Source organism: Streptomyces sp. NPDC051322 (assembly GCF_040689485.1).
In the GTDB taxonomy this organism is placed as follows: domain Bacteria; phylum Actinomycetota; class Actinomycetes; order Streptomycetales; family Streptomycetaceae; genus Streptomyces.
In genome coordinates this window covers 415187-530529 of sequence record NZ_JBFBAK010000001.1, presented here as the reverse complement: position 1 = coordinate 530529, position 115343 = coordinate 415187, and the positions used below count along the sequence as shown (strand labels likewise).

Here is a 115343-nt window from a genome sequence, read left to right as displayed (position 1 = left end):
CCCAGCGCGGTCACCGCGTCGGCGGTGTTGCCGAAGTCCGGCTGGTCCTCGGCGCCGGGCATTTCCGCCTTCAGATACGACTTCCCGGCTGTCGCCCCCGCCAGGTAGGTGGCGCCGTTGTGCGCGGCCTGCGCGGGCATCGACGCGTTGTTGCAGCCGGTGCCTCCGGCGTCCCGGTCGCCGGGATCCGGCGCCAGCCCCGCGCCGAGCGCACCGAGCACGGCGGCCCCGGTCGCGTCGGCGTTCGGGTACAGCTTCTTGGACTTCTTGTCGGGCTGGTAGGCGAAGGCCCCCGCGCCCGGTCCGGTGTCGCACGGGATGGAGAGCGACACCAGCACCTTTTTCGCGTCGCCGGTCGGGTCACCCGCGGCGGCGAGCGCGCCGATCACCACGGAGGTGGAGTTGGCGTCGCTGGCGCCGCCCGGGTTGTAGCTCCAGCCGCCGTCCTTGTTGGCCACCGACTTCAGCCAGTCGGCGCCCTTCCGGACGGCGGTGTCGTGCCCGCCGAGCGCGTCCAGTGCCTGCACGGCAGCGGCGGTCGCGTTCGTGTCGAGCAGCGTCCTGTCGTCGCACGGCTTGGCCGGGTCGGCGCGGAAGGAGGCGAAACCGCCGTTGGCGCACTGCTGCGCGGTGAGCCAGCCGACGGCCTTCGCGGCGGGCTGGACGTCGACCGTGTGCTGGGCGAGCAGCGCCAGCGACTGCCGCCACACCCCGTCGAACTTCGGGTCCTTCTTCCCGTAGAGCCCCGACGGGATCACCACGGAGGGCGAAGCGGACGGTGCGGCGGACCCCGCGGGAGACGCGTCATCGGCCTGCGCCATCGGAGCAGCGGCCCCGCAGAGTACGGCGGAAGCGACGAGCACGGTTGCTGCGCTGCGGCGAAGGGTCATGGCGGGCGGCGGCCTCTCCTGCGGGGAAGCCGGGCACGGGCGCACACGGGCACCGGGGCTCCGGCTCCGCTTACCTCGACGGTGCCGGTCACCGGAGGTTCCGGTGACACGAGCCGGTCACGTCCGCGGCCAGGGCATTCCGGCTCACCGCCGAAGCGTCGGCGGATGACGGTTGCGGGTAGTCAGCGCCGGATTTCCACCGGCTTCCCCCTGCGCGGGTGTGATGACGACGCAGTCACTCTACCGGCCGGTGGGCGACCGCCCCGACGGCGGTCGCCCACCACCCGTACCGCTGCTACTTGACGTCGATCGGCCCGTTGTCACCCTCGGCGGCGGCTCGGTGCGTACCGAGGTAGCGCTGGATCTCGGCCCCGCGCCCACCCTGCTGTCCTTCCGTGTCGCCGCCCAGGTTCTTGCGTACCGAGTCGAGGATCGTCAGGCCCTGCCCGACCAGGCCGGCCGCGATCTCGCCGAGGCCGTCGGCGCCGTTCAGCACGTTGACGTTGGCGCCGGCCAGACCGCTCGCGGCCTCCTTGACGATCTGCGGCAGCTGGTCGATCAGCATCCGGTCGAGTGCCACCCGGTCGTACGACGCGGCGGCCGCGGCCTGGATCTTCATCCGCTCGGCCTCCGCCACCGCCAGCACCCTGATGCGCTCCGCGTCCGCCTCCGCGGGCTTCACGATCTCCGCGACCAGCTGCTGCTGCCGCAGCTGGGCGGCCCGCTCCGCCAGTTCGGTCTGGGCGGCGAGCACCTCCTGCTGCGCGTGCGCCTGCGCCAGCGGCCCGGCCTGCGCGGCCTGGGCCTGTGCCCGGTCCACCTCGGCGGAGTACTGCGCCTGTACGACGGCGGTCTGCCGCGCGTACTCGGCCTGGTTGCGGGTGGCCTCCTGCTGCGCCTCGACGGACGCCTGGGTGGCCTGCGCCTGGGCGATCTGGGCCTGTCGCTGGATGGCCGCCGTGTGCGGGGCGGACATCGCGGCGATGTATCCGGTCTCGCCGTCGTCGATCGACTGGATCTGGAGCGAGTCCACGATCAGGCCGATCTTCGCCATCTCGGTCTTCGAGGTCTCCAGGACCTCGGTGGCCAGCTTCTGGCGCTCGGTGACGATCTCCTCGACGGTCATCGAGCCGATGATCGAACGCAGGTGACCGGCGAAGATCCGGCCGGTCAGCACCGACATCTGGTCCTGGTCGGAGAGGAACCGCTGGCCGGCGTTGACGATGCTCTCGGTGTCGTTGCCGACCTTGAACGCGATCACGGCCTTCACGGTCAGCACGATGCCCTGACGGGTCACACAGGTCTCGGCGACCTCCGCCTCGCACATCGCGAGCGTGAGGAAGCGGGTCTTGCGGAGGATCGGCAGTACGAACTTTCCGTGGCCGGTCACCACCCTGAACGGTGCGCCCCCCAACCCGCGCCTGCCACCCGAGATCAGCATCGCCTCGTCTGGCGCGGGAACGCGGTAACCGAACATTTTGTTCTCCTTAGTCTGCGTCGCCGGGGTCGAGGGTCAGCGCATCGAGCGGATCCACAGGATCGGTCCACTTGACGACGTCGACCTGGCGAGCACCGCGTGAGTCGATCACGAGAACGGTCACCCCGTACGGAATGGGCTCATCGGACCAGGCGAGAAAGGCCTCCCAGCCACCTCTCACCTGAACCAGGGCCTCACCGGGGCCCGCGGTTCCGCGCGTGGCCAGGACCAGCTTCCCCGTGCAGCCGATCACAGCCTCGTCCGGCGCCATCGGCGGCCGCTCCCCTCGTGATTGCGGTACTGGACCCAGACCTTAACGTTACTGCGACCTGCGGACTATCCTCCCCCGGTGCCGACTTCAGCGGCCGTGGCCGAGCGGCCTGTTGGGTCACCGCGGCGCCCGGTCCCCGCCGGCGGTCCGGGGTCGGTCACCCGGTCAGGTCGATCAGCCGGCAGACCGTCTCGATATCGGTCCTCACCTGGGCGATCGACGACCGCCCGGACGCCCAGGTGATCAGCGCCGAGTGCCAGGTGTGCTCGATGACGCGGACCGCCGAGAGCTGCTCGGGGGTCGGATCCGCCAGGCCCGTCGCGTCGAGAATGATCGCCGTGGTGAGCCGGGAGACGGCGTCCACCTCACGGCTCACGCTCCGGTCGGCGAACGTCAGTGCCCGCACCATCGCGTCCGCCAGCTGCGGCTCGCGCTGCAGGGCCCGGAAGGCACCCATCAGGGTCGACGCCACCCGCTCGGCGGGCGTGTCACCCGCGGGGGGTCTTTCGCGGAGGGTTGTGTGCAGGTGCTGCAGCTGGTCCTGCATGGTCGCGACCAGCAGATGGATCTTGGAGGGAAAGTAGCGATAGAGGGTACCGAGTGCGACGGACGAGGATTCGGCGACTTCCCGCATCTGCACCGCATCGAAGCCGCCCCGGCGGGCCAGCTGGGCGCCTGCGTGCAGGATCCGGCCGCGTCGGGCCTGCTGGCGCTCCGTCAGGGGCGGCGGCCCGGCTTCCACTGCCATGTATGTCCCCTCCACTCCCCTCGTGGCGCGAATCACCTGATCCGGCTGTTACGGCGGTGCTACTTGCCGGTAGATTCGAAGCTCATTGAACGATGGTCATTCAACGGTGCCCGTTGAACGATCAAGTCTGGCGGTGTTCTCCCGGGGCGCACCCTCCGGCCCCGGGACTGCGAGAACTTGTTCTAGATTAGCGTGAGCGGCTACGCTCCGCCGGGACTGCAGTGAGAAGGGGGCCGAGTGTGACCGCTGAGGCCATAGAAGCGGGCCCCCTTGCCGGCGGCCCGAGCGCCGGAGCGGACGGCCCGCTGCGCATCGCGTTCCTCACCTACAAGGGCAACCCCTTCTGCGGAGGCCAGGGCGTCTATGCCCGGCATCTCTCGCGGGAGCTGGCCCGGCTCGGGCACAGCGTCGAAGTGATCGGCGCTCAGCCCTTCCCGGTGCTCGACGAGGGCGTACCGCTCACCGAGCTCTCGAGCCTGGACCTCTATCGCAGCCCCGACCCCTTCCGTACCCCGCGGCGCGACGAGTACCGCGACTGGATCGACGCCGTGGAGGTCGCCACCATGTGGACCGGCGGCTTCCCCGAACCGCTGACCTTCTCGCTGCGGGCCGGGCGCCACCTCAGGTCCAGGCGCGGCCAGTTCGACGTCATCCACGACAACCAGACGCTGGGATACGGACTGCTCGGCGACCTCGGTGCTCCCCTCGTCACCACCATCCACCACCCCATCACCGTCGACCGCAGGCTCGAGCTCGCGGCCGCCGCCGACTGGCGGCGGAAGGCCTCCGTCCGGCGCTGGTACGGCTTCACCCGGATGCAGAAGCGGGTCGCCCGCAGACTTCCCTCGGTGCTGACCGTCTCCGGCTCGTCGCAGCAGGAGATCGTCGAGGACCTCGGGGTGCGCAGGGACCGTATCCACGTGGTGCACATCGGCGCCGACACCGACCTGTGGTCGCCCGACCCGTCGGTGCCGGAGGTCACCGGACGGATCGTGACGACGTCCAGCGCCGATGTGCCGCTGAAGGGCCTGGTCCACCTGATCGAGGCCCTCGCGAAGATCCGCACCGAGAACCCGGCGGCCCATCTGGTCGTCGTCGGCAAGCGGGCCGAGGACGGCCCGGTCGCGCAGGCCATCGAACGGTACGGACTCGACGACGCCGTCCGCTTCGTGAAGGGCGTCAGCGACCAGGAACTCGTCGACCTGGTGCGCGGTGCGCAGATCGCCTGTGTCCCCTCGCTGTACGAGGGGTTCTCGCTGCCCGCGGCCGAGGCGATGGCCACCGGCACCCCGCTGGTCGCGACCACCGGCGGCGCGATCCCCGAGGTCACCGGCGCCGACGGCGAGACCTGCCTGGCGGTGCCCCCCGGAGACGCGGGCGCACTGGCCGTGGCGCTGTCCCGGCTGCTCGCCGACCCCGTGCTCCGTACCCGGCTGGGCGCGGCGGGCCGGGAGCGTGTTCTCGCCCGCTTCACCTGGAAGCAGGCCGCCATCGACACCGCAGAGCGCTACCGCCAGGCGATCGCGGCCCGGCGCCCGAGCGCCTGACCGGCCCCGTCACCACCCCGCCCCACCCACCCCGCGAAGAAGGCAGACCCCCGTGCTCACCGTGGACTTCTCCCGCTTCCCGCTCGCTCCGGGCGACCGTGTCCTGGACCTCGGCTGCGGCGCAGGCCGGCACGCTTTCGAGTGTTACCGGCGCGGCGCGCAGGTCGTTGCGCTCGACCAGAACGGTGCGGAGATCCGCGAGGTCGCCAAGTGGTTCGCCGCCATGAAGGAGGAGGGCGAAGCCCCCGCGGGCGCCACCGCCACCGCCATGGAGGGCGATGCACTCAATCTGCCGTTCCCCGACAACTCCTTCGACGTGGTGATCATCTCCGAGGTGATGGAGCACATCCCCGACGACAAGGGTGTGCTCGCGGAGATGGTGCGGGTGCTGAAGCCCGGCGGCCGGATCGCGATCACCGTGCCCCGGTACGGCCCGGAGAAGGTCTGCTGGGCGCTGTCCGACGCCTACCACGAGGTGGAGGGCGGACACATCCGGATCTACAAGGCTGACGAACTGCTCGGCAAGATCCGCGAGGCGGGCCTGCAGCCCTACGGCTCCCACCACGCGCACGCGCTGCACTCCCCGTACTGGTGGCTCAAGTGCGCCTTCGGCGTGGACAACGACAAGGCGCTGCCGGTGCGCGCCTACCACAAGCTGCTGGTCTGGGACATCATGAAGAAGCCACTGGCCACCCGGATCGCCGAGCGGGCGCTGAACCCGGTCGTCGGCAAGAGCTTCGTGGCGTACGCGACCAAGCCGCACACCCCCGGGATCGGCGCGTGACCTCACCGGGCCGTACCGAACACCTGGTCCTGCCCGGAGTGCTCACCGCGGACCAGGCCGATCTGACGGTCGCCGGAATCCTCGCCGTCCAGCGGGCGGACGGCGCGATCCCGTGGTTCCGTGGGCACCACCTCGACCCGTGGGACCACATCGAGGCGGCCATGGCGCTGGACGCGGGGGGCCGGCACCGGGCGGCCGAACGGGCCTACGACTGGCTCGCCGCCCATCAGAACGACGACGGATCCTGGTATGCCGCCTACCAGGACGGCGACGCCGCACAGGTCACCGACCGCGGCCGGGAGAGCAACTTCTGCGCCTACGTCGCGGTGGGCGTCTGGCACCACTATCTGGCCACCGGCGACGACGGATTCGCCGACCGGATGTGGCCCGTGGTGCACGCCGCGATCGAGTTCGTCCTGCAACTGCAGCAGCCCGGCGGCGAGATCGGCTGGAAGCGGGAGCCCGCCGAGGAGGGCGGCGCCATCGTCACCGACGCACTGCTGACCGGCTCGTCCTCGATCCACCAGGCGCTGCGCTGCGCGCTGGCCCTCGCCGAGGCGCGCGAAGAGCCGCAGCCCGACTGGGAGTTGGCGACGGGCGCCCTGGGGCATGCGATCCGCAGCCACCCCGAGCGCTTTCTGGACAAGAGCCGCTACTCGATGGACTGGTACTACCCGATCCTCGGCGGAGCGATCACCGGGTCCGCGGCCGCCGCACGGATCGAAGCGGACTGGGACCGTTTCGTGGTGCCGGACCTCGGCGTGCGCTGCGTCCTGCCCAACAACTGGGTCACCGGGGGCGAGAGTTGCGAACTGGCCCTGGCGCTCTGGGTGATGGGGGAGTCGGACCGCGCGCTGGAGATCCTCCAGGCCATCCAGCACCTGCGCGCCGACGACGGCATGTACTGGACCGGTTACGTGTTCGACGACCGGGCCCGGTGGCCGGAGGAGCGCACCAGCTGGACGGCCGGCTCACTGCTGCTCGCGGTGGCCGCGCTCGGCGGGCACGAGGCGACCACCGCGGTGTTCAGCGGCGAACGGCTGCCGGCCGGACTGGAACCGGACTGCTGCCGCTGAGGCGTTCGGCGTGCCGGGCGCGCGCAGCCTGTCAGAAGCGGCGCACCCGGCCCGCCAGCGCATGTCCGATGAAGAGATAGACGACCGCCGCCAGACCGTAGCCGGCCACCACCCGCGCCCAGGCCTCGTCGAAGGTGAACAGGTCACGCGACCAGCCGGCCAGCCAGTCGGCCGCGTGGTGGATGAACGTCACCAGGTCGTTGGCCCGGTTCGCGTCCAGCAGATACATCAGAATCCACAGGCCCAGAATGAAGGCCACGACATCGGCGACCACGACGATGACGTTCGCCGCCGGCTTGCTTCCGTTCGAATACCGAGACATGTTCGAGCGTGTTGCCGCTTGTGACCGTGTGAAACCCGTTGGGCGGCTTTGCCGGCTCGACCTATCGTGCTGCCATGACCTGGGAACATGATCGCTACTGTGACGAACTGGTCCGGCAGACCGGCCTCTTGCGGGCCGCGCTGGCGGGCGCCGACCTGTCGGTGAAGGTGCCGACCTGCCCGGAGTGGACCCTGGGCGATCTGGCCCGCCACGTCGGCGGCGCACATCGCTGGGCCGAAACGATCGTCCGGACGCAGGCCACCGAAGAGGTGCCGGACGACCAGGTGCCCGACGCCGCCGGCCCGTCCGACACCGCGCCCGGTGCGCTGGACGCCTGGTTGGCCGAAGGCGCGTCGATGCTGGCGGAGACGCTGCGGGCGGCGGGCCCCGAGGCCGAGGTGTGGACGTGGGCCTGGGACCGGCGCGCCGGGTTCTGGGCCCGGCGGATGGTGCATGAGACGGTCATCCACCGGGCGGACGCCGCGTTGGCGGCCCGGGCGCCCTTCACGGTGGACGACGAGGTCGCCGCCGACGCCATCGAGGAGTGGCTGCAGATCGTCGCCTACGAGGCGGCCTCGGGCGACCCGGATGCGGCGGAACTGCGCGGCGCCGGGCGCTCGATCCGGCTCCGCGCCACGGATGTCCCCCGGGCGCAGTGGCTGATCGAGTTCCGGGAGGACGGGTTCGGGTGGCGGCGCGGCGCGGGGGAGGGGACGGTGGAGCTCCGTGGGCCGTTGGCCGATGTGCTGCTGGCGTTCTACCGGCGGATGCCGCTGGGTGCGGGGCGGGTCGATGTGGTGGGGGACGCGGGGCTGCTGGACTTCTGGCTGAAGCGGGCGTCGTTCGGGTAGGGGGCCGCCTGCGGCGGGCCTTCCGCGGCTCCGCCCCGGAAGGCCCGCTCCTCGAACTCCCCCGGCTACCGCTGGGAGGGGCCTCCAGGAGGGGCTGGTTTTCGCCCGCCGGCGTCGGCCGAAAGCAAGCCCGTCCGGCGCTCGAGGACACACGGGGCGCGGAGCCCGCCCCGTCAGCCGCGCTGAATGCCGGTGATGTCCTGCAGCACACCGCGCCGGCCGTCCTGCGTCTGCGCGATCAGACCATGGCCCCGCTCCTCGACGGCCAGGTACCACGTGCCGGGGGCCAGTTCGGCGATGGGGGCCGGCGAACCGTCCTCCCCGTACAGCGGCCTGGCGACCGGAACCGCGAACCAGAACGGGGCGAAGTCCCCCGCGGGGGCGCCGGCCGCGGGCTGCGGCTGGGCCTGCTGGGGCTGGGCTGCGGCGGGCTGCTGGGCCTGCTGCGGCCGGCCGCCGAACGACTGCGGCTGCGGCTGCGCACCGTAGGGCTGCTGGCCCTGGGCGCCGCCCGGGTAGCCGTAGCCCGCGGCCGGCTGGCCGCCCTGCGCGCCGTACGGCGAAGGCGCGACCGCCGGCTTCGGCGCGCTCATCAGCGGCGCCTTGAGCGCGGGCAGGATCGGGCCGGCGACAGCGCCGACGGCGAGCACCAGAGCGGCGATGAAGCCGAGGATGAGACCGGCGCCACGGCTTCCGGCGTCGATCAGGGTCCAAAAGCCCGTCCACGCCGCGAAGATGGCGAACGCGACGCCGAAGTGCTCCATGTCGAGCCCGGCGATCCTGCGCGGCTGCGGCATCGAGCGGGCCACGATGATCAGGACAGCCCCGATGACGCCGCCGAGGAACATGCTCATCAGCGTGCCGAGCACATCCCACGCGGAGGAGTCGTCGAGGCTGGAGCAGTAGCCACCGCTGCACTGGCGGCCGTAGGAAGTGAGGTCGAGGAACGAGGCGATGAACAGCACCACCGCTGCTCCGATCACCACGCCGTCGCCTCGAGTGAGAGAGCGGATGTTCACTTGACAGTCCTTGTCGGTCGGCTCGTCTGGGCAGCGTGGAGCTCGGGGGCGGCTCCTTCGTAGGGATGAATCTATCGCCTGCGGCGGCAGGTCATGTGTCGGGTCTCGCAACTACCCGTGGAGAAAACCGGTGATGCCGTCCGCGATACCCTGCGCGGCCTTCTGGCGCCAGCTGCCGCTCGTGAGTTGAGCGGCATCCGCAGGATCGCGCATATTGCCGCATTCGATGAACACTTTGGGCACGGTCGAGAGATTCAGTCCGCCGAGATCGCCCCGGGTGTCCAACCCGGTACCGCCGCCGATGTAGTTGGAAGGTGCGCTTCCGGTGTCCCGTCGGAAGGTCCCGGCGATACGGGTGCCCAGGTCACGGGAGGGAGCAACGATCTTCGTGGTGTCCGCGGCGCCCGACTTCACCCGCGCCGGCAGAATCACATGGAAGCCCCGATTGCCGGCCGCCGAGCCGTCCGCGTGCACCGAAATGGCCGCGTCGGCATGCGCTTTGTTCCCGATGGCGGCACGTTCCGTCACGCACGGGCCGTACGGGCGGTTGTTGTCCTGGGTCAATTTGACCGTTGCGCCCTCTTTTTCGAGAAGGGCGCGCAGCCGGTGCGACACATCAAGAGTGAACCGGGCCTCGGCATAACCGGCGTTGGTCGATGTGCCGGTGGTGTCGCATTCCTTGGAGTTGGTGCCGATATCGACCTTGCGATTGATTTCGCTGGGATAGCGGTAATTCGTCGGATTGTGGCCGGGATCGATCACCACGACCTTGCCGGCCAGGGGACCGGCGCCCGCAGGCTTGTCGTCCTGGCCGGTCGAGTGCGAGGGCCCCGGTGCCCGCGAAGCCCCGCGCGCGTGATCACCCGGCTTCCCGCTCGCCGCCGCCGGGTCCTCGGATCCCGCCGTCGCGCTGCGGACGAACCACCCGGCCAGGCAGATCGCCACCAGCGCGGCGACCGTGGTCACCAGGGTGGAGCGGCGGAAGCGGCGAGCGGACCGGGGCTGGTTGTCGTCATCGTCGTACGGCACGGCGCGAGCCTATCCCCGCCGCTCCCGCCGCCTCAGATCCCCGCCCCGGTACGCCGCAGGACCCGCAGCGAGCCGGTCGCCGAGACCTCGGTGAACGCACCGGATTCCAGCGCCCGGAGGTAGACGCGGTACGGGGCCCGGCCGCCGTCAGCGGGGTCCGGGAACACGTCGTGGATGAGCAGCAGGCCGCCCTCGGCCAGGTGCGGGGCCCAGCCCTCGTAGTCGCCGTTGGCGTGTTCGTCGGTGTGACCGCCGTCGATGAAGACCAGCCCGAGGGGCCCGCCCCAGGCCCGCGCCACCTGCGGAGAGCGGCCGACGACGGCGATCACGTGGTCTTCGAGCCCGGCCCTGTGCAGGGTGCGGCGGAAGGTGGGGAGCGTGTCCATCAGACCGACCTCCGGATCCACCACCTCCGGGTCGTGGTACTCCCAGCCCGGCTGCTGCTCCTCGCTGCCCCGGTGGTGGTCGACGGTGATCGCGGTCACCGCGGCTTCCCGGGCGGCGTCCGCGATGAGCAGGGTGGAGCGGCCGCAGTAGGTGCCGACCTCGAGCAGCGGGAGGCCGAGGGCGGCGGCGTCGGCCGCCGCGTCGTAGAGGGCGAGACCCTCGTCCACGGGCATGAAGCCCTTGGCGGCCTGGAATGCGGCCAGTGTGTTCGGCTTGGGGGCGGCCATGAGGGTCCTGTCGTTCTCGGGGCAGAGCAGCGGGCCGACCCATGGTAGAGGTCGGCCCGCCGGACGCCTCGCTAGCGCGGCACGCTCTGCGTGACTGCGGCCGGCCGCAGGTCCACCGTCACCAGTTCGTCCACGGTCATGTACGAGACCGGGGTGACCAGTGGCGGCCGGCCCGCGGCCGTGACGGCCAGGATGTACGTTCCCGCCGCCCGCACGCCCAGCGCGTACGTGCCGTCGTCGGCGGCGACCGTGATGCCTGCCTGGCGGCCGCGGCGGTCGATCAGCGTGACCGTGGCGCGGGGCACCGGGAAGCCGTCCGCGTCGAGGACCTTGCCGCGGAATCCGGTGAAGCCCGCGACCGTGTTGGTGGTCGTCCCGGTGGCGTCCTGGCCGGTCGGCTCGCTGGTGGCGACCGGCTTCGAGAGCGCCGCCGCGGCCGCGGCCGTCCGCTTGCGCGAGGGCAGGAAGACCGCCAGCGCCAGACCGATCAGCACGGCGCCGGTCGCGATCACGAACGACGTACGGAAGCCGCTCATGGTCGGCACGGACACCGGGCCCAGCGCGGTCGACGAGTGCGCCAGCACCATGCCGATCACCGCACTGGACACCGAGGTGCCGATGGAACGCATCAGGGTGTTCAGGCCGTTGGCCGCGCCGGTCTCGGACGCGTCCACCGCGCCGATGATCAGCGCGGGGAGCGAGGAGTAGGCGAGGCCGATACCGGCGCCGACGACGACCGAGACGATGATGGTCTGCCAGGGCGCGCTCATCAGGCCGAGCCCCGCGCCGTAACCGATGGCGATGATCAGCATGCCGATCATCAGGGAGACCTTGGGACCGTACTTCGCGGCGATCCTGGCGTAGAGCGGCGCGGTGAACATCATGGTGAGGCCGAGCGGAGCCACGCAGAGGCCCGCCGTCACCATCGACTGGCCCAGACCGTATCCGGTCGACTTCGGCAGCTGGAGCAGCTGCGGCAGGACCAGGGAGATGGCGTAGAAGGCGACACCGACCATGATCGAGGCCAGGTTGGTGAGCAGAACCTCACGGCGAGCGGTGGTACGCAGGTCCACCAGCGGGGCGGCGACGCGCAGTTCCATCACACCCCACAGCAGCAGGATGGCGAGCGCACCGGCGAAGAATCCGAGCGTGCTGCCCGATCCCCAGCCCCAGTCCGACCCCTTGGTGATCGGGAGCAGCAGGCAGACCAGACCGGCCGACAGCCCGATCGCGCCGAGGTGGTCGAAGGAACCCCGGGCGCGCACCGAGGACTCCGGCACGAAGATCACCGTGAGCACCATCGAGACGACGCCGAGTCCGGCGGCCCCGAAGAACAGGATGTGCCAGTCGGCATGCTGGGCCACCAGCGCCGCGGCCGGCAGGGCGAGCCCGCCGCCCACGCCGATGGAAGAGCTCATCAGCGCCATGGCCGAGCCGAGCTTCTCGCGGGGCAGCTCGTCGCGCATGATGCCGATGCCGAGCGGGATCGCCCCCATGGCGACGCCCTGCAGCGAACGGCCGACGATCATGATCAGCAGGTTGTCGGTGAAGCCGCAGATCAGCGAGCCGACGACCATCACGGCCAGGCTGGCGAGCAGCATCCGCCGCTTGCCGTAGAGGTCACCGAGCCGGCCCATGATGGGAGTGGCGACCGCGCCCGCGAGGAGGGTGGCCGTCACGACCCAGGTGGCGTTGGACGCGGAGGTGTCGAGCAGCGCCGGCAGGTCCTTGATGACCGGGACGAGCAGGGTCTGCATGACCGCGACGACGATGCCTGCGAAGGCGAGGACGGGAACGACCCCGCCCCCGCCGCGGGTGCGCTTTTCCTCTGCGTTGATCTCTGGGGTGATCTCGGGCAGACGTGGAGCGGCCTGTGCCATGCGTGGAGCCTCCGGAGGCGTAAGTGGATGCAGTATGAAACCGTCCGACCACGCTCGGATATTCCGATAAACGCTGGGTAAGAGCGGGTGATCTGCGTCACCTGTCCCGGCCGCGTCGGCCGCTACAGCCACCCCTGTCGGCGGGCGGACCGGACCGCTTCCATCCGGTTGCGGGTCCCCGTCTTGCCGATCGCCGAGGACAGGTAGTTGCGGACCGTCGACTCCGACAGGTGCAGCTTCCCCGCTATGTCGGCGACCGTCGCGCCGTCCACGGAGGCGTTCAGCACATCGCACTCGCGGGCGGTCAGCGGACTGGGGCCCGCGCTCAGCGCGGCCGCGGCGAGCGCCGGATCGATGACCGTCTCCCCGGCCAGCACCCGGCGGATCGCTGCGGCGAGTTCCTCCACCGGGCCGTCCTTGACCAGGAAGCCGGCCGCCCCCGCCTCCATCGCCCGGCGCAGATAGCCCGGCCTGCCGAAGGTGGTGAGGATCAGCACCCGGCAGCCGGGGACCGCCGTGCGCAGATCGGCGGCGGCGTCCAGCCCGCTGCGACCGGGCAGTTCGATGTCCAGCAGTGCCACGTCGGGCGACGCTTCGCGGGCCGCGTCCACGATCCTGTCACCGGTGGCCACCTGGGCGACCACTTCGATGTCCTCCTCCAGCCCGAGAAGCATGGCGAGTGCGCCGCGCATCATTCCCTGGTCTTCGGCGAGGAGGACTCGGATCATTCGCTGGGCTCCAACTCTTCTGATGTGTCCGGCGCTCGGTCCGCGCACCCCGGCCGTCCGGGCACCGGCAGTTCGCTCACCGGCAGTTCGGCCACCAGCCGGAAGCCGCTCCGCTGACCGGGACCGGCGTCCAGCGAGCCGCCCGCCGCCGCGAGGCGCTCGGTGAGGCCCTTCAGTCCGCTGCCGGGTGGTGCTGAGCCTACGCCGCGCCCGTCGTCCTTGATCACCAGCCGTACCCGTTCGCCGGTGCCGCCGTCCACGGTGATCTCACAACGCGTCGCCCCGCTGTGCCGGATCGCGTTGGTGACCGCTTCCCTGACGACCCAGCCGAGCAGCGCGGCGCTCTCCGGTTCCAGCGGCGGCCCCGACTGCCGTACGACGGGTTCGATGCCCGCCGCGGTGAGCGCGGAGCGGGCCCGGTCCAGTTCGTCGGCGAGACTGGCGTCGCGGTAACCGGTGACCGCCTCCCGGATCTCGGTGAGGGCCTGCCGGCCGACCGTCTCGATGTCGGCGACCTGAGCCAGCGCGGCCTCCATGTCGCGGGGAGCGATCCGGCGGGCCGCCTCCGACTTCACCACGATCACCGAGAGCGTGTGGCCGAGCAGGTCGTGCAGATCACGGGAGAACCGCAGCCGCTCCTTCTCCACCGCGGTCCGGGCCAGTTCCTGCCGGGTGGCACGCAGTTCCATCACGGTCTCGGAGAGCGTCATGATCGCGGCCGTCACGGCTCCGGAGATGAACGTGCCGTAGCCGAGGGTCCAGGGGTCCCAGGGGCTGTGCCCCTCCTGCCCCGAGATGTAGCCGGCCGAGCCGCCGAGGACGACCAGCGCCACGCTGAGCCGTCTGTCGCGCAGCGTGGTGCCGACGGCCAGCGAGAGCAGCGGGAAGAAGAGCAGCCAGTTCTTGCCGTATCCGATGGCGAGCGCGTAGGTGACCGCGGCCAGGATGCCGAGCAGCGCAAGCGTCGTCCGGCTCGCCCCCTTCTCCTTGAAGGCGCGGAAAGTCACCGAGACGTAGAGCGAGTTGAAGGTGAGCAGCCCCAGACCGCCGACCCAGGGGTTCGGGGTCTCGCCCTTGATCAGATTCGAGAAGCTGCCGAGGCCGAGCAGCAGCCACGGCAGCAGGGCGAACGCGTTCGGCGGGCCGGGCCGCCCGTGCTCCCGCTGATGCTTCAGCCGCTGCGCGCGCCGCCGCCTCAGTTCGGCCAGCTTGTTCGACATCGCTACTCCTGTCACACGGTCCTCGCGGACCGACGGTACGAGATCACCGCGTACGAACCGAACGCCAGCAGCCAGACCACGAGAACCGCGACGGTGGTGAGCCCCGGCGCGCTGCCCGCGGCGGTGGACCAGCCCAGGTCGGCGAAGCGGTTGGTCGGCGTGTAGCGGGCGACGGACCGCAGCCAGCCGGGGAAGGCATCGACGGGGAACCAGAGGCCGCCCACGATGGCGAGCCCCATCAGCGAGGCCACGTTCACCACACCGGTGGTCTGCGCGGTCAGCCGGTAACCGTTGCCGATGCCGAGCAGCGTGAAGGGCAGCGCGCCGGCCCACAGCAGCAGTGTGAGCGCCGCCCACTGCCAGAGGTCCAGCCGTACGCCGTTGATCAGCGCGCCGGCCGCCAGCACCGCCAGGATGCCGGGGAGCACCGTCACCGAACCGGCGATCGCCCGCCCCAGCACCACCTTCGAGGGTGCCAGCGGGGTGACCCGCAACTGGCGCAGCCAGCCGATGGCCTTGTCCGACGCCACTCCGGTGCCGACCCCCAGCGCCGCGCCCAGCGCGCCGTACGCGGCCATGCCGACCATCGAGGTGATCTTCCAGGCGTCCGAGTCGGCGTCGCCGGTGGCGCCGATGTTGGTGAACAGCAGATACATCATCACCGGCATCCCGATGCCGAAGATGACGAACCCGGCGTCACGCAGCGTGCGCCGCACTTCGAGCGTGATGTACTCCAGCATCAGACAGCCGCCTTCTCGGAAATGGACGCGTGCGAGGTGAGGGACAGGAAGGCGTCCTCGAGGGTCGCCGGGGCGACGGCGAGGCCGCGGATCGCGTTGAGTTCCGCCAGGGCGATCACCGTGGCGTCCGAGTCGTCGGTCCGCAGCGACGCCCGGTCGCCGCGGATCTCCACCGAGCTGACGCCCGGCAGCAGCGAAAGCCCTTCGGTGCTGCGGCCCGCCAGATCGAAGGAGACCAGGCTGCCGCCCCCCGAGCGCTTGATCAGCTCGGAGCTGCCGTCGGCGACGATCCGGCCCCGGTCGATGACCACGATGCGGTCCGCGTTGTCGTCGGCCTCCTCCAGATAGTGAGTGGAGAAGAGCACGGTGTTGCCGCGCCGCGCGTAGGCCCGCATCGAGTCCCAGAAAGCCCGCCTGGCCTCCACATCGAGCGCCGCCGTCGGCTCGTCCAGAACGATCAACTCCGGGTTCCCGGCGAGCGCGACGGCGAAGCGGACCCGCTGCGCCTGGCCGCCGGACAACTTGTCGACCCGGCGCGCACCGTGCTCGCCGAGCCCCGCCATATCCAGCGCCTCGTCCACCGGCAGCGGGTCCGGGTAGGTACTCGCCACGAAGGCGACCAGTTCGCGCACCGTCACCCGGGGGATCGGCCGGCCCTCCTGCAGCATCGCGCCGACCAGCCCGGCCCGTACGGCCTCTTCCGGATCGCGACCGAACAGCCGCACCTCTCCGGCGTCCGGTGCGTCGAGCCCCAGCAGCAGACTGATGGTGGTGGACTTGCCGGCCCCGTTGCGCCCCAGGAGCGCCACCGTCTCGCCGCGGTTGATCTCCAGGTCGGCGCCGTCCACGGCCCGGATCGTGCCGAAGGTCTTGACCGCCCCGGCGAAGCTGACCGCGAGGCCGGTGTCTGATGTCTGCGTCATACCCAGCACGCTACGGAGCGCGCACCGACCGTGGGCAGATGCGCATGTACGGACTCGGCCGGGACAAATGTCACGGGCGTACGGTGTACACCCTGCTTATCCCGGTGCCCCTGCCATCCCGCCCGGACGGTCGCGCCGAGCCCCGTTCGCTGTCGAGCCCGTTCACCGTCGAGGAGTACGCCACCACATGCCCATGGACGCCGCCCGGGCCGTCGCCGCCGAGCCCCGTTCCCGCGAGATCACCTGGGACCACAAGGACATCCAGCTCTACCATCTCGGCATCGGCGCCGGCCTGCCCGCCACCGACCCCGGCGAACTGCGCTACACCCTCGAATCCCGGCTGCAGGTCGTGCCCAGCTTCGCGACCGTCGCCGGTGGCGAAATGGCCCTGGCCACCGGCCTCTCCGCACCCGGCATCGAGGTCGACCTGGCCGCGGTGCTGCACGGAGGCCAGACCATCACCCTGCACCGGCCCATCCCCGTCAGGGGATCGGCGGTCTCCACCTCCCGGGTCCTGGCCGTGTACGACAAGGGCAGCGCGGCGGTCATCGTGCAGCGCTCCGAGGTGGCCGACCACTCGGGCCCGCTGTGGACCAGCGACTCCCAGATCTTCGTACGCGGCGAAGGCGGCTTCGGGGGTGAACGCGGCCCGTCGGTGCGGTCCGCGCTTCCCGACCGGGAGCCCGACCGCACCGAACTACGCCCGATCCGCCCCGACCAGGCGCTGCTCTACCGCCTCTCCGGCGACTGGAACCCGCTGCACGCCGACCCGGAGTTCGCCGAGCGCGCCGGTTTCGACCGGCCGATCCTGCACGGGCTCTGCTCGTACGGCATCACCCTCAAGGCGGTCGTCGACACGTTCCTTCGCGGCGAAGTCGCCCGGGTCGACGCGTACCGCACCCGCTTCGCCGGCGTGGTCTTTCCCGGCGAGACGCTCCGACTGCGGATGTGGCAGTCGCCCGGCCGGGTCGAGGTGGCGGTCTCGGCCGTCGAGCGGGACGATGCGCCGGTCCTCGCCGACACCGTCGTCGAACACCACTGAGCCGGCGAGGGGGCCGGTGACCGTAACCCGGCGGAGGTGGGTGCCCGTAACCCGGCGAGGGCCGGTTCCCGTAACGGGAACCGGCCCTCGCCCGGTCGTACGCGCAGCAGTGTCAGTCAGGCCGCGTTGGAGTGCTGCTCCGCCGAGCGGCGATGGCGACCGTTGGTCTCCGTCGCCGATGCCTCGGTGGGAGCCGCACCCCCTCGATGCTTTCCGGAGCCTCCGGCTTCGCCCCGGTCGGCGGCCGCAGGCTGCGGACGCGTCTGGGCCGTGTCGGTGCGGGCTTCAGACATGTGGGAAATCACCCCGTGTGATCGCTACTTATATGTGCAGGCCCGAAATTCCGGCCGGCTGTCGGACCGCTCCGCAGAGGAGCTTGCTGCAACGGTACGGGCCTGCACACCACAGGAGTCTCCGGGGGGCCGAATGGTTCCTGACCTGCGAAATCCGTTTGTGCAGGTTCTGTGATCGGATGAGTCGGACCATCGGCCGCGTGGTCGTGCGCCGGGTAGAAGGGGGTGTCGACCGGAGCGCCCGCGAACGGCTCGATGTCGACCACTCCACAGGGCACCGTGCCGGTCGCGTACGGCAGCCGGAGCACCCCGTCCCTGCTCCACAATCCGGCGCCGGACAGCCAGCCCGCGGGCCCGGCCAGCTGAAGCAACCGGCGTCCGGCGGGCCGCCACACGCCCAGCCAGCTCGCCGCCCCGCTGTCGATCCGCAGCGCGACACCGCAACTCTCCGGCATCAGCACCTGCCCCGGCTGCACCGCGAACGGTGAGAGCAGCGCGTCCTCCAGATGCAGACACTCGGGGAAGCGCACCGGCCGCCGGCTCCCCAGCACCCCCCAGCCCAGCCGCTCGCACCCCGGTGCGTCCGACCGTACGAGCAGCAGACCGCTGTCCGGGTCGGCCAGCAGCAGCCGGTCGTCGCTGGCCTCGGTGATCTGCAGCAGCGGCGTCACCTCCCCGCCGCGTTCCAGATCGACCGCCACCGCCTTGGTGACCCCGTCGATCTCCCGGTCCAGAGCGAGCATCCGGCCGGCCCGGTCCAGCCACACCCCGCCGGTGCACCGCCCCGGCACATCGGTGACGTACTCGGGCCCGTGGGCACCGCCTGCGACCAGCCACACCGTGGTCGTGTGCTCACCCGGCTGCAGGGCGTAGGCGCAGGCGCCGCCGGGCGCGGGCGGCAGCAGGGTCAGCTGCTCGCACTCGAGGGTGCCCAGCGGCAGTTCGCCGGTGCCGGGGCCGGTCGGGTACAGCAGCGAGAAGGTGTGCCGCCCCTCCGTGAACCGCCGGATCAGCACCCGCCCGTCGGCGAGCGGCAGGACGTCGGAGTCCGGCTCCTCGGGCTGGTTGCCCGGCAGTCGCACCGCGTACGGCTCCGGCCCGTCCAGCGTCCAGCGCTCGGGGAACCAGGCGTCCGTGTCATGACGGGCCAGCCGGGCGGCGTAGGACCCGTCATGGGCGATGGTGAAAGCCATCTGCCGGGCAGCACCGCTCTCTACAGCGGTCTTCGTAGCCGGGGCGGTCATGATGCGGTCACCTCCGGACACCGAAGCTAGTTTTCGTACGCCCTGCCGACCCGACCGCGACGCGCCACTTCACACATACGGGTGGCCGTCGGCGAATTCCCCTGCGCACCGGGCGGCGGCTGTGCTCGGCGCCCGGACTCAGCAGGGGTGCCGCCACCGTTCCCGCGCTGCCCGTGCCGTCCCGGGACCGACCGGCGGCCGGAGCACGTGGCGCGGGTAACCTGTAACCGTGCCCCGTCTGTCTGAAGTCCTCTCCGCGCTCGACGCCCTCTGGCCCCCCGAGCGGGCCGAATCCTGGGATGCCGTGGGCACGGTCTGCGGCGATCCGGACGCGGAGATCAGCCGGGTCCTCTTCGCGGTCGACCCCGTTCAGGACATCGTCGACGAGGCGGTGAAGCTGAGAGCTCAGCTGATCGTCACCCACCACCCGCTCTATCTGCGGGGTACGACGACGGTCGCGGCCTCCACCTTCAAGGGCCGGGTCGTGCACACGCTGATCAAGCAGGACATCGCCCTGCACGTCGCGCACACCAACGCGGACACCGCCGACCCGGGCGTCTCCGACGCACTCGCCGGTGCGCTGGATCTGCGGGTGCTGCGACCGCTGGTGCCCGCTCCGGACGACCCGCACGGCTGCCGGGGCCTCGGCCGGGTGTGCGAGCTCGACCACCCCGTGACTCTCCGCGAATTCGCCGCCCGTGCCGCGGCGCGGCTGCCCGCCACCGCGCAGGGCATCCGGATCGCCGGCGACCCCGACGCCCAGGTCCGCACCGTCGTGGTCAGCGGCGGATCGGGCGACAGCCTCTTCGAGCAGGTGCGGGCAGCGGGCGTCGACGCCTTCCTCACCGCCGACCTGCGCCACCACCCGGCGTCCGAGGCGGTGCAGCACTCGGCCCTCGGCCTGGTCGACGCGGCGCACTGGGCCACCGAGTGGCCCTGGTGCACGCAGGCGGCCGCCCAGCTCGACGAAATTTCCGACCGGAACGGATGGGGTCTGCGCACCCACGTTTCCCGTACGGTCACAGATCCCTGGACCGCCCACGCCGCGGCCACCGACCCCGATACTTCTGGAGCCCCCAACTGAACGCCGCGCACGCCGACCAGATCCGACTTCTCGACGTCCAGTCCCTCGACGTACGGCTGTCGCAGCTCGCGCACAAGCGCAAGTCGCTTCCCGAGCACGCCGAGATCGACTCCCTGACCAAGGACCTCACCCAGCTGCGGGACCTGCTCGTCGCCGTGCAGACCGAGGAGAGCGACACCGCCCGCGAGCAGGTCAAGGCGGAGCAGGACGTCGACCAGGTCCGCCAGCGCTCGCAGCGCGACCAGCAGCGGCTCGACTCCGGTGCGGTCAGCTCGCCCAAGGACCTGGAGAACCTCCAGCGCGAGATCGCCTCGCTCGCCAAGCGCCAGGGTGACCTGGAGGACGTGGTCCTCGAAGTCATGGAGCGCCGCGAGTCCGCGCAGGAGCGGGCCGCCGAACTCACCGAGCGGGTCGCCTCGGTGGAGGGCAAGGTCGAGGACGCCACCGCCCGCCGCGACACGGCGGCCGGCGAGATCGACCGGGAGGCCGCCACGCTCACCAAGGAGCGCGAGGTCGTCGCCGGTTCCGTCCCCGCCGACCTGCTGAAGCTGTACGAGAAGCTGCGGGTGCAGCAGGGCGGCGTCGGTGCCGCCCGGCTCTACCAGCGACGCTGCGAAGGCTGCCGCCTGGAGCTCAACATCACCGAGGTCAACGAGGTCAAGGCGGCGTCCCCGGACACGGTCCTGCGGTGCGAGAACTGCCGCCGGATCCTGGTGCGTACGGCCGACTCGGGCATCTGATGCGGACGTTCGTCGTCGAGGCGGACGGCGGCTCCCGGGGCAACCCGGGGCCCGCCGGGTACGGCGCTGTGGTGCTCGACCCGGACACCGGCGAAACGCTGGCCGAGGCCGCGGAGTACCTCGGCGTCACCACCAACAACGTGGCCGAGTACCGGGGTCTGATCGCCGGGTTGCGGGCCGCCCTTGCGCTGGACCCGACGGCCCGGATCCGGGTCAGGATGGACTCCAAACTCGTCGTCGAGCAGATGTCCGGACGCTGGCAGATCAAGCACCCCGCCATGAAGCCGCTGGCGGCGGAGGCGGCGGCGCTGGTGCCGGCGGACCGGGTGGATTACGAGTGGATCCCGCGCGCCCGGAACAAGCACGCGGACCGGCTGGCCAACGAGGCGATGGACGCGGGCAGTCGGGGCAAGCAGTGGGAACCCTCGGCATCCACCGCGGACCTGGCCGCTCCGGCCGGCACGCCGGCCGCGCCCACCGTGGGCTGGGCGGCCCCGGCGGACCTCGGCACCCCTGCGACGTTCGTCCTGCTGCGACACGGCGAGACCGCACTCACCCCGGAGAAACGCTTCTCCGGCAGTGGCGGCACGGACCCCGAGCTGTCGGCCACCGGCCGCGCCCAGGCGGAAGGGGCCGCCGCCGCTTTCGCCGAAGGCGGCTCCATCCAGGCAGTCGTCTCGTCACCACTACGCCGCTGCCGTGCGACGGCGGACGTGGTGGCCGGCCGCCTCGGGCTCGACGTCACCATCGAGAACGGCCTGCGCGAAACGGATTTCGGCGCCTGGGAGGGTCTGACGTTCGGCGAAGTGCGCGAGCGGTACGCTGACGACCTCAATGCCTGGCTCGCCTCCCCGAAGGCCGCCCCGACCGGCGGCGAGAGCTTCACCGCGGTCGCCCGCAGAGTCGCGGCCGCCCGCGATCGGCTGCTCGCCCGTCACGCGGGCCGCACGGTCCTGCTCGTCACCCACGTCACCCCGATCAAGACCCTGGTCCGCCTCGCACTGGGCGCGCCACCCGAGTCGCTGTTCCGGATGGAACTGTCGGCCGCGTCCGTCTCGGAGGTGGCGTACTACGCGGACGGCAACGCGTCGGTACGGCTGCTGAACGACACGTCGCACCTGCGGTGAGGCTTGCGGCCGGACCCTGGCCGCCTCCTTGCGCCGGCCGCTCTAGGCGCGGCCGGCGCTCGCGGACGGCGCCCCGGCCCGAAGACCCGCCGCGCCCCGCGCCAGTTCCTCCACCCGCTGCCAGTCACGCGCGGCAACCGCGTCGCCAGGCACCATCCACGTGCCCCCGACACATCCCACGTTCGGCAGTGCCAGATACGACGGCGCCGAACTGAGCGAAATCCCGCCGGTGGGGCAGAACCGGACCTGCGGCAGCGGCCCGTTCAAGGACTTGAGGTAGGCCGTGCCACCCGCGGCCTCCGCGGGGAAGAACTTCATCTCGGTGATCCCGCGCTCCAGCAGCGTCACGACCTCCGACGTGGTCGAGACACCCGGCAGGAACGGCACCCCGGAATCCCGCATCGATCCCAGCAGCCGCTCCGACCACCCGGGGCTGACCAGGAACCGCGCACCCGCGGCGACCGAGCCGGTGACCGTCCCGGGGGACAGCACGGTGCCCGCGCCGACCATCGCGTCCGGCACCTCCGCGGCGATCGCCCGGATCGCGTCCAGCGCCGCGGGGGTCCGCAACGTCACCTCGATCGCGGGCAGCCCGCCGGCAACCAGCGCCCGCGCCAGCGGTACGGCGTCGACGGCATCGTCGATCACCACGACAGGGACAACGGGGGCAAGGTCGAGCACGGAAGTCATACCGTCATCCTGCCCCGCCGCGCACGCAGTGCGCAACGCGCGTTGCGCATGATGCAACGACTCAGTGGATCTCCGTCACCAGCACATCCAGCTCCCACGGCTTCCCTCTCTTCTCGGGGGCCGACGCCTCGACCTCGTACCCCAGCTCCCGCAAGGTGGTGACCAGCTCGGCGGGCCCGGCCGGCGCCGCGCCCGCCAGCAGCAGATCGCGGACCATCCGCCCCTTGGTCGCCTTGTTGAAGTGGCTGACCACCTTCCGGGTCGGCGCGTGCAGCACCCGCACGGAAGCCGTACGCTCCGCGACCTCGCCCTTCGGCTTCCAGGCCGCCGCGTAGGCGGCGGACCGCAGATCGAGCACCAGCCCGTTGCCCGCCACCTCCGGCATGACGTCGGCCATCGGCCCGCGCCAGTACGCACCGAGCGCCCCGGTCCCCGGCAGCTTCACGCCCATCGAGCAGCGGTAGGAGGGGATACGGTCACCGATCCGCACCGCGCCCCAGAGCCCCGAGAAGACCATCAGCGACCTGGCGGCACGGCGCTTGGCGGCCGGGTCCAGCGAAGCGAGACTCAGCGCGTCGTACAGCACCCCGGTGTACACCTGCCCGGCAGGCCGCGCCCCGGCCGTCCGGAGCCCGGCGTTCTTGGCGACCTCGCCACGCAGCCCCTCGCTCAGCCCGAGAATCGCCCGCGCCTTCTCCTCGTCCGCCGTGCACAACTCGACCAGCTCGTCCAGCACCGTGGCGCGCGCGGCGGCCAGCCCGGGAAGCGAAAGCGACTCGGGCTTGAGCGGGGCCCCGGAGCCGCTCGCGGCCTTCCCCTCGGACGGCGGCAAGAGCACGAGCACGGCGGTTCTCCTTCGGACGTACAGCAGCTGCGGCAACCGCAAGGGTAAAGGCGCGGATCGTCCCGGTCGTAGTTCCGTCCATCTCCTGCCCGGTGTGCCACGATCGGGGAAGAACCCCCAAGTCACGGACGGTGGATCCGCTGATGTCCCAGTCTGGCGAGCGACCGAGGAAGGGGCGTGACATGACTGCCATGCCGCATGAACCGCTCACGCAGGCGGAGGTCCTGCTGGATGGCTTCCTGGCGCTGGAAACGCCGGAGGGCTTTCGGGCCGAGCTGATCGAGGGGGAGATTGTCGTGACGCCTCCGCCGGACGGGGATCATGAGGACTACATCGGGTTGGTACTGGAACAGGTCATCCGACGCTCCAGTACGCCTATGCAATTCGCGGGGAACAAGGGCCTCAAGCTGAGGAGCGGTGGTGGCTGTCCGAAGAACCACGCGATCCCTGATGGAACCTTCGCCCCCCGGGACCTGCGGCTGTACCGGGGCGCCGATCCCTGGATGCCGTGCGAGGGCGTGGCGCTGGTGGTCGAGGTCACATCGAGCAAGCCGCAGGCGGACCGTGAGGGTAAACGCCGCTGCTATGCCCGCGGTGATATCCCGCTCTACCTCCTCGTCGACCGTGAGGCATCCTCGGTGACGCTCTTCAGCGATCCCGAGAACGATGACTACCGCCAGCACTGCACGATCCCCTTCGGCAAAACCGTCGCGCTGCCCGCCCCCTTCGCCTTCGACCTGGAGACCGCGGACTTCGTCTGAGCGCCCCGCCGGGCCGGGTAGCATGGTCAACACGGCAGACGAGCCGGGCGGACGGCCGCGTGGAGATCCTCCGGATCTTCCCGAGGAACGTCCGGGCTCCACAGGGCAAGGTGGTGGCTAACGGCCACCCGGGGTGACCCGCGGGACAGTGCCACAGAAAACAGACCGCCGGAGACCTCGGTCCCCGGTAAGGGTGAAACGGTGGTGTAAGAGACCACCAGCGCCTGAGGTGACTCAGGCGGCTAGGTAAACCCCACCTGGAGCAAGGTCAAGAGAGGCCGTCGCAAGACGGCCTTGCGCGAACGTTCGAGGGCTGCCCGCCCGAGTTCGCGGGTAGACCGCAGGAGGCCGGCAGCAATGCCGGTCCTAGATGGATGGCCGTCTCCCCGGCCGCCGCGAGGCGACCGGGCGACAGAACCCGGCGTACAGCCCGACTCGTCTGCCGCCCATCCGCGGCTTTGCCCTCGGAAGGGCCTCTGACCTGCGTCAGAGGCCCTTCTTGAGCAGTTACCCGCCCCGGACCCGCGACGTGCGGCGGGTAGGGATGCCCGCCGACCCGGTGCCGGTGACCGGCCGGGTGTGGGTCAGAAGGCGCCGATGCCGTTGGGGCTGCCGAGGCCGGTGGGGCCGTCCCAGCCGGTACGGGCGGTGCACCACTGGGAAGTCGGGCAGGTGCCGTTGCTCCCGGAGGTGACGTCCCACAGCGCGGAGGAGTGGGTGTACGGGTAGTTGTTGTCGACCGTGGCGGTGTTGCCGGCGAGCGCGTACACCGAGGCGATGACGGGGGAGGAGACACTGGTGCCGCCGAAGACCATCCAGCCGGAGTAGCCCTGGTACGCGGTGCTGTCGTAGACGGCCACACCGGTGGACGGGTCGGCGACGGCGGACACGTCGGACTCGGCCCGCTTGGTGCAGCCGGTGTTGAAGGAGGCGGCCGCGCTGAGCGCCGCGTTGTAGGTCGAGCATCCGCTGCCTGCGCCGCTCCACGCGGTCTCGGCCCAGCCCCGGGTGTTCGAGGCGGTGTTGAGCGTCGTGCCGCCGACTGCGGTCACATAGTGCGAAGAAGCGGGATAGCTCGCGCCGTACCCGTTGTCACCCGAGCTGGCCGTGACGGCGATGCCGGGGTGGTTGTAGTACGACCCGTAGTTGGCGTCCGAGGCGTCGGAACCGCCGTAGCTGTTGCTGATCGCCACCACGCCGGGGGTCGCGGCGGCCTGGTTCACCGCTGCGCCCAGGTTGGCGAAGCTGGAGGATTTGGCCTCGACCAGCAGGATGTGGCAGTTCGGGCAGATCGCTGATGCCATGTCGACGTCCAGCGAGATCTCCTGGGCCCAGCCGCCGTCCTTACGCGGGTAGTTGGTGCCACCGCGCTGGTCGATCTTCTTGAAGCAGCCGTTGGCCGTGGTGCAGGCGGGCAAGCCGAACTGGCTGCGGTACACGGCCAGATCGGCTTCGGCGGTCGGGTCGTCGTAGGCGTCGACGATGGCCACCGTACGTCCCGAACCCGCGGTCGCGGAGGGCAGATTGTAGGCGGACTGGAGGCTGGAGGGCCCGTAGCCGGCGGGCGCGGCCTGCGGTGAAACCGATCTCGTGGAGCTGAGGTCGGTGCGGACGATCGCCTTGCAGGAGGCGTGACCGGCCTGGGGGGCGGCGCAGGAGTGCGCGGTCTTCGCCCGGGCGGGCTGGACCGCGGCGTGCGAGGCTTCAGCGGTGCCGAGCGCCGCGAGCGGGATCGCCGCCAACGTCGCCACACCTATGCTGAACAGCCGTGCGCGCATTCGCATATGACTCTCCTCTGATAGTGGTCGAGCGGGTTCTCGACCCCGGCAGGCGATCCGCTCCGGTAGGAGCGGACGTCGCTTCCGCCGTAGCCAGGTACTCCTGTGAGACCTCGACGTCACGGCCCAGGAGGAATGCCGTGTCCGCCGCGCGCCGAGCGAACGACTGGGCCGCGCTAGGGAAGGCTGACGAAACCGGCGAGGAACGCCCGAGCGGCCGGCGAGTCGAGCCGGTAGGCGACATTGGTCGCGTAACAGGGGGAGTCGCCTGTGATGGTCGTCGCGACGAGCACCGATCTGCCGTCCAGGGTGGCGAAGTTCGGACCGCCCGAGTCGCCGTAGCAGGCACCGCCGTTGCCCTGCGGCGCCGTCATAGCCAGTCGGACCCAGGACGGGTTGAGCGCGTCGAAGGTGACCGGTGCCTTCAGCCGGACGCCGCCGCCCGGATGCGTCTGACCGCCCGGTCCGCGGGTGGCCTCCTGGGTGCCGTAGCCGGCCACCAGGAACGAGGTGGCGTTCAGCCGCTGGGGCCCGAGAGCGCCGAGTTCTCCCGCCCGGGGCAGGTTTGCGGGGGTGAACGCCCACCGCGCGGCCACTGCTTCGGCAGACAGCTGTATCACGGCGATGTCGTGCGGGTCGGAGGACGGGCCGGGGTAGGCCGGGTCGGTGTGTGCGGTCCCTTCGACCCCCACCGCCGCCGCGACGGCCGACGGGTCCCCCGGGTGTGCGCCGGCCGCCGCGTCGAGACCGGACTGCACGTCCTGGTCCAGAGACACGTAGAAGCGCACCCCGGCGGGCCAGTCGGTGGTGCAGTGTCCGGCCGTGACGAAGGTGTCGCTGTCGACCATGGTTCCCGAACACACCCAGTCCACGGTGTCGGGTGTCGAAGGGTTCGCGTCGTCGTCCCACTGAGCCAGCAGCACGCCGACCTCGGTCCGCTCCGGAGCGGGGGTCGCGTTGTACGAGTTGACAGCTGATGCGGGAAGTGCCGCGGCAATGACCATGCCCGTGCTCACGGCAAGGGCGACAATGCCGCCGCCCAGACGTGTCGACGCGGTTCCTGCGTTCCAGAACGACATCTCGAGCTCCCTCACGGCAGCCGCCGGCGCCCAGCGGCATCACGGACCACGCGTGCCGACCCCCGTCCGGACAGCAACGGGCAACGACCGTCCGCTCAGCTGGAATGGAAACTCGCTGTCCGGACGCGTGCAGTGTGAGGCTTTGGCGTGTACAGCGCAAGGCGCCGGGCGAATGCGACTATGCGTCACATAGGCCCCGAATCAACGGAGTTCGGGACGAGCCGCGCTCCGCTGGTCAGCAGTTCTTGTAGGCGACCCGGGTCGAGTTGTACGAGCAGGTAAGGGTGAACGGAGCCGGAAGCGGCCTGCGCCTGCGCGGGCAGCAGGAGGACGCCGGCCGCGATGCACTCGAACGCAGCGGTTGGGTACGGTGATTGTTTCGCGGGACGCGCTCCGCGGCCGCCCGGCTCCGACACGCCCGCCGCCACAATCCCACTCGGGGCTGGGGGCGATGGCGGACGGTCGGCTTCCTGGCCGCACCACCCGGCGTACGGGCCCGTCCGGTCTGCCTGGGCGTTGCCGTCGCGACCCACGCGGTGATCTCGCAGATGATCTACGGCGGCTTCAGGACGGGCGACATCGCCGACCTTCTACTGGCCGTGGCTCTCGTCGCCACCTGGCGTCCGGACCGGCACCCGCGCCCGGATGCGGTCCGGTCGGCCGCGCACCGCGCCGCATCCGTGTAGCGAAGGGCGCTTGCCGGGCGCGGGTGTAGTGGGCCGGGTCAGAGGAGGTCGCGGGGCAGGGTCTCGTTCCAGGTGCGGGAGAACACCCGGCGGTCGTGCTCGTACCCGTCGAGTGTGGCGTCCACGAAGAACTCCGTTTCGCTGCACCGCAGCACGGTGCGGGTTTCCACCCGTACGTCCCAGTCGTCCCGGTGGAAGCGCATCGTCCAGGTGGCCTCGCCGCTGACGGAGGTGAAGTCGTCGGCGACGGCGGCGTACCGCTCGTAGGCACGCAGGCCGACGTCGAGGCCGATGTCCTCGTAGCGCACCAGGCCGCGGTCCTTCACGATCTCCAGCGCCGAGTGGTAGTCGATGAGGTCGCGCCTGACCTCCCAGCGCTGCTCCGGTGGTGTCAGCTGGGTGGTCGCGAGGGGTGGTGTGCCCTCGGGCTCGCCGAAGGGGCGCTGGGGCAGGTGGTCGGGTTCACGGGCCGGGCGCACCGGGAGGTTCAGGGTGCTGGAACCCTCGTGGACGCTCAGCAGGACCGGTCGGGGCGGTGGCCAGGCCAGCGGCCAGTACGACGTGGAGAGCGACAGGCGGATGCGGTGGCCCGGCGGGAAGGCCTGCGCGACACCGTTGAGGTGGACCGTCGCCCGGTACCGTTTGCCCGGCTCGAGGGGCCGGGGGTTCCCGGCGGAGTCGCAGTGGGTGAGGTTGAGCAGACCGTAGGTGACACGGGTGGCACTGCCGTCCGGGGCCACGTCGGAGAGCCGGGCGGCCACCATCGCCACCGGTTCGCTGACGGACAGGTCGAGGTCGACGCTGGGAGAGCCCAGGATCTCGACCTGCTCGGCGAGCGCTTCCGTGTCGAAGACGAGGGAGCCGCCGTCCTCCTCGCGCTGGTCGTACGGCAGGTCGGGCGGCGCGTTGTAGGAGGCCCACTTGCCGGCGAACTGACCGACGGACAACGGCGAGCGCACGGTCAGGGCCTCCGTGTCGTCCGCGGTCTCGCCGGGCGCCCCGATGCGGTGCCGGCTCAGCGGGTGGTTCGTCGTCTCGATGTGCGGTGAGGGCCACGCCGGCTCGCCGACCCAACGGCCGGGCCGGTCCTCGTACGAGGTGGAGGGCGGCACGCTGTCCTGCATCCACGCCTGCAGCATGGGCCCGTCCATGGTGCCGTTGTCGACGCCCTTGAGCCAGTGGTCCCACCAGGCGACGACCTCCTGCAGGTAGCCGATGGCGGGCCCCGGCTCGCCCAGGTGCGGGAACTTGTGGGACCAGGGGCCGATCAGTCCCTTGCGCGGCACGTCCAGATGTCCCAGCAGGCGGGTCACGGCGTTGGAGTAGCCGTCCGCCCATCCGCTGGAGGCCAGGACCGGGCAGCGCACGCTCGCGTAGTCCTCGCAGACGGAGGCGTGCTCCCAGTAGGGGTCGCGGCGCTGGTGCCGCAGCCATTCCAGCACCCAGGGACGGCTGTGCTCCATCCGCTCGTGCCACATCTCACGCCAGCGCTCGCCGACCGCTGCGGGGTCCGGCGGGCAGGTCGCGTAGGCGAACATGGTGCCCGCCTCGGCCAGGTTGTCGGACAGCATGGCGCCGCCCATGTAGTGCATGTCGTCGGCATAGCGGTCGTCGGTGAAGGACGAGATGACGATCGCCCGCAAGCTGGGTGGCTGCCTCGCGGCCACCTGCAGCGCGGCGAAGGCCCCCCACGAGATGCCCATCATGCCGGTGCTGCCGTCGCACCAGGTCTGGTCAGCCAGCCAGGCCAGGATCTCTTCGGCATCGGCTTGCTCCCGTTCCAGGTACTCGTCCGTGAGCACCCCCTCCGACTCTCCCGTGCCGCGGAGATCGACGCGGACGCAGGCGTAGCCGTGGCCGGCGATGTACGGGTGGTGCAGGGAGTCGCGTACCGAGGTCAGGTCGCGTTTGCGGTAGGGGATGTACTCCAGGACCGCGGGTACCGGCTCGGCGTCCGAGGACCGCGGCCGCCAGATCCGTGCCGACAGGTGCACGCCGTCCGACATGGGAACGGTGACGTCCTCGTCTATCGTCGCGAAGGGCAGGTTGCTCACGAAACGCATGCGCGTGTCCTCCTTGTGCTCGACGGTTCTCTCGGTGCGGCTCAGTCCTGCTGTTCCTGGTGGTCCGCGGACGGGGCCCCGTCGAAAGCGAGATGCAGCGACGCGACGCAGCGGTCGAACTTCTCCCGCAGCTCCTCCTCGCTGTCACCCCCGGTGAAGATGTGAGCCACCTCGAAGCTGTAGCTGTCCTGCTCGGGCATCCGGGACAGCCGTTGTCCCTCCTCGGGGATCATGTCGACCCGCACGCCCGGCACCTCCCGTTCGATGCGCCGGATGGCCTCCTCGCTCGGGACCCCGTACGCGACACCGTCGGCGAACCACCGGTAGTACCACTTGGCGGCCATCGCGTAGGGGCCCGCGCCTCGCGGCAGGCCGGGATCCTCGTCCAGTGCGAGGCGAAGCATGCTGTGGTGGTTGGGGACGCCGTCCACGTATTCGAACAGTTCCGCGTGCGACTGCGAGTGCCGCGGGTTGATCTCCAACACGTTGAGCGCGTCGGTGCCCGGGTCGTAGAAGTACTCGATGCTGAAGGTGGCGCTGTCCATGCCGATCTGTTCCATCACCCGCCGCGAGACATCGTGCAGCCGCCGGATGACCGGCTCGGGCAGGGCGGACGGGTACTGGTGGCGCAGGAAGGACGAACTGTCCGGGTAGTTGATCGAGTCCAGCACCCCGTAAACAGTGACCTCGCCGCGATGGACATAGCCCTCCACCGCAACCTGGATGCCGGTGAGCGCCTCCTCGGCGAGGCACACCTGACCACCGACGCCCTTCATCTCCGGGGGCAGGTCGAGCTGGTCGAGGATGTACTCGAAGGGACGGCCCACCCGGCTGATGCCTTCCCGGATCTCGGTCACCGCGGCGCGGAAGTCCTCTTCGTTCTTGACCCCGAAGGCCAGCTCGGAGGAGTAGGACAGCGCGGGCTTCAGCCACATCGGGAAGCCGACGCCCTCCGGGGGGCGTGGATCGGCGGCTTCCAGGTCGACCATGCCGAAACGAGGATGCTCATCGACGACCTTCTGTTGCTCCAGCCGGCTCCAGTACTTGTGCTCGCATTTGACGATGGACGCAAGGCTGGTGCTCCGCGTGCCGTAGCGCTCCGAGAGCAGCGGGACGAGGGTGCTGACCGGGAAATCCCAGAAGCCGACGATCGCGTCGATGGTGCCGTCGAACGCGTCGAGTATGCGGTGAGCCTTCTCCAGCAATTCGGGCACGGACACTTCGCCGTGTTGCAGCTCTTCCATGGTCAACAGCTGATGAAAGCGGTACTTTCCCGCGTCCGGCACGGCCTCCAGCGTGCGCAGATTGGTATCACTCAGACCGATGACGAAAATGTTCTGCTCGCTCAACGCTTCTCCTCGGGCTCTGGGAAAATTGCACCGTTCATTCCCGTCCTCGGCGATGGGGCGGGAATGCATCCCGGCTACCCCGCACGTTCCGTGCCATGCCCGCCCGGAATGCGGCAGCCCACGTACCGCACCGGCGGCGTTCTTCGTGCCGGTTCGTGGATTGATCACTCGATGTGGTCTGCGCGCCATGGAGTCCCGGCGGGCTGGACAGACTCTCCCGGACGGCGGCAGGCGGTGCACGCCGGCCGGGAGCGAGGGGGATGCCGTGACGCAAGCGGGCGACGGCGGGCGGGACGGCCGGGAGAGCGATGCCGTGCTGGTGGCTGCCGGGGTGGCCGACCTGATGCTCAGCGGCATTGGTTCGGTGCTGCGAGGAGCGCGGGGCCTGTTACGACGGTCGGACCTGGCCGAACTGGCTCAGGACGGTCAGGAGGAGATGAAGGCGCGGGGGCGGCTCGCACTCGAGCGGAGTGTCTGCCTGGGCGAACCGCACATGGAGCTGCTGGCGCGTCGGTGCGCCGCGGCTCGTCCCGGCCGGCATGATGCCTGAGACGCGTGCGATGCCTGAGAGGCATGCGATGGCCGGGACGCGGGCACTGCGCGAGGAGCAGCAGCAGGACGCGCTCCGTGCCCGAGTGGACGCCGTTCTGCAGGAGTTCACCCAGCGCGAGTCGGCGGAGTTCGTCGCAGTGGACGCCGAGCTGCTCCCGGTGGCCGAGCAGTTGGCCGCGGCGGTGGCCGGAGGCAAGCGGCTGCGGGCGGCGTTCTGCTACTGGGGGTGGCGGGCAGGCGGCCAACCGGACAGCGATGCGCTGGTCAAGGCCGCCGCGGCGATCGAGCTGGTGCATGCGGCAGCCGTCGTCCATGACGACCTGATCGATGAAAGCTCCGTGCGACACGGCAGGCCCACCGCACACATCGCCCTGCGTTCGGCCTGCGCCGGCCGGGCCCGCTCCACCGCGGGCGGCAGGTCGCTGGCCATGCTCGCCGGTGACCTGCTGATGTCGTGGGCCGGGCAGCTGTTCACCTCCTGCGGCCTGCCGGCGGCCTACCTGGCCCGGGCCAGGGGACTGTGGGCGGTCATGGCCAGGGAACTCATCGCCGGCGAGTGCCTGGAGATCCTGCGGACCGGTGGCCGGCCCGATACGGCCAGTTCGCTGCAGGTCATCAGGTACAAGACGGCGAAGTACACGGTCGAACACCCGCTGCACATCGGTGGGGCGCTTGCGGGTGTGCCCGACTCGGTGATGAAGGCCTTCACCGCCTACGGACTGCCTCTGGGGGAGGCGTTCCAACTGCGCGACGATCTGCTCGGGCTGTTCGGCGACCCGGCCCGCACCGGCAAGGCGAATCTGGATGACATCAGCGGAAACCGGCCCACCGCCCTGCTCGCCCGGACCTGGTCGGCCGCGACCGCCGCCGAGCGTGCGGAACTGGATGGCCTGCTCGGGCGGTCCGACCTCGATGACGACGCGCTGCTGCGGATGCGGGCGATCATGCAGCGCACCGGAGCGCCCGCCCGCGTCGAGGAAATGATCAATCGGCGCACCCGGGAGGCGGTCGATGCCATCGGCCGCGCGGATCTGCCGGCGTGCGCTGCCGACGCGCTGCTCCACCTGGTGGCCTCGGCCGCAGCCCGCCAGTCCTGATCCGCCGAAAGGACCCGATGTCCATGCCTCACGCGACCACGCCCTGCCCGCCTTACACGAACGAGTCCATGGACGCCCTGCGGCTGCTGGGCGACGAACTTGCCGACGCGACGGTGAAGACCCTGTTCGAGCGCGGCGAGGTCGGCAAGTTCAACACCCTGATGCGCTACTTCTCCACTGTCGGCCAGGATCTCCCCGACGGGCTCCCCGACGTCGCCCGCGAGTACCTGGAGGCGACCAGCGCCCCACCGGACTGGGTCGACTGGGGCCGGATGGAGCAGGCCCGGCTCTTCTTCATCGACAACAACGTGCACATTTCCACCGCGCTGTCCTTCGCCGCGATGCCTGCCTGCTACGTCGTTCCGCATGTGGCCAGGCTGCTCAGCGCCACGCACTCCCTGGACTACCCCTCACGGCGCATGGCCGAGACCGGACAGTTCGTCGTCCACCTGATGCAGCCCGACGCGTTCGAGGCGGGCAGCCGGTTCATCCCTGCCGCGCAGAAGGTGCGGCTGCTGCACGCCTCCATCCGCTACCACCTCAGCCGCGAGGACCGCTGGGACGTGGCCGGGCTGGGCACGCCGATCTGTCAGGAGGATCTGATCGGCGGCCAGATGATGTTCTCCATCCAGATCCTGGACGCACTGCACCGCCTGGGCATCCACATGTCGGTCGACGGCGCGGAGTCCTACTTCTACGCCTGGCGCGTGGTCGGCGCGATGCTCGGCATCGGCCTCGATCATGCCCCGGCCGACCTCGACAGCGCCCGGCAGTTCTCGGACCTCTACATGACCCGGCACATGGGCCCGTCCGAGGAAGGTGCCAGGCTGACCCGCCAACTCATCGACCTGTACGAAGAGGTCGTCCCCGGAACCCTGCTGGACCCACTGGTCGCCGCTCTCATCCGCTACCTCATGGGCGACACCTGCGCGGACTGGCTCCGCGTCCCGCGGACCGCCTGGGACACAGCCGTCAAAGCCGCCCCCGCGCTGCTCGGAATCCTCGAACGCATCGAGGACAACTCCCCCCTGGGTGCCTGGGCCCTGGACCGGCTCGGTCACTTCACCACCCTCTTCGAGCTCAGCTCGCTCACCCGCGGCCGGGTCATGCACTACGCCATCCCCGAGCACCTCAAGGGCGCGTACGGCGTCACCTCCACCGGCCCGCGGACCAACCGCTGGACCCCGCCGCCCCCGGCCGTGCCGTACGCCTGACAGCCCCGGCGTAACCGGTCACGCTGTCCGGGCGGCCTGACCGGCAATCGTCCGTTGCTGCTCCGGGGCCCGGAGTGCCGAGCGGATCCGGGGACCGAAGACGGCCAGGACGATCGCGCCGACCAGCCAGGTGCCGGCGATGAAGTAGAAGACACTCCGGTAGCCGTGGCTGGTGTAGAGAGCTGCGACGATCAGGGGGCCGGCCGCGTTCGACAGCCGGCCGAGGCCGTAGGAGATGCTGGTCCCCAGCGACCGGCTGCGGGTGTCGAAGAGCTCGGGGGAGTAGGCGTAGGCCAGCGCCGTGTAGCCGCGCTCGAAGAGGTTCACCAGGAAGCCGAACACCACGATGAGCACCGGGTTGAAGGTGAGCCCGTACAACAGCCCGCACAGCGCGATCACCGTGCTGAAGCCGACCAGGCACCACTTGCGCTCGAACCGGTCGGTGACGAGGGACGCCAGGTAGGAACCGAGCGGCGCGCCGACCGTGGTGAGAGCCACGTAGAAGACCGACTTCTCGACACTGAATCCCTGCTTGGTCAGCAAGGTGGGCGCCCAGCTCGAGTAGCCGAAGAAGCCGATGGTCTGCGTCACCCACAACACCGTGAGCAGCAGCGTCGGGAACAGGTACTTCTTCTGCAGCAGCAGGCGCAACGGCGCCTTGGCCGACGGTATTTCCTCGACGGGCGGCGCAGGCTCGGGGAGGGGGCCCTGCTCCGCGGCGACGCGCGCCTCGATCTCCTGCAGCACGGCGTCCGCGCCGCTGTGGTCGCCCCGGCTCTCGTACCAGCGGGGTGATTCCCTCAGGTGCCGGGTGAACAGCACGAGCAGCAGGCCCAGCGAACCCCAGAGGTAGACCAACCGCCACGACCAGTCGGTGAGCGGTACGACGGCGCTGGCTATGAGGTTGGTGGCCGGCGTGCCGCAGATGCCGATGACGATGGCGTACGCCTGGTATTTGCCGCGGACCGCGGACGGGTACATCTCGTTGACGTAGATGACCGCGACGACGGTCATCGCGGACAGGCCCGCCGAGGTGAGGACGCGGAACACGCCGAGGGACACGATGTCCCAGGAGAACACCGACACGAAGGAGAACAGGCCGAAGGACAGCGTCGTCCACAGCAGTGCCCGCTTGCGGCCCCACCGGTCGGCGACGGCCCCGGCGACGATCGACCCGAGGAACATGCCCACGAACGACAGCGAGGTGACGTAGGCGATCTGGTCGACCGTGACGCCCCACAGGTGGATCAGCTTCGGCGCGGTGGTGGCGAAGCTGTTGATGTCCGCGAACTCGAAGAAGTAGGCGCAGGAGACGGCGAGCAGAGTGACCTTGTGGAACCGGGATATCGGAAGTCTGTCCAGCCGGTTCAGCGCGTTGGAGTGTCGCATGGGGTGGCCCTTGTGTCGAAGTAGTCGGTCCGGTTCGGTCGCGGTTCGGTCGCGGGGACCTCAGAGGTCTTCGCCGGGCCAGTAGAGGCTCATCGGGTTGTCGACGAGCAGCTTGCGCTGCTGCGCGGCGGTGGTGGCCACCTGCGGCACGTAGTCGGCCAGCAGGCCGTCGTCGGGCATGTGGTCGTTGAGGTTGGGGTGGGGCCAGTCGGTGCCCCACAGCACCCGGTCCGGGAACTCCGTCACGACATGCCGGCCGAAGGGCACGACATCGGTGTAGGCGTGCTGTTCGCCGTCCAGGGCGGCCGGCCCGGTCGCGCTGAGGCGCTCGGGGCAGGTCACCTTGACCCAGACGTCGTTGTCGTCGACGAAGCGCAGGAACCGGGCGAACTCCGGTCCGTCGACCGGACGGGTCACGTCCGGTCGCCCCAGGTGGTCCACCACCAGCGGAGTGGGCAGTGTGCCGAAGAAGCTTTCCAGGTCGGGCAGGTCGGCACTCTCGAAGTAGAGGACGATGTGCCAGCCCAGCGGTGCGATCTTCTTCGCGATGGTGCTCAGGTCCTCCTTGGGGGAGGTGTCGACCAGGCGCCGTACGAAGTTGAATCGCACTCCGCGCACGCCTGCGGCGTCGAGTGCGCGCAGCTCGTTCTCGCTGACGTCCGGACGGACGGTCGCGATGCCGCGCGCCCTGCCGCCGGCTGCCCGGACGGCGTCGACCATCGCGGTGTTGTCCGCGCCGTGGCAGGTGGCCTGCACGACGACGTTCCGAGTGACCCCCAGGTGGTCGCGGAGCGCGAACAGGTCGGCCTTGCCACCGTCGCAGGGCGTGTACTTCCGCTCCGGCGCGAACGGGAAATCGGCCTGCGGGCCGAAGACGTGGCAGTGGGCGTCGACGGTTCCCGGTGGCAGCCGGAACGCCGGACGCGAGGGGTTCCGGTACCAGTCCAGCCAACCGGGCGTCTTGGGGGAGAGGGCGCTCACGAAGAATTCCTCCGGTCTTTCAGCAGCCAGGACGTGTGGGGGAGGCAGGCGGCCGTGATCGGCCACCTGCCGTGCGGGGAGCCGCGGCTCAGCGGCCCTGGCGCTGCAGCAGGGCGTCAAGGCGGGGGTAGACGGCGCGGGCGTTGTGTTCCTGGATCGCGGCGAGGTCGTCCGCCGGCAGCTTGGCGGCCTCGGCATAGCGACGGGTGTCGTCGAAGTAGTGACCGGTCCGCGGGTCGATGGAGCGGACCGCACCGATCATTTCCGAGGCGAAGAGGATGTTCCTGGCGGGGATGACGTCGAACAGGAGGTCCGAACCGGGCTGGTGGTAGACGCAGGTGTCGAAGAAGACGTTGCCCAGGACGTGCTCTTCCAGCGGCGGCTTTCCGAGTGCCGCCGCCAGACCGCGGAATCGGCCCCAGTGGTAGGGAACCGCTCCGCCTCCGTGCGGGATGATCAGGCGCAGGGTGGGGAAGTCCGCGAACAGGTCGCCCTGGACGAGCTGCATGAACGCCGTGGTGTCGGCGTTGAGGTAGTGCGCCCCGGTGGTGTGGAACGCGGGGTTGACGCTGGTGCTGACATGGACCATCGCCGGGATGTCGTACTCCACCATCTTCTCGTACACGGGATACCACGAGCGGTCGGTCAGCGGCGGCGCGGTCCAGTGACCGCCCGAGGGGTCCGGATTGAGATTCAGTGCGACGGCGCCGTACTCCTCCACACAGCGGGTGAGCTCCGGCAGGCAGGTGGCGGGGTCGACGCCGGGCGACTGGGGGAGCATCGCCGCGGGGACGAAGCGCTCCGGGTAGAGGCTGCTGACCCGGAAGCAGAGCTCGTTGCAGATGGCCGCCCACTCGGCAGAGGTCGTGAAGTCACCGATGTGATGCGCCATGAACGACGCGCGGGGCGAGAAGACCGTCATGTCGATGCCGCGCTCGTTCATCAGCCGCAACTGGTTGGACTCGATGGTCCGGCGCAGTTCGTCGTCGCTGATGCGCAGATCCGCGCGGGCGGGGGCGAGTGACGGGTCGGCGAGTCCGTCGATCTGCTGATTGCGCCATGCCTCCAGCTGCGGCGGGGCGGTCGTGTAGTGACCGTGGCAGTCGATGATCATCGCGGTTCCTCGTGAAGGGGGTGGGCTGATGGCCAAACTAACCGCTGACGAAATTGGTGACAATATCTTCCACGAAAAAGTTTCGCTTTCGTTTGGTGTCGCCGGGCCGCTCGGTCCGTTGCCCCGCCGTTCCCACCCGGCCGCCGGGTTCGTACGATCAGCCAGGTGACCAGCAACGCTTCGCCCTCACGGCGCGCAGTGCTCGGCCTCGCCGCCGCTGCCGTGCCCGCCGCGCTCCTCGCCGGAGGCGCCCCTGCCTCGGCCGCCACCGCGGTGGGGGGTGAACGGCTCGGCCTGGGCGGTGTGCAGGTGAGACGGCTGGGCGGTGCGCCGAAGCTGCCGCGCGCCGAGGCCCAGGCGTGGCTGGTGGCCGACTACGACAGTGGCGAGGTGCTGGCCGCCTACCGTGCGCACCGGCGGCTGCCGCCGGCCTCCACGCTGAAGATGCTGTTCGCGGACACCGTGCTGCCGAAGTTCAGCGGAAGCGAGAAGTACCGGGTCACCGCCGCCGACCTGGCGTCCGTACCGGAGGGCAGCAGCCTGGTGGGGGTCGAGGCCGGGACGACGTACACCGTCGACGAGTTGTGGCGGGGGGTCTTCCTGCGGTCGGGCAACGACGCGGTCCACGTGCTGAGTTCGATGAACGGCGGGCTGGCGGCGACGGTGCGTGAGATGGGCGCGAAGGCCAAGGACCTGCAGGCACTCGACACCCATGTGGTCAGCCCGGACGGCTACGACCACCCCGGGCAGACGTCATCCGCGTACGACCTCTCGCTGTTCGCCCGGCACGGCCTGCGGAGCGAGCAGTTCCGGGGATACTGCGGGATGCGGGTGGCCGAGTTCCCGGGGCGCCGCGGCAAGAGCTTCCAGATCCAGAACACCGACCGCCTGCTCGGCGTCTACCAGGGCATGATCGGCGTCAAGAACGGCTACACCACCCATGCGGGCAACACCTTCACCGGCGCCGCCACCCGGGACGGCCGGACCCTGCTGGTCACCGTGATGCATCCGGCAGTCGGTTACGACGCCGTGTACAAGGACACCCAGGCGCTCCTCGACTGGGGCTTCCGGGCGGCGACGAAGGTCACGCCCATCGGCACGCTCGTGGAGCCGCTCAGCGAAACCGCCTCCCACGCGGCAGCGGCGGCCCCGGCCAACGGGGCGCAGGCGGCGCGGTCCGACGGGTCCGGCGCCGACAGCAGTGCCTGGCCGCTGCTCGGGGCGGGCGGCGGACTGGCGGCCGTGCTGGCGGCGGGCGCGGTGGCGGTGCGCAATCGCCGGCCTCGGCGAGTCCGTAAGCACTGACAAGGCGGAAGGGCGCAGGTCAAACGGCCGGGCCGGCCCCGCCGAGGGAGCGGTCCGCGACGCGTCGCAGATGGGTGGTGAAGACCTCGGCCGCTTCGGGGGTGAGCGTCCGCAGGGCGACCATCGCGGTCACGATCACGTCGCAGAGTTCGTCCTGGACGTCCTGCCAGCCGTGCGTGGTGCCCTTGCGCGGGTTCTGCCCGGTGGCGCCGATGACGGCCTGCGCGACCTCACCCACCTCCTCCGACAGCTTCAGGATGCGGAGCAGAGTCTCCTCGCGGGGCGGGCGGGTGGCGGCTTCGGCAAGCCAGGTGTGGAGCCGGCCGATGGTGTTCCAGGTCGCGTCGTCCATGGCGGCAGCGTTTCACGGCAACAGGGCTTCGCGGCAACGGCGCTTCACGGCAACCGCGCTTCGTGGAGCGGGCTACCCCCGTCCCACGTACGGCATCGCCGTGGCCAGCACCGTCGCGAACTGCACATTCGCCTCCAGCGGCAGCTCCGCCATGTGCAGCACGGTCCGCGCCACGTCCGCTGCCGCCATCACCGGCTCCACCGCCAACTCGCCGTTGGCCTGCGGGATGCCCCGCTGCATCCGTTCCGTCATCTCGGTCGCCGCGTTCCCGATGTCGATCTGTCCGCAGGCGATCCGGTACGGACGGCCGTCCAGCGAAAGAGACTTGGTCAGGCCGGTCAGGGCGTGCTTGGTCGCGGTGTAGGCGATCGAGTTCGGCCGCGGCGTATGGGCCGAGATGGAACCGTTGTTGATGATCCGGCCGCCCTGCGGGTCCTGTTCCTTCATCAGCCGGAAGGCGGCCTGCGCGCACAGGAACGACCCGTTCAGGTTCGTGTCGACGACCTTGCGCCAGGCCGAGTACGGGAGGTCCTCCACCGCCACACCGCCGGGGCCGGCGGTGCCCGCGTTGTTGAAGAGCAGGTCCAGCCGGCCCCACCGGTCGCGCACCGCTGCGAAGAGCGCGGTCACCTCGTCGGGGGAGGAGACGTCGGCCCGGACGCAGAAGGTGTCGCCGTCCGTGAGCGACGCCGTCTCCGCCAGCTTCTCGGTACGACGGCCGGCCAGCGCCACCGACCAGCCGGCCTCCGCCAGGGTGAGTGCGACGCTCCGGCCGATGCCCGAGCCGGCGCCGGTGACGACCGCTGTCTTTTGAGATGCCGCTGTTTTTTGAGATGCGGCTGTCTTTTGAGATGTGTCCATGAACGCGCAGATTACGACAGTCTCAGGCGGGCACGCCGTCCACCGGGTAGCGGACGCCGATGCGCGTCCGCACCGCGTCGAGCGTCCGCATCACCGCCAGCGTGCCGTCCAGCGGCACCAGGGGCGACTCGGTCTCGCCCGCCCGCAGGCAGCGCATGACCTCGGCCGCCTCGTACTGCATGCCGTGCAGGGTGCCCCCGGCCTGCTCGGCGGTGAACTCCTCGGGCTCCCGGCCGGCCCGGTGCAGTACGAATCGCTCCGGTTGGAAGAAGCCGCGCGGGAACTCGATACGGCCCGCCGTGCCGCTCACCGCGGCGGTCTGCGGGGTGTCGGCGGTCACCGAGGCGCTGAGCAGGGCGCTCGCCCCGCTGTCCCAGCCCAGCAGCATCCCGGTGTTCAGGTCCACGCCCTCGGCGGACAGCAGTGCGTCGGCCTGTACCCGGTCCGGCTCGCCCAGCAGCAGGTGCGCGAAGGAGACCGGATACACGCCGAGGTCGAGCAGTGCCCCGCCGCCCTGAGCCGGGTCGCGCAGCCGGTGGCCCGCGTCGAACGGGCCCTCCAGGCCGAAGTCGGCCTGCACGGTGCGGATTTCACCGATCGCCCCGTCGCTCACCAGCTCCACCAGGCGTCGCAGCAGCGGATGGCAGTACATCCACATCGCCTCCATCAGGAAGCTGCCGCGCGAGCGCGCCAGGCCGACCAGCTCGGCCGCCTCCCGGGCGTTCAGCGTGAACGCCTTCTCGCACAGCACCGCACGGCCGGCCTCCAGGCAGAGCCCGGCGGCGGCCCGGTGCGCGGAGTGCGGGGTGGCGACATAGACCACGTCGACCTCGTCGTCGGCGGCGAGTTCGTCCCAGCTGCCGTACGCCCGGGGAATGTCGAAGCGTTCGGCGAATCCCTTCGCCGACGCGAGGGTCCGCGAGGCCACCGCCACCACCTCGGTGTCCGGCATCCCCTGCAGGTCAGCGGTGAATGCCGCGGCTATGCCGCCGGTTGCGAGCACGCCCCAGCGCACGGTTCTGCCCATCCCCACCCCAAAAAATTGTCCCGACCACTGCGTATGAGCTGAGAGCATAGAGGCCATGCCGAAGACCTCCGCACCCGCGCACATACGCGTCGGGCACCCCGCGCCCGCCGCTGTCCGCTCCACCGGGATCCTCGTCACCCTCGTGCTCGGCGGTCTGACCGCGCTCCCGCCGCTCTCCATGGACATGTACCTCCCCGCGCTGCCGGGGGTTGCCGGAGCACTGCACGCTCCCGCCGCCACCGTCCAGCTCACCCTCACCGCCTGCCTGGTGGGGATGGCGCTCGGCCAGCTCGTCGTCGGACCGATGAGTGACAAGTGGGGGCGGCGGCGGCCGCTGCTCATCGGCATGGTCGTGTACGTCGCGGCCACGGCGGTCTGCGCCTTCGCGCCGAGCGCCGGACTCCTCATCGGCTTCCGGCTGTTGCAGGGACTCGCCGGCGCCGCGGGCATCGTGATCGCCCGTGCGGTGGTGCGTGACCTCTACGACGGCATGGACATGGCCCGGTTCTTCTCGACCCTGATGCTGATCTCCGGGGTGGCACCCGTGGTCGCCCCGGTCATCGGCGGGCAGATCCTGCAGATCACCGACTGGCGGGGGGTGTTCGTCCTCCTCACCTTCATCGGCGCCCTGCTGACTCTGGTGGTGTGGAAGTGGCTGCATGAGACGCTGCCGCCGGAGCAGCGCCATCCGGGCGGCGTCGGCCATGCGCTCGGCACGATGCGCGAACTGCTGGCCGACCGGGTCTTCACCGGCTATCTGCTCTCCGGTGGTCTCGCCTTCGGGGCGCTCTTCGCCTACATCTCGGCGTCGCCCTTCGTCGTGCAGGAGATCTACGGCGCGTCGCCGCAGATGTTCAGCCTGCTCTTCGGCATCAACTCGGTCGGTCTCGTCGCGGTCGGCCAGCTCAACGGCAAGGTGCTCGTCGGCCGGGTCAGCCTGGACAAGGCCCTCGGGTTCGGGCTTTCCGTCATCACGCTCGCCGCCGGCGCCCTGCTGCTGATGACGACCGGGGTCTTCGGTCACGTCGGCCTCTTCCCGATCGCCGCAGGGCTCTTCGTGCTGATGTCGGCGATGGGGCTCGCCATGCCGAACACCAACGCCCAGGCGCTGATGCGGACCCCGCATGCCGCGGGCTCGGCATCGGCGCTGCTCGGCACATCGACCTTCCTGCTCGGCGCGGTGACGTCCCCGCTGGTCGGCATCGCGGGCGAGGCGACGGCGGCGCCGATGGCGGTGGTGCAGCTGGTGTGCGCGCTGGGCGCCGGGGGCTGCTTCCTGGCGATGTGCCGTCCCTGGCAGCAGCGCGCGGCCGTGCGGGAGCCTCGCCGGTAGGACCGCTGCGCCGCGGGGAAAGCCCTCCTTGGACCACCGTCTGGCTTGGACCACCGTCTAGACTCTTTCGGTGAACGACTCCCTTCCCGCCGCAGAGGTCCTGCGCAACGCCCTCGCCGGTCTCCTCGACGGGCTGCCGCCCAAACAGGCGGCGCAGGCCGTCGAGCGGCTGATCGCGAACTACCGGGGGACCACACCCACCCACACCCCGGTGCTGCGCGACCGCTCGGACGTGGCGGCGTACGCGGCGTACCGGATGCCCGCGACCTTCGAGGCGGTGCGATCCGCGCTGGACGCCTTCCGGGCCGCGGTGCCCGGCTGGGTGCCCGCCACCCATACGGACATCGGGGGCGGCACCGGGGCGGCGAGCTGGGCGGTCGCCGGGGCCTGGGAGGACGCCGGCGGTGATCATCGCAGCACCGTGCTGGACTGGGCGGAGCCCGCGCTCGACCTCGGCCGGGAACTGGCCGCGGCCGCGGGACCGCCCGCGCTGCGGCACGCCGAGTGGCGGCGGACCCGGATCGGACCGGCGCTCAGCCTGCAGAGCGCCGATCTCGTCACCCTCTCGTACGTCCTGGGCGAGCTGACCGAGGCCGACCGCACCGCCGTGGTGGACACCGCGGCGGCCGCCGCGCAGGCCGTCGTCGTCGTCGAACCGGGCACCCCGGACGGATACCTGCGGATCATGGCGGCGCGCGACCGGCTGATCGCCGCGGGCCTGCGGATCGCCGCACCCTGCCCGCACAGCGAGGCGTGCCCCATCGAACGCGGCAGCGACTGGTGCCACTTCTCGGCCCGGGTGACCAGATCATCGCTGCACCGGCAGATCAAGGGCGGATCCCTGCCGTACGAGGACGAGAAGTTCAGCTACGTCGCCGCCGTTCGCGGCGACGCGGTGGCCGCCGCCGCCCGGGTCGTACGCAAACCGCAGATCCGCAAGGGCCTGGTGCTGCTGGAGCTCTGCACGGACACCGGCGAGCTCACCCGGGAAACGGTCTCCAAGCGGCAGGGCGACCGCTACCGTGCGGCCCGGGACACCGAGTGGGGTGACGCCTGGCCGCCCGGCGAGTGACCCGTGCGGGCCGGTTGACCCACCCCGGACGGCAGGTGTGGTCACCCGGGGCGCAGGATGGTGGCAGCATGGAGGTCCGTGGGGGCTGCGGTGAAGTGAGGGGATAGATGGGAACAGAGTTCGGCCGAAACCGAGTCACGACGAGCAGGATGCCCCAGTGGCTGCGACGCCGCCCCAAGGAGTCACCGGACGGTGAGCTGCGCCGCGAGACGCTGCTGACGGCCGCCGCGGCCGCCGGTCTGCCGCTCTCTCCGGCCGCCCACCCCATCGGTTACCGATGTTCCTGCGACCGGGTGGGCTGTCCCACGCCGGCCCGGCATCCGCTCTCCTTCGCCTGGCAGACCCAGTCGACGACGGACCGCTCCCAGGTCGAGCGGTGGGTCCGCGACCAGCCGGAGGCCAACTTCATCACCGCGACCGGCATGGTCCTCGACGTACTCGACGTCCCGCTCGACGCGGGACGCAGCGCGCTGGAGCGGCTGCTCGCCCAGGGGATCGACGTCGGTCCGGTCGCCCGGTCCGGCGAGGACCGGATGCTCTTCTTCACCGCCACCCGCGGCACCCCGGAGGACGAGGACGAGTGGTGGCCGTGCGAGCTGGACTGCCACCCCGAGACGATGGATGAGCACCCGGGGCTGCGTTGGCACTGCCGCGGCAGCTACGTGCTCGTACCGCCCGCGCGGCTGCCCGGCGGGGCGAGCGTGGACTGGGTCCGCGGTCTGGAACACCAGTTGCCCGACCCGCTGACCCTCCTCGAGACGCTGACCGACGCCTGCGCCCGCTATGCCGGTGACCACGGCCCGGAGGCCGGCGCGGTGGCCTGGCCGCTCGGCCGCTGAGTCGCCCGCCGCTGATGCGACCGGCGCCGAGACGCCCGACAGCGGGACGTCCCGTCGGAGGCGTCACGCGCCCTTGGCGGCCACCAGGCCCTGCTCCCGGTCGAGGACGGTCACCTTTCCCTTCGCGGGCACCCGGGCGGCCTCGCTGGAGATCCGCTCCTTGGTGATGGTGCTCTTGGCGTCGCCGGTCATCAGCGCCTTCACATCCGCGGGGACCGTCAGATGCAGGCCCTTCGCCGCGGTCTGCTGCTCGTAGTGCCGGGTGGCGAAGAAGACCAGCGCCCCGCCACCGCGGGTGGCCAGTCCCAGCGGCCGATAGTCGCCGGTGGTCAGCGGCTGGTCGACGTACTGGGTGGCGAGACCCGGCAGGTTCGCGTTCTTGGCCCGCGACTGCCGCCAGACGCTGGTGTGGGTGCCCGGAGCGAAGTGCCGGGGCGTGCCGTCCTTGAGGTACGACGCGTACTGCCCGCTCAGGTCCTTCGGCGCCACCGCGAGCGACGGGTCGGCCGGCTCCACCGGCTTCGCCCAGCCGTCCTTGTCCGTGGCGAACACCGGGACCTCGGAGGGCGTGAGGACCGACAGATAGGCAGCCTTCCACGGCTGGTCCACGGCATTGCGGACGAAAACCACCAGCCAGCGGGTGTCCAGTTTCCCGCCGTCCTGGTCCCGGTTGGAGTCGGTGTCGGCGACGAACCAGCGCGGCCAGCCGGCCTTCTTCGGGATGGCGAACTTGGCATCCGTCAGCTCGAGTTCGGTGTGCCCGGCATTGCCGCCCGGGCTGATGGAATGCCGTGCCTTCAGCCCCGCCTGGTTGATCGCCCCGAGCGCGCCGGTGACCCGGTCCGCGTCCAGAGCCGGGTCGTAGGCCTTGTCCGCCTTGTTGTACGCCGCGGTGAAGGCGCCGAGTGCCTGCGCCGCCTCAGCTCTCGTCGCCGACGGCACGACCTCCAGCTCGCCGTGCACCGTCATGCACCCGCTCGCCGTCAGCAACATCGCCGCCGCCGTCACGAGCCCCGCCGTCAGCCGCCCCAGCCTGCTCATCAGTTGCCTTCTGCTCCCGCGATCCCGCTGCCGATCCCGCTGCCTTCAAGGACGCTGCGAACCCTACCGGGGTCAGGAACAGCGCGAGCGTGGGGACCAGATAGAGCACCCAGACCGTTGCCTGCAGCACCGTGGGATCGGGCTGGAAGTTGAGCACGCCCTTCAGCAGCGTGCCGTACCAGCTGTCCGGCGGGATCGTCGAGCTGATGTCGAACGCCAGGCTCTGCAGACCGGGGATGAAGTCGGCCTCCTGCAGGTCGTGGAAGCCGTACGCGAGCACACCCGCGGCCACGATCACCAGCATGCCGCCGGTCCAGGTGAAGAACTTCGACAGGTTGATCCGGACCGCACCCCGGTAGAACAGCCAGCCGAGCACCACGGCGGTGGCGATGCCGAGCAGCGCGCCGATCATCGGGCCCTGGGTGCCGTCGGTCGAGGTGTGCACCGAGGACCAGATGAACAGCGCGGTCTCCAGGCCCTCCCGGCCCACCGCCAGGAAGGCGGTCGCGACGAGCGCTCCGGTACCCATCTGCAGAGCGGTGTCCAGCTTGCCGTGCAGCTCGGTCTTCAGATGCCGCGCGGTGCGCCGCATCCAGAAGACCATCCAGGTCACCAGCCCCACGGCGATGATCGACAGCGACCCGCCGAGTCCCTCCTGGGCCTGGAACGTCAGCTCCTGCGAACCGAATTCGAGCGCGAAGCCGAAGGCGAGCGCCACCAGCACGGCGGTCGAGATGCCGATCCAGATCGGCCGCAGCGCGTCACGCCGCTCCGTCTTGACCAGATAGGCGATGAGGATGCAGACGACCAGGCTCGCTTCGAGCCCCTCGCGCAGACCGATCAGATAGTTGCCGAACACGTCGGGTCCTTCCTGGTTGCAGGAACCGGATTGCGGGAGTCACGCGAAGAGTGCACGGCCCCACCAGTCGCTCTTGTCACGGACGCCGGGCGGAACCGCGAAGTGCGCCGAACCCACGTGCTGGATGTACTCGTTGAGCGCGTCGTGCCGGGCCAGGCTGCGCTGCAGCGGGATGAAGCCCTCCCGCGCGTCCTTCTGGTACGCGATGAAGAACAGCCCGGCGTCCAGCCGGCCCAGGCCGTCCGTGCCGTCGGTGAAGGAGTAGCCGCGGCGCAGGATCCGGATCCCGTGGTTGGAGTCCGGGTGGGCCAGCCGCACATGCGAGGTGGGCAGCATGGCTTTCAGGAACGGCTTGTCGCGCTCCTTGGCCTTGCCGACCGGCGCGCCCTCGCCCTTGCTGCGGCCGAAGACGTCCTCCTGCTCCTGGAGCGAGGAGCGGTCCCAGGTCTCGATGTGCATCCGGATCCGGCGCGCCACGAGGTAGGAACCGCCGGTCATCCAGTCCGGTCCCTCCTTGTCGGACACCCACACATGCTTGTCGAGCGTGCCGGTGTCGTTGCTCGCGATGTTGTCGGTGCCGTCCTTGAAGCCCATGAGATTGCGCGGCGTCTGCGCATCCGGCGTGGTCGACGAGGTCTTGCCGAAGCCCAGTTGCGACCAGCGGATGGCGATCTTGCCGAAGCCGATCCTGGCCAGGTTGCGGATCGCGTGCACCGCGACCTGCGGATCGTCGGCGCAGGCCTGGATGCACAGGTCACCGCCGCTGCGCGCCGCCTCCAGGTTGTCGCCGGGGAACTTCGGCAGGTCGACCAGCGCATCCGGCCGCTTGTCCTCGAGACCGAAGCGGCCCTTCGTGAACAGCCCGGGGCCGAATCCCACGGTCAGCGTCAGCCGGGACGGCTTGAGGCCGAGTGCTTCGCCGGTGTCGTCCGGCGGCGCCTCCGGCAGACCGCCGTAGGCACCGTCGCCGACCGGGTGCCCCTGGGTCATCAGTGCCGCCGCCTTCGTCCAGTCCTTGAGCAGCTGGACCAACTCGGCGCGGTCGTCGGTGGTGACGTCGAAGGACGCGAAGTGCAGCCGGTCCTGGACAGCGGTGGCGATGCCCGCCTGGTGCGCTCCGTGGAACGCCACGGCCCCGCCGGTGTCGGCCGCGGGCACGGCGTCCTCGCCGGTACGCAGCGCAGCGACGGTCCCGCCCGCGGCGACGGCGCCCAGCGCGAGCCCGGCACCGCCCCAGCCGATCAGCGCACGGCGGGACGGGGTACGGGAGGTGGGTTCCCCGGCGGCGGATTCCCCGGTGGTGGGTTCGTCAGTCATCACGGACCTGCTTCGCTACTTCGAGACGACGGCGGCGGCAAGCTTGGACAGCGGTTCGGCCAGCGCGTTGACCGCGTCCGAGAGTCCCTTGCGGTCCTTCTCGGAGACCTTGTCGTACGAGACGAAGTCGTACCCGGTCTTGTCCGTGCGGTAGTGGTCGAGCAGCTTGGTCAGCGAACCGAACTGCTGGTCGAGTTCCTCGGTCAGCGCCGGGTCGTTCTTCGATGCGACCGGCTTCAACAGCTCGTACGCCTGCTGCGCGCCTTCGAGGTTCGCCTTGAAGTCGACCAGGTCGGTGTGGCTGTAGCGCTCCTCCTCGCCGGTGACCTTCCCGGTGGCGACCTCGTCGAGGAGCTCCTTGGCCCCGTTGGCCATCGAGGTCGGGGTGATCTCGGCGGTGCCGACCCGCCGCTGCCAGTCGGCGAGGTCCTTGTCCAGCTGGGTCGCCAGCGTCTTCTCGGTGGCGCCGATCTTCTCGTCCTGCCACAGGGCCTTCTCCAGGCGGTGCCACCCCGTCCACTTCTGGCCCTTCTCCAGACCGTCCGCACGGGTGTCGGTCTTCGGGTCGATGTCGCCGAACGATTCGGCGACCGGCTCGGTCCGCTCCCAGCCGATGCGCGAGGGGGCGTACGCCTTCCTGGCTGCCGCCAGGTCGCCCTTGCGGACGGCGTCGGTGAAGACCTTGACCTTCGGCATCGTCGCGTCGGCCTGCGCCTGCACGTACTTGCGGTATGCGGCGACCGCGGCGTCCAGCTTCGGATCCCGCTTGACGGCCTTGCCGCCGGAGACGGTGACCTTCTGGCGGATGCCGCTGCCCTTCATCCCCGGCTTGCAGGCGATCTCGTAGCTGCCGGCCTTCACCTCGGCCGTCAGCGTCGAGCTCAGACCGGGGCCGATGTTCTCGCGCTCGGCGACGATGCGGTCGTCGGGGAAGAGCAGATAGACCTCGGTGACCTTGGAGCCCTTGTTCTGCACGGCGAACTGCACATGACCCGCCGGAAATTCCGTCGTGGACACCTTGCAGGAGGAGTCGGTCGCGGTGACCTGGATGGTGTCGCCGCCCCCTGCCTTCGCGTCACTCTTCTCGGCACAGCCCGTGACGGCGGTCAGGGCCGCCACGGCTGTGGCGGCGGTGACGACGGAGAGACGGACGGGTCGCATACGGGCTCCACGCTGGGTGAAAGGGCGAGTGAGGCGAACCTAACTTAACTGAGGCTTACCTGGCTGAGACACACCTGGGTCGTGATTCGGGTCTCACTTGACCTCGGCTTGGCCGATTCCTGACGGGGCGGTGGCGGGACGGCACGCCATCCGCGGAGGCGGGCCCGAACGCGGAGGCGGGCTCGAACCCCCTGCTCGTTCGAACCCCCCTGCTTGAATGTCGGCGTGAACGAGATCGACGTACTCAGCGTCTTCTGCGCGCCCGACGGCAGCCACGGCAACAAGCTGGGCGTTGTCCGGGACGGCGGCCGCTGTCCCGATGTGGCGTCCCGGCAGGCGCTCGCCGGTGAGCTCGGCTTCAGCGAAACCGTGTTCGTCGACGATCCGGAGCGCGGCCACCTCGACATCTACACCCCCGGCCGGCGCCTCCCCTTCGCCGGACACCCGCTGGTCGGTACCGCCTGGCTGCTGGACATCGACGTGCTGGAACTCGCGGTCGGCGACGTCTTCGCCCGCCAGGACGGCGAGTTCACCTGGATCACCGCCCGCGCGGAATGGGCGCCGCACCGGCAGATCCTGCGGTACGCGTCGGCCGCCGACGTCGACGCGCTGCCGAGCCCTCCGCCCGGCGAGGGATGGCTGTACGCCTGGGCCTGGGAGGACGAGGCCGCGGGACGGGTCAGGGCTCGCGGGTTTCCGCGTCGCGACGACGGGATCGCCGAGGACGAGGCGACCGGCGCGGCGGCTCTGCTGCTCACCGCGGAGCTGGGCCGGGCGCTCAACATCACGCAGGGCCGCGGCTCGCAGCTGCTCACCGCGCCCGCGCCCGACGGCACCATCGAACTGGGCGGCCGGGTGCGGTTCGCCGGCTGAGCGGCACGCCCCCCCGGCCCCCGATCGTCAGGGCAGCGTGAGAATGTCCGCCCCGGTCTCCGTCACCACCAGCGTGTGTTCGAACTGCGCGGTCCGCTTCCGGTCCTTGGTCACCACGGTCCAGCCGTCGTCCCACATGTCGTACTCGTGCGTGCCGATGGTGAGCATCGGCTCGATGGTGAAGGTCATCCCGGGCTGGATCAGCTGGGTCGCGTACGGGCTGTCGTAGTGCGGAACGATCAGGCCGGAGTGGAAGGCGGTGCTGATGCCGTGACCGGTGAAGTCCCGCACGACCCCGTAGCCGAATCGTTTCGCGTACGACTCGATGACCCGGCCGATGATGTTGATCTGACGGCCGGGCCGGACTGCCTTGATCGCCCGGTCGAGCGACTCCCTGGTCCGCTCCACCAGCAGCCTCGACTCCTCGTCCACGTCACCGCAGAGGTAGGTCGCGTTGTTGTCGCCGTGCACGCCGTTGAGGTAGGCGGTGACGTCCAGATTCACGATGTCGCCGTCCCGGAGCACCGTGGAGTCCGGGATCCCGTGGCAGATCACCTCGTTGACCGAGGTGCAGAGCGACTTCTTGAACCCTCGGTAGCCGAGCGTCGACGGGTAGGCCCCGTGGTCGCACATGAACTCATGAGCGACCCGGTCGAGTTCATCCGTCGTCACACCGGGCACGATGTACTTGGCGGCCTCCGCCATCGCCTGCGCGGCGATACGGCCCGCCACGCGCATCCGCTCGATGGTTTCGGCGTTCTGGACTTCCGGCCCGGTGTAGGGCGTCGGCGCGGGCTTGCCCACGTACTCGGGACGCCGGATGTTTCCGGGGACGGAACGGGTGGGAGAGAGCTCCCCTGGTACAAGCAGTGACTGGCCAGACATGTCAGCGAGTGTAGGAGAGAGGAGCGCACCATGGCTCTGTTCAAGAAGCGCGCGGCCCCCAAACCGGGCGAATGGTATTACTGCCTGCAGCACAAGAAGGCCGAAGAGGGCCCCGAGTGCCCGTCGAAGAACCGCTTCGGCCCCTATGCCACCCGCGAGGAGGCGAATCACGCCATGGACCGGGCGGCCGAGCGCAACGAGGACTGGGACAACGACCCGAACTGGAGCGACCGGAGCGGCGGAGCCAACTGAGCGGAGCCTACTGACCGGAGCCGCCGCTCGGAGCGCAGCCGCCGCGCCTCCTGCCGGGCGCGGCGCAGCTCTACCAGCGGCTCGGCGGCGGAGCGGTCAGCTGGTCGGCGAGGCGCGACAGCCGGTCCCGGAAGCGCGGCCGGCCCCGCTGGACGGGCAGACTGTTCTCGCCGGCCGCCGCGCTGACCAGATGCTGCACGGTGTCGAAGTCCACCTCGTCCTCACCGGCCACCGTCAGCGTCTCGTGCGCGAGCCCCCGCACCTCCGGGTCCCCGCCGTCGAGCGACAGTACGGTCGCCCCGGCCCGGCGCGCCCCGTGCACCCGCTCCAGCAGCCCCTCGCCGGGCTGCTGGGGTACCACCAGCAGCAGCGTCTCGCCCCGCCCGGCCGCCTCCAGCCGCCCGAGTCCCACCGACAGATGCGCGGGTTCCCCGGCCCGGACCCGGTGCCGTACCAGCGTCGGTGCCAGCTCGGGCAGCCCCGACCAGGCGGCCTCGTCGATCAGGTGCGCCGCCAGGTGCCACGGCTCGTACTGCTCGGTCCCCACCAGCAGCAGCCCGCCACCGTGCGGCACCACGGACGACCGGAGCGCCCCCGCGAACCTCCGGGTGGCGCGCGGCCACTCGGTCCCGGCAAGCACTTCTCTCAGCAGAGCCACACGGACGGCATCCATGGGGCGGCATCCTGCCGCAGTCCGCGCGCCGCGAAGGCGAGTTGGCGCGGATTCACCCGTGCGGGCAGCTGACCCGAGCCGGCGGTGACGACGGGAGAGGTGGCCCCGGCTGGTCCGCTGCCGGCGGAACGTAAGGTCGCCTCATGACTTCCACCGACAGTGCACAGAAGCCCGCCCCCAAGGACCCCTGGGACCTCCCCGACGTGTCGGGCCTGGTCGTGGGGGTCCTCGGCGGCACCGGGGACCAGGGGCGCGGACTCGCCTACCGGCTGGCCAGGGCGGGCCAGCAGGTGATCATCGGGTCGCGGGCGGCGGAGCGGGCGCAGAGCGCTGCCGACGAGCTGGGGCATGGCGTCGAGGGCGCGGACAACGCGGCGTGCGCACGCCGCAGCGACATCGTCATCGTGGCGGTGCCGTGGGAAGGGCACGCCAAGACGCTGGAGTCGCTGCGGGACGAACTGAGCGGCAAGCTCGTGGTGGACTGCGTCAATCCGCTCGGCTTCGACAAGAAGGGGGCGTACGCGTTGAAGCCGGCGGAGGGCAGCGCCGCCGAACAGGCAGCGGCTCTGCTGCCGGAGGCGCGGGTCGCCGCCGCCTTCCACCACCTGTCGGCCGTACTCCTGCAGGACCCGGAGATCGACGAGATCGACACCGACGTGATGGTGCTGGGCGAGGAGCGCACCGACGTCGAGATCGTGCAGGCGCTGGCCGGCCGCATCCCGGGGATGCGCGGGGTCTTCGCCGGGCGGCTGCGCAACGCCCACCAGGTCGAGTCGCTGGTGGCGAACCTGATCTCGGTCAACCGCCGGTACAAGGCGCATGCGGGGCTGCGCGTCACCGACGTGTGAGGGCGGAGCGGGCATGGGGGACAATGGGCGGGAGAAACGCCGCCCTTCCGGAAGTGGAGCCGACCCCCATGCCCCGCCTTGCTGTGTACGCCCTCGTCGTCTGCGCCCTTGCCGTGGCCGCGGCCGTGGTGTCCTTCGTCCAGGGCAGTCTCATCGGGATCGTCTGGATCCTGCTGGCCGGACTCTCCTCGAACATGGCCTGGTTCTATCTGCGCCGGGGCCGGACCACGCGCGCTTCGGCCACCGCGGCGAAGTAGGCGCCGGCGGGAAGCCGGCGCCCACCGGGGAGCGGGCGTCAGCCGCCGGACGGGCAGAACAGCGCTTCCGGCTTGCCCTCCCAGAACCGGTAGAACGCCTGGCCGCAGTAGGTTTCGACATCGCCGACCCCGAGCCCGCGCAGAATCGCGTCGACCAGGTCGAAGAACACGTGGTTCACCGAGGGGATCCAGAGCAGCGCGAAGACCGCCAGCAGCCCGATCTGCGCGAACGGCTCGACCTGGCGGCGGATCCCGTGCGAGAGCCACGGCTCGACCACGCCGTACCCGTCCAGGCCCGGGACGGGCAGGAAGTTCAGGATCGCGGCGGTGACCTGGAGCAGGGCGAGGAAGCCGAGCGCATAGCGGAAGACCAGCGGCACACCGTCCAGGGCGTGCAGCCAGAACGGCGCCGTGCAGACCACCGCGAACAGGGCGTTCGTCAGCGGCCCCGCCGCGGAGATCAGGCTGTGCTTCCAGCGGCCCCGGATCCGGCCCCGCTCGATGAACACCGCACCACCGGGCAGACCGATGCCGCCCAGGATCACGAAGACGACGGGCAGCACGATGCTGAGCAGAGCGTGCGTGTAGGCGAGGGGGTTGAGCGTCAGGTAGCCCTTCGAGCCGATCGAGATGTCCCCGCTGTGCAGGGCGCTCCGGGCATGGGCGTACTCGTGAAGACAGAGTGAGACCACCCACGCGGCTGTCACGAACAGGAACACGGCGAGGCCGGGCACCGGCGCGAAATCCGTCCACACCGCCCAGCCGGTGACCACCATGACCGCGACGATCCCGAGGAAGACAGGGCTGACCCGCCGGTCGCTGTGGCGGGTGGTGGCGGTGGGCATGGGCAGTGCTCCTGGTCGTGTGGGCGGGCCTCGGGGAGCCCCGACCGTACAGGTGACACGCGCGGGGTTGGATACCAGCTTCTCAACGTCTCGCGTCGGGAGGGGAGTTCCGGGGAAGCTGGGGGGATGACCGTATGGCAGGTGATGTATGCCGGCTGGGCGATGGAGTGCTGCGGCACGCCGTTCTCGGTGGGGGACGAAGTGGTGTGGGAGGTGTCGCCCGGCGCGACTGATGACCCGGAGGACGCCGGAGTGCTGCACGTCGCCACGCACGGTACCGGCGGACCGGGCACCAGGCGGGTGGCCGGGCGATTGCGGTCGATCCGGGTGGTGACCGACGGCTTCGCCGTGCAGCCGGGCACCGGCGAGTACGGGCGGGTGCCGGGGGAGCGGTCGCTGCGAGCGGTGCGGACCTGCCCGAAGTGGTTCCGGCGCGGTCCTGCCGAAGCGGGCCGGCGCAGGGATGAGACCGGTGTTCTCGTCGAGGTGGAGACGTCGGCGGAGGCATCGGTGGAAACGCCGATGGAGACATCGGGCGGCTGACGTGTTCGCGATAACGGACAATGGGCCGGTGCGCTACCGGATCCTCTCCACGACTCAGGCACTCCGCGACGACGGAACCGCCATCGCCATCGGCGGGGCACGACTGCGCGCCCTGCTCACCGTGCTGGCGCTGCGCGTGGGCCGGACCGTCCCGGCCGGCGTCCTCGTCGACGAGGTGTGGGACGGCGAGCCGCCCGCCGACGCCACCGGTGCGCTCCAGGCGCTGGTCGCCCGGCTGCGGCGGGCGCTCGGGCACACCGCCATCGACTCGGTGGACGGCGGCTACCGGCTCCGCGCCGATACCGACGACATCGACCTGTACCGCTTCGAGCGGCTCGCCGGGGAGGGGACCAGGGCACTGGAGGGGGGCGACCCGGAGAAGGCCGCGAGCCTGCTCGAGGACGCGCTGGCCCTGTGGCGGGATCCGGTGCTCGCCGACCTTCCCGACCGTGCCGCCGTCGCCGCCCGCTGGGAGACCCGGCGACTGGACGCCCGCAGGGCCGCGCTGACCGCGGCGCTGGCGCTGGGGCGGGCCGACGAGGCGCTGCCCGAGCTGGCCGCGCTCTGCGACGCCCACCCCATCGACGAACCCCTGCGGGCGCTGCGGATCCGCGCGCTGCGGGACGCCGGGCGGGCGGCGGAGGCGCTGGCCGCGTACGAGGAGGTGCGGCGCGACCTCGTCGAACGGCTCGGCGCCGATCCGGGGCCCGAACTGCGGGCGCTGCACGCGGAGTTGCTCGCGCCCGCAGCCGCCGCACCACTCGCGTCGCCCGCACCCTCCGCACCCTCCGCATCGCCCGCACCGTCCGCGCCGGCGAACGGTGCCGCGCCCGGGCCGCCGTCGGCCGACGACCAGGCCGACGACCACGCCGCGGACCACGCGCCCGGGAACCGGAACCGCACCGCTGGGAACCTCCGCCCCCGGCTCACCAGCTTCGTCGGCCGCGAGAGCGACATCGCGGCGCTCCGTGCCGACCTGGGGCGGGCCCGGCTCGTGACACTCCTGGGGCCCGGCGGCGCCGGCAAGACGCGGCTCTCCCAGGAGGCCGCCGAGGCCGCCGCCGAAGCCTGGCCGGACGGGGTCTGGCTGGCCGAACTGGCCCCCGTGGACGACCCGGCCACCGTGCCCGAAGCGGTACTCACCGCGCTCGGCGGACGTGAGACCGTGCTGCGCGGCGCGGGCGCCGACGAGATACGGGCCGCCGACCGGCACGCGGCGGACCCGCTCACCCGGCTCGCCGAGCACTGTGCCAGACGCCGGATGCTGCTGCTGCTCGACAACTGCGAACACCTCATCGAGGCAGCCGCCGCCCTCACCGACGAACTGCTCGCGCAGTGCCCCGGGCTCACCGTCCTGGCGACCAGCCGCGAGCCGCTCGGGGTGCCCGGCGAAGTGGTGCGCCCACTAAAACCGCTGCCCCAGCCGTCCTCGCTGCGGCTGTTCGCGGAACGCGGGGCCGCCGCCAGGCCCGGCTTCCGGATCGAGGACGACCCGGAAGCCGCCGCCGAGATCTGCCGCCGCCTCGACGGACTGCCGCTCGCCATCGAACTCGCCGCGGCCCGGCTGCGGATGCTCGGCCCGCGCCAGATCGCCGACCGCCTGGACGACCGCTTTCGTCTGCTCACCGGCGGCTTCCGGACCACCCTGCCGCGCCAGCAGACGCTGCGCGCGGTCGTCGACTGGTCCTGGGATCTGCTCGACGAGGGGGAACGCGCGACACTGCGCAGACTCTCGGTCTTCGCCGGAGGATGCGATCTGACGGCCACCGAAGCGGTCTGCGGCCCGGACGCCCTGGACCGGCTGGGCTCGCTGGTCGACAAGTCCCTGGTGGTCGCCGTGGATTCGGAGGCCGGCACGATGCGTTACCGGCTGCTGGAGACCGTGGGCGAGTACGCCGCCGAACGGCTCGACGAGTCCGGCGACCGCGAGGACGCCGAACGACGGCACCTGGTGTACTACCGCGAGTTGGCGCGCCACGCCGACATCGAACTGCGCGGCCCCGGACAGCGGGCCGCGATCGACCTGATCGTGCGCGAGTACGAGAACCTGCGCACCGCACTGCGCCGTGCCGTCGCCGCCCGCGACGAGCAGGAGGTGCTGGTCATGCTGCACGCCCTCGTCTGGTACTGGCAGATGCGCGATCTGCGCAGTGACTCGCGGTACTGGGCGGAGGCCGCCTGTGAGCTCGGGCCCGACCCCTTCGAACCACCGATCACCCCCGCCCCGCCGCTGTACGACAGATGCACCGACGCACCACCCCCGATGCGGCCCGAACTGCTCGAGGAGGCCCGGCGCGGTGCGCGGCTGATCGCGCTCGCCACCGCGGAGTTCGACCAGGGCGGTTGGCTGGCGCCGGAGAACATGGAGCAGATGCACGCGATCGTGCAGACCTACCGCCCGGGGCTGCCCCAGACCTGCCGGATGCCCGGCTCGCTGTGGTTCTTCTCGGTGATGCTGACCAGCGACGAGCGGCTGAACGAGATCCTCGAGAAGACCGTGCAGGGCTGCCGGGACATCGGCTATGACTGGGAACTCGCCGTCGCCCTGCAGTTGCGGGCCAATGTGCTGGCCAACCGGAGCGACTGGGCGGGCGACGCGGCCCGGGACGCCGACGAGGCGCTGGCACTGTTCACCCGGATCGGCGACGCCTGGGGGGCGGCCGAGGCGCTGTCGGCGCGCGGCGAGGCCCACGAGCGGACCGGTGCATACGCGCGCGCCGCCGAGGACTACCGCAGCGCCTTCGGCCACGCCGAGCAACTCGGCGCGCGGTCCCAGGTCCTGGTGTTGCGGGCCCGGTACGCGGGCGTGCTGATGGAGATCGACCGGGGGGACGAGGCCGAGACGATCCTGCGGACGCTGCTCGCCGAGGAAGAGGAGGCACCGGGCCGGGAGAGCTGGCCGATGGCGCGGATGTTTCTCGCCATGTGGCTCGGCCGGACCGGTCGCATCGACGAGGCGAGGACTCATCTCGAGGCGCTGCTCGAGACGTTCACGGTCGGGCCCCTCATGATGTTCCAGGGGTTCGTGCTGGGTCTCATGGCATGGCTGGACAACGAGGAGGGCCGCTACGACGAGGCGGTCGAGCATGCGACGACAGCGCTGGCCCGGACCGGGGACCCGCTCACCCGGATGGTGGCGCCGCAGATGGCCGCCATCCACCTGATGGTGCTCGCCTGGGCGCTGGCCGGTACCGGGGACCTCCGCGGGGCTCGCGATGCGGCCATGGTGCTCGCCGCGGCCGACGCGCAGTTGCCGCCCCATCACCATTTCAGTTCGGTCGAGCTCAGAAGCCGCGACGAGGCTTCCCGCTACGCCCGCGCCATGCTCGGCGACGAGGCGTTCGATGCCGCATACGCCGAGGGCGGCGGCCTCACTCCGGAGGAGGCCGCCGCCCTGGGGGAGCGACGCGATCGTTGTCGGGACTGACGGGCCGCCGGTTCAGGTCTTCTTACGGAATTTCCGGATCGCCAGCGGCGCGGTGACCGCGGTGATCGCCACCGCCCAGGCCAGGGTCATCAACACGGAGTGGGCGACCGGGCCGCCGTTCATCAGGTTGCGAGCGGCGTCCGCGAGGTTGGAGAGCGGGTTGTAGTCGGTGAAGGACTGCAGCCAGCCCGGCATCGTGGTGGGCGGTGCGAAGATCGAGGAGCCGAACTGCAGCGGCATCAGGACCAGCATGGCGAGCCCCTGAACGGCCTGGGCCGTCTTCATGGTGAGTCCGAGCAGGATGAAGATCCACATCAGTGAGGCGCCGAACACCAGCGAAAGGCCGATCGCCGCGAAGAGCGAGAGCACCGAGGTGTGGATGGTGAGGCCGAGGATGAACCCCATGACCAGCAGGATCGCGGTCGCGACCACCATCCGGCCGATCTCCACGACGATCTTCGCGATGAGGACGGAGGACCGGGCGATCGGCATGGAACGGAAGCGGTCCATCACCCCCTTCTTGAAGTCGTCGTTGACGCCGGTGCCGACCGCCATGGCGATGTTCATGCCCATCATCGCCATCAGGCCGGGGACGACGTAGTCGACGTACTCCGTCTGGTTGCCCTTGCCCGCGATCGCACCGCCGAAGACGAAAACGAACAGCAGGGTGAAGACGATCGGCATCAGCAGGACGTCGAACATCGACTCCGGGTCCTGCTTGATCTGCAGGACGTTGCGGCGGGCCAGCGCCCCGATGTGCCGCAGATTGGCCCGCAGGCCGATCCGGCCTTCGGAACCGGACTGCGCCGCGGTCGCGGGCGCCGGCTTCTGGATCGTTGCCGTACTCATACCGCGGCCTCCTGGACCTGGTCGGTGGACTCGTCCTGCGCTTCGGTGGGCTTCTGGCCGGTGATGGCCAGGAACACCTCGTCCAGGCTGGGCAGATGGGTGCCGATGTGGGCGATGCCGAAGCCGCGCGCGGCCACCAGGCCCACCACCGCGGTCAGTTGCTCGTCGCTGAGGATCGGCACGTTGAGGACGCCCTCGTCCGGGACGGCCTGCGATCCCGCGATGCCGTCGAGTCCGGCCTCGCTCAGCGCGCGTGCCATGGCGGGCAACTCGGCGGGATCGCTCGGCCGGATCGCCAGAGTGCGTCCGCCGACCTTGGCCTTGAGCTCGTTGATCTTGCCGTTGGCGATGACCTTGCCCTGGTCGAAGACGGTCAGCTCGTTCGCGAGCTGCTCGGCCTCCTCCATGTACTGGGTGGTGATGAGCACGGTCGCCCCCTCCGCGACCATCCGCTGCACCTCGTCCCAGACCTCGTTACGGGTACGGGGGTCGAGCCCGGTCGTCGGCTCGTCCAGAAAGAGCACCGATGGGCTGCCGATCATGGATGCGGCCAGGTCGAGCCTGCGCCGCATGCCGCCCGAGTAGGTCATCGCCGGCTTCTTGGCCGCGTCGGTCAGCGAGAACCGCTCGAGCAGCTCGTCCGAGCGGAGCCTGGCGTCCTTGCGGGAGAGATCGAGCAGCCGCCCGATCATGTAGAGGTTCTCCCAGCCGGAGAGCTTCTCGTCGACCGAGGCGTACTGCCCGGTGAGGCCGATCACCCGGCGCAGCTGCCGGGGCTGGGTGAGCACGTTGTACCCGGCCACCGAGGCGGTGCCGGAGTCGGGCTGGAGCAGGGTGGACAGCACGCGCACGAGGGTGGTCTTGCCCGCGCCGTTGGGCCCGAGCACACCGAGCACGGTGCCCTCGCGGACGTCCAGGTCCACGCCGTCCAGCGCCTTGGTCGCCCCGTAGTGCTTGACCAGCCCCCGCACCTCTACGGCGTTTCCGCCGGTCCTGGGGTCCTTGTCGTATCGCGTCATGGGAACAGCACACCAGGCGCCACTGACAAGTCGCCGACAGACCGCCGACAGCCCGCCGATGGGGATGTCGGCGGGCTGTCGGTCCGTGCGGCAGTGGATCAGGGACGGCTCATCGGTCCTAGTGGAAGGTGTGCGCTTCCTGCGGGAAGGTCCCGCCGACCACCTCGTCGGCGAACTCCTTCGCCGCATCGCCGAGCGTCCGGCGCAGATTCGCGTACTGCTTGGTGAAGCGCGGCACCTTGCCCCCGGTCAGGCCGACCATGTCGGTGTAGACCAGCACCTGGGCGTCGCACTCCGGACCCGCACCGATGCCCACCGTGGGGATGTGCAGGATGCGGGTGACCTCGGCGGCCAGCTCCGCCGGTACGAGTTCGAGCACCACCGCGAAAGCGCCCGCGTCCTGCACGGCCTTCGCGTCGCGCAGCAGCTGCTGTGCGGCCTCCTCGCCGCGGCCCTGGACGCGGTAGCCCATCGAGTTCACTGACTGGGGGGTGAGGCCGATGTGCCCCATCACGGGGATGCCGGACCGGACCAGCAGCTCGATCTGCTCGTGCGAGCGCTCGCCGCCCTCCAGCTTCACCGCGCCGACACCGGCGTCCTTGACCAGGCGCATGGCGCTGCGCAGCGCCTGCACCGGCCCTTCCTGGTAGCTGCCGAACGGCAGGTCGCCGACGATCAGGGCACGCGAGGTACCCCGTACGACGGCCGCGGAGAGCATGGTCATCTCGTCGAGGGTGACCGGCACGGTGGTGTCGTAGCCGAGGTGACAGTTGCCCATGGAGTCGCCGACCAGCATCACCGGGATGCCTGCCTCGTCGAAGACCGAGGCGGTCATCGCGTCGTACGCGGTGAGCATGGGCCACTTCTCGCCGCGTTCCTTGGCGCCCGCGATGTCGTGGACGGTGATGCGCCGGGTGCTGGTGCCGCCGTACAGCGCCCTGCTGCCGTCGGCGGACTTCTCGGCGGAGGGGCTCTGGGCCCGGGGGTTCAACGCGCGCGTCATCGCAACGCTCCTGTTCGTCATCTCGAGGCGCCCTGACGGCGTCCCCGGATCGCTTCCATGGTGGCATCACATACCGGTTCACGGAAGTTGGGGGGCCTGCGGGCCGGGTCACCCCGGGTAAAATCTTTACGATACGAGACGGTGCCGTATCGAAATTGCCCTAAGCTGCACCCATGGCCAATCCGACGGGGGCACCCGCAGCGCCCCGCATACCCGAGACCGTGCACCGCCGCCGCTGGGCGATTTTGTCCACGCTGATGCTCAGCCTGCTGATCGTGGTGCTGGACAACTCCATCCTGAATGTCGCGGTCAAGACGATCGCCAGTCCCAAGCCCGAGGGACTGGGCGCGACACAGAGCCAGCTCGAATGGGCGATCAACGCGTACACGCTCGTCTTCGCCGGCCTGCTCTTCACCGCGGGCCTGCTCGGGGACCGTGTCGGCCGCAAGAAGGTGCTGCTCTTCGGCCTCGCCGTCTTCGGCGTCGGCTCGGTGCTCGCGGCCTTCTCGTCCTCACCGGCCGAGCTCATCGCCTTCCGCGCGGTGATGGGGCTGGGCGGGGCGTTCGTGATGCCCGCCACCCTCGCCGTGCTGATGAACGTCTTCGAGCGCGAGGAGCAGCCCAAGGCCATCGGCATCTGGGCGGGCGGTGTGGGTTTGGCGATCGCGATCGGCCCGATCACCGGTGGCCTGCTGCTCGAGCACTTCTGGTGGGGCTCGGTCTTCCTGGTCAACGTGCCCGTGGTCGCCGTCGCACTGATAGCGATGGTGCTGCTGGTGCCCGACTCGAAGGACCCCGCGCCCGGGCACGTCGACCCGGTCGGGGTGGGCCTCTCCGTGGTCGGTCTGGTGCTGCTGGTCTACGGGATCATCCGCGGCGGCGAGCTGGCCGACTTCACCGCGCCGTCCGTGTTGCTGACGTCGCTCGGCGGCGTCGCGGTGCTGATCGGCTTCGTGCTCTACGAGAAGCGCAGCGACCATCCGGCCATCGATGTCGGCCACTTCAAGAACCCGGCGTTCTCGGCGGCCGTCGCCGCCATCGCGCTGGTCTTCTTCGCGCTGATGGGCGTCACCTTCTTCTCCGCCTTCTACATGCAGAGCGTCCGCGGCTACACCGCCCTGCAGTCGGGTCTGCTGCTGCTGCCGCTGGCCGCGGCCCAGATGATCTTCTCGCCGCGGGCCAGGCTGGTCGTGGAGCGGTTCGGAGCCCGCGCCGTCTGCACCGTCGGCATGGTCCTGGTGGCCGGCGGGCTGGGGGCGTTCGCCTTCTTCGGCGCCGACACCCCGGTGTGGACCCTGGAAGTGGTGTTCTTCGTGATGGGCACCGGGATGGCGCACATCATGCCGCCGGTCACCGTCTCGATCATGCAGTCGCTGCCGCGGGAGAAGGCCGGTTCGGGCTCCGCGATCAACAACACCTTCCGGCAGGTGGGCGGGGCGCTGGGCGTCGCCGTCCTGGGTTCGGTGCTCTCCGCCGCGTACCGCACCGGCATCCAGGACCACCTCGGCGCGGTGCCGCCGGGCGCCCGGAAGGCAGCGGGGGAGTCCATCGAGGCCACCCTGGGCATCGCGGGCAAGCTCGGCCCGGCCGGTCGTACGCTCGCGGGGCAGGCCGACCACGCCTTCCTGCACGCCATGCACCTGACGGCCATCGGTTCGGCGGGTGTCGCGCTGCTCGGCGCGATCGTCGTGGTGATCTTTCTGCCGGGCAAACCCCCCGCCGGGCGATCCGAGGCGGGGCCGACCGATGCTGTACCCGAGTCGGCCACCGTCGGCACGGACTGATCGGGCGGGAAACCGATCGGCAGGTCCGGGACCAGCAGCGTGATGAAAGGCGGGGCGAGCGTGACCTCGACGCAACGGCAGAACCCACCAGCGGAGCAGCGGCGCGGCAGGCCGCGCTCCGAGGCGGCCGAGCGGTCGATCACCGAAGCCGTGGTGCAGCTGCTGGAGGAGGGCGCCTCGCTCGCCGATCTGTCCATCGAGCGCATTGCCCGGACGGCGGGTGTCGGCAAGGCGACCATCTACCGCCGCTGGAAGGGCAAGGAGGAGCTCTTCCTCGACGTACTCAAGGACGTCGAGCCCACCGATCCGGAACTGCCGGGCACATCGGTACGCGACGATCTGGTCGCCATGCTCGAATCGCTGCGGCAGCGGGGTCTGGCCAAGCGCTCATCGGCCCTGCTGCACAACGTCTTCGCGCAGATGCAGAACTATCCGAAGCTCTGGGCCGCCTACCACGCCAACGTGGTCGAGGGCCGCCGCCGGACGGGCATGGCCATCGTGCGCCGGGGCATCGCCGAGGGGCTGATCCGGTCCGATCTGGACGCCGAGCTGATCAATGACCTCTTCGTCGGGCCGGTGCTGCTGCGCGCGGTGCTGCGCCCGGACGGCGTACTCGACGGCGATCTCGCCGAGCATGTGGTGGACGCCGTACTGACGGGGCTCGGACCGTCCCGGCAGCCGGGGCCCCGCGGCTGACGTCCGCGTTCTGTCACAGCCGGAACCCGCAGCCGCGCAGCTCACGTCCTGGTGACTGTACGGACCGTGTCACCACGGCAGGAAAGATCCCGGCGATCCCCTAGTGTCAAGGGCGGAACGGCGGGGCTCGGTAAGGCAGCGAGGGCAGCGGTATGGCGCAGGCGCACATGACGGACACGGAACACGGCAGCTCGGGGGCCGAGCATTCCGGGTCCGGTGTGCGGCGCCTGTTCGGTGGACGATGGCGGGGCGACCGGGGGATCTGGCGGCGCGGCATCGTGCTCGCCGCGGTGGCCGCGCTGATCGCTCTGACGATGGTGGTCCACGCGCAGATCCCCAACCGGGTCGGCAACCTCGGCAGCCTGATCGAGACCTTCCTGCCCTGGCTGGGCGTGGGCATTCCGGTGCTGCTGGTCCTCGCCCTGCTGCGCCGCTCGGCGACCGCGCTGATCGTCCTGCTGCTGCCGACGGTGGTCTGGCTGAATCTCTTCGGTGGGCTGGTCACCGGCAAAGCGGGCAGCGGCGGGTCCGATCTCATGGTGGCCACCCACAACGTCAACGCGCAGAACCGGGACCCGGTGGGCACCGCCAAGGAGGTGGCCGCGCAGGGCGCCGACGTGCTCGCCCTGGAGGAGTTGGCCCCCGGCCAGGTGTCCACGTACACCAAGGCGCTGGCGTCCACGTACCCGTACCACTCGGTGCAGGGCACCGTCGGGCTCTGGAGCAAGTACCCGCTGAGCGGCACCCAACCGGTCGACATCCGGCTCGGCTGGGTGCGGGCGATGCGGTCCACGGTGACCACGCCGCACGGGAAGATCGCCGTCTACGTCGCCCATCTGCCGTCGGTGCGGGTCAAGCTCAACGCCGGGTTCACCGCGTCCCAGCGGGACGAGAGCGCGGATGCGCTGGGCGAGGCGATCGCCCATGAGCCACTGCCCGACGTGGTGCTGCTCGGGGACCTCAACGGCACGATGAACGACCGTTCGCTCAATGCGGTGACCGCCCAGATGCGCTCCACCCAGGGCGCGGCGGGCGACGGCTTCGGCTTCAGCTGGCCGGCCGCCTTCCCGATGGCGCGCATCGACCAGATCATGGTCAAGGGCGCCGAGCCGGTCTCCTCCTGGACGCTGCCGAGGACCTCCAGCGACCACCTGCCGATCGCGGCCCGTCTGAAGCTCTGAAATTCTCCCGCAGCTCTGAAATTCTCCCGTAAGGACTGAGATCTCTCTCACGCAACAGGGCGTTCACCTGGCGGAACAGTAAGGGCCGGATAATTTGTTCCGCCAGAGAACATACGCTGGTGTCCGCCCTCACCACCCACGTAGGAGAAGTCTCTTCATGCCACTGGCCCTGCTCGCGCTGGCCATCTCCGCCTTCGGCATCGGTACCACCGAGTTCGTGATGATGGGCCTGCTGCCCAACGTCGCCGACGATCTGGGTACGTCGGTGCCCACGGCCGGCTATCTCGTCTCCGCCTATGCGATCGGCGTGGTCATCGGGGCCCCGCTGCTCACCGCCCTGGGCTCGCGCATCCCGCGCAAGCGCATGCTCCTGCTGCTGATGGGCCTCTTCACCATCGGCAATCTGGCTTCCGCCTTCGCCCCCGGCTTCGGCTGGCTGCTGGCGGGCAGGGTGCTCGCCGGGCTGCCGCACGGTGCCTTCTTCGGGGTCGGCGCCGTCGTCGCCTCCCGGCTGGTCGAGGACGGCAGGCGGGCCCGCGCCGTCGCCACCATGTTCCTCGGACTGACCGTCGCCAACATCGTCGGCGTGCCGGCCGCGACGCTGCTCGGCCAGCATCTCGGCTGGCGGGCCACCTTCCTCGTCGTCGGAGCCATCGGGGTGCTCGCCGTGGCCGCGCTGGCCAGGCTCATCCCCGACCTGCCGGTCGACGCACAGCAGGGCGTCGGCCGGGAGCTCCGCGCGCTGGGCAACCGGCAGGTCCTGCTCGGCCTGCTCACCGCCGTGTTCGGCTTCGCCGGCGTCTTCGCCGTGTACAGCTATCTGGCATCGATCACCACCCAGGTGATGGGCTTCTCCGAGTCCTCGGTGACCGTGGTGCTCGCACTCTTCGGTATCGGAATGACCCTGGGCGCGCTGGCCGCCGGACCGCTCACCGACCGTGCGCTGCGGCCCACCCTGTACGGCTCGCTCGGGGCGCTGGCCCTGGTGCTGGTCGCCTTCGACTTCACCGTCCATGTGAAGTGGGCCGCCCTGGTCACCGTGGTGATCCTGGGCGCGGTCGGCTTCATGACCACCACGCCTCTGCAGATGCTGGTGATGAACAAGGCGCGGTCCGCCCCGACCCTGGCCTCCGCGTCCAACCACTCCGCCTTCAACCTGGCCAACGCCGGCGGCGCCTGGCTCGGCGGGGTGGCCATCGCCGCCGGCTGGGGCTGGATGTCCCCCGCGCTGGTCGGCGCGGTGCTCGCGGTGGTGGGCCTGGCCATCGCGGTGACCGCGGGTCTGCTGGACCGAGGTACGCCGAAGGGGGCCTCCCGCGTGGTCGCGGAAGGCCCCCGGGCGGAGCGGGAACTCAGCTCGTCTCGCGCCAGCGGTTCGTGATCGGCAGCCGCCGGTCCTTGCCGAACCCCTTGGCCGAGATCTTGGTGCCCGGCGGGTACTGACGACGCTTGTACTCGGCGGTGTCCACCATCCGCAGCGTCTTCGTCACCAGATCACCGTCGTACCCGGCCGCGACGATGGCGTCCCGGCCCTGGTCCGCGTCCACGTACATCGCCAGGATCGCGTCGAGCACCTCGTAGTCGGGCAGCGAGTCGGTGTCCACCTGGCCGGGACGCAGTTCGGCGCTCGGCGGCTTGGTGATGGAGTTCTCCGGGATGGGCGGGGTCTGTCCCCGCTCCCGGGCGGCCCGGTTGCGCCATTCGGCGAGCCGGAAGATCGCCGTCTTGTACACGTCCTTGATCGGCCCGTAAGCCCCGACCGAGTCGCCGTACAACGTGGAGTAACCCACCGCGAGTTCGGACTTGTTGCCCGGCGCGAGCACGATCTGGCCCTCCTGGTTGGAGAGGGCCATCAGGGTCGTGCCGCGCAGCCGCGACTGCAGGTTCTCCTCGGCGAGGCCGGTGAGCGCCAGCGACCCCATGTACGCGTCGAACATCGGCTCGATCGCCACGGTCCGGTAGTTGAGTCCGGTGCGCCTGGCCAACTCGGCCGCGTCGTCCTTGGAGTGCTCCGAGGAGTACTTGGAGGGCATCGACACGCCGTACACGTTCTTCGCGCCGAGCGCGTCGCACGCGATGGCGGCCACCAGCGCGGAGTCGATGCCGCCGGAGAGCCCGATCAGCACCGAGCCGAAGCCGTTCTTGGCGGCATACGCGCGCAGTCCGACGACCAGCGCGGTGTAGAGCTCCTCGTCGGCCTCCAGCCGGTCGGCGTATCCGCCGGTCACCTCGGCGGGGTAGGCGGGCAGCGGCTCGCCGGAGAGGGTGACGTGCTCGATCCGCAGCCCGTCGTCGACCACCCCGGACGGCACCGGACCCGCGGCGGGCAGCTCCAGGTCGAGCACCACACAGCCCTCGGTGAACTGCGGGGCGCGGGCGATCACTTCGCCGCCCTTGTCGACGACGATCGAGTCACCGTCGAAGACCAGCTCGTCCTGGCCGCCGGTCATCGCCACATACGCGGTGGTGCAGCCGGCCTCCTGGGCCCGCTTGCGGACCAGCTCCAGACGCTGGTCGTCCTTGTTCCGTTCGTACGGCGAGGCGTTGATGGAGATCAGCAGCCCCGCCCCGGCGGAACGGGTGGCCGGCACCCGGCCGCCGTCCTGCCAGAGGTCCTCGCAGATGGCGAGCGCCACATCGACGCCGTGCACCCGGACCATCGGCAGGGTCTCGCCGGGGACGAAGTAGCGGAACTCGTCGAAGACGCCGTAGTTCGGCAGGTGGTGCTTCGAGAAGGTCAGCGCGACCTCCCCGCGGTGCAGCACCGCCCCGGCGTTGCGCGGCGCGCCGGCCGGCTGCCCGTAGCGGGGCTGCGCCTGCTCGGTGCGGTCCAGGTAGCCGACGACGACGGGGACCTCCCCGAACCCCTCGTCGGCCAGCCGCACCGCGAGCGCGCGCAGCGTGGCCCGGGAGGCGTCGACGAAGGACGACCGCAGGGCGAGGTCCTCGACGGGGTAGCCGGTCAGCACCATCTCGGGGAACGCCACCAGATGCGCGCCCTGCTCGATGGAGTGCCGGGTCCAGTGGACGATCGCCTCGGTGTTCCCGGCGAGGTCACCGACGGTCGAGTCGATCTGATTCAGTGCGAGGCGTAGTTGAGGCACGCCGCCCAGTGTAATCGTCTGTCTGACGCGATGTCTTTGCGGACGGTCCCTCGGCCTGTCTCCTGCGACACAGTGCCGCCCCGCCCCCACCGGATGATCCGGCGGGGACGGGGCGGCGGGCCTGATCGGCTCCCGCGGAAGCGGAGGCTTACCGGTGGAACAGGTCGTACGACGCCACGTAGCCCGGGGCCGGCGAGCCGACACCCGTCACCACGTCGTATCCCCTGGTCGCGGCCAGCGAGGAATCGTGGCCGATGCTGCGCAGCGACGTCAGCAGTCCGTCGGACGCGTCGAAGGAGTTCGCGTAGTCGACCCGCACGTTCGCGAGGTCGTGGTGGACGCCCCGCGGCTGGTCGGTGACGTCGTGGAAGAGCCGGCTGCCGGAGCGGGCGTAGATCGACGGGTTGGCGAACCCGATCGGGATGCCGTACCGCCCCTGCTGCGCCAGCGCCTGCACACCTGCGATGACCGGAGCCGCCAGCGAGGTGCCGCCGATGCGGTACTCGCTGTACTGCTGCGAACCGTCGGGGAAGGTCTGGGTCTGTCCGACCAGGAAACCGGTGGTCGGGTCGGCGACCGCGGCGATGTCCGGCACGGTGCGCATGGCCTTGCCGCCGTTGGCCTTCGAGAGCTCCGACGGGACGACATGGCGCTGGTAGAACGGCTGCGCCACGGTCTTGCTGGTGCCGCCGCCCGCGCCGCTGGTGTACGGGCCGGGGTAGCCGGCCCAGCTCTTGCCGTCGGCCGCGAGGCTCGCCTTCAGCGTGCCCCAGCCGGTCTCCCACTGGTAGTCGTCGTGCTTGCCGACAGCCAGCGAGGTGCCGCCGACCGCCGTCACCCAGGCGGAGTTGGCCGGGGTGTCGACCTGCTTCGTACCGGTGTTGGCGACCTCGTCACCGTTGTCGCCGGAGGAGAAGTAGAAGCCGATGCCCTCGATGGCGCCCAGCTGGAAGACCTGGTCGTAAGCGGCGGCGACGGCCGGGGTCTCGTTGGCCTCGATGTCGCCCCAGGAGTTGGAGACGATGTCGGCGAGCCGGTTGTCGACGATCTTGCCGAGCGAGTCGAGCAGCGCGTTGTCGTTGCAGGACGCCGCGCCGACGTAGACGATGTCCGCCTTCGGTGCCACCGCGTGCACCGCCTCGACGTCGAGCGTCTCCTCGCCGTACCAGCCGGCCGCGCCGCACGCCTCGGTGTCGGTGTAGTCGCTGGGAAGGACCTGCGAGAACTGGCCGCCGCCGTAGTGGCCGTCACCGTTCCTGGCGGCGTACCGGCTCGCGTCGTCGGCGATGGTCGGCGAGGCGTAGGCGTCGGTGATGGCGACGGTGACGCCCTTGCCGCTCTTGTTGCCCGCCCCGTAGACCGAACGCAGCTGCTTGCCGGTGTAGCCCTTGATCGCGTACGGGGCCTTGACCCCGTCGACGCTCGGCAGCTTCTGGTTGACGTTGGAGCCGTAGTACGTGGAGAACGGCCCCGCGTTGCGGAAGACCGCGTCCGGCGGCGGCAGCGTGTCGTCGTGCTTGACGTAGTGCGGGGCGTTGTCGAGGCCGACGACCGTCAGCACCGCGTCCTGCAGCGAGCCGGGCGCGGAGGCCGTCGTCGTCGGGGCCCGGTAGGTCCTGCTGCCCTTGCGGTAATTGTGCAGCTGGGTGGAGAAGGCCTTCTCGGCGGCCGACACGGCACCGCTGACCGAGATGTAGTGCTGGTTCGTCCCGGTGACTTCCAGCCCGGAGGCCTTCAGCCAGCTGGTGACCTGCTTGATCTGCCCCGGCGTCGCACCGAAGCGGGCCTGCGCCTGGCGGGCCGTCAGGTACTTCCCGTAGGAAGCGGACTGCGGGTCCGACACCTCCTTGGCGTACGCCGTCAGGCCCTGGGCGTCGCGCCCGGCCAGATAGACGCGCGCGCTGACCTTGCCGGAGCCGGCGGTGGCGCCGCGGTCGGCCCGTGCGGTCGCCCACAGCGGCTTGGTGCCCTGCAGTAGGTGGCGGCCCGAGCCGTTGTCGGCGCTGGCGCTGGGTGTGGACAGGGCCAGCGCGCCGGCCAGCAGAGGCAGTGTTGCTGCCACGCTGAGGCCGGCGCGCAGTGTGGCGCGGCTGGATCTCATGGAACCCCCTGTGGTGCGGTTCGTCGCGAGTACGCGGGTACGCGTGTACGCCACACCTTGCCCCATGAACTGTGCATGCCAGGGGTATTCGATCGTCAAGAAAAGATCAAGGAAGGGTCATGAACCGGCCCCCGGGGCCGCGGTCGACGAAGCCCCTCGCGCCTTCAACATGTCGGACATCAGCCGCACTTCGGACTGCTGGGAGGTCACCATTCCCTGCGCGAATTTCCGCTCCGTGGGGACCTTGCACAGGTGGACGCATCCTTCCGCCATATGGATGCCGCCTTGGTGATGGGCCGTCATCAACTGGAGGTAGCGGACCTCTGCCTGTCGGCCGCTCAGCCGGCGCAGTGCGGCCAGCTGCGCCCGGGTCGCCATGCCCGGCATCAGGGCCCCGTCGGTCGACGGTTCCACGGCCATACCCATCCACTGCATCGGCAGCGTGCCCGCCTCGGTCACCGGCAGCCCCCAGAGATCGAGCCAGCCCATCATCATGCCGCGCTGGTTGGCCTGGGTGTTGGCGATGTCATAGGCCAGGCGGCGGACGTCGGCGTTCTTCGTGCGGTCCCGGACGATGAACGACATCTGCACGGCCTGCTGGTGATGAATCGACATATCGCGGGCGAAACCGGCGTCCGGGGAGTCCGCGGTGGGTGTGCGCGCCGCCGGCCTGCTCCGGCCGTCCATCGTGAAGGCCATGGTCGCGGCCGCCGCACACAGCACCACCAGAACGGCGGCGGTGACGGCGGTCAGCCGGGTGCCGCGGGTCATGAGCCGTCCCGCCCGCCGGTGCACGCCGCACCGGGTTCCGGAGTCTGCGGGCCCTGCACGTACTTGGTGAAGAACTGGTTCACCCGCGGGTCGTCGGCGCCGTCCACCGTCAGCTGTTTGCCCCAGGCGCTCAGCATGATCGCCCCGGCCTGGCCCGGGTACGGACTCATCAGGGAGTAGGGCGTCTTCGCCACCTTCGCGCCGAGTTTCGCCACATCGGACGCGGCGGCCTTGCCGGTGTAGGTCACCCAGACCGAGCCGTGCTCCAGTGAGTGCACGGCGTTCATGTCGGGGATCGCCTTCTTGTAGACGTCCCCGTCGCAGTTCATCCACACCGGGTTGTGATCCCCGCCCACCGGCGGCTTCATCGGATAGCTGACCGGCGTGGTGACATGGTTGCGGGTCAGCTGCTTGACGTCCCAGTCCTTCTCGCCCTTGATCGGACCCGCGGCCGTACCGCCGTCGGCCTTGCTGTCCGAAGCGCCGCCGCCGGACCGATTGCTGACGATGTACGTGCCGAACCCGATCAGGCCGGCCACCGCCACCAGGCTCACGGTGATCGCGATGACGCGGACACGGCGTTCACGCGACTTCTCCGCTCGGCGCAACTCCGCTATGCGGAGCCTGCGATCGTGCTGCGCGTTCGGATCGTTCTTCGCGCTCTTCGGCGAGGCCATCGGTTACGTCCTTCGGGGTACCAGCGAAGCAGGGGCTCAGATCATGCCAGGAGTACGGCACTGTTGCCCGGGTACGGGCGAGCGGAGGTGGAAACGTGACGCACAGGTATGCGCTCGCAGCCGAACTGCTGGGCTGGTGGGCGGCGTTGATGGTGCTGTGGCTGATGTTCATCAGCACTGTCGACCCGCTGGAGGTGCTGGTCGGAGCGGCCGCCGCGCTGTTCGCGGCGGCCGCCGCCTGCGGCGCCCGCAGGGCGGTGAAGCACCGGTGAACGGCTGGCTCGCGGCGGCCGCCGCACTGCTGCTGTGCGGAGTCGGCCCCGCCCTGTGGGGCGTGGCCACCGGCCCGGTGCGCCGCCGGGTCGTCGCCCAGAACCTGGCGACCCTGCTGACCTGCCTCGCGCTGCTGCTGCTCGCCCGGGGATACCACCGCACTGCCTATGTGGACCTCGGGCTCGTCCTCTCGCTGCTCGGCCCGGTGGGCACCCTGGTGTACGCCCGGCTGCTCGCCGACGAGCTGGCGGAAGACCCGCCGCGCAGCAGCCGGACCACCTGGCCGGCCGTGGTGGCCACGCTGCTGGTCGTGCTGCCGCTCTGCGTGGCCACCGGGCCCGGCAGGGGAATGGTGAAGCTGCTGGTGATCGGCGCGCTGCTGATCGCCGGAAACGTCGTCGCCGCCCGCGCCCTGGACGACCCGATCCCGGAGATGGTGCCCGATGAGTGACGCCGTGACCGTCATCGCTCTGCTGCTGGTCGCGGTCGCCGCCACCGCGGCCGTACTGGTGCGCGACCCGGCGCGGCAGGCACTGGTCCTGTCGGTACTCGGTCTCGCGCTCGCCGTCCTGTTCACCGTGTTGCAGGCTCCGGACGTCGCGCTCTCCCAGCTGGCGGTGGGTTCTGCGCTGACCCCGCTGCTGCTGCTCCTCTCGGTACGGAAGACCCGGCGCAAGCGCCGGCCCGGCGAGCCAGAGCAGCCGGGACGGAGCGGACGGCAGGGGCGGGCCGGATGACCCGCCGGACCCGGATGTGGGTGCTGGTCATCGGCGGCGCCGGACTCGCCGTGCTGCTCGCCCTGGCCTGCTTCCGGCTGCCGGACTTCGGCGGCGCCTCCCACCCGTACGGCGAACGCGCCGTCCGGGCCGCACTGGCCCGGCACACCGCCAACGTCGTCTCGTCCGTCAACTTCGACCAGCGGGCCTTCGACACCATGGGGGAGGAGAGCATCCTCTTCGTCGCCGTCCTGGGCACCGTCGTACTGCTGCGGCAGACCCGCGACGAACGGCAGCACCAACCGGAACCCGCCCCAGTGCTGCCGCCGGTCCGCCGCTACGCGCTGATCGCCCTGCCCGTCACGCTGCTCACCGGCCTGTACGTCGTCGCGCACGGCCAGCTCAGTCCAGGCGGTGGCTTCCAGGGCGGCGTGGTCGCCGCGACCGCCCTTCACCTGCTCTACATCGCGGTGGACTACCCGGCGCTGGAGCGCATCCGCCCCACGGACGTGTTCAAGGTGGGGGACGCCGCGGGGGAGGGTGCCTATCTGGTCCTCGGCATCGCGGGGGTGCTCTGGGGGACGTCCTTCCTCGCCGACTTCCTGCCGCGCGGAACGTTCAACATGCTCGCGTCGGGCGGAACCGTCCCGCTGCTGAACGCCGCCGTCGGCATGGAGGTCGCCTGCGCCGTGGTCGTGCTGCTCGCCGGATTCCTGGACCAGGCCCTGGAAATCGAGGAGGCCGACGAGAAATGATGTCCGTACTGCCCTACCTGGTCGCCGCCTGGATCTTCCTCATCGGTGTCTACGGCCTCGCCACCAGCCGCAACCTCATCCACGCGGTCGGCTGCCTCGCCGTCTGCCAGACCGCCACCTATGTACTGCTGCTGGCCGTCGGCTACCGCGACCGTTCCACCGCCCCGGTGTTCTCCGACGTCACGCCGGGCACCCGCACCGTGGTGGATCCCGTCGTGCAGGCACTGACCCTGACCGACGTGGTGGTCGGCGCGACCGTCACCGCGCTGCTGCTCGCGCTGGTCATCCAGGTCGAAAAACGCCACGGCACGGTCGACCCCGACGAACTCTCCGAGCTGCGCGGATGAGCCATCCCCAGCAGCTGCTCCCGCTGATCGTCGCCCTGCCGCTGCTCGGCGCCGCCCTGCTGGTCGCCGCCGGCCGATGGGTGCCGCGGCTCGTCGGCGAGGCGGTGGGGGTCGCCTTCGCGGCGGGCACCGCGGCGCTCGCCGTCCTCCTCCTCGCGCACCCGCACGGCGCCGGCACCGAATGGGTCGGCGGCTGGACCCCGTACCACGGGCGGAGCGTGGGCATCGTCCTGCTCGGCGACCCGCTCGCACTCGGCCTCACCGCGCTCGTCTCCCTGCTGGTGGTGGCGGTACTGGCCTACTCCTGGCGTTACTTCGACGAGCCGCCGGTGCGGCACGCCGGGGCGTTCCCCGCCCTGGTCCTGGTCTTCCAGGCCGGCATGTGCGGATTCGTCCTCACCGGGGACCTCTTCAACGCGTTCGTCTTCTTCGAGCTGATGAGCGTGGTGGCCTACGCACTCACCGGCTACCGGGTGGAGACGGCGAAAGCCGTTCAGGGCGGGCTGACCTTCGGTGTCGTCAACTCCCTCGGGGCCTACGCCACCCTGCTCGGGATCGTGCTGCTCTACGCCCGCACCGGCGAACTCGGCATGCACGCCATCGGCAGGCACCTGGACGCCCAGGGCGGTCCGGACGCACTCGTCCTCGCCGCTTTCGTCCTGATCCTCACCGGCCTGCTGGTCAAAGCGGCCGCCGTACCCTTCCATTTCTGGCTCCCCGACGCCCACGCCGTCGCGCCCACCCCGGTCTGCATGCTGCTCTCCGGCGTGATGGTGGAGCTCGGCGTGTACGGCATCGGGCGGATCTACTGGACCGTCTTCGGCGGCAGCGGCGGCATCCCAGCAGCCGACGCCGAACGCGCCCTGGTCGCGCTGGGCGTGCTGACTGCGCTGACCGGCGCGGTCATGTGCTGGCAACAGCGCCACATCAAGCGGCTGCTCGCCTTCTCGACCGTCGCGCACACCGGCCTCTTCCTCATCGGGCTCGGACTGCTCACCCCCGAGGGCGCCGGCGGCGTCGCGCTGTACGTGATCGGGCACGCGGGGGTGAAGGCGGCGCTCTTCGCCTGCGCCGGCATCCTCCTCGACCGTTACGGCTCCATCGACGAGCACGAACTGCACGGGCGTGGGCGGGAACTGCCCATCGTGGGCGCGCTCTTCACAGTCGGCGGGCTCGCGCTGGCCGGGCTGCCGCCGTTCGGTACGGCGCTGGGCAAGGCGGTGCTGGAGGAATCGGCAGGCGGACCGCTCGCGGTGGTCTGCGTCCTGGTCTCGGCCGTCACCGGCGCCACGGTGCTGCGCGTCGCCGCACGGGTCTTCGGCGGGCTCGGTCCCCGGCTCACCGACAGCCAGCAGTACGAGACCAGCGGCGAGTCCGAGGAACCGGAAACCGGCGGGATGCTCGCCCGGGTCCCGGACACCATGCTCGCCGTCCCCTCCCTGCTGCTGGCCGCAGCGCTCACGGTCGGTCTGGTGCCCGGCTTCGCCCGTTCCGTCGGCCACGCACTGGACGAGGCGCTGCCGGGCAAGGCACCGCACGACCCGGCGTGGACGACGTCCGGTCTGCTGCTCGGACTGCTGTCCACGGCTCTCGCCGCCGCCCTCGCCGGGTACGCCGTGCGAGGCTCCAAGCGCGGCAGCGACCGGGTGGCCGGCCGCGACTGGGCGGCCCCGCTGCGCCGCCTGCACTCCGGTCACATCGGTGACTACGTCGCGTGGCTGGTCGCCGGTGCGGCGCTGCTCGGTGGCCTGACGTGGTGGTAGCGCGGCCCCGTGCGCCCTGCCGCCCCGATGCACAGCACAATGGAGATGTTCGGACGCAGGTTCGCAACATGCCTGAAATCGTGTGGTGGGATGCTCATGAGCCCCGGTGTCTCCGGCGGCGTGGGAGCAGGTGACTGACCGGCAAGGATGGGTAGGACGGTAGACATGGACAAACAGCAGGAATTCGTGCTCCGGACGCTGGAGGAGCGTGACATCCGCTTCGTACGGCTGTGGTTCACCGACGTCCTCGGGTTCCTGAAATCGGTCGCCGTGGCCCCCGCCGAGCTGGAGCAGGCCTTCGACGAAGGCATCGGCTTCGACGGCTCCGCCATCGAGGGCTTCGCCCGTGTGTACGAGTCCGACATGATCGCCAAGCCGGACCCCAGCACCTTCCAGATCCTGCCCTGGCGCGCCGAGGCGCCCGGCTCGGCACGGATGTTCTGCGACATCCTGATGCCGGACGGTTCCCCGTCCTTCGCGGACCCGCGCTACGTACTGAAGCGGATCCTGGCCAAGACGTCGGATCTCGGATTCACCTTCTACACCCACCCCGAGATCGAGTTCTACCTCCTGAAGCACAAGCCGCTCGACGGCACCCGCCCCACCCCCGCGGACAACTCCGGCTACTTCGACCACACCCCGCAGAACGTCGGCATGGACTTCCGCAGGCAGGCGATCACCATGCTCGAATCGATGGGCATCTCGGTCGAGTTCAGCCACCACGAGGGCGCCCCCGGCCAGCAGGAGATCGACCTCAGGTACGCCGACGCTTTGTCGACCGCCGACAACATCATGACCTTCCGCCTGGTCATGAAGCAGGTCGCGCTGGAGCAGGGCGTCCAGGCCACCTTCATGCCGAAGCCGTTCAGCGAATACCCCGGCTCCGGCATGCACACCCACCTCTCCCTCTTCGAGGGCGACCGCAACGCCTTCTACGAGTCGGGCGCCGAGTACCAGCTTTCCAAGGTCGGCCGCTCCTTCATCGCCGGCCTGCTGCAGCACGCCGCCGAGATCTCCGCGGTCACCAACCAGTGGGTCAACTCCTACAAGCGCATCTGGGGCGGTTCGACCCGCAGCGCGGGTGCGGGCGGCGAGGCCCCCTCGTACATCTGCTGGGGCCACAACAACCGCTCGGCGCTGATCCGCGTCCCGATGTACAAGCCCGGCAAGACCGGCTCGGCGCGGGTCGAGGTCCGCTCCATCGACTCCGGCGCCAACCCCTACCTGACGTACGCGCTGCTGCTCGCGGCGGGTCTCAAGGGCATCGAGGAGGGCTACGAGCTCCCGGCCGGCGCCGACGACGACGTCTGGGCCCTGTCCGACGGGGAGCGCCGCGCGATGGGCATCGAGCCGCTGCCGCAGAACCTGGGCGAGGCGATCTCGCTGATGGAGCGCAGCGAGCTGGTCGCCGAGACGCTGGGCGAGCATGTCTTCGACTTCTTTCTGCGCAACAAGAAGCAGGAGTGGGAGGAGTACCGCTCCGAGGTCACCGCCTACGAACTGCGGAAGAGCCTGCCGGTGCTGTAACGGAATCCCTGGGCGCCGCCGTCATGGCGGTAGCCCAGGGCTTACGCAGGCCAGGTTTGCATAATCATGCGTTTGAGTGCATTATCTTCCTATGTCTAAGGTTCTCACCTCCCTGCCCGCCGGCAAGCGCGTCGGCATCGCTTTCTCGGGCGGCCTCGACACCTCCGTCGCGGTCGCGTGGATGCGCGACAAGGGTGCCGTCCCGTGCACCTACACCGCCGACATCGGCCAGTACGACGAGCCCGACATCGCCTCGGTGCCCGGCCGTGCGAAGAACTACGGTGCCGAGATCGCGCGCCTGGTCGACTGCCGGGCGGCACTGGTGGAGGAGGGCCTGGCCGCGCTCGCCTGCGGCGCGTTCCACATCCGCTCGGGCGGCCGTGCCTACTTCAACACCACGCCGCTCGGCCGCGCCGTCACCGGGACCCTGCTGGTCCGGGCGATGCTCGAGGACGACGTGCAGATCTGGGGCGACGGCTCGACGTTCAAGGGCAACGACATCGAGCGGTTCTACCGCTACGGGCTGCTGGCCAACCCGCACCTGCGCATCTACAAGCCGTGGCTCGACGCCGACTTCGTCTCCGAGCTGGGCGGCCGCAAGGAGATGTCGGAGTGGCTGGTCGCGCACGGGCTGCCGTATCGCGACAGCACCGAGAAGGCGTACTCGACGGACGCCAACATCTGGGGCGCCACCCACGAGGCCAAGACGCTGGAGCACCTCGACACCGGCGTGGAGACCGTGGAACCGATCATGGGTGTGCGGTTCTGGGACCCCTCGGTCGAGATCGCCACCGAGGATGTGACGATCGGCTTCGACCAGGGCCGTCCGGTGACGATCAACGGCGAGCAGTTCGCCTCTCCGATCGACCTGGTGATGGCGGCGAACACGATCGGCGGCCGCCACGGCATGGGTATGTCGGACCAGATCGAGAACCGGATCATCGAGGCGAAGAGCCGCGGCATCTACGAGGCGCCCGGCATGGCGCTGCTGCACGCCGCGTACGAGCGCCTCGTCAACGCGATCCACAACGAGGACACCCTCGCGCACTACCACAGCGAGGGCCGGCGCCTCGGCCGGCTGATGTACGAGGGCCGCTGGCTGGACCCGCAGGCGCTGATGGTCCGCGAGTCGCTGCAGCGCTGGGTGGGCTCGGCGGTCACCGGCGAGGTGACCCTGCGGCTGCGGCGCGGTGAGGACTACTCGATCCTCAACACCACAGGACCGGCGTTCAGTTATCACCCGGACAAGCTGTCGATGGAGCGCACCGAGGACTCGGCGTTCGGCCCGGTGGACCGGATCGGCCAGCTCACCATGCGCAACCTCGACATCGCCGACTCGCGTTCCCGGCTCGAGCAGTACGCCGGCCTCGGCATCGTCGGCACGACCCACCCCGTGTTGGTCGGCGCGGCGCAGGCGGCGGCCACCGGTCTGATCGGCACGATGCCGGAAGGCGGCGCCGAGGCCATCGCCTCGCGGGGCGAGGTCTCCGGTGACGAGGAACTGCTGGACCGCGCCGCGATGGAGTCGGGCACGGACTGACGGTACCGCTACCGAGCCCTTCGCCGGAGAGGCTGACGCCCTCGCCGGCGAAGGGCGACATCAGGTGGGCGGCGTCCCCCTCCGGGGGTCAGCGGCGCCGCAGTGCCGGGTCGAGCAGCGCGGGCGGAGTGTCGCGTCGCCGATCGGGACCCCCGTTACGACGTTCGCCGACTGGTTGCGCTCCTCGTCAGGGTCTGCGCCGGCCTTGCTGACGGTTGCCACTGGGGGAGGGGGTCTTCCCGGCGAAGGTCTGAAAAGAGTTGCAGCAATTCGTTGAAAGTTGCTGCAAGTACCTTGACGTGTTCATCGCTGCGGCGGGAGGCTCCTGGGCGCGGCCCTCATGTGGGCTGTGCTCGTCTTCCCGAAGGAGCCGCTCATGACATTCATGAGAAGCAGAGGCATACGCAGCAGCGCCGTACGCGGCGGACTGGCGGTGCTGCTCGCCGCGACCGGTCTGAGCTTCACGGCGCAGCAGTCCGCGCAGGCGACGCCGCCGGGCAGTAAGGACGTCACGGCCACCCTGTTCGAGTGGAAGTACGACTCGGTGGCCAAGGCCTGCACCGACAGCCTCGGCCCGGCCGGCTACGGCTACGTCGAGGTGTCCCCGGCCTCCGAGCACATCCAGGGCGACCAGTGGTGGACCTCGTACCAGCCGGTCAGCTACAAGATCGCGGGACGGCTCGGTGACGAGAGCTCGTTCCGGAACATGGTGAACACCTGTCACAGCGCGGGCGTGAAGGTGGTCGCCGACGCCGTCATCAACCACATGTCGTCGGGCTCCGGGACGGGCACCGGCGGCACCAGCTACAGCAAGTACAACTACCCGGGGTACTACCAGGACCAGGACTTCCACTCCTGCCGCACCGACATCAACAACTACGGCGACCGGAACAACGTCCAGAACTGCGAACTCGTCGGCCTGGCCGACCTGAACACCGGCAGCGACTACGTACGCGGCACGATCGCCGCGTACCTGAACCACCTGATCTCGCTCGGCGTGGACGGTTTCCGCATCGACGCCGCCAAGCACATGGCGGCCTCCGACCTCGCGGCCGTCAAGTCCAAGCTTTCCGACCCGAACATCTACTGGGCCCAGGAAGTCATCTACGGCGCGGGTGAGGCGGTCCAGCCGGGCGAGTACACCGGAACCGGCGACGTTGACGCCTTCCAGGGCGCCTACGACCTCAAGCGGATCTTCGGCAGCGAGAAGCTGTCCTCCCTCAGCAACTGGGGCCAGTCCTGGGGCGCGGGTTACCTGGCCAGTGACAAGAGCCGCACCTTCGTGAACAACTGGGACACCGAACGCAACGGCTCCACCCTCAGCTACAAGGACAACGCCACCTACACCCTGGCCAACGTCTTCATGCTGGCCTGGCCGTACGGCTCGCCCAATGTCTACTCCGGGTACGAGTTCTCCAACAACGACGCGGGCCCGCCCAACGGCGGCACCGTCAACGCCTGTTACAGCGACGGCTGGAAGTGCCAGCACGCCTGGCCGCAGATCGCCAACATGGTCGGCTTCCGCAACGCGGTCTCCGGCACCGGGGTCACCAACTGGTGGTCCGACGGCAGCAACGCCATCGCCTTCGGCCGCGGCAGCAAGGGCTTCGTGGCGATCAACCATGAAGGCAGCTCACTGACCCGCAGCTTCGACACCTCCCTGCCCGGCGGCACCTACTGCGACGTCGAGCACAGCGGCACGACGTACACGGTCGGCTCCGACGGCACGTTCACCGCCAGCATCGGCTCCAACGACGCGGTCGCCCTCTACGCCGCGAGCTCCTGCGCCGGCACGGGGTCCGGAAACGGCGGCGGCACCACCGATCCGGCGAGCGGCGCCTCCTTCGCGGTGAACGCCACCACCGTGATGGGCCAGAACATCTACGTCACCGGCAACAACTCCGCCCTCGGCAACTGGGACACCGGCAAGGCCCTGCTGCTGTCCTCGGCGAGCTACCCGGTCTGGAAGCTGACCGTGCCGATGGCCGCCGGCACCTCCTTCGAGTACAAGTACATCCGCAAGGACGCGAGTGGAAACGTCACCTGGGAATCAGGCGCGAACCGTACGGCCACCGTCTCCTCGGGCGGCACGGTGTCGGTGAGCGACACCTGGCGCAACTAGCTGCTCGGCGGCCACCAACGGGACGCCGCACTCTGGCGGTTGGGTATTACCGACTGGTAATACATCTGTGTGCGCCGACGGCTGTGCGGTCGGCGCACACAGCCCGCACGCTCGCCTCACCCCCAGGAGATCCGGCATGCGCCCCTACAGCAGACGCCAGTTCGTCACCGGTACATCAGCCGTGGCCGCCGCAACGGCACTGACCCTGGCCGACGGCCGGTTCGCGTCCGCCGCGGAGCGGGACCGCGCGGTGGCCGGCACCGCTGCCAGGGCGGTCCGGACCGCGGGCACCACGCTGGAGCAGGCCGCCGCACCGACCGGCACGGGCTCGTACCGCCGGCTGGCCGCCGGGCCGGGCTGGCCCTTGGTCGTACGGACCGAGCTCGCGGCGGGCAGCACCGGTCGGGACGCCCGGCGCACCGGGCTCGCGTCATTCGTCCAGTTCACCGACCTGCATCTGGCCGACACCGAGTCCCCGGTGCGCTTCGAGTACCTGGCCCGCGCCATCGACTCCGCCTACCGGCCGCACGAAGCGCTCACCGTGCGCGGCGCGGCCTCGCTGGTGGAGCGTGTCAACGCCCTGGCGGGCGGCCCGTACACCGGCCGCCCCTTCTCCCTGGTCATGGCGACCGGCGACAACACCGACAACCACGAACTGGTCGAGCTCGACTGGTACCTGTCGGTGATGAGCGGCGGCAGCATCACCCCGAACACCGGCGACCCGGACCGCTACGAGGGCGTCCAGAACTCCGGCTCCACCGGCTACTGGAACCCGGAGTCCGCGTTCCTCGACGACTACAAGAAGGCCGGCTTCCCGCAGGTCCCCGGCTTCCTGTCGGCCTCCGGCCGGCCCTTCACCGCGCCCGGTCTCCGGACACCCTGGTACACCACGGTCGGCAACCACGACGACAGCATCGAGGGCACGCTGCCCGATCTCGGCCTGCTGAACTCCCTGTACACGGGCGACCGCAAGATCGAGGGTGTCGACGACGCCACCGCCGCAAAACTGGCCGACGCCATCCTGCACGACCCGGCGCAGGCCGCCCTGCTGCTCGCCCGACTGCTGGCCGGCGGCCCGGTCCGCCGCGTTACCCCGGACGCCCGCCGCGCGCCCTTCACACCCAAGCAGTTCGCCAAGGCGCACCTGGACCCCGCACACACGGGTCCTGGCCCGGTCGGCCACGGTTTCACCCCGGCCGCCGCCTCCAGCGGCAAGCTGTACTACACCTTCCCCGTCTCCGACGGTGTGCTGGGCATCAGCCTGGACACCACCAACCGGGCCGGCTGGGCGGACGGTTCGATCGGCACGGCGCAACTGCACTGGCTGGAGTCCGTCCTCCAGGCGTACAGCACCCACTGGTACGACGCCGACGGCCACGTCGTACGCCGCGGTTCGCAGGACCAGTTGGTGATCCTGTTCAGCCACCACACCAGCACCACCATGGGCAACACCCTGCCCGACCCGGACAACATCTTCGAAGCCCGCCACACCGGCACCGAACTGGTCGCCCTGCTGCAGCGCTACCCCAACGTCGTCGCGTGGGTGAACGGCCACACCCACGCCAACCTGATCACCCCGCACGGTCACACCGTCCCCGAACGTGCCTTCTGGGAGATCAACACCGCCTCCCACGTCGACTTCCCGCAGCACGCCCGCATCATCGAGGTCGCCGACAACACCGACGGAACGCTTTCCCTGTTCACCACCCTGGTGGAGTCCGCCGCCCCGTACACCACCGACTTCGGCGACACCTCCGAGGCCGGACTGGCAGCCCTCTACCGCGAGCTGTCCTTCAACGACCCGTACGCGACGCCGACCGCGAAGCTGGGCGCGGCGGCGGACCACAACACGGAACTGCTGCTGGCCCGGCCGTTCGGCGGGTAGGCCGGGCCCTGGCGTTGTCAGCCTCGGCCACGACGGCACCGCGCCTGTTGCTACGCGGGCATGCGGCACCGGTAGGCAGGTCAGGAGGCCCAGACGCCCGTGATGTCGGTGGCGTTCGCGGCCTGGCCGGCGTGCGAGGTGCCGTACATGTCCTCGATGGTGCGCAGCAGGTCGTAGTGGTGATAGGTGACCGACGACGAGGACCCGGGGGCCACTTGCTGGCCGTACAGAACGGTCGGGATCTTGTTGCTGCCCGTCCCGTTGTCCTCGTCGAAGGTGATCGCGAGCAGGCTGTTGTGGGTCTTCGCCCACGTCGCGTAGGCGCCGAGATTGTCCTTCAGCCAGGTGTCGCCCGTGCGGACCGAGCAGTCGTGCATGTCGCTGCAGAGGTTCGGGGTGACGAAGGAGACCTGCGGCAGTTTCGAGTAGTCGGAGGGGAACTGGCCGAAGGTGTGTGCCGACGAGGTCGGCACGTTGCTGAAGCCGAACCACGGGTTGTGTTTCTGGGCGTACTCGCCGCTGCTGCATACGGTCGAGCCCTGGCTCGGGAGCGACTCGTTGTAGCTGGCCCAGCTCTTGCCGGCCGCGGTGAGCTCGGAGGCGAGGTTGGGCGCGGAGCTGAAGGCGGGCGTGTAGCACGAGTCGTCCGTGATGCCCTGGGTGGAACCGGAGAAGAGCGCGAAGTAGTTCGGCTGGCTCGGGTGCGTCTCGCCGTGGGAGTCCGTGAGGTTGGCGCCGCCGGACTTCAGCGAGTTGATGTAGGGGGCGTTGGAGCTGCCGATGACCTGGTCGTATCCATGGTTCTCGAAGACCACCACGATCACATGGTCGGGGGTCGGTACGGTGCCTGCGGCGTCCGCGGCCGACGCGCTGCCCGGACCGGCCCAGAGGCCGATGGACGCGGTGGTGAGGCCGAGAGCGGACGCGACCACGGTACGGAATCCGCGTCCCATGGCGGGGCGGGGCAGGATCCTTCTGCGCACGGGATACCTCCGGTGGGGGAGTGACGGGGGCGGTGCACCGTGAGAGTAGGGAGAAGGAGCCGAAGCGGGAAGACCCGCCGGGGTGAAGAACGGGGGAAGGTACGGGGGCTGCCGCCCGTCGACCGGCTCTTCCAGTGTGCGCCGGGGAAGCGGTTCGGGCACCAGATGGCGGCCCCCCGCACGATGACGTCCGTCGTGCTGCGCGTGCCTTGGCGAGGCCGCTCCCAGCTGATCCGGATATTCTCGGAGACCGGACTGAAGAAGGTAGGGCGGCATGACGGTGTCCGGGCGCAGGGGCAGTACGTTCACGCGGTTGCTGCGGCACGGTTTCACCGATCCGGCGGCCGCCGAGCGGCTCCTCGACGTTCCGGAACTCTCGGCCATACGCAATGATCCGGTGCTGTTCGACGCGCTGGGGGCGACCGCGGACCCCGATCTGGCGCTGCTCGGGCTGGTGCGGATGGTCGAGGCACAGCAGCCGGAGGAACGGCACACCCTGCTGGACACGCTGGTGGCGGCCAAGCCGCTGCGGGACCGGCTGCTCGGGGTGCTCGGGGCCTCCGAGGCGCTCGGGGACCACCTGGCGCGGCATCCGCACGACTGGCACGCGCTCGTCACGTACGAGCAGACCGACCTGCATCCCGGCCTGCCCGAGTTCGAGCGCGGGCTCGCGGGCGCCACCGACGCGGTGACCCTGCGGATCGCCTACCGGCGGTGCCTGCTGGCCATCGCGGCCCGCGACGTGTGCGGCACCACCGACGTCAGGCAGACCGCCGCCGAACTCGCCGATCTGGCGACGGCCACGCTGCGCGCCGCCCTGGCGATCGCGTCGGCCGCCGCACCGGAGGACGCCGCGCTGTGCCGGCTCGCGGTGGTGGCGATGGGCAAGTGCGGGGGACACGAGCTGAACTACGTGTCCGACGTGGACGTGATCTTCGTCGCCGAACCCGCCGACGCGGACGCCGAGACCAAGGCGATGCAGGCCGCCACCCGCCTCGCCGCGCACCTGATGCGGATCTGCTCCGAAACGAACATCGAGGGCACCATCTGGCCGGTGGACGCCAACCTCCGACCCGAGGGCCGCAACGGACCGCTGGTGCGTACGCTGTCGAGCCACCTCGCCTACTACGAGCGGTGGGCCAAGACCTGGGAGTTCCAGGCGCTGCTCAAGGCACGGGCCGTGGCCGGCGACGTCGCGCTCGGCAAGGAGTACACGGAGGCGGTCAGGCCGCTGGTCTGGCAGGCGGCCGAGCGGGAGAACTTCGTGGCGGACGCCCAGAAGATGCGCCGCCGGGTCGTCGACAACATCCCCCCGGCCCTCGTCGAGCGCGAGCTGAAGCTCGGACCCGGGGGCCTGCGCGATGTGGAGTTCGCCGTCCAGCTGCTGCAGCTGGTGCACGGCCGCAGCGACGCCACCCTGCGCAGCGGGAACACGCTGGACGCGCTGGACGCCCTGGCGACCGGCGGGTATGTGGGCCGCGCCGACGCCGCCCAACTCGACGAGGCCTACCGCTTCCTGCGCGCCATGGAGCACCGCATCCAGCTCTACAAGCTCCGGCGCACCCACCTCGTACCGGACGACGAGGCGGATCTGCGCCGGCTCGGGCGCTCGATGGGGATGCGTACGGACCCGGTCACCGAGCTCACCAAGGCGTGGAAGCGGCACGGAACCGTGGTGCGGCGACTGCACGAGAAGCTCTTCTACCGGCCGCTGCTCGACGCCGTCGCCCAACTGGCGCCCGGCGAGATCAGGCTCAGCCCCAAGGCGGCGGGACAGCGCCTCGAAGCGCTCGGTTACGCCGATCCGGTTGCCGCACTGCGCCATCTGGAGGCGCTGTCGTCCGGGGTGTCGAGGAAGGCCGCGATCCAGCGCACCCTGCTGCCGGTGCTGCTCGGCTGGTTCGCCGACTCCGCCGACCCGGACGCCGGTCTGCTCGGTTTCCGCAAGGTGTCCGACGCGCTGGGCAAGACCCCCTGGTACCTGCGGTTGCTGCGGGACGAGGGCGCCGCCGCGGAGAACCTCGCCAGGGTGCTGTCGGGTGGCCGGCTCGCCCCCGACCTGCTGCTGCGCGCCCCCGAGGCGGTCGCGCTGCTCGGCGCGAGCGGGGGACTCGTGCCGCGCAGCCGGGAGCATCTGGAGCAGGAGGTGATGTCAGCCGTCGGCCGGGCGGAGACACCCGAGGGGGCGGTCGCCTCGGCGCGCGGGGTGCGCCGCCGGGAACTCTTCCGTACGGCCGCCGCGGACCTCATCGGCTCGTACGGCACCGAGGAGAGCCCCGCCGAGGCGGACCACGGCGCTCTGGTGGACCGGGTCGGCCACGCCGTCACCGACCTGAACGCCGCCACCCTCGCGGGCGCGCTGCGGGCCGCCGTACGCGCCCGGTGGGGCGACAGCCTGCCGACCAGGTTCGCGGTCATCGGCATGGGCCGCTTCGGCGGTCACGAGGTGAGTTACGGCTCGGACGCGGACGTCCTCTTCGTGCACGCACCGAGGGAGGGCGTGGACGACCAGGAGGCGGGCCGAGCGGCGAACGCGGTGGTCGAGGAGATGCGCAGGCTGCTGCAGCTGCCGACCGCCGACCCCCCGCTGCTGATCGACGCCGATCTGCGCCCCGAGGGCAAGACCGGGCCGCTGGTGCGCACCCTCTCCTCCTACGCCGCCTACTACCGGCGCTGGTCACAGGTCTGGGAGAGCCAGGCGCTGCTGCGCGCCGAGCCGATGGCGGGCGACGACGAACTGGGCCGCAGTTTCGTCGAACTGATCGATCCGCTGCGCTATCCGGCCGAGGGGCTCGGTGACGAGGCGGTACGGGAGATCCGCCGGCTCAAGGCCCGCATGGAGTCCGAACGGATGCCGCGCGGCGCGGACCCGACGCTGAACGCCAAGCTGGGGCGCGGCGGGCTGAGCGATGTCGAGTGGACGGTGCAGTTGTTGCAGATGCAGCACGGCTGGGAGGTCCCCGGCCTGCGCACCACCCGCACCCGCACCGCCCTGGCGGCGGCCCACGCGGCCGGCCTGCTCCCCACGGAGGACGCTCAGACGCTGGACGAGGCGTGGGTACTGGCATCCCGGGTACGGAACGCGGTGATGCTGGTGCGGGGACGGCCCAGCGACACGTTTCCGCCGGACGGGCGGGAGCTGGCCGCGGTGGGGCGCTATCTGGGGTACGAGGCGGGGCATCTGGGCGACATGCTCGACGACTACCGGAGGGTGACGCGCAGGGCCCGGGGCGTGATGGAGGAGCGCTTCTACGGGGCAGGGTGAGCGGAGTTCACCGCGGTCCGCCCTGCCCCCGCTCCGCTCAGCCGGACGGCCCCGAAGGGGCCGCTGCCGGCCTCCGGCCGACCCGGTCGCCGGCGGCAGCGACCCGTGGGCCCGGCGATCCCGGCAGCCGTGGCAGGCGATACGGCAGTGCCGCGTACCACCCGTACGAGAGCGCCACCCCGAAGGACAGGCACAGCACCCCGCCCACCGCGTCCAGCCAGAAGTGGTTGGCGGTGGACACGATCACCAGCAGGGTCGTCGCCGGGTACAGGAGGCCGAGGACCTTCACCCACGGCGTGGCCGCCAGGGCGAAGATGATCAGCCCGCACCAGAGTGACCAGCCGATGTGCATGGAGGGCATCGCCGCGTACTGGTTGGACATGTTCTTCAGGTCGCCCGAGGCCATCGAGCCCCAGGTGTGGTGCACCAGGACCGTGTCGACGAAGTGGCCGCCGTTCATCAGCCGGGGCGGGGCCAGCGGGAACAGGTAGTAGCCGACGAGGGCCACCGACGTCGTGGCGAACAGGGCCAGACGGGCCGCCGCATAGCGGCCGGGGTGGGAGCGGAACAGCCAGATCAGGACGCCGATCGTCATGATGAAGTGGAGCGTCGCGTAGTAGTAGTTCATGGTGACGATCAGCCAGGTCACCGAGTTCATCGTGTGATTGATGCTCTGTTCGACCGCGATGCCCAGCGCGTGTTCGGTGCGCCAGACCCAGTCCGCGTTGCGCAGCGCCGCCGCCCTCTGCTCCGGCACGGCGTTGCGGATCAGCGAATACGTCCAGTAGCTCACCGCGGTCAGCAGCACTTCGAGCCAGATGCGCGGCCGTCCGGGAGACCGGAGCCGGTGGATGTAGGACGTACGGGGTCCGTGGGTCATGTTGAGCGGCTTGCCTTTACGAAGTACGCGACACGGCCCCGGAATCGGATCCTGGGCCCGAAGCGGTCGAACCACGGACCACGAGCTCCGTCATGAAGACGAATTCGCTGTGCGGCGCGGGCGTGCCGCCGACCTCTTCGAGGAGGGCGCGGACAGCGGCCTGCCCCATGGCGGTGACCGGCTGCCTGATGGTCGTCATGGGCGGGTCGGTGAACGCTATCAGTGGGGAGTCGTCGAAACCCACCACCGAGATGTCGCGCGGCACGTCGAGTCCCAGCTGCCGGGCGGCCCGTATCGCGCCGAGCGCCATCATGTCGCTGGCACACACCACGGCCGTGCAGCCGGCCGAGATCAGCGCGGACGCGGCGGCCTGGCCGCCCTCCAGGGTGTAGAGGGAATGCTGGATCAGCTTCTCGCTCTCGGCCGGAGCGAGACCGAACCGGTCCTGCATCGCGGCCTGGAAGCCCTCTATCTTGCGCAGTACCGGCACGAACCGCCGGGGGCCGAGTGCGAGACCGATCCTGGTATGACCCAGCGAGGCGAGGTGGGTGACCGCCAGCCGCATCGCGGCCCGGTCGTCGGGAGAGATGAACGGTGCCTGCACCTTCGGCGAGAAACCGTTCACCAGGACGTACGGAACGCCCTGGGCGCGCAGCTTCTCGTACCGCTGCATGTCGGCCGTGGTGTCCGCGTGCAGCCCGGACACGAAGATGATGCCCGAGACCCCGCGGTCCACCAGCATCTCGGTGAGCTCGTCCTCGGTGGAGCCGCCCGGGGTCTGGGTGGCGAGCACCGGGGTGTACCCCTGACGGGTCAGGGCCTGACCGATGACCTGGGCCAGCGCCGGGAAAATGGGGTTCTCCAGCTCCGGGGTGATCAGCCCGACGAGCCCCGCGCTGCGCTGACGCAGCCGCACGGGACGCTCGTAGCCGAGCACGTCGAGTGCCGCGAGTACGGATTCGCGGGTGGCCGCCGCGACCCCCGGTTTGCCGTTGAGCACCCGGCTGACCGTCGCTTCACTGACCCCCGCCTGGGATGCGATGTCGGCAAGCCGTGCGGTCATGGGACTGGACTGTACCGGGCGCATGTCAGATTGCCCACCAGGTGCAGGAATCGCCGGGAATGCGCACCGAATCACCGGCGACGACGGGCGCCGACGTGGCGAGCAGCGGCTTGCCCGGGGTGGGCAGTTCGGCCGCCGTGGCAAGGGTGTTGAGCGTGCAGACCAGGCCCGGACGGCCGAAGGCCAGTACGCCGTCGGGGGCTTCGAGCCACCGCATCGGTCCCGCCGCCAGGCCGGCCAGGCGGCGCCGCAGCGCCAGCGCGCCGCGGTACAGCTCGAGCGTGGAGTCCGGGTCACCGGACTGTGCCGCGACGGAACGGCTGCGCCAGCTCGTCGGCTGCGGCAGCCATCCCGGTCCGGGCCCGAAGCCGTACGAGGGGCCGTCCTCGGTCCACGGGATCGGCACCCGGCAGCCGTCCCTGAGACCCTCCTGCCCGGCGGTCCGGAAGAAGGACGGGTCCTGGCGGAGTTCGTCGGGCAGATCGGTGACCTCGGGCAGCCCCAGTTCGTCGCCCTGGTAGATGTACGTCGATCCGGGCAGCGCCAGCATCAGCAGCGCGGCGGCGCGGGCCCGGCGCAGACCGGTGGCGCCGCCGCCGTACCGCGTCACATGGCGTACGACGTCGTGGTTGGACAGCACCCAGGTGGTGGGCGCGCCGACGGACGCGGTGGCGGCCAGCGATTCGTCGATCACCGCGCGCATCGCGGTCGCGTCCCAGGGACACCGGAGGAACTGGAAGTTGAAGGCCTGGTGCAGTTCGTCGGGGCGCACGTACAGCGCCAGCCGCCCGGCGGACGGGGCCCATGCCTCGGCGACCCCGATGCGTTCCCCCGGGTAGGAGTCGAGCAGGCGACGCCAGGAGCGGTGGATCTCGTGCACACCGTCCTGGTCGAAGAAGGGCAGCGTCTGCGAGCCGATCATCTTCGCCTGCTCGCGGGCGCCGATGTCCGGCAGCCCCGCGGCCTTGACCATGCCGTGCGCGACGTCGACGCGGAAGCCGTCGACGCCGAGGTCCAGCCAGAAGCGCAGCACCGCGTCGAACTCCTCGCGGACCTCGGGGCTGTCCCAGTTGAGGTCGGGCTGCTGGGGGGCGAAGAGGTGGAGGTACCAGTCACCCGCCGTGGTGCGCGTCCAGGCCGGCCCACCGAACACCGACTCCCAGTCATTCGGGGGGAGTTCGCCGTTTTCACCCCTTCCCGGGTGGAAGTGGTAGCGCGCCCGCTCGGGGCCGCCGGCCAGTGCCGCTTCGAACCAGACGTGCCGGTCCGAGGTGTGGTTGGGAACGACATCCACGATCACCCGCAGTCCGAGCTCATGTGCGGTCCGTACCAGCTCCTCCGCATCGGTGAGGTCACCGAAGAGCGGGTCGACGGCCCGGTAGTCCGCGACGTCGTAGCCGCCGTCCGCCTGCGGCGACGCGTAGAAGGGGGTGAGCCAGACCGCGTCCACGCCCAGGCCCGCGAGATACGGCAGCCGGTCCCGGATGCCGCGCAGGTCGCCGATGCCGTCACCGTCGCTGTCCGCGAAGGACCGCACATAGACCTGGTAGATCACGGCGTCCCGCCACCATCCGGCCCGGCCTGCGGGCGCCGGTGCCGGTACGGGTGCGGGCGCGGCAGCTGTGGTGGTGAGCTCCTGCGTCATGGGTGGTCCCCTTCGGAAGGCATGCACGTACGGGATCAACGCTGGCTGACTCCGAAATTACCAGCCTTGCAAGAGCTTGCGGAACTGATTGCCGCCCCGTCGGTGATACTTCCTGGTGTTCGGAGCCCAGGTTGACAAGGGTCGCTACGGCAACCGTGCGGACACGCTGCGATAACGAAGACCGCTTCTTGCAGAAAATCTCCGCAAGGTCTTTCGGTCTTCTTTCATCCTTGTTACGTTCCTCGACAACCCGGCGCCGTGATGGAGCGGCACCTGTTGAAGGAGTTCACATGCGACGTGGCATAGCGGCCACCGCTCTGGTAGCGACCCTGGCGCTCGCGGCGACGGCTTGCGGCGGCGACAGCGGCAGCGGCAAGTCCGACGGACCTGTCACCATCACCTGGTGGGACACCTCGAACGCGACGAACGAAGGCCCGACCTACAAGGCACTCGTCAAGAAGTTCGAGAAGGCCAACCCGGACATCAAGGTCACCTACGTCAACGTCCCGTTCGACACGGCGCAGAACAAGTTCACCACCGCGGCCGGCAGCAAGGGCGCCCCTGACGTCATGCGCTCCGACGTCGGCTGGACGCCGGGCTTCGTGAAGTCGCAGTTCCTGGCCCCGCTGGACGGCACCCCCGCGGTCGCGTCCGCCGGCGGGATCGACCCGACGCTGCTGAAGCAGGCCCAGGTCGACGGCAAGCAGTACGGTGTTCCGCTGGTCACCGACACCCTCGGGCTGCTCTGGAACAAGGACCTGCTGAAGAAGGCCGGTTACGACAAGGCGCCGACGACCCTCGCCGAGGTGAAGGCCGTCGCCAAGGCCGTCGAGTCCAAGACCGACGCCGAGGGCTTCTGGCTGCACGACGACTCGTACTACCTGATGCCGTTCCTGTACGGCGAGGGCACCGACATGGTCGACGCCGGAGCCAAGAAGATCACGGTCAACAGCGCCCCCGCGGTCAAGGCCGTCACCGAGGCCAAGGACCTCCTGCACGCGCCGGGTGTGCACAAGCTCGACGTGACCGCCAACAAGTACGCGAACATGCAGGACGCCTTCGTCAACGGCAAGGTCGCGATGATCGTCCAGGGCCCCTGGGAACTGACGAATATCTACAAGGGCGCGGCCTTCAAGGACCCCGCCAACCTGGGGATCGCCCCGGTCCCGGCCGGCTCCACCGGCACGGCGGGCGCCCCGCTCGGCGGCCACAACCTGGTCGCCTACGCCGGTCAGGACGCCCAGCACCTGAAGGCCTCGGAGAAGTTCATCGGCTTCATGACCTCCGCCGCCACCCAGACGGAGATCACCCTCAAGAACGGCACGCTGCCGACCCGCTCGGACGCCGTCACCCCGGCCGTCCAGAAGGAGCCGGGCGTCTCGGAGTTCCAGGCGCTGCTCAAGAACGGCAAGGCCCGCCCGGCGCTGCCCGAGTACAGCTCGCTCTACGCGGACCTGCTGACCAACTACACGGAGATCCTGCAGGGCAAGTCCAGCGTGCAGAGCGGTCTGGACGCCACCGCCAAGAGCTACAAGAAGCTCCTGCCGGACTTCACCGACTGACCGTCGACCGGCCCGCCCGCCCCGGTTCCGGACCGGGGCGGGCGGGCGTCCGGCTCGGAGTGCCGCCGCCACGCGGCAGCGCAAGCAGAAGCAGCAGAGCAGCAGACTCGAGAAGGTGTCCAAGATGACCGTCGCCGTGCAGGGCGGGTCCGTTCAGGGCGGGGCCGGCCGGGGCCGGTCCGGCCCGATCGGCCGGATCAAGAAGTCGTACAACAAGCATTGGTACGCCTGGGCCATGGTGGCCCCGGTCGTCCTCGTCCTCGTCGCGCTGGTGCTCATCCCGCTGATCCGCGGCATCTACCTCACCTTCACGGACGCCACCAGTGAGAACGTCGGGCGCACCATCGGCGTCAACCACATCCCCGACTCGTTCAAGTGGGTCGGCCTCCAGCACTACCAGGAGATCCTGTCCGGCGCCGACGGCCAGTTCTGGCCGCACTTCGTCTGGACGATCTTCTGGACCGCGGCCTGCGTGACGCTGCACTACGGCATCGGGCTCTCGCTCGCCATGATGCTCAACCGCAAGATGCGCGGCCGCACCGTCTACCGAATTCTGCTCATCCTGCCGTGGGCCGTCCCCACCTTCGTCACCGTCTTCTCCTGGCGGCTGATCCTCGCCGACGACGGCGGCATCCTGAACACCGTGTTGGGCGCCATGCACCTGCCCGAACCGGGCTGGCTGAGCGACACCACCTGGCAGCGCGTCGCCGCCATCGGGGTCAACACCTGGGTCGGGGTGCCCTTCATGATGCTGTCGCTGCTCGGCGGCCTGCAGGCGGTGCCCGCCGAACTGTACGAGGCGGCCGAGATGGACGGCGCCACCCCCTGGCAGCGCTTCCGCCACATCACCCTGCCGGGCCTGCGCCCGGTCAGCGCCACGGTGATCCTGCTCGGCACCATCTGGACGTTCAACCAGTTCAACGTGATCTTCCTGCTGTTCGGTGCCACCGGCGGCGAGGACACCCAGATCCTCATCACCTGGGCCTACCGGCTCGGCTTCGGCCAGACCCCCCGCGACTACGCGGGCGCGGCGACCTACGGCGTACTCGTCCTCTCCATGCTCATCGTGTTCGCCACCTTCTACCGGCGCTGGCAGGCCCGCGGCGAACAGGCAGTCCTCCGGTGAACGCAGCGACCCACGACGAGAAGGCAGGCACCCCGATGAGCGTCACCACCGCCGGCCGCACGGCCGCCCCGGCAACCGCCGCACCGAAGACCCGCACCGGCCGGGTGCCCCTGCAACGCGGAGAGCGCAGCAGGGCCGCATCCGCCCTGCTGCACGGCGGCCTGATCCTCGCCAGCTTCATCGCGGCCTTCCCGGTGATCTGGATCGGCTGGATCTCGCTCGGCCCGGACAAGACCGACTTCCTGCACCCGGGCGCCATCGCGGGCAAGATGAGCCTTTCGAACTACTCGTTCGTTCTCGAACACACCGACTTCCTCAAGTGGTTCGCCAACTCCGTGATCGTCTCGCTCGGTACCACCGTGCTCGGCGTGTTCATCGCGGCCAGCTCCGGCTACGCGGTGTCCCGGATGCGCTTCCCCGGCCACCGCCAGCTGATGTGGACCTTCCTGGTCACCCAGATGTTCCCCATCGCGATCCTGATCGTGCCGCTCTACAACATCCTCGCCAACCTCGGTCTGCTCGACACCTACTGGGCGCTGATCCTGGCCTACTGCACCACCGCCGTGCCGTACTGCGCCTGGCTGCTCAAGGGCTACTTCGACACCATCCCCATGGAGATCGACGAGGCCGGCCGGGTCGACGGGCTCACCCCCTTCGGCACCTTCTACCGGCTGATTCTCCCGCTGGCCAGGCCCGGCCTCGCGGTCGCCGCCTTCTACACCTTCCTGACCGCCTGGGCCGAGGTCGCCTTCGCCTCCACCTTCATGCTCAGCTCGGACAAGTACACGCTGGCCGTCGGCCTGCAGACGTACATCAGCGAGCACGACACCCAGTGGAACCTGATGGCGGCCACCTCGGTGCTCATCGCGCTGCCCGCGGCGGTCTTCTTCTACCTGGTCCAGCGCCACCTGGTCAGCGGACTGGCGGCCGGCGCCGCGAAGTCCTGACCCGCCCTCGACTCGCACGCACCACCACTCATCTGCCCCCACCCCGTACTCCAAGGGATGACATGACCCAGCACCTCGCTGCTCCCACCGGCCACTCCACGCCCGGCACCCACACCGGATGGTGGCGGGACGCGGTGATCTACCAGGTCTATCCGCGCAGCTTCGCCGACGCCAACGGTGACGGCATGGGCGACCTCGAAGGTGTACGCAGCCGGCTCCCGTACCTGCGCGACCTCGGCGTCGACGCCGTCTGGCTCTCCCCCTTCTACGCGTCACCGCAGGCCGACGCCGGTTACGACGTCGCCGACTACCGGGCCATCGACCCGATGTTCGGCACCCTGCTCGACGCCGACGCCCTGATCCGCGACGCCCATGAGCTGGGCCTGCGGGTCATCACCGACGTGGTGCCCAACCACTCGTCGGACCAGTACGAATGGTTCAAGCGGGCCCTCGCCGACGGCCCCGCCTCGCCGCTGCGCGACCGCTACCACTTCCGCGAAGGCAAGGGCGAGAACGGCGAACTCCCGCCCAACGACTGGGAGTCCATCTTCGGCGGGCCTGCCTGGACCCGCACCCCGGACGGGGCCTGGTACCTGCACCTCTTCGCCCCCGAACAGCCCGACCTCAACTGGGAGAACCCGGCCGTCGCCGACGAGTTCCGCTCCATCCTGCGGTTCTGGCTCGACATGGGCGTCGACGGCTTCCGGGTCGACGTGGCACACGGCCTGGTCAAGGCGGCAGGGCTGCCCGACATCGGCGGCACCGAACAGCTCAAGCTCCTCGGCAACGATGTCATGCCCTTCTTCGACCAGGACGGCGTCCACCAGATCTACCGCTCCTGGCGCCGGATCCTCGACGAGTACCCCGGCGAGCGGATAGCCGTCGCCGAAGCCTGGACCCCGACCGTCGAGCGGACCGCGAACTACGTCCGCCCCGACGAACTGCACCAGGCCTTCAACTTCCAGTACCTGGGCACCCCCTGGGACGCCGACCGGCTGCGCGAGGTCATCGACGTCTCGCTGGCCGCGATGCGCCCGGTCGGCGCCCCCGCCACCTGGGTGCTCTCCAACCACGACGTCACCCGGCACGCGACCCGCTTCGCCAACCCGCCCGGCGGCACCCAGATCCGCACCCCGGGCGACCGCGAACTCGGGCTGCGCCGCGCCCGCGCGGCCACCCTGCTGATGCTGGCGCTGCCCGGCTCGGCGTACGTCTACCAGGGCGAGGAACTCGGCCTGCCCGATGTCACCGACCTGCCCGACGAGGTGCGCCAGGACCCGTCGTTCTTCCGCGCCGCCGGCCAGGACGGCTTCCGGGACGGCTGCCGGGTCCCGATCCCCTGGACCACCACCGGATCCTCGTACGGCTTCGGCGCGGGCGGCAGCTGGCTCCCGCAGCCCGACAGCTGGTCGGGTCTCAGCGTCGAGGCGCAGACCGGCGACCCCGACTCCACCCTGGAGCTGTACCGCAGCGCGCTGGCGCTGCGCCGGGAGCTGCCCGGACTGGGCGCGGGAGACCGGGTCGACTGGCAGCCCGGCCTGCCCGCAGGCGTGCTGGCCTTCGCCCGTCCCGGCTTCGTCTGCACGGTCAACACGACGGGCGATGCGGTACGCATCCCGGCGCCCGGCCGGGCCGTGCTCGCCAGCGCCGAAGTGACGGCAGGCGGCGCGGAGTTCGTACTCCCCCCGGACGCCACCGTCTGGTGGGCGGTGTGACGGCGCCTCCCCGGCTGGCGCACATCGCGGCCCAGGCCGCCGTCAGCGAGGCCACGGTCAGCCGGGTGCTCAACGGCAAGCCGGGCGTCGCGGACACCACGCGCCAGCGGGTGCTCGCGGCGCTCGACGTGCTGGGCTACGAGCGCCCGCTCCGGCTGCGGCAGCGCAGCGCCGGCCTGATCGGTCTGGTCACCCCGGAACTCACCAACCCGATCTTCCCGGCCTTCGCGCAGGCCGTCGAGCAGGGTCTGGCCGGGCAGGGCTACACGCCGGTCCTCTGCACCCAGATACCGGGCGGCGCGACCGAGGACGAACTCGTCGAGCAGCTGGTGGAGCGCGGCGTGGGCGGCATCGTGTTCCTCTCCGGGCTGCACGCCGACACCGCGTCGGACCCCGCCAGGTACGCCGGGCTGACGGAACGCGGGGTGCCGTTCGTGCTGATCAACGGCTACAACGAGCGGATCAGCGCCCCCTTCGTGTCGCCCGACGACCATGCGGCGGTCCACATGGCGGTGCGCCACCTCGCCGATCTCGGCCACCGCCGGATCGGCCTGGCGGTCGGCCCGCCGCGCTACGTACCCACCCGCCGCAAACGCGACGGCTTCATCGACGCGGTGGCAGCCCATCTGGGGCAGCCCCGCGAGGAGGCCGAAGTCCTCATCCGGCACACCCTGTTCAACGTCGAGGGCGGCCAGGCGGCGGCCGGCGAGCTCTTCGACCAGGGGTGCACCGGCATCGTCTGCGGCAGCGACCTGATGGCACTCGGCGTGGTGCGGGCGGCCAGGGAACGCGGTCTCGACGTGCCCGACGACATCTCGGTGGTCGGCTTCGACGACTCGCAGCTCATCGCCTTCACCAACCCGCCGCTCACCACCGTGCGTCAGCCGGTGCAGGCGATGGCGGCGGCGGCGGTGGGCGCACTGCTCGAGGAGATCGGCGGAAACCCGGTCCAGCGCACCGAGTTCGTCTTCCAGCCGGAACTGGTGGTGCGGGGCTCCACGGCCCGCCGGGCGGCCTGACCGGCCGGCTCGCGGGAGCGGAACGCAGCAGAAGGCCCCGGGGCCCGCCCAGGTCGGGCCGGCGGGGAGATGGCCCCGGGACCTCTCTGCGTGCGCCGAATCTAGCGTGCCACAGCACCCTTCTGCAATAACTTGCGCAAGCTGTGCCGACCAGGAACCACAGGTCCTGCCGAAAGGGTTGACCGGTGGGTCGGCTGCTCGTACGGTCTGCTGCGCAACGGCCTTGCATTCTTGCAGCAAGGAAATTCAGTCCGGACCCGGCGGCAACTCGGCCGGGACACGGCGCCTTGCCGCCCTACCGAGGAGAGCCCTTCCGTGAGCCCGTCCCTGCGAAGAATCGCAGCCGCCGTGGTGTTCGCGCTCTGCGCGGCGCTCGCGCCGGCCATACCGTCGGCGGCTGCCGCCCAGGCGCCCGCGCCGCCTTCGGACGCCAAGCTTGCCTCCGTACCCGCACGGCACGACGCCACGCGTGAGCAGTTCTACTTCGTCATGCCGGACCGCTTCGCCAACGGAGACACCGCCAACGACCGGGGAGGGCTCACCGGCTCGCGGCTCCAGACCGGTTACGACCCCACCGACAAGGGCTTCTACCAGGGCGGGGACCTCAAGGGGCTCACCAAGAGGCTGGACTACATCAAGGGGCTCGGGACGACCGCCATCTGGATGGCGCCGATCTTCAAGAACCGCCCGGTGCAGGGCACGGGAAAGGACGCCTCGGCCGGCTATCACGGTTACTGGATCACCGACTTCACCCAGGTCGACCCGCACTTCGGCACCAACGCGGACCTGACGAAGCTGATCGCAGTGGCCCACGCCAAGGGCATGAAGGTCTTCTTCGACGTCATCACCAACCACACCGCCGACACCGTCGACTACGCCGAGCAGCAGTACGGCTACCGCTCCAAGGGCGCGTACCCGTATCTGGACACGGACGGACGGCCCTTCGACGACCGCACCGGCATGGGCGAAGTCGACGCGGGCTCGTTCCCGTACACGCCCATGGTGGGGCAGCAGCCCGGCGAGCAGAAGGTGCCCGCCTGGCTCAACGACCCCACGATGTACCACAACCGGGGCGACTCCACCTTCGCCGGCGAGAGCGCCGAGTACGGCGACTTCTCCGGACTCGACGATCTGTGGACCGAGCGGCCCGAAGTGGTCCACGGCATGGAGCAGATCTACGAGAAGTGGGTCCGCGACTTCGACATCGACGGCTTCCGGATCGACACGGTCAAGAACGTCGACCTGGACTTCTGGACCCAGTGGGCCACCGCCCTCGACGCCTACGCGGCCAAGCACGGCCGCCCCCGCTTCTTCCTCTTCGGCGAGACCTACTCCTCGGACACCTCGGTCACCTCGCCCTACGTGACCCGGGGACGGCTCGACGCGACGCTCGACTTCCCGTTCCAGGACGCGGCCCGGCAGTACGCCTCGCAGGGGGCACCCGCATCGAAGCTGGCCTCGGTCTTCGCCGACGACTACAAGTACACGACCGACAAGGCCAACGCCTACGAGCAGGTGACCTTCCTCGGCAACCACGACATGGGGCGCATCGGCTCGTTCATCGCCCAGGACAATCCCAAGGCCGACGACGCCGAGCTGCTGAAGCGCGACGAGCTGGCCAACGACCTGATGTTCTTCTCCCGGGGCAACCCGGTCGTCTACTACGGCGACGAACAGGGCTTCACCGGCGCCGGCGGCGACAAGGACGCCCGGCAGACCATGTTCGCCTCGAAGACCGCCGACTACCTCGACGACGACGAACTGGGCACCGACCGGACCCAGGCCTCCGACGCCTACGACCCGACGCATCCGCTCTACCGGCAGATCGCCGCCCTGTCGAAACTCACCAAGGAGCACCCCGCCCTGCGCGACGGTGTGCAGACCGAGCGGTACGCGGCGGACTCCGTCTACGCCTTCTCGCGGACCGACACCAAGCGGCTCGACGAGGACGTGGTCGCGGTGAACAACGCCACCACCGCCAAGACCGTCGAACTCCCGGTCGGCTCGGCGAGCATGAACTACCGGGTGCTGTACGGCGGTTCCGGCACCGTCCACAGCGGCGCCGACCGGAAGATCACGGTCACCGTGCCCGCCCTCTCCTCGCTCGTGCTCGAAGCGGCCAAGCCCCTCTCCAGGCCCGCCACCAGGCCCTCGCTCACCCTCAGGGCCCCGGCCGCCGGCGCCACCGGCACTGTGGAGATCAGCGCGGACCCGGCCGGCGGACAACTCAACCGGGTCGTCTTCGCCGCTCAGACCGGCACCGGCAGGTGGCAGACGCTCGGCTCCGCCGACCACCCGCCGTACAAGGTCACCCAGTATCTGGACGACAAGGTCACCGCGGGAACCGCCCTGCGCTACAAGGCCGTGGTGATCGACAGCGCGGGCCGCACCGCGAGCGCACGCGCGACCACTACCGCGGGCCAGGCCCCGCCGCCCGCGAAACCGGTGGCCGTCGAGCGCGACTACGCGGTCGTGCACTACCGGCGCACCGACCAGGACTACGACGGGGTACAGCTGAAATCCGGCGACAGCACCGCCGGCTTCACCGGCCGCGACGCCTACGGCGCGTTCGCCTGGGTGAAGGTCCCCGAGGGCGCCGACTCCGTTCCGTACACCGTCGAGAAGAACGGTACGGCGGACGGACCGCAGCGCTCCGTCGACCTGGCGAAGACCGGCGAGGTCTGGATCGCTCAGGGCTCCGACGCACAGAGCGACACGGCCCCGGACGGCGCCTACCCGCCGCAGGACACGACCAAGGCGGTCCTGCACTACTACCGCGCCGACGGCGACTACGACGGCTGGGGCCTGCACACCTGGACCGGCGCCGCCGACCCCACCGACTGGTCCAAGCCGCTGCAGCCGGTGAAGAAGGACGCATCCGGCGTGACCTTCGAGGTACCGCTCGCGGCCGGCGCCACCGCGCTCAGCTACATCATCCACAAGGGCGACGAGAAGGACCTGCCCACCGACCAGTCCCTGGACCTGGCCACCTACGGCCATGAGGTATGGCTGCTCGGCGGGCAGCAGAAGTACCTGTTGCCGCAGACCGGCGCCGTGCCCACCCTGGACCTCACCAAGGCCGAGGCGCAGTGGATCGACCGCGACACCGTGGTCTGGAAGGTGAAGGCGACCGCCGCCACCAGCGAGCAGTTGGTGTACGCACCCGACGGCGGCATCCGGACCGTCGACGGCGCCCTCTCCGACGAGGGCCGGTGGCTGCGGCTCGAACCCTCCGCGCTGACCGACGCGCAGAAGACCAAGTACCCGCACCTCAAGGACTACCCGGCGTTCACCGTCGACCAGCGGGACCGGGACAGGGTCCGCGCATCGCTGAAGGGGCAGCTCATCGCCACCCAGCGCGCGGCCAACGGCGCCCTGCTCTCCGCCACCGGGGTGCAGACCCAGGGCGTGCTCGACGACCTGTACAGCCCGGCCGCCGCCAACGCATCCCTCGGCCCGGTCTTCCACCACGGCCGGCCCACCCTGTCCGTCTGGGCGCCGACCGCCCACTCGGTCTCCCTCGAACTCGACGGCAGGACCGTCCGCATGAAGCGGAACCCCGCCAGCGGGATCTGGTCGGTCACCGGCAGTCGCAGCTGGACCGGGAAGCCGTACCGCTACGTCGTCAAGGTGTGGGCGCCGAGCGTCCAGAAGCTGGTCACCAACAAGGTCACCGACCCCTACTCCACCGCACTGACCACCGACTCGGCCCGCAGCCTGGTCGTCGACCTCAGCGACCCCGCGCTCGCGCCCAAGGGCTGGTCCACCCTGAAGAAGCCCGCCGCGGTGCCGCTCCGCGACGCCGAGATCCAGGAGTTGCAGATCCGCGACTTCTCGATCGCCGACCCCACGTCCAAGCACCCCGGCGAGTACCTGGCCTTCACCGACAAGAACTCCGACGGGATGCGGCACCTGGCGCAGCTCGCCTCGTCCGGCACTTCCTACGTCCACCTGCTGCCGGCCTTCGACATCGGCACGATCCCGGAGAAGAAGTCCGAGCAGTCGGTACCCACCTGCGACCTGAAGGTGTACGCACCCGACTCCGAGTCCCAGCAGGCCTGCGTGGCCGAGGCCGCCGCCAAGGACGCCTTCAACTGGGGCTACGACCCCCTGCACTACACGGTTCCCGAAGGCTCCTACGCCAGCGACCCCAACGGCACCCGCCGCACCGTCGAGTTCCGGCAGATGGTCCAGGGCATCAACGGGGCCGGCCTGCGGACCGTCATGGACGTGGTCTACAACCACACGGTGGCCAGCGGCCAGGCCGACAAGTCCATCCTCGACAAGATCGTCCCGGGCTACTACCAGCGGCTCCTGGACGACGGCACGGTGGCCACCTCCACCTGCTGCGCGAACACCGCGCCCGAGAACACCATGATGGGCAAACTGGTCGTCGACTCGATCGTCACCTGGGCCAAGCAGTACAAGGTCGACGGCTTCCGCTTCGACCTCATGGGCCACCACCCCAAGGCCAACATCCTGGCCGTCCGCAAGGCACTCGACGCCCTGACCCCCGCCAAGGACGGCGTGGACGGAAAGAAGATCATCCTCTACGGCGAGGGCTGGAACTTCGGCGAGGTCGCCAACGACGCCCGGTTCGTCCAGGCCACCCAGCAGAACATGGCCGGCACCGGCATAGCCACTTTCTCCGACCGCTCACGCGACGCGATCCGCGGCGGCAGCCCCTTCGACGAGGACCCCGGCGTCCAGGGCTTCGCCTCCGGCCTCTACACCGACCCCAACGGCTCGACCGCCAACGGCACCCCCGCGGAACAGAAGGCCCGACTGCTGCACTACCAGGACCTGATCAAGGTCGGCCTCACCGGCAACCTCGCCGCCTACACCTTCACCGACTCATCCGGCGCGAAGGTCAAGGGCTCGGACATCGACTACAACGGCGCCCCGGCCGGATACGCGGCAGCTCCCGGCGACGCGCTCTCCTACGCCGACGCCCACGACAACGAATCCCTCTACGACGCACTCACCTTCAAACTCCCCAAGTCGACCGGCGCCGCCGACCGATCCCGTATGCAGGTGCTCGCCATGGCCACGGCGGCACTCGCCCAGGGGCCGTCGCTCTCCCAGGCCGGTACGGATCTGCTGCGCTCCAAGTCCCTGGACCGCAACTCCTTCGACAGCGGCGACTGGTTCAACGCCGTCCACTGGGACTGCCGGGACGGCAACGGCTTCGGCCGCGGGCTGCCCCCGGCCGCCGACAACCAGGCCAAGTGGCCGTACGCCAAGCCGCTGCTCGACACGGTGAAGCCGGCCGGCTGCGCCACCATGCCGGAGACCTCCGCCGCCTACCAGGACCTGCTGAAGATCCGCACCACCGAACCGGCCTTCAGCCTCGCCACGGCAGGCCAGGTCCAGTCGGCCCTCGCCTTCCCGCTCTCCGGCAAGGACGAGACCCCCGGCGTGATCACCATGCGACTCGGCAACCTGGTGGTGGTCTTCAACGCCACCCCGGACAGCCGGTCCCAGACGGTGCCGGACCTGGCGGGCACGGCGTACACCCTGCACCCGGTGCAGGCACACGGCGCGGACCGCACCGTGCGGTCCGCCTCATACGCCCGCCCCACCGGGAAGTTCACCGTCCCGGCGCGCACGGTGGCCGTCTTCAAGGCGGCCCACTGACGAATCAGCCCAGGGATTTCTCCAGCAGGATCACCACGTACTTCCGTCCGTCCCTGGCGACCTTGTCGGGGAACTCGCCCACCACCCGATATCCCGAACCCTCGTAGTACCCGCACAGCCAAGGCGCACAATCCAGCCTTGCCCGCCCACGCCCGGCAGCGGCCATCCGCTGCTCGGCGTGGGCGAGGAGTATCCGGCCGGTGCCGGGCGGTGCGTACCTGCGGTCGACCATCAGCCGGTGCACATACCCCGCGACCGGCGGCTGCACGCCCCAGGCCTCCTCGTCGTCCCACCACAGCTCGTACGCGCCGGCGAGGTGCTCACCCGCCTCGGCGAGCCACACCTCGCCCTCCTTCATCCGGAGCAGAAAGTGCTCGGCGTCCTTCTCTCCCGGCTTCCACTGATCGAGCTCACGGCCCTGCATCCAGCGAGCCGCCCGGTCGTACATCGCGGCCAGGTTCTCGGCGTCTTCGCTGTCCGCCATGCGGAAGGTGAGTTGTGCGGTCATGGTCATCACAGTAAAGGTGGGCACTGACAGTCATCCTCAGGGACCCAGGAGCCAGCCATGCCGCAGATCACCGTCGAGTACTCCGAGTCCCTGCGGGACACCTTCGACCGCCGGGGCTTCGCGCTGGCGCTGCACCCTGTGGTGGTCGAGACGGTCGCCGCCAAGATCCCCGCCTGCAAGACCCGCTTCGTCGCCGCCGAAGACTTCGTCCCCGGGGACGGCGCGGAGCAGGACGCCGCGATCGTCCACGTCGGTGTCGCCCTGCTGCCCGGCCGCACGGACGAGGCGAAGGCCCGGCTCTCCGAGGCGGTGCTCGGGCTCGTGGAGCAGCACCTGAAGCCGGCGGACCGCCCGCTGCACATCTCGGCGGAGGTACGCGACCTGGACGTGTCCTACCGCAAGCGCTGACCGCGCCGCCGGAGTGTTCATGAAGTCCCGGGGGAACCCGGACTTCATGACGCAGACCGATCCGTCGCAGACCGAACCTCCGCTGACGCGAGAGCACACGCGCCCCCGGCAGTCCTTATGGATCAAGGTGCCGGTGGCGCTGGCAGCCGTACTGGCCCTGCTCTTCGCCGGCAGCAGGCTCGACCTGCTGCCGGGTCTCGGTGACGTCTTCGGCGAGAAGACGACGGACCGCTCCGGACCGGCGCTGCTGAAGTCGATCCAGGACATGAGCCGCTATGAGGCCGCATCCGGGAACTTCCAGGTGGTCGTCGACCTGGAGAAGGACACCAAGTTCCTGCCGGACGCGATCCGCGGCTCCCGGGTGCTGTACGTCGGCGCCGGCACCGTCGGCTCGTACGTGGACCTCGGCAAGGTGGCCCAGGGCAACGTCACCGTCAACAAGGACCGGACCACGGCCACCCTCCGGTTGCCGCATGCCGTACTGGGCAAGCCGGCGATCGACCCGGACCGTTCGTACGCCGTCTCCAAGCAGCGCGGCCTGCTCGACCGGCTCGGCGACTTCTTCTCCGACAACCCGAACAACGAACACGCCGTGCAGAAACTCGCCGCGCAACACATCGCCGAGGCGGCCAAGGACAGCGGACTCGCCGGGCGCGCGGAGAAGAACACCACCAGCATGCTCCAGGGCCTGCTGCACTCCCTGGGCTTCAGGCAGGTGTCGGTCGTCTACGGCTGACCCGACCGGCCGTTACGGTCTCAGCCGCCCCGCTGGGCGGGAACCACCGTCGTGGGAATCGTCGGCGCGGGAACCACCGGCGTCGGCGCCAGCGCGAGGAGCCGCCGCGCCAGATCGCCGAACGGCCCGTCCGGCGGCTCCTCGCGCAGCACGCGCCGCACCACATCGGCCATCTCGTCGTCGTACGCCGCACTCACCGCGGCCAGCGCCGCGAAATCGTTCACCAACTGCTTTTCCAGCTCGGCCCGTGGAATGCCGCGCCCGTCCAGCCAGATCAACGCCGTCGACTCGGCCAGCGACACCCACGACCGCACCACCAACCGCAGCCGCTCGGGCGGCTCCTGAACCTCCAGATGAGCCAGGATCTGCACGCAGGCGGCGTTCCTGACCTCCTCGATCATCGCGTTGGTCGCGGTGGACCCCACCGCGGGACCACCCCGCATCAGCGCCGAGAAACCCGCCCCGTGCTCATCGACGAAGTCGAAGTACCGCTTCATCACCCGCAGCAGCCGCGCCCCCAAAGGCCCTTCGCGCGGTTCGACGAACCGCGCGGCCAGCTCATCGGCGGCCCGGCGCAGCGCCGCCTCGTACAGATGCTGCTTGCCGGGGAAGTAGTGATACACCAGCGGCCGCGAAATGCCCGCGGCGGCGGCTATCTCGTCGATCGACACCTCATCGGGGGCCCGGTGCCCGAACAGTTCCAGCGCGACGCCGATCAGTTGCTGCCTGCGCTCCTCGACACCCATCCTGCGGCGCACCCCGGTCGTCATACGAACAGGGTACCGAGTGGGCCTGTTCGTATGCCCGCCGGTGGACGAGCGAGTTGACCCTCCCCTTACGTCAGGCTGGAGGCTGTGGCCGTACGAAAGGCAGGCGCATGGGTTACTCCGTAGGGCGGGCGGCGGCGTTCGCGTGCGATGGGTGCAGTACGCACAGGAAACGTCCCTCTGGTTCCATTGCCGACAGGGTGCTGCCGCAGATGGTTGTCACCATCCAGCGCTGAACCAGCGCCGCTTGACATCCTCATCGGCAAGCCGCCACGCAGGCGGTGTTCCCGGCCTCCTCGGTCGTCTTCCCAACGGACGACGGGCCCCGACACAATGTGGCGATGATGCTGATCAATCGCGACTACCGCAGGTTATGGGCCGGCCAGTTGGTGTCGCAGTCCGGTGACTTCGTCTTCAGTACGACGTTGTCGCTCTGGATCGGCACGGTGTTGCTGAAAGACACGGCCTACGCCCCGGCCGGTGTCTCCGCACTCGTCGTGGTCGTCGCCGTCGGTACGCTGACCGTCGGGCCGCTCGCGGGGGTGTTCGTCGACCGGTGGGACCGCCGGCGCACCATGCTCGTGGCGGACCTCGTACGAGCGGCGCTCATCGCGGTGCTGGCCGTGGTGGCGTTCCTGCCCGACGGGACCGTGCCGAAGACCGGCCTCCTCGTAGCGGCATACTCGACGGTGCTGCTGGCCACGTGTGCCGCTCAGTTCTTCAACCCGGCCCGGTTCGCCCTCATCGGCGATGTGGTGAGCTCGGAGAACCGGGCCAGGGCCGCCGGTATCGGCCAGGCCACCCAGGCCATCGCCACCATCGCCGGGCCGCCACTGGCAGCGCCCCTGCTGTTCACCATCGGTGTGCAGTGGGCGCTGTTGCTCAACTCCCTCTCCTTCCTGGCCTCCTTCGCCGCCGTACGCGCCGTGCGCCCGCCTGCCCGGCCCGTGACGGCCGCCGCCCCTGCGGCCAAGTCCGGGCTTGCCGGTTTCGTTGCGGAGTTGACCGCTGGACTACGGCTCGTGGTGGCCAGCCGCACGGTCACCGCGCTGATCGCGACGGTCGTCCTGGTCACCATCGGCGCCGACGCACTCAACTCGCTCAACGTGTTCTTCGTGTCCGACAACCTCCATGCGGCCTCCCGCTGGTACGGGACGCTGGAGATGGCGCTGGGTTTCGGCCTGATAGCCGGTGCGCTGCTGGCCACCCGGCTGGCGGGCCGGATCGGTGCGCGGCGTGTCTTCTCCCTGGGGCTGCTGCTGACCGGGGCGGGCCTGGTGTTCTACTCAAGGCTTGATGCGCTGGGGCCCGCGCTCGTCACGCTGGCCGTGGTCGGCCTGCCGCTGGCAGCGGTCAACACCGCCCTTACCCCGGTGCTGTTGGCGGAGGTTCCGTCCTCCCACCTCGGCCGGGTCATCGCGGTGATCAACCCATGCCAGCAGATCGGCGCGCTGGTCGGCGTATCGCTGGCCGGCTGGCTCGCCAGCAGCCCCATGCGCGACTTCCACGCGAGCCTCGCGGGGCTGCACTTCGGCCGGATCGACACCATCTTCACGTCGGCCGGGCTACTGGTGATCGCCGGAGGGATGTACGCGGCGGTGGCCCTCCGCACCGGAGGCCGGGCCCCGATTGCAGAGCAACCCGGCCCGGCCGTGAGTCGCGGCGCCCTGTGATCATCGGAAGGCCTGCCCCGCGCTGCCGTCGCCGGGCTGGTGCCGAACCGGTTCGGCGGCCGTCTGGCCTTTCTCCCCTTCGGTAACAACCGACGGGCCGGACCAGGTGATGCCCAGGGCCGGCCCGTCGTCCGATGGTCTCTACAGGTCGAGTTGGTACTGGAGAGTCGTGTGTGTGGGCAGGTAGCCGAGGCTGTCGCTGATGTGCCTCATGTGCGTGTTGCTGTCGGCGGTGTCGGTCAGGAGGCCGCCGAGGTCTTGATAGCGCCCGTGGGCTTGTCGGATCGACTCGGCCTTCATCCATCGGCCGAGGTCGTGTCCGCGGTGCTCGGGCAGCACGCCGGTGCCGTAGTGCTGGCCATCACCCGTGCCGCTGCCGGAGACGACGAGTTCTGTGAATCCGGCGATCGAGTCGTCGGTCGTGTCGATGGCGACGACCGTGTGCAGCTGGTCGCCGCGGTCCTGCACGGCCTTCGCCGCGGCCCGGACCCGGTCCACGTCCCAGGTCACGGTGCCGTAGTCGGTGTCTTCCATGGGCATGTCGTCCATGGCGCGGCGTGAGGCAGCGAACGTCTGGGCGAGGTCGTCGGGGACGGTTCCCCGCCATGACGCCAGGCGGTAGCCGGGGTGCGGACGCTCGATGATCTCGGCGAGGGCGGTGGGGTCCACGTCGGCCAGGGGCAAGCGGGCGTACCTCAGGGTGAGCACCTTGCGGAACCCGCGGGCCGACAGGAAGCGGTCGCCGGGCGATCCGGCCTCGGCCTGCGCGGTGACGCAGGATCGGGCGTTGTCCCGGGCGGCGGCCACGACCGTGTCGAGGAGTCGGGAGCCGACGCCCTCGCGGCGCTCCGTGGGATGGACGTGGAGGGTCAATTCGGCCAGGTGCGCCTGTCCGCCATCGAACAGGCGCAGAAAGGCCGTCCCGACGGGGATGGAATCGGCGTCGGACGCCAGCCATGCAAGGCGTCGGCTGTGCGCCCCGTGAGCAGGGTCGGTCAGTGGGGTGATGCGGAGCGACAAGGTGTCTCCGTCGTGAGGAGGTGGCAAAGGTCAGTACGCGGGCTCAACTGCTGGGCACTCCTGCGCATGTGCTCCACACCTCCTCGTCGACAGCACCGGTCCGGAACGAGCTGGACCGCTGGGGGAACGTAGCCGGCCGATCGGTTCCTCGGCAAAGGGTTAACGGAAGACCGGTGCGACCGTGGGGCCACCACCACTCGTTACCACGGACCTGGGGGGCCGCGGGTGCGTGGACCGGGCAGGCATGGAAACGGGCCGCCGCGACCGGAACGGTGTCCCGGTCGCAGCGGCCCGCGGGTCGGTCGATGAGGGGGCTCAGGCGGTGGCCACCGCGAAGATGTGCAGGATGCCGCCGTCCGTGCTGGACGGCAGGGTCACGCTCGCCAGTTGTTTGCCCACCTGGAGGGTGATCGGCGCGGTGGCGAAGACCTCCGTGCCCACCGGGTCGGCGCCGCCGCCCTGGACGTCGCGGTAGGGGGTGTGGACGGCGATCGTGTTGCCGAACGACGGCTGCTGGGAGCCGCCGCCCAGCGTCCAGTCGCTGAAGCCGATGTCGGCCTGTTGCGTCGTGCCGTCGGTGTAGGTCAGCGTCACGGTGCCGGTTGCGTTTCCTTCGGCCGCGCTGCCCAGGAAGCTGAGCTCGGTGGCGTCAGGGGATGAGGGAACGGTCAGGACCTGGGATGCGGTGCCGGCCACCTCGATGTTGTCCGGGGCGCCCGCGGTCACCTTCGGCCAGGTGAAGTCGAAGCCGTTGGCCGAGACCGTACCGCCCGGGGCGGCGCCGGCCGCGGCCAGGGCCTTGGCGGAGTAACTCCAGCCCTCGCCGTCGAAGTTGCCCTGCGGATTGGTGTCATCGGTGGAGATCCCGGTGCTGTTGCGGTTCCACAGCATGCCGTTCTTCGTGGCGACCGTCACCGCGACGGACGTCTTGGGGAGCGTGCTGCCGGTGGAGGACGACAGGGTGATCGGAACGGTGTAGTAGCCCTCCGGGGAGCCGGCTGCCGCCGAGACGGTGAGCGCGGCGCTCGCCGCGCCGCCGCCCGGCACGGTGAAGTCGCCCTCGGTGGGGGTGACCGTGACACCGGCCGGCGGGGCGGCCTTCCAGTGCACGGTGGTCGCCTCGTCCTCGAGTGTCTGCACCTTGACGGTGGTCTTGGCGCCGGTGGCGCCGGGCTCGACCTTCAGCTGCTCGGGGGTGGCGCCGGTGAAGTACTTCAGGCCGCCGCCCGGGAAGGACGGCGGGGCGTCGGCGGCCGCGCTGCCCCAGGAGGTGTTCGGCTTGTCGCCGAGGGTGTAGTCCAGAGTGCCGCCGTGGGTGACGAAGGAGGCGGGAACCCAGGGCTTGTCGGACTTCTTGCCGTTGGTGCGCAGGCTCTGGATGTACGTGTTGTCCGCCGAGGCGGCCGGGGCGTTGACCTTGATGGTCCGACCGTGTCCGGTGTGGATGACGGCGTGCGGGAAGAGCGGCGCGGAGAGCGTCAGATCGGCGCGGCTCGGGTTCTGCGGGTACATGCCCAGCGCCGAGAAGACGTACCAGGACGACATGGTCCCGGCGTCGTCGTTGCCGGGGATGCCGCCGGGGGTGTCGGTCCACAGCTGGTCCATCTCCGCGCGGACGGTCTGCTGTGTCTTGTACGGGGCGCCCAGGTAGTCGTACAGGTAAGGCGTGTTGATGTCGGGCTCGTTGGTCGGGTCGTAGCGGGTGGCGTCCTTGGCGGAGAAGTCGAACTTCCCGTCCGGCGTACGGAAGAAGGCGTCCAGCCGCTTCACCGCCGCGTCCTTGCCGCCCATCGCGCTGGCGAGTCCGGCCACGTCGGAGTACACCATCCAGGTGTAGCGCGCGCTGGTGCCCTCGACGAAGCCGCTGCCGGTGCCCGGGGTGAAGGTGCCGGCCCAGGTGCCGTCGGACTTGCGGTCGCGGATGTAGCCGCCCTGCGGGGTGGCGTTGGCGTCGAAGACGTTGGTCCAGTTGCCCGAACGGTCCAGGAACGCCTTCTGGTTCTTGTGATCGCCGAGGTGAGCGGAGAGTTCGGAGATGCCGTAGTCGGCCGCCGCGTCCTCCAGCGTCTCGGCGGCGCCGCCCCAGCAGTGGCAGCTGTCCGCCGGTACGTAACCGAGGTCCAGGTACTTGTCGAGCGCCGGCCGCTGGCCCACGCACTCGACGTTGCAGCCGGCGCTGTCGGAGTCGTTCGCGGTCGGCACGGTGGCCGCCTTCACCAGGGACTTCAGTGCGCCCTTGGCGTCGAAGTCATGGCCGCCGAAGGCGTAGATACCGGCGAGTGCGACGTCCGACGGGTCGCCGGACATCACGCTGGTCTTGCCGTTCTCCAGCAGCCAGCGGTCCCACTCGCCGCCGCGCTGGCCGGCGTAGTTGTAGAGGGACTGGGCGTAGTCGCTGCCCGCCCGGGGATTGAGCAGCGTCATCAGCTGCACCTGAGCCCGGTACTGATCCCAGCCGGAGAAGGTGCCGTACTGCGCCTTCTGCCCCTTCGCCAGCTTGTGCGGCTTCCGGTCGGCGCCCAGATAGCGGCCGTCGACGTCGCTGGTCAGGGTGGGCTCCAGCATGGAGTGGTAGAGCGCGGTGTAGAAGGTGGAGCGCTGGGCGTCGGTGCCGCCGCTCACGCCGATCTTCTTCAGCTCGCGGTTCCAGGCCTGCGCGGCCTGCGACTTGACCGAGTCGAAGCTCTTGCCGGGGGCGTTCTCGGCGCGCAGGTTGGCCTCGGCGTTCTGCGGGCTGACGTAGGAGACGGCCACCTTCGCCTGGACCTTGCTGGTGCCGTCGGCGAAGGTCACATAGGCGCCGGAGCCCTTGCCCGCCACCGGATTGCCGGACGAGCTGTACCCCGTACCGCCGGTGGCCGATGTGGAGCCGGGCTGCACGCTGCCGTCGGTCCAGGTGCCGACCTTGGCGAACGGTGTGTCGAAGTGCGCGGTGAAGTAGAGCGTGTACAGGTCCTTGCGGTTGTTCGCGCTCTGCGGGCCGCAGAAGTTGCCGGCACTGACCGAACCGGTGACCGTCCGGGCGGCGGCGTCGACCTTGACGGTGGCGTCGGAGCTGCCGCTCTCCGAGTTCGACGTACGGAAGAGCATGCTGGCCGGTTTGTCGGCGGGGAAGCCGAACTGCCCGGAGCCGGTACGGGCGGTGGTGGTGAGCGCGACGGACGCGCCGCTGTCCAGGCCGACCTTGTAGTAGCCGGGCGAGGCTGTCTCGTTGCTGTGCGAGAAGGTGTCGGCGTACTTGGCGTCGGTGGTGTCCGCGGTGGGCGAGGAGTCGACATTGCCGACATACGGCATGATCGGTATGTCACCGTTGGCACCGGAGCACCCGACACCGTTGAGGTGGGTGAGGCTGAAACCGCGGATCTTCGTCGCGTCGTACTGGTAACCGCCCGGCGCGGGCGTGGAGACCTGCTTGCCACGGGAGTTCTGCGGGCTCCAGGCCAGCATCCCGAACGGCTGCACGGCGCCCGGGTAGGTGTTGCCGGCGTTCGCCGATCCGATCAGCGGGTGGACGTAGGACGCCGGATTCTGCACGGCGCCATGAGGGTTGCCATGGGGGAGCGCGGCCGACGCGGGGACGGCGGTGGCCGCCATCCCCAGGGCGGCCATGGCGGTCACTGCGACGGATCCGAGCGCTCTGAGCCCGGTGCGCGGCCGACGGTTGAGCATGTCTGACACCGTTCCTGCCCTTCGGGTGTGACGGACGGTCAACGCGGCGGGAAGCGGTGGGAACAGGACGACCCGACAACGTTGTCAACGACGTGTGGATGCTCTCCCGTGGGCACGGAAGTGTCAAGGATTACGCGAATCCGCGTCCGTCCACCGGACAGCCGCGCCCACCGGACAGCCGCGCCCACCGGACAGCCTTTAGCGCAGGGCGCCGACCTCGGTGCCGTCCGCGAGCCGTCCGTTCAGCTGCGCCTGCGCGCCCTGCTCGGCGGGTACGGCGAGCAGATGGCCTTCTGCGCTGCCGGTCACCCCGCCCGTGGTGGCCAGCGAGGCGAACTGCGGGCTGCCCGCCGCCAGGACGAACCAGTGCCCGCCACGCGACTTCCACAGCACGCCCGCCAGCACCTGCGGCTCGCGGTCCCCGCAGGCGGCCGTGTTCTCCGCGCGGGCCGCCACCGCGCCCGGCATGGCCGCCTTGGCACCGGGCGGCTGGAACTGTGCGAGCACCCGGCTTCCGGTGCCCCGCCAGGTGTCGGCCCGGGTGCACAGCCAGCGCGCCGTGCCGTTGGACTCGGGCAGCTGCTGGGAGGCGAACTGCCAGGAGTTCACGGTGCGCACGCCGTGCGAGCGCACCGTGGGCAGCAGACAGGCGGTGTGCTGCCAGGATGCCCGGTCGGCGGGGGTGGAGACGTCGTGCGGATCGGCGGGCGGACCCGAGGTCAGCCGGGCCGGGGTCAGTTCGCCCAGGTCGGTCAGCATCCGGGTCGCCGTCGAGTCGCGCAGCTCGACGGTCTCCCAGGAGGTGCAGGTACGGGCCAGCGCGGGACTCGGTACCGGGTCCGTGACACCGTCCGCGCTGCGGTGCAGCGCCACCGTCCCGGCCGCCGGGTCGATCAGGTCGCGTACGGCTGCCTTCTGCACCCAGGGAGCCGTCAGGTAGCGGACGTTGCCGTCGGTGCGTCCCAGCACCACGGCGTCCGAACCGGCCTCGTCCGCGTTGTCCACCCGGGCGAAGTCCAGCGCCGGGTCCCCGTGGCCCTTCTTCGGCTCGGCATACCGCACCACCCGCAAGCCGTCGTAGAGCAGCACCACGGAAGCCTGGTCGACGGTGCCCGCGTACAGCAGTTGGGCGGCGCCCATCGGCGGTCCTGCCGGGGTCCCCGGGGTGGTGGAGACCTGTACGGATTCGCCGGGCCTGGCCCAGACGGCGAGGGCGCGGCGCAGGAGCGCCGAGTCGTGGGCGCGGTTGCCGCGGGCCGGCCATACGGAGAAGTCGGTGCGGGCCGAGGTCTTCCAGTCGGCCGGCGCGACCCGCAGCAGCTTGTCGGGTTTCAGCGCCTGCTCGGCGGCGGCGTTCAGGGTGTACGGCGGTGCGGCGGCCCCGTCGGCGCCCCAGCCGCCGTCCGGCAGGGCCAGCAGCGTGCCGCAGACCAGTGCCGCGACCGTCGCGGCCAGTGCCGCCCGGCCCCGCCAGCGGCGTCGGACCAGGTCGGTGGGCCTGGCCAGCAGCGAGCAGGGGTCGAACTCGGCGGATTCCAGCAGTTCGTACTGGGCGAGCGCGGTGTCCGCCTCGTCGAGCGCCGCTTCGGGGTCGTCGACCCGTGCGTCGTCGAGCACCCGCAGGATCGTCGGATCGTCGAGCTGCTCCAGGCCACGCAGCACATAGGCGGCGCGGGCCGGACCGGAGAGAGCGGCGAGCCGCTGGTCCAGGGCGAGTTCGTCGGCGCCACCGCAGTGCGGGTAGAGCTGCAGCCCCCATACCTGGGGCAGCAGCGGCGGCAGCTGTCCGCGCCGGGGCCGGCCCGCCCACCGGCGCGGCCGCGCGGCCGCCAGGGCCGCCCTGAGCACCCGGCCGCGCACATAGGCGTACCCGTCGTCGCAGCTGTCGCCCCGGCGCGGCGACGGCAGGGTGTCCTCCTCGGCCCGGCGTCCGGTCGGCAGCGAACGCTGCGCCAGCGCGTGCGCGGTCAGCACCCTGCGGTGGCGGCCGAGCGCGGGCGGCAGGACGAGATACGCCAGCCGGACGAACCGGGGGTAGTGCTCGACGAGCGCGGCCTCGGCCTGCTCGGCATCGACGGGGGCGGTTTCCGGCACCGGGCTCGGGGCGACATCCTGTGGCTGCACGCTCAGCAGAACGAGCGAGCCGGTGGATGGTCACCGCCCGGCGGGTACGGGGTCGGGTACGAGGCGGCGAAGCTGCCGCCCCGTACCCCTCTGGCGCGTGCTCAGTTCACCGTCCACCCGCTGAATTCCACCGTGCCGCGCAGGCCGCTGCCGCCGTTGGTCGCGCTCATGAAGATCCCCACGTCCTGGGCGTCCGCGCTGCCCGGCACGGTCACCGTGGCCACCGTCCGCCAGCTCGCACCCCCGTCCGTCGAGCAGGCGCCGGTGCAGGCCCCGCCGGTCCGGGTGAGCCGCAGCAGGACCGGTGCCTTGATCCCGGTGATGCGCTTGTAGGTGTCCAGCGTCCCGTCGCCGTTGGTGTCGTACGACAGCACCACGCCCTGGCCGGGGGTCACCGCCAGATCGAGGAAACCGGGCGCGCCGGGGGCGGCCAGGCTGTTGCGGACGACGAGACCGGCCCTGGCCCAGCTGCCGGTGTTCTCCTGCGAGTCCACCCGCACGGTCACCGTCGTGCCGTCCACCATCGCCCCGGCCCGGAAGGCGGTGCCGAACTCGGTGGTGCCCTTCCAGAGATCCTGGCCGCCGCCGTTGATCGCCAGCCGGTCGCCGAGCTGCCCGAACACCGCCTCGTTTCCGGTGTAGGTGCGCCAGGCGGCGTCCAGCGGGGCCGCCACGTACACCGCGCTCCGCCGGGTGACGCCCACCCGGTCCTCGCCGCGCGGCCCGAACCGGGTGAGCAGCGCGTACGGCATCGGGCGCAGCGGGACGGCGAGCGGTTCGGCGGGTGCGGTGACCTCCCAGGAGACCGAGCCGGTGCGGCCGGGGCCGACGCTGCTGAGGAAGGTGTCACCCTGCGCGGTGGCGTCGAGGCCGGTCAGCGTGAAGTCGACCCGGCCGGTGGAGCGCAGCCCGTTGAGGTTGCGGAAGGTCGCGATGACCTTGCCCTTGCTGCCGGGGGCGAAGGCGACCGGCTCGGCCGAGACGGACGCGGTGCCCTGGTACGGGGCGGTGGCGAGGGTGTCGTACACCTCCTGTGCGGTGCGCTGCGCGTCACCGGTCGGCCGTACCGGATAGGGGTCGGTCCGCCGGGTCCACGCCTCCTCGGACGGGTACCAGTCGAAGGACTTGGCGGCCCGGCCCTCGGCGAGTGCGGCCGTCAATTCGTCCAAATAAGCCCGCCACTGCGGTACGTGCACATCACACATCAGCCCGTGCCAGTCACGGTTGGCGTAGTTGCTGAGGTCGTCGGCGGCCGTGCGGTCCCCCCAGGTGGTGATCAGGGTCCGGGCCGTCCACTCCAGCTGTACCGCCTCGTCGGGGCTGGTCCCGAAGCTCCTGGCCTCCTCGAGCCAGGGGCCGAGCAGAAACGCCCGGTGGCAGCCGGCCATGGCGTCGGTGAGCCGCATCAGTTTCAGCCAGAGCGCGGCCAGCGCCCGGAAGGTGTCCAGGTCCTTGTCGGTGTAGGCGGCGTGCAGCTGCGGAAGCAGCATTCGGGCGCGGTCGGCCAGTGCCTGCCGGGCCAGATCGGTGAGGTCGTAGCGGTAGGCGTCGGAGTCGCGCAGCGGTCGCCGTACGTCGAGCAGGGAGGCGAAGGCCTCGTCGAAGCCGGCCGTGTCGAAGGCGAAGCGGACGGAGGCGGTGAGGCTCGGCCGGCGTGAGAAGGGCGAATCGACCGGTCGGCCGTCGGTGCTGGTCAGCTGGTACGCGGTGGTGGCCAGCGCGGCGAAGGCCGCCTGGGCGGCCGGGTCGTCCTTGCCGTAGCGGACCCCGGCGTACCGGGTGAACCAGGCGGGCCGGTCGATCTTCTCGTCGCGCCAGGCGAGCTCGCTGAACAGCTCGAAGGCCGCGGGGTCGCGCTCGGCGGCCTCCGGCATGTACGCGGTGCCGACCAGGGCGCTGCCCGGCTTGTCGCGCCAGGCGGTGAACTTCTCCGTCCAGCGGTCGGTGTCGGCGCCGATCGTGGTGCGGCCGCCGAAGTTGGGGATCGTGCCGAAGGCGTACGGAGCCCTGCCCCAGTCCTGCTCCCGGTCGGTGACGTTGTCGAGGTCGGAAAGACCGTCGACGATCAGCATCCGCCGGGTGTCGACGGCCTGGAGCAACTCGCGGCGCGGGTTGGCCTGCCAGCCGAGGATCACCCAGGTGGCGCCGGGACGTGCGGTCTGCAGGGACTTCTCCACGGCGCGCGCGGCGTCCGAGACCGGTACGTCACCCGGAGTGCCGCCCTCGTGGAGCAGGTCCATCTTGAAGTGCGCGGCGTCACCGAAGAGTTCCGCCTGGTGCCGGTAGAAGGCGGCGGCGACCTGGCCGAACACCTCGGTCCGCGGGTCGAGCCAGTCGGGGCGCCGCAGTCCGTTCCAGGTGCCCTGCGGGACGACCCGGGCACCCGGATTGCGGTCGGGGAAGCCGTCCGGAACGGTGCCGAAGTAGCCGGGGAGGACCGGGTGCATACCGAGGTCGCGGAGCCGGTCGGCAATCCGGCGGCCGAGTGCCGCACGGCGGTCGATGAGCTCGGGGGAGAGCGGGCCGCCGTAACCGCTCATGTTCTGCAGCAGCCACCACGGCTGGTGGGAGGGCGCGGGCAGCCAGCTGCGGGCCTCCGCGTCGGAGTAGCCGAAGTCCTGCAGCAGCCGGTGGTAGACGGCTTCCTGGCCGGTGGTGATGAGGGCTTCGTTGCAGCCGTGCAGGGCGAGGACGTCGATCGTCCGCTCCCAGTGGTCCCAGTCGGCGTACGGAGCGTTGTACCCGTCGTTGGTGTCGTTGAAGGCGAAGCGGTGCGGCACGGTCGCCGACTGCTGGACGGCCCGGCTCGGTGCGGGCAGCCGGTGCGGCAGGTCCAGCTGTGAGCTGTTCCAGGAGATGTGCGCCTGACAGACGTACTTCAGATACCAGTTCACGCCGGTCAGCGCCGCTGCGGGGCCGGTGGCGGCGACTTCGATGCGGCCGGTCGAACCGGTGACGCGGAACCGTTCGCGGCCGGTGAGCGCGGTGAGCCGGAACTGGTCGGCGTGCTGGGGCAGCAGCCTCCGCAGGGCCGCCCGGGCGGGGCCGGTGTCGAGGTCGGTGCCGGCAGCTCCGGTGGCTCCCCCCGACCCGGCCGGGCCGGCGGTCCCGACGGTTCCGGCGGCGAAGGCGGGAGCGGGGACGCCGAGCGCCGCTCCGCATCCGATCAACCCGGCGGTGCTCAGCAGCGTACGTCTCGACAGCAGCGTACGCCTCGACAGCTCCGACATCTGCGCTCCTAATGTTGCTCGTGATGCTCGTGCGACAACAGGTGCATGCGCAGCGCAGGTTAATGAGGAGGCAGGGCCGGAGCAATGGGGCCTGATCAGTCTGACGGGGTAGGCGGTTCGCCTGCGAAAGCGCTCCGGAGACGGCACGATGGGCGGATGCGTACCCGAGCCGCCGTG

97 protein-coding genes, 1 other RNA gene, 1 pseudogene and 1 riboswitch (2 of these 100 running past the window's edge) are annotated in these 115343 nt (G+C 70.5%); of the genes and pseudogenes, 49 read left to right on the top strand and 50 right to left on the bottom strand.

All coding sequences use genetic code 11. From position 1 onward, the window contains the following. The 4 genes from AB0436_RS02410 to AB0436_RS02395 all read right to left on the bottom strand — a co-directional run. Positions 1-890, bottom strand: partial view of a prenyltransferase/squalene oxidase repeat-containing protein gene (locus AB0436_RS02410; protein WP_366465766.1) — the 5' portion only. It extends 340 nt beyond the left edge of the window; 890 of the gene's 1230 nt are visible here — the first part of the coding sequence; it begins with the start codon at positions 888-890; its stop codon lies beyond the left edge, outside the window. Positions 891-1022: 132 nt separating this feature from the next. Further along, positions 1023-1102, bottom strand: a riboswitch (cobalamin riboswitch). 83 nt (positions 1103-1185) lie between these two features. Continuing rightward, positions 1186-2367, bottom strand: a complete 1182-nt coding sequence (locus tag AB0436_RS02405; RefSeq protein WP_366465765.1) for an SPFH domain-containing protein — start codon at positions 2365-2367, stop codon at positions 1186-1188. Between the two features lie 10 nt (positions 2368-2377). Continuing rightward, positions 2378-2638 (bottom strand): hypothetical protein, encoded by a 261-nt coding sequence (locus tag AB0436_RS02400; protein ID WP_366465764.1) that lies wholly within the window; start codon positions 2636-2638, stop codon positions 2378-2380. A gap of 157 nt (positions 2639-2795) precedes the next feature. Next, positions 2796-3386, bottom strand: coding sequence for a TetR family transcriptional regulator (locus AB0436_RS02395; RefSeq protein ID WP_366465763.1), 591 nt, complete (start codon positions 3384-3386; stop codon positions 2796-2798). A gap of 239 nt (positions 3387-3625) precedes the next feature. Between AB0436_RS02395 and AB0436_RS02390 the strand changes: the two genes are divergently transcribed. Genes AB0436_RS02390 through AB0436_RS02380 form a run of 3 tightly spaced genes read left to right on the top strand, consistent with a single transcriptional unit; the run spans position 3626 to position 6793 of the window. After that, complete coding sequence (locus tag AB0436_RS02390) at positions 3626-4933, top strand: glycosyltransferase family 4 protein (protein ID WP_366465762.1); 1308 nt, start codon at positions 3626-3628, stop codon at positions 4931-4933. A gap of 52 nt (positions 4934-4985) precedes the next feature. Further along, positions 4986-5717, top strand: coding sequence for a class I SAM-dependent methyltransferase (locus AB0436_RS02385; RefSeq protein WP_366465761.1), 732 nt, complete (start codon positions 4986-4988; stop codon positions 5715-5717). After that, positions 5714-6793 (top strand): prenyltransferase, encoded by a 1080-nt coding sequence (locus AB0436_RS02380; protein ID WP_366465760.1) that lies wholly within the window; start codon positions 5714-5716, stop codon positions 6791-6793. The genes AB0436_RS02385 and AB0436_RS02380 overlap by 4 nt, the downstream gene beginning before the upstream one ends. A 31-nt stretch (positions 6794-6824) precedes the next feature. Here AB0436_RS02380 and AB0436_RS02375 read toward each other — a convergent pair whose 3' ends face one another. Further along, on the bottom strand, positions 6825-7115 hold the full coding sequence (locus AB0436_RS02375) for a hypothetical protein (RefSeq protein WP_366465759.1): 291 nt from the start codon (positions 7113-7115) through the stop codon (positions 6825-6827). A 74-nt stretch (positions 7116-7189) separates the two neighbouring features. Between AB0436_RS02375 and AB0436_RS02370 the strand changes: the two genes are divergently transcribed. Beyond that, positions 7190-7966, top strand: coding sequence for a maleylpyruvate isomerase N-terminal domain-containing protein (locus AB0436_RS02370; RefSeq protein ID WP_366465758.1), 777 nt, complete (start codon positions 7190-7192; stop codon positions 7964-7966). A gap of 173 nt (positions 7967-8139) precedes the next feature. Here the strand turns inward: AB0436_RS02370 and AB0436_RS02365 are convergent, their stop codons facing one another. From AB0436_RS02365 to AB0436_RS02330, 8 genes are all read right to left on the bottom strand, one after another. Continuing rightward, positions 8140-8985 (bottom strand): hypothetical protein, encoded by an 846-nt coding sequence (locus AB0436_RS02365; RefSeq protein WP_366465757.1) that lies wholly within the window; start codon positions 8983-8985, stop codon positions 8140-8142. Between the two features lie 111 nt (positions 8986-9096). After that, positions 9097-10014 carry an N-acetylmuramoyl-L-alanine amidase gene (locus AB0436_RS02360; protein WP_366465756.1) on the bottom strand — a complete coding sequence of 306 codons (918 nt, stop codon included), beginning with the start codon at positions 10012-10014 and terminating at the stop codon, positions 9097-9099. Positions 10015-10046: 32 nt separating this feature from the next. Further along, positions 10047-10688, bottom strand: a complete 642-nt coding sequence (locus tag AB0436_RS02355; protein WP_366465755.1) for a class I SAM-dependent methyltransferase — start codon at positions 10686-10688, stop codon at positions 10047-10049. A 71-nt stretch (positions 10689-10759) separates the two neighbouring features. Then, entirely contained in the window at positions 10760-12568 is a 1809-nt protein-coding gene (locus tag AB0436_RS02350; RefSeq protein WP_366465754.1) for an MFS transporter, read from the bottom strand. Positions 12569-12690: 122 nt separating this feature from the next. Next, entirely contained in the window at positions 12691-13296 is a 606-nt protein-coding gene (locus AB0436_RS02345) for a response regulator transcription factor (RefSeq protein ID WP_366465753.1), read from the bottom strand. After that, positions 13293-14516 (bottom strand): sensor histidine kinase, encoded by a 1224-nt coding sequence (locus AB0436_RS02340; RefSeq protein ID WP_366465752.1) that lies wholly within the window; start codon positions 14514-14516, stop codon positions 13293-13295. Before AB0436_RS02340 ends, AB0436_RS02345 begins: the two co-directional genes overlap by 4 nt. 11 nt (positions 14517-14527) lie before the next feature. Next, on the bottom strand, positions 14528-15256 hold the full coding sequence (locus AB0436_RS02335) for an ABC transporter permease (protein ID WP_366465750.1): 729 nt from the start codon (positions 15254-15256) through the stop codon (positions 14528-14530). Continuing rightward, positions 15256-16179 (bottom strand): ABC transporter ATP-binding protein, encoded by a 924-nt coding sequence (locus tag AB0436_RS02330; protein WP_366465748.1) that lies wholly within the window; start codon positions 16177-16179, stop codon positions 15256-15258. The genes AB0436_RS02335 and AB0436_RS02330 overlap by 1 nt, the downstream gene beginning before the upstream one ends. Before the next feature lie 187 nt (positions 16180-16366). On the opposite strand from AB0436_RS02330, the gene AB0436_RS02325 reads away from it, so the two are divergent. After that, a complete protein-coding gene (locus AB0436_RS02325; RefSeq protein ID WP_366465747.1) occupies positions 16367-17221 on the top strand; it encodes a MaoC/PaaZ C-terminal domain-containing protein in 855 nt (284 codons plus the stop codon). Positions 17222-17522: 301 nt separating this feature from the next. Here AB0436_RS02325 and AB0436_RS02320 read toward each other — a convergent pair whose 3' ends face one another. After that, positions 17523-18758: a hypothetical protein gene (locus tag AB0436_RS02320; RefSeq protein WP_366465746.1), complete on the bottom strand. Its 1236-nt coding sequence runs from the start codon at positions 18756-18758 to the stop codon at positions 17523-17525. Positions 18759-18987: 229 nt separating this feature from the next. On the opposite strand from AB0436_RS02320, the gene AB0436_RS02315 reads away from it, so the two are divergent. Genes AB0436_RS02315 through AB0436_RS02305 form a run of 3 tightly spaced genes read left to right on the top strand, consistent with a single transcriptional unit; the run spans position 18988 to position 21709 of the window. Then, a complete protein-coding gene (locus tag AB0436_RS02315) occupies positions 18988-19842 on the top strand; it encodes a Nif3-like dinuclear metal center hexameric protein (RefSeq protein WP_366465745.1) in 855 nt (284 codons plus the stop codon). Further along, positions 19839-20582 (top strand): C4-type zinc ribbon domain-containing protein, encoded by a 744-nt coding sequence (locus tag AB0436_RS02310; RefSeq protein ID WP_366466130.1) that lies wholly within the window; start codon positions 19839-19841, stop codon positions 20580-20582. The genes AB0436_RS02315 and AB0436_RS02310 overlap by 4 nt, the downstream gene beginning before the upstream one ends. Next, positions 20579-21709 (top strand): bifunctional RNase H/acid phosphatase, encoded by a 1131-nt coding sequence (locus AB0436_RS02305; protein WP_366466129.1) that lies wholly within the window; start codon positions 20579-20581, stop codon positions 21707-21709. The genes AB0436_RS02310 and AB0436_RS02305 overlap by 4 nt, the downstream gene beginning before the upstream one ends. A gap of 42 nt (positions 21710-21751) precedes the next feature. Here the strand turns inward: AB0436_RS02305 and eda are convergent, their stop codons facing one another. Then, entirely contained in the window at positions 21752-22399 is a 648-nt protein-coding gene (gene eda, locus AB0436_RS02300) for a bifunctional 4-hydroxy-2-oxoglutarate aldolase/2-dehydro-3-deoxy-phosphogluconate aldolase (protein WP_366465744.1), read from the bottom strand. Between the two features lie 61 nt (positions 22400-22460). After that, positions 22461-23243, bottom strand: a complete 783-nt coding sequence (gene yaaA, locus AB0436_RS02295; protein WP_366465743.1) for a peroxide stress protein YaaA — start codon at positions 23241-23243, stop codon at positions 22461-22463. A gap of 191 nt (positions 23244-23434) precedes the next feature. Between yaaA and AB0436_RS02290 the strand changes: the two genes are divergently transcribed. Both AB0436_RS02290 and rnpB read left to right on the top strand, forming a co-directional pair. Further along, positions 23435-24004: a Uma2 family endonuclease gene (locus tag AB0436_RS02290; RefSeq protein WP_366466128.1), complete on the top strand. Its 570-nt coding sequence runs from the start codon at positions 23435-23437 to the stop codon at positions 24002-24004. A 39-nt stretch (positions 24005-24043) separates the two neighbouring features. Further along, positions 24044-24446, top strand: an RNA gene (rnpB, locus tag AB0436_RS02285) — RNase P RNA component class A. A 142-nt stretch (positions 24447-24588) separates the two neighbouring features. Here the strand turns inward: rnpB and AB0436_RS02280 are convergent. Together AB0436_RS02280 and AB0436_RS02275 are read right to left on the bottom strand one after the other, a co-directional pair. Further along, positions 24589-25788, bottom strand: a complete 1200-nt coding sequence (locus AB0436_RS02280) for a S53 family peptidase (RefSeq protein WP_366465741.1) — start codon at positions 25786-25788, stop codon at positions 24589-24591. A 170-nt stretch (positions 25789-25958) separates the two neighbouring features. Further along, positions 25959-26861, bottom strand: a complete 903-nt coding sequence (locus AB0436_RS02275; RefSeq protein WP_366465738.1) for a trypsin-like serine protease — start codon at positions 26859-26861, stop codon at positions 25959-25961. Between the two features lie 482 nt (positions 26862-27343). Here AB0436_RS02275 and AB0436_RS02270 point away from each other — a divergent pair. Next, a pseudogene (locus AB0436_RS02270) lies at positions 27344-27547 on the top strand (hypothetical protein); the annotation flags it as partial. Between the two features lie 38 nt (positions 27548-27585). On the opposite strand, the gene AB0436_RS02265 reads toward AB0436_RS02270, so the two are convergent. Continuing rightward, a complete protein-coding gene (locus tag AB0436_RS02265) occupies positions 27586-29610 on the bottom strand; it encodes a CocE/NonD family hydrolase (RefSeq protein WP_366465737.1) in 2025 nt (674 codons plus the stop codon). A gap of 41 nt (positions 29611-29651) precedes the next feature. Further along, the gene (locus AB0436_RS02260; RefSeq protein WP_366465736.1) at positions 29652-30959 is read right to left on the bottom strand and encodes an ATP-grasp domain-containing protein; all 1308 of its coding nucleotides are present in this window, start codon (positions 30957-30959) and stop codon (positions 29652-29654) included. A gap of 265 nt (positions 30960-31224) precedes the next feature. On the opposite strand from AB0436_RS02260, the gene AB0436_RS02255 reads away from it, so the two are divergent. The 3 genes from AB0436_RS02255 to AB0436_RS02245 are packed head-to-tail and all read left to right on the top strand — an operon-like array spanning position 31225 to position 33822. Further along, a complete protein-coding gene (locus tag AB0436_RS02255; RefSeq protein ID WP_366465735.1) occupies positions 31225-31509 on the top strand; it encodes a polyprenyl synthetase in 285 nt (94 codons plus the stop codon). 10 nt (positions 31510-31519) lie between these two features. Continuing rightward, positions 31520-32608 carry a polyprenyl synthetase family protein gene (locus tag AB0436_RS02250; RefSeq protein WP_366465734.1) on the top strand — a complete coding sequence of 363 codons (1089 nt, stop codon included), beginning with the start codon at positions 31520-31522 and terminating at the stop codon, positions 32606-32608. 23 nt (positions 32609-32631) lie between these two features. Next, positions 32632-33822, top strand: coding sequence for an oxygenase MpaB family protein (locus tag AB0436_RS02245; protein WP_366465733.1), 1191 nt, complete (start codon positions 32632-32634; stop codon positions 33820-33822). A gap of 18 nt (positions 33823-33840) precedes the next feature. Here the strand turns inward: AB0436_RS02245 and AB0436_RS02240 are convergent, their stop codons facing one another. The 3 genes from AB0436_RS02240 to AB0436_RS02230 form a co-directional block, all read right to left on the bottom strand. Next, on the bottom strand, positions 33841-35211 hold the full coding sequence (locus AB0436_RS02240; RefSeq protein ID WP_366465732.1) for an MFS transporter: 1371 nt from the start codon (positions 35209-35211) through the stop codon (positions 33841-33843). Between the two features lie 60 nt (positions 35212-35271). Further along, entirely contained in the window at positions 35272-36192 is a 921-nt protein-coding gene (locus AB0436_RS02235) for an amidohydrolase family protein (RefSeq protein WP_366465731.1), read from the bottom strand. Between the two features lie 88 nt (positions 36193-36280). Continuing rightward, positions 36281-37306 (bottom strand): amidohydrolase family protein, encoded by a 1026-nt coding sequence (locus tag AB0436_RS02230; RefSeq protein WP_366465730.1) that lies wholly within the window; start codon positions 37304-37306, stop codon positions 36281-36283. Positions 37307-37471: 165 nt separating this feature from the next. Here AB0436_RS02230 and AB0436_RS02225 point away from each other — a divergent pair, with 165 nt between their 5' ends. After that, entirely contained in the window at positions 37472-38611 is a 1140-nt protein-coding gene (locus AB0436_RS02225) for a serine hydrolase (RefSeq protein WP_366465729.1), read from the top strand. Between the two features lie 19 nt (positions 38612-38630). On the opposite strand, the gene AB0436_RS02220 is transcribed toward AB0436_RS02225, so the two are convergent. From AB0436_RS02220 to AB0436_RS02210, 3 genes are all read right to left on the bottom strand, one after another. Beyond that, complete coding sequence (locus AB0436_RS02220) at positions 38631-38963, bottom strand: MazG-like family protein (protein WP_366465728.1); 333 nt, start codon at positions 38961-38963, stop codon at positions 38631-38633. A gap of 72 nt (positions 38964-39035) precedes the next feature. Next, the gene (locus AB0436_RS02215) at positions 39036-39824 is read right to left on the bottom strand and encodes an SDR family oxidoreductase (protein WP_366465727.1); all 789 of its coding nucleotides are present in this window, start codon (positions 39822-39824) and stop codon (positions 39036-39038) included. A 22-nt stretch (positions 39825-39846) separates the two neighbouring features. Then, on the bottom strand, positions 39847-40851 hold the full coding sequence (locus AB0436_RS02210) for a Gfo/Idh/MocA family oxidoreductase (protein ID WP_366465726.1): 1005 nt from the start codon (positions 40849-40851) through the stop codon (positions 39847-39849). A 55-nt stretch (positions 40852-40906) separates the two neighbouring features. Here AB0436_RS02210 and AB0436_RS02205 point away from each other — a divergent pair, with 55 nt between their 5' ends. From AB0436_RS02205 to AB0436_RS02195, 3 genes are all read left to right on the top strand, one after another. Then, on the top strand, positions 40907-42184 hold the full coding sequence (locus AB0436_RS02205; protein WP_366465725.1) for a multidrug effflux MFS transporter: 1278 nt from the start codon (positions 40907-40909) through the stop codon (positions 42182-42184). A 70-nt stretch (positions 42185-42254) separates the two neighbouring features. After that, complete coding sequence (locus tag AB0436_RS02200) at positions 42255-43256, top strand: small ribosomal subunit Rsm22 family protein (RefSeq protein WP_366465724.1); 1002 nt, start codon at positions 42255-42257, stop codon at positions 43254-43256. Between the two features lie 107 nt (positions 43257-43363). Next, positions 43364-44095, top strand: coding sequence for a bifunctional DNA primase/polymerase (locus AB0436_RS02195; protein ID WP_366465723.1), 732 nt, complete (start codon positions 43364-43366; stop codon positions 44093-44095). A gap of 63 nt (positions 44096-44158) precedes the next feature. On the opposite strand, the gene AB0436_RS02190 is transcribed toward AB0436_RS02195, so the two are convergent. Genes AB0436_RS02190 through efeO form a run of 4 tightly spaced genes read right to left on the bottom strand, consistent with a single transcriptional unit; the run spans position 44159 to position 48473 of the window. Next, positions 44159-45088, bottom strand: coding sequence for a hypothetical protein (locus AB0436_RS02190; protein ID WP_366465722.1), 930 nt, complete (start codon positions 45086-45088; stop codon positions 44159-44161). Further along, complete coding sequence (efeU, locus tag AB0436_RS02185; protein ID WP_366465721.1) at positions 45015-45995, bottom strand: iron uptake transporter permease EfeU; 981 nt, start codon at positions 45993-45995, stop codon at positions 45015-45017. The genes AB0436_RS02190 and efeU overlap by 74 nt, the downstream gene beginning before the upstream one ends. Positions 45996-46034: 39 nt before the next feature. Then, the gene (gene efeB, locus AB0436_RS02180) at positions 46035-47312 is read right to left on the bottom strand and encodes an iron uptake transporter deferrochelatase/peroxidase subunit (protein ID WP_366465719.1); all 1278 of its coding nucleotides are present in this window, start codon (positions 47310-47312) and stop codon (positions 46035-46037) included. A gap of 15 nt (positions 47313-47327) precedes the next feature. Continuing rightward, entirely contained in the window at positions 47328-48473 is a 1146-nt protein-coding gene (efeO, locus tag AB0436_RS02175; protein ID WP_366465717.1) for an iron uptake system protein EfeO, read from the bottom strand. Between the two features lie 225 nt (positions 48474-48698). Between efeO and AB0436_RS02170 the strand changes: the two genes are divergently transcribed. Further along, complete coding sequence (locus AB0436_RS02170) at positions 48699-49346, top strand: PhzF family phenazine biosynthesis protein (RefSeq protein WP_366465716.1); 648 nt, start codon at positions 48699-48701, stop codon at positions 49344-49346. 27 nt (positions 49347-49373) lie between these two features. Here AB0436_RS02170 and map read toward each other — a convergent pair whose 3' ends face one another. Next, on the bottom strand, positions 49374-50231 hold the full coding sequence (gene map, locus AB0436_RS02165) for a type I methionyl aminopeptidase (RefSeq protein WP_366465714.1): 858 nt from the start codon (positions 50229-50231) through the stop codon (positions 49374-49376). Positions 50232-50261: 30 nt separating this feature from the next. Between map and AB0436_RS02160 the strand changes: the two genes are divergently transcribed. Next, positions 50262-50483 carry a hypothetical protein gene (locus AB0436_RS02160; protein ID WP_365857305.1) on the top strand — a complete coding sequence of 74 codons (222 nt, stop codon included), beginning with the start codon at positions 50262-50264 and terminating at the stop codon, positions 50481-50483. Between the two features lie 70 nt (positions 50484-50553). Here AB0436_RS02160 and AB0436_RS02155 read toward each other — a convergent pair whose 3' ends face one another. Continuing rightward, a complete protein-coding gene (locus AB0436_RS02155; RefSeq protein ID WP_366465713.1) occupies positions 50554-51156 on the bottom strand; it encodes a hypothetical protein in 603 nt (200 codons plus the stop codon). 143 nt (positions 51157-51299) lie between these two features. Between AB0436_RS02155 and npdG the strand changes: the two genes are divergently transcribed. Next, positions 51300-52004, top strand: a complete 705-nt coding sequence (gene npdG, locus AB0436_RS02150; protein WP_366465712.1) for an NADPH-dependent F420 reductase — start codon at positions 51300-51302, stop codon at positions 52002-52004. 23 nt (positions 52005-52027) lie between these two features. Continuing rightward, the gene (locus tag AB0436_RS02145) at positions 52028-52261 is read left to right on the top strand and encodes a hypothetical protein (RefSeq protein WP_366465711.1); all 234 of its coding nucleotides are present in this window, start codon (positions 52028-52030) and stop codon (positions 52259-52261) included. Positions 52262-52299: 38 nt separating this feature from the next. On the opposite strand, the gene AB0436_RS02140 is transcribed toward AB0436_RS02145, so the two are convergent. After that, a complete protein-coding gene (locus tag AB0436_RS02140; RefSeq protein ID WP_366465709.1) occupies positions 52300-53106 on the bottom strand; it encodes a site-2 protease family protein in 807 nt (268 codons plus the stop codon). 126 nt (positions 53107-53232) lie between these two features. Here AB0436_RS02140 and AB0436_RS02135 point away from each other — a divergent pair, with 126 nt between their 5' ends. Both AB0436_RS02135 and AB0436_RS02130 read left to right on the top strand, forming a co-directional pair. After that, positions 53233-53649, top strand: coding sequence for a DUF6578 domain-containing protein (locus AB0436_RS02135; protein WP_366465708.1), 417 nt, complete (start codon positions 53233-53235; stop codon positions 53647-53649). Between the two features lie 28 nt (positions 53650-53677). After that, positions 53678-57076, top strand: coding sequence for a BTAD domain-containing putative transcriptional regulator (locus tag AB0436_RS02130; RefSeq protein ID WP_366465707.1), 3399 nt, complete (start codon positions 53678-53680; stop codon positions 57074-57076). 12 nt (positions 57077-57088) lie between these two features. Here AB0436_RS02130 and AB0436_RS02125 read toward each other — a convergent pair whose 3' ends face one another. The 3 genes from AB0436_RS02125 to panB form a co-directional block, all read right to left on the bottom strand. Continuing rightward, entirely contained in the window at positions 57089-57925 is an 837-nt protein-coding gene (locus tag AB0436_RS02125; protein ID WP_366465706.1) for an ABC transporter permease, read from the bottom strand. Beyond that, positions 57922-58944 carry an ATP-binding cassette domain-containing protein gene (locus AB0436_RS02120; protein WP_366465705.1) on the bottom strand — a complete coding sequence of 341 codons (1023 nt, stop codon included), beginning with the start codon at positions 58942-58944 and terminating at the stop codon, positions 57922-57924. The genes AB0436_RS02125 and AB0436_RS02120 overlap by 4 nt, the downstream gene beginning before the upstream one ends. Before the next feature lie 118 nt (positions 58945-59062). Continuing rightward, positions 59063-59947, bottom strand: a complete 885-nt coding sequence (gene panB, locus AB0436_RS02115) for a 3-methyl-2-oxobutanoate hydroxymethyltransferase (RefSeq protein ID WP_366465704.1) — start codon at positions 59945-59947, stop codon at positions 59063-59065. A gap of 173 nt (positions 59948-60120) precedes the next feature. On the opposite strand from panB, the gene AB0436_RS02110 reads away from it, so the two are divergent. The 4 genes from AB0436_RS02110 (at position 60121) to AB0436_RS02095 (ending at position 64989) form a co-directional block, all read left to right on the top strand. Continuing rightward, positions 60121-61731 carry an MFS transporter gene (locus tag AB0436_RS02110; RefSeq protein WP_366465703.1) on the top strand — a complete coding sequence of 537 codons (1611 nt, stop codon included), beginning with the start codon at positions 60121-60123 and terminating at the stop codon, positions 61729-61731. A gap of 60 nt (positions 61732-61791) precedes the next feature. After that, positions 61792-62427, top strand: coding sequence for a TetR/AcrR family transcriptional regulator (locus AB0436_RS02105; protein ID WP_366465702.1), 636 nt, complete (start codon positions 61792-61794; stop codon positions 62425-62427). Between the two features lie 152 nt (positions 62428-62579). Beyond that, a complete protein-coding gene (locus tag AB0436_RS02100; protein ID WP_366465701.1) occupies positions 62580-63608 on the top strand; it encodes an endonuclease/exonuclease/phosphatase family protein in 1029 nt (342 codons plus the stop codon). A gap of 157 nt (positions 63609-63765) precedes the next feature. Further along, positions 63766-64989, top strand: a complete 1224-nt coding sequence (locus AB0436_RS02095; protein WP_366465700.1) for an MFS transporter — start codon at positions 63766-63768, stop codon at positions 64987-64989. Here the strand turns inward: AB0436_RS02095 and AB0436_RS02090 are convergent. From AB0436_RS02090 to AB0436_RS02075, 4 genes are all read right to left on the bottom strand, one after another. After that, the gene (locus AB0436_RS02090; RefSeq protein WP_366465699.1) at positions 64961-66712 is read right to left on the bottom strand and encodes an NAD+ synthase; all 1752 of its coding nucleotides are present in this window, start codon (positions 66710-66712) and stop codon (positions 64961-64963) included. The two genes, AB0436_RS02095 and AB0436_RS02090, sit on opposite strands and share 29 nt — an antisense overlap. 148 nt (positions 66713-66860) lie before the next feature. Continuing rightward, positions 66861-68813: a S53 family peptidase gene (locus tag AB0436_RS02085; RefSeq protein WP_366465698.1), complete on the bottom strand. Its 1953-nt coding sequence runs from the start codon at positions 68811-68813 to the stop codon at positions 66861-66863. Positions 68814-68930: 117 nt separating this feature from the next. Next, the gene (locus AB0436_RS02080; RefSeq protein WP_366465697.1) at positions 68931-69584 is read right to left on the bottom strand and encodes a DUF305 domain-containing protein; all 654 of its coding nucleotides are present in this window, start codon (positions 69582-69584) and stop codon (positions 68931-68933) included. Beyond that, a complete protein-coding gene (locus AB0436_RS02075) occupies positions 69581-70261 on the bottom strand; it encodes a DUF3105 domain-containing protein (protein WP_366465696.1) in 681 nt (226 codons plus the stop codon). Before AB0436_RS02075 ends, AB0436_RS02080 begins: the two co-directional genes overlap by 4 nt. 95 nt (positions 70262-70356) lie before the next feature. Here AB0436_RS02075 and AB0436_RS02070 point away from each other — a divergent pair, with 95 nt between their 5' ends. The 10 genes from AB0436_RS02070 (at position 70357) to AB0436_RS02025 (ending at position 81189) form a co-directional block, all read left to right on the top strand. Further along, the gene (locus tag AB0436_RS02070) at positions 70357-70533 is read left to right on the top strand and encodes a hypothetical protein (RefSeq protein ID WP_366466150.1); all 177 of its coding nucleotides are present in this window, start codon (positions 70357-70359) and stop codon (positions 70531-70533) included. Beyond that, the gene (locus AB0436_RS02065) at positions 70530-70985 is read left to right on the top strand and encodes a monovalent cation/H+ antiporter complex subunit F (protein ID WP_366465695.1); all 456 of its coding nucleotides are present in this window, start codon (positions 70530-70532) and stop codon (positions 70983-70985) included. The genes AB0436_RS02070 and AB0436_RS02065 overlap by 4 nt, the downstream gene beginning before the upstream one ends. After that, the gene (locus tag AB0436_RS02060; protein WP_366465694.1) at positions 70978-71271 is read left to right on the top strand and encodes a DUF4040 domain-containing protein; all 294 of its coding nucleotides are present in this window, start codon (positions 70978-70980) and stop codon (positions 71269-71271) included. Before AB0436_RS02065 ends, AB0436_RS02060 begins: the two co-directional genes overlap by 8 nt. Further along, positions 71268-72005, top strand: a complete 738-nt coding sequence (gene mbhE, locus AB0436_RS02055; protein WP_366465693.1) for a hydrogen gas-evolving membrane-bound hydrogenase subunit E — start codon at positions 71268-71270, stop codon at positions 72003-72005. The genes AB0436_RS02060 and mbhE overlap by 4 nt, the downstream gene beginning before the upstream one ends. Next, positions 72002-72352 (top strand): sodium:proton antiporter, encoded by a 351-nt coding sequence (locus AB0436_RS02050; RefSeq protein ID WP_366465692.1) that lies wholly within the window; start codon positions 72002-72004, stop codon positions 72350-72352. The genes mbhE and AB0436_RS02050 overlap by 4 nt, the downstream gene beginning before the upstream one ends. Continuing rightward, complete coding sequence (locus AB0436_RS02045) at positions 72349-74115, top strand: complex I subunit 5 family protein (protein ID WP_366465691.1); 1767 nt, start codon at positions 72349-72351, stop codon at positions 74113-74115. The genes AB0436_RS02050 and AB0436_RS02045 overlap by 4 nt, the downstream gene beginning before the upstream one ends. Positions 74116-74280: 165 nt before the next feature. After that, entirely contained in the window at positions 74281-75642 is a 1362-nt protein-coding gene (locus tag AB0436_RS02040; RefSeq protein WP_365857795.1) for a glutamine synthetase family protein, read from the top strand. 91 nt (positions 75643-75733) lie between these two features. Beyond that, positions 75734-77182 (top strand): argininosuccinate synthase, encoded by a 1449-nt coding sequence (argG, locus tag AB0436_RS02035; protein ID WP_366465690.1) that lies wholly within the window; start codon positions 75734-75736, stop codon positions 77180-77182. A gap of 385 nt (positions 77183-77567) precedes the next feature. Then, positions 77568-79304 carry a carbohydrate-binding module family 20 domain-containing protein gene (locus AB0436_RS02030; protein ID WP_366466127.1) on the top strand — a complete coding sequence of 579 codons (1737 nt, stop codon included), beginning with the start codon at positions 77568-77570 and terminating at the stop codon, positions 79302-79304. Positions 79305-79440: 136 nt separating this feature from the next. Then, complete coding sequence (locus AB0436_RS02025) at positions 79441-81189, top strand: TIGR03767 family metallophosphoesterase (RefSeq protein ID WP_366465689.1); 1749 nt, start codon at positions 79441-79443, stop codon at positions 81187-81189. A gap of 80 nt (positions 81190-81269) precedes the next feature. Here the strand turns inward: AB0436_RS02025 and AB0436_RS02020 are convergent, their stop codons facing one another. Further along, a complete protein-coding gene (locus tag AB0436_RS02020) occupies positions 81270-82142 on the bottom strand; it encodes an alkaline phosphatase family protein (RefSeq protein WP_366466125.1) in 873 nt (290 codons plus the stop codon). A 304-nt stretch (positions 82143-82446) separates the two neighbouring features. Between AB0436_RS02020 and AB0436_RS02015 the strand changes: the two genes are divergently transcribed. Beyond that, positions 82447-85437, top strand: a complete 2991-nt coding sequence (locus AB0436_RS02015; protein ID WP_366465688.1) for a bifunctional [glutamine synthetase] adenylyltransferase/[glutamine synthetase]-adenylyl-L-tyrosine phosphorylase — start codon at positions 82447-82449, stop codon at positions 85435-85437. 37 nt (positions 85438-85474) lie between these two features. On the opposite strand, the gene AB0436_RS02010 is transcribed toward AB0436_RS02015, so the two are convergent. From AB0436_RS02010 to AB0436_RS02000, 3 genes are read right to left on the bottom strand one after another with little or no spacing between them, the layout of a single operon-like run. Beyond that, positions 85475-86317 (bottom strand): phosphatase PAP2 family protein, encoded by an 843-nt coding sequence (locus tag AB0436_RS02010; RefSeq protein WP_366465687.1) that lies wholly within the window; start codon positions 86315-86317, stop codon positions 85475-85477. 16 nt (positions 86318-86333) lie between these two features. Beyond that, a complete protein-coding gene (locus AB0436_RS02005; RefSeq protein ID WP_366465686.1) occupies positions 86334-87380 on the bottom strand; it encodes a LacI family DNA-binding transcriptional regulator in 1047 nt (348 codons plus the stop codon). A gap of 25 nt (positions 87381-87405) precedes the next feature. Next, positions 87406-89025, bottom strand: coding sequence for a glycoside hydrolase family 13 protein (locus AB0436_RS02000; RefSeq protein WP_366465685.1), 1620 nt, complete (start codon positions 89023-89025; stop codon positions 87406-87408). Positions 89026-89315: 290 nt separating this feature from the next. Between AB0436_RS02000 and AB0436_RS01995 the strand changes: the two genes are divergently transcribed. From AB0436_RS01995 to pulA, 6 genes are all read left to right on the top strand, one after another. Beyond that, positions 89316-90587 (top strand): extracellular solute-binding protein, encoded by a 1272-nt coding sequence (locus tag AB0436_RS01995; RefSeq protein WP_366465684.1) that lies wholly within the window; start codon positions 89316-89318, stop codon positions 90585-90587. A gap of 124 nt (positions 90588-90711) precedes the next feature. Next, positions 90712-91713, top strand: a complete 1002-nt coding sequence (locus AB0436_RS01990; protein WP_366466123.1) for a sugar ABC transporter permease — start codon at positions 90712-90714, stop codon at positions 91711-91713. A gap of 35 nt (positions 91714-91748) precedes the next feature. After that, positions 91749-92660 (top strand): carbohydrate ABC transporter permease, encoded by a 912-nt coding sequence (locus AB0436_RS01985; RefSeq protein ID WP_366466122.1) that lies wholly within the window; start codon positions 91749-91751, stop codon positions 92658-92660. 62 nt (positions 92661-92722) lie between these two features. Next, positions 92723-94375: a glycoside hydrolase family 13 protein gene (locus tag AB0436_RS01980; RefSeq protein ID WP_366465683.1), complete on the top strand. Its 1653-nt coding sequence runs from the start codon at positions 92723-92725 to the stop codon at positions 94373-94375. Then, the gene (locus AB0436_RS01975; RefSeq protein ID WP_366465682.1) at positions 94372-95394 is read left to right on the top strand and encodes a LacI family DNA-binding transcriptional regulator; all 1023 of its coding nucleotides are present in this window, start codon (positions 94372-94374) and stop codon (positions 95392-95394) included. The genes AB0436_RS01980 and AB0436_RS01975 overlap by 4 nt, the downstream gene beginning before the upstream one ends. A gap of 348 nt (positions 95395-95742) precedes the next feature. Next, positions 95743-101031 (top strand): pullulanase-type alpha-1,6-glucosidase, encoded by a 5289-nt coding sequence (gene pulA / locus AB0436_RS01970; RefSeq protein WP_366466121.1) that lies wholly within the window; start codon positions 95743-95745, stop codon positions 101029-101031. Between the two features lie 4 nt (positions 101032-101035). Here pulA and AB0436_RS01965 read toward each other — a convergent pair whose 3' ends face one another. Next, the gene (locus tag AB0436_RS01965; RefSeq protein WP_366465681.1) at positions 101036-101545 is read right to left on the bottom strand and encodes a GNAT family N-acetyltransferase; all 510 of its coding nucleotides are present in this window, start codon (positions 101543-101545) and stop codon (positions 101036-101038) included. A gap of 51 nt (positions 101546-101596) precedes the next feature. Between AB0436_RS01965 and AB0436_RS01960 the strand changes: the two genes are divergently transcribed. Then, entirely contained in the window at positions 101597-101947 is a 351-nt protein-coding gene (locus tag AB0436_RS01960) for a 5-carboxymethyl-2-hydroxymuconate Delta-isomerase (protein WP_366465680.1), read from the top strand. A 46-nt stretch (positions 101948-101993) separates the two neighbouring features. Beyond that, entirely contained in the window at positions 101994-102683 is a 690-nt protein-coding gene (locus AB0436_RS01955; protein ID WP_366466120.1) for a DUF4230 domain-containing protein, read from the top strand. A 20-nt stretch (positions 102684-102703) separates the two neighbouring features. Here AB0436_RS01955 and AB0436_RS01950 read toward each other — a convergent pair whose 3' ends face one another. Next, on the bottom strand, positions 102704-103453 hold the full coding sequence (locus AB0436_RS01950) for a TetR/AcrR family transcriptional regulator (protein WP_366465679.1): 750 nt from the start codon (positions 103451-103453) through the stop codon (positions 102704-102706). Between the two features lie 338 nt (positions 103454-103791). On the opposite strand from AB0436_RS01950, the gene AB0436_RS01945 reads away from it, so the two are divergent. Then, the gene (locus tag AB0436_RS01945) at positions 103792-105123 is read left to right on the top strand and encodes an MFS transporter (protein WP_366465678.1); all 1332 of its coding nucleotides are present in this window, start codon (positions 103792-103794) and stop codon (positions 105121-105123) included. A gap of 141 nt (positions 105124-105264) precedes the next feature. On the opposite strand, the gene AB0436_RS01940 is transcribed toward AB0436_RS01945, so the two are convergent. The 4 genes from AB0436_RS01940 to AB0436_RS01925 all read right to left on the bottom strand — a co-directional run bounded on the left by AB0436_RS01940 (position 105265) and on the right by AB0436_RS01925 (position 115166). After that, complete coding sequence (locus tag AB0436_RS01940; RefSeq protein ID WP_366465677.1) at positions 105265-106143, bottom strand: GNAT family N-acetyltransferase; 879 nt, start codon at positions 106141-106143, stop codon at positions 105265-105267. Between the two features lie 315 nt (positions 106144-106458). Beyond that, positions 106459-109812: a GH92 family glycosyl hydrolase gene (locus AB0436_RS01935; RefSeq protein WP_366465676.1), complete on the bottom strand. Its 3354-nt coding sequence runs from the start codon at positions 109810-109812 to the stop codon at positions 106459-106461. A gap of 198 nt (positions 109813-110010) precedes the next feature. Beyond that, a complete protein-coding gene (locus AB0436_RS01930; RefSeq protein WP_366466119.1) occupies positions 110011-111945 on the bottom strand; it encodes a hypothetical protein in 1935 nt (644 codons plus the stop codon). Positions 111946-112037: 92 nt separating this feature from the next. After that, on the bottom strand, positions 112038-115166 hold the full coding sequence (locus AB0436_RS01925) for an alpha-N-acetylglucosaminidase (RefSeq protein WP_366465675.1): 3129 nt from the start codon (positions 115164-115166) through the stop codon (positions 112038-112040). Positions 115167-115322: 156 nt separating this feature from the next. Between AB0436_RS01925 and AB0436_RS01920 the strand changes: the two genes are divergently transcribed. Beyond that, positions 115323-115343: the start of a hypothetical protein gene (locus tag AB0436_RS01920; RefSeq protein WP_366465674.1), read on the top strand. Its footprint extends 429 nt past the window's final position; the window shows 21 of its 450 coding nt (coding positions 1-21); its start codon is at positions 115323-115325; its stop codon lies beyond the right edge, outside the window.

Coding starts and splice junctions, on each gene's coding strand:
- AB0436_RS02405 (WP_366465765.1), bottom strand. CDS start 2,367: ATGTTCGGTTACCGCGTTCCCGCGCCAGACGAGGCGATGCTGATCTCG.
- AB0436_RS02400 (WP_366465764.1), bottom strand. CDS start 2,638: ATGGCGCCGGACGAGGCTGTGATCGGCTGCACGGGGAAGCTGGTCCTG.
- AB0436_RS02395 (WP_366465763.1), bottom strand. CDS start 3,386: ATGGCAGTGGAAGCCGGGCCGCCGCCCCTGACGGAGCGCCAGCAGGCC.
- AB0436_RS02375 (WP_366465759.1), bottom strand. CDS start 7,115: ATGTCTCGGTATTCGAACGGAAGCAAGCCGGCGGCGAACGTCATCGTC.
- AB0436_RS02370 (WP_366465758.1), top strand. CDS start 7,190: ATGACCTGGGAACATGATCGCTACTGTGACGAACTGGTCCGGCAGACC.
- AB0436_RS02355 (WP_366465755.1), bottom strand. CDS start 10,688: ATGGCCGCCCCCAAGCCGAACACACTGGCCGCATTCCAGGCCGCCAAG.
- AB0436_RS02350 (WP_366465754.1), bottom strand. CDS start 12,568: ATGGCACAGGCCGCTCCACGTCTGCCCGAGATCACCCCAGAGATCAAC.
- AB0436_RS02345 (WP_366465753.1), bottom strand. CDS start 13,296: ATGATCCGAGTCCTCCTCGCCGAAGACCAGGGAATGATGCGCGGCGCA.
- AB0436_RS02340 (WP_366465752.1), bottom strand. CDS start 14,516: ATGTCGAACAAGCTGGCCGAACTGAGGCGGCGGCGCGCGCAGCGGCTG.
- AB0436_RS02335 (WP_366465750.1), bottom strand. CDS start 15,256: ATGCTGGAGTACATCACGCTCGAAGTGCGGCGCACGCTGCGTGACGCC.
- AB0436_RS02330 (WP_366465748.1), bottom strand. CDS start 16,179: ATGACGCAGACATCAGACACCGGCCTCGCGGTCAGCTTCGCCGGGGCG.
- AB0436_RS02325 (WP_366465747.1), top strand. CDS start 16,367: ATGCCCATGGACGCCGCCCGGGCCGTCGCCGCCGAGCCCCGTTCCCGC.
- AB0436_RS02320 (WP_366465746.1), bottom strand. CDS start 18,758: ATGACCGCCCCGGCTACGAAGACCGCTGTAGAGAGCGGTGCTGCCCGG.
- eda (WP_366465744.1), bottom strand. CDS start 22,399: ATGACTTCCGTGCTCGACCTTGCCCCCGTTGTCCCTGTCGTGGTGATC.
- AB0436_RS02290 (WP_366466128.1), top strand. CDS start 23,435: ATGCCGCATGAACCGCTCACGCAGGCGGAGGTCCTGCTGGATGGCTTC.
- AB0436_RS02280 (WP_366465741.1), bottom strand. CDS start 25,788: ATGCGAATGCGCGCACGGCTGTTCAGCATAGGTGTGGCGACGTTGGCG.
- AB0436_RS02275 (WP_366465738.1), bottom strand. CDS start 26,861: ATGTCGTTCTGGAACGCAGGAACCGCGTCGACACGTCTGGGCGGCGGC.
- AB0436_RS02265 (WP_366465737.1), bottom strand. CDS start 29,610: ATGCGTTTCGTGAGCAACCTGCCCTTCGCGACGATAGACGAGGACGTC.
- AB0436_RS02250 (WP_366465734.1), top strand. CDS start 31,520: ATGCCTGAGAGGCATGCGATGGCCGGGACGCGGGCACTGCGCGAGGAG.
- AB0436_RS02245 (WP_366465733.1), top strand. CDS start 32,632: ATGCCTCACGCGACCACGCCCTGCCCGCCTTACACGAACGAGTCCATG.
- AB0436_RS02240 (WP_366465732.1), bottom strand. CDS start 35,211: ATGCGACACTCCAACGCGCTGAACCGGCTGGACAGACTTCCGATATCC.
- AB0436_RS02230 (WP_366465730.1), bottom strand. CDS start 37,306: ATGATCATCGACTGCCACGGTCACTACACGACCGCCCCGCCGCAGCTG.
- AB0436_RS02220 (WP_366465728.1), bottom strand. CDS start 38,963: ATGGACGACGCGACCTGGAACACCATCGGCCGGCTCCACACCTGGCTT.
- AB0436_RS02215 (WP_366465727.1), bottom strand. CDS start 39,824: ATGGACACATCTCAAAAGACAGCCGCATCTCAAAAAACAGCGGCATCT.
- AB0436_RS02210 (WP_366465726.1), bottom strand. CDS start 40,851: ATGGGCAGAACCGTGCGCTGGGGCGTGCTCGCAACCGGCGGCATAGCC.
- AB0436_RS02205 (WP_366465725.1), top strand. CDS start 40,907: ATGCCGAAGACCTCCGCACCCGCGCACATACGCGTCGGGCACCCCGCG.
- AB0436_RS02195 (WP_366465723.1), top strand. CDS start 43,364: ATGGGAACAGAGTTCGGCCGAAACCGAGTCACGACGAGCAGGATGCCC.
- AB0436_RS02190 (WP_366465722.1), bottom strand. CDS start 45,088: ATGTTGCTGACGGCGAGCGGGTGCATGACGGTGCACGGCGAGCTGGAG.
- efeB (WP_366465719.1), bottom strand. CDS start 47,312: ATGACTGACGAACCCACCACCGGGGAATCCGCCGCCGGGGAACCCACC.
- efeO (WP_366465717.1), bottom strand. CDS start 48,473: ATGCGACCCGTCCGTCTCTCCGTCGTCACCGCCGCCACAGCCGTGGCG.
- map (WP_366465714.1), bottom strand. CDS start 50,231: ATGTCTGGCCAGTCACTGCTTGTACCAGGGGAGCTCTCTCCCACCCGT.
- AB0436_RS02160 (WP_365857305.1), top strand. CDS start 50,262: ATGGCTCTGTTCAAGAAGCGCGCGGCCCCCAAACCGGGCGAATGGTAT.
- AB0436_RS02155 (WP_366465713.1), bottom strand. CDS start 51,156: ATGGATGCCGTCCGTGTGGCTCTGCTGAGAGAAGTGCTTGCCGGGACC.
- npdG (WP_366465712.1), top strand. CDS start 51,300: ATGACTTCCACCGACAGTGCACAGAAGCCCGCCCCCAAGGACCCCTGG.
- AB0436_RS02145 (WP_366465711.1), top strand. CDS start 52,028: ATGGGCGGGAGAAACGCCGCCCTTCCGGAAGTGGAGCCGACCCCCATG.
- AB0436_RS02140 (WP_366465709.1), bottom strand. CDS start 53,106: ATGCCCACCGCCACCACCCGCCACAGCGACCGGCGGGTCAGCCCTGTC.
- AB0436_RS02135 (WP_366465708.1), top strand. CDS start 53,233: ATGACCGTATGGCAGGTGATGTATGCCGGCTGGGCGATGGAGTGCTGC.
- AB0436_RS02125 (WP_366465706.1), bottom strand. CDS start 57,925: ATGAGTACGGCAACGATCCAGAAGCCGGCGCCCGCGACCGCGGCGCAG.
- AB0436_RS02120 (WP_366465705.1), bottom strand. CDS start 58,944: ATGACGCGATACGACAAGGACCCCAGGACCGGCGGAAACGCCGTAGAG.
- panB (WP_366465704.1), bottom strand. CDS start 59,947: ATGACGCGCGCGTTGAACCCCCGGGCCCAGAGCCCCTCCGCCGAGAAG.
- AB0436_RS02110 (WP_366465703.1), top strand. CDS start 60,121: ATGGCCAATCCGACGGGGGCACCCGCAGCGCCCCGCATACCCGAGACC.
- AB0436_RS02100 (WP_366465701.1), top strand. CDS start 62,580: ATGGCGCAGGCGCACATGACGGACACGGAACACGGCAGCTCGGGGGCC.
- AB0436_RS02095 (WP_366465700.1), top strand. CDS start 63,766: ATGCCACTGGCCCTGCTCGCGCTGGCCATCTCCGCCTTCGGCATCGGT.
- AB0436_RS02085 (WP_366465698.1), bottom strand. CDS start 68,813: ATGAGATCCAGCCGCGCCACACTGCGCGCCGGCCTCAGCGTGGCAGCA.
- AB0436_RS02080 (WP_366465697.1), bottom strand. CDS start 69,584: ATGACCCGCGGCACCCGGCTGACCGCCGTCACCGCCGCCGTTCTGGTG.
- AB0436_RS02075 (WP_366465696.1), bottom strand. CDS start 70,261: ATGGCCTCGCCGAAGAGCGCGAAGAACGATCCGAACGCGCAGCACGAT.
- AB0436_RS02060 (WP_366465694.1), top strand. CDS start 70,978: ATGAGTGACGCCGTGACCGTCATCGCTCTGCTGCTGGTCGCGGTCGCC.
- mbhE (WP_366465693.1), top strand. CDS start 71,268: ATGACCCGCCGGACCCGGATGTGGGTGCTGGTCATCGGCGGCGCCGGA.
- AB0436_RS02050 (WP_366465692.1), top strand. CDS start 72,002: ATGATGTCCGTACTGCCCTACCTGGTCGCCGCCTGGATCTTCCTCATC.
- AB0436_RS02045 (WP_366465691.1), top strand. CDS start 72,349: ATGAGCCATCCCCAGCAGCTGCTCCCGCTGATCGTCGCCCTGCCGCTG.
- AB0436_RS02040 (WP_365857795.1), top strand. CDS start 74,281: ATGGACAAACAGCAGGAATTCGTGCTCCGGACGCTGGAGGAGCGTGAC.
- argG (WP_366465690.1), top strand. CDS start 75,734: ATGTCTAAGGTTCTCACCTCCCTGCCCGCCGGCAAGCGCGTCGGCATC.
- AB0436_RS02030 (WP_366466127.1), top strand. CDS start 77,568: ATGAGAAGCAGAGGCATACGCAGCAGCGCCGTACGCGGCGGACTGGCG.
- AB0436_RS02025 (WP_366465689.1), top strand. CDS start 79,441: ATGCGCCCCTACAGCAGACGCCAGTTCGTCACCGGTACATCAGCCGTG.
- AB0436_RS02020 (WP_366466125.1), bottom strand. CDS start 82,142: ATGGGACGCGGATTCCGTACCGTGGTCGCGTCCGCTCTCGGCCTCACC.
- AB0436_RS02015 (WP_366465688.1), top strand. CDS start 82,447: ATGACGGTGTCCGGGCGCAGGGGCAGTACGTTCACGCGGTTGCTGCGG.
- AB0436_RS02010 (WP_366465687.1), bottom strand. CDS start 86,317: ATGACCCACGGACCCCGTACGTCCTACATCCACCGGCTCCGGTCTCCC.
- AB0436_RS02005 (WP_366465686.1), bottom strand. CDS start 87,380: ATGACCGCACGGCTTGCCGACATCGCATCCCAGGCGGGGGTCAGTGAA.
- AB0436_RS02000 (WP_366465685.1), bottom strand. CDS start 89,025: ATGACGCAGGAGCTCACCACCACAGCTGCCGCGCCCGCACCCGTACCG.
- AB0436_RS01995 (WP_366465684.1), top strand. CDS start 89,316: ATGCGACGTGGCATAGCGGCCACCGCTCTGGTAGCGACCCTGGCGCTC.
- AB0436_RS01990 (WP_366466123.1), top strand. CDS start 90,712: ATGACCGTCGCCGTGCAGGGCGGGTCCGTTCAGGGCGGGGCCGGCCGG.
- AB0436_RS01985 (WP_366466122.1), top strand. CDS start 91,749: ATGAGCGTCACCACCGCCGGCCGCACGGCCGCCCCGGCAACCGCCGCA.
- AB0436_RS01980 (WP_366465683.1), top strand. CDS start 92,723: ATGACCCAGCACCTCGCTGCTCCCACCGGCCACTCCACGCCCGGCACC.
- AB0436_RS01965 (WP_366465681.1), bottom strand. CDS start 101,545: ATGACCATGACCGCACAACTCACCTTCCGCATGGCGGACAGCGAAGAC.
- AB0436_RS01960 (WP_366465680.1), top strand. CDS start 101,597: ATGCCGCAGATCACCGTCGAGTACTCCGAGTCCCTGCGGGACACCTTC.
- AB0436_RS01955 (WP_366466120.1), top strand. CDS start 101,994: ATGACGCAGACCGATCCGTCGCAGACCGAACCTCCGCTGACGCGAGAG.
- AB0436_RS01950 (WP_366465679.1), bottom strand. CDS start 103,453: ATGACGACCGGGGTGCGCCGCAGGATGGGTGTCGAGGAGCGCAGGCAG.
- AB0436_RS01945 (WP_366465678.1), top strand. CDS start 103,792: ATGATGCTGATCAATCGCGACTACCGCAGGTTATGGGCCGGCCAGTTG.
- AB0436_RS01935 (WP_366465676.1), bottom strand. CDS start 109,812: ATGCTCAACCGTCGGCCGCGCACCGGGCTCAGAGCGCTCGGATCCGTC.
- AB0436_RS01925 (WP_366465675.1), bottom strand. CDS start 115,166: ATGTCGGAGCTGTCGAGGCGTACGCTGCTGTCGAGACGTACGCTGCTG.